The organism is Methylomonas sp. Uni0009 (assembly GCF_054188105.3).
In genome coordinates, this window is record NZ_JBTAFN010000003.1 from 1 (window position 1) to 115343 (window position 115343).

The 115343-nt window shown below is 51.5% G+C and carries 104 protein-coding genes and 1 tRNA gene (1 of these 105 running past the window's edge); 68 read left to right on the plus strand and 37 right to left on the minus strand.

Annotated elements, in window-relative coordinates; all coding sequences use genetic code 11:
- Nucleotides 1-88 precede the first annotated feature (88 nt).
- A complete protein-coding gene (gene grxD, locus ACWAU0_RS22730) occupies nucleotides 89-409 on the plus strand; it encodes a Grx4 family monothiol glutaredoxin (protein ID WP_458139350.1) in 321 nt (106 codons plus the stop codon).
- A 122-nt stretch (nucleotides 410-531) separates the two neighbouring features.
- On the opposite strand, the gene rnt is transcribed toward grxD, so the two are convergent.
- Nucleotides 532-1158 (minus strand): ribonuclease T, encoded by a 627-nt coding sequence (rnt, locus tag ACWAU0_RS22735; protein ID WP_205453725.1) that lies wholly within the window; start codon nucleotides 1156-1158, stop codon nucleotides 532-534.
- Between the two features lie 90 nt (nucleotides 1159-1248).
- Between rnt and ACWAU0_RS22740 the strand changes: the two genes are divergently transcribed.
- Nucleotides 1249-2031 (plus strand): MlaA family lipoprotein, encoded by a 783-nt coding sequence (locus tag ACWAU0_RS22740; protein ID WP_033157256.1) that lies wholly within the window; start codon nucleotides 1249-1251, stop codon nucleotides 2029-2031.
- Nucleotides 2032-2096: 65 nt separating this feature from the next.
- Here ACWAU0_RS22740 and mtaB read toward each other — a convergent pair whose 3' ends face one another.
- The 7 genes from mtaB to ACWAU0_RS22775 form a co-directional block, all read right to left on the minus strand.
- A complete protein-coding gene (gene mtaB, locus ACWAU0_RS22745) occupies nucleotides 2097-3383 on the minus strand; it encodes a tRNA (N(6)-L-threonylcarbamoyladenosine(37)-C(2))-methylthiotransferase MtaB (protein ID WP_101051628.1) in 1287 nt (428 codons plus the stop codon).
- Nucleotides 3384-3445: 62 nt separating this feature from the next.
- The gene (locus tag ACWAU0_RS22750; RefSeq protein WP_033157458.1) at nucleotides 3446-4675 is read right to left on the minus strand and encodes a spore maturation protein; all 1230 of its coding nucleotides are present in this window, start codon (nucleotides 4673-4675) and stop codon (nucleotides 3446-3448) included.
- 15 nt (nucleotides 4676-4690) lie between these two features.
- Nucleotides 4691-6049: an adenylosuccinate lyase gene (gene purB / locus ACWAU0_RS22755; RefSeq protein ID WP_101051510.1), complete on the minus strand. Its 1359-nt coding sequence runs from the start codon at nucleotides 6047-6049 to the stop codon at nucleotides 4691-4693.
- A gap of 31 nt (nucleotides 6050-6080) precedes the next feature.
- Nucleotides 6081-6773 carry a DUF3226 domain-containing protein gene (locus tag ACWAU0_RS22760; RefSeq protein ID WP_101051511.1) on the minus strand — a complete coding sequence of 231 codons (693 nt, stop codon included), beginning with the start codon at nucleotides 6771-6773 and terminating at the stop codon, nucleotides 6081-6083.
- On the minus strand, nucleotides 6773-7915 hold the full coding sequence (locus ACWAU0_RS22765) for an AAA family ATPase (protein WP_101051512.1): 1143 nt from the start codon (nucleotides 7913-7915) through the stop codon (nucleotides 6773-6775). The genes ACWAU0_RS22760 and ACWAU0_RS22765 overlap by 1 nt, the downstream gene beginning before the upstream one ends.
- Nucleotides 7916-7924: 9 nt before the next feature.
- Nucleotides 7925-9022 (minus strand): tRNA 2-thiouridine(34) synthase MnmA, encoded by a 1098-nt coding sequence (mnmA, locus tag ACWAU0_RS22770; protein WP_101051513.1) that lies wholly within the window; start codon nucleotides 9020-9022, stop codon nucleotides 7925-7927.
- Nucleotides 9019-9474, minus strand: coding sequence for an NUDIX hydrolase (locus ACWAU0_RS22775; RefSeq protein ID WP_033157261.1), 456 nt, complete (start codon nucleotides 9472-9474; stop codon nucleotides 9019-9021). The genes mnmA and ACWAU0_RS22775 overlap by 4 nt, the downstream gene beginning before the upstream one ends.
- 125 nt (nucleotides 9475-9599) lie before the next feature.
- Between ACWAU0_RS22775 and clpS the strand changes: the two genes are divergently transcribed.
- Nucleotides 9600-9923 (plus strand): ATP-dependent Clp protease adapter ClpS, encoded by a 324-nt coding sequence (gene clpS / locus ACWAU0_RS22780; RefSeq protein WP_020482550.1) that lies wholly within the window; start codon nucleotides 9600-9602, stop codon nucleotides 9921-9923.
- Between the two features lie 9 nt (nucleotides 9924-9932).
- Entirely contained in the window at nucleotides 9933-12209 is a 2277-nt protein-coding gene (gene clpA / locus ACWAU0_RS22785) for an ATP-dependent Clp protease ATP-binding subunit ClpA (RefSeq protein ID WP_033157262.1), read from the plus strand.
- A gap of 34 nt (nucleotides 12210-12243) precedes the next feature.
- On the opposite strand, the gene infA is transcribed toward clpA, so the two are convergent.
- The 3 genes from infA to ACWAU0_RS22800 all read right to left on the minus strand — a co-directional run bounded on the left by infA (nucleotide 12244) and on the right by ACWAU0_RS22800 (nucleotide 15531).
- Nucleotides 12244-12462 carry a translation initiation factor IF-1 gene (gene infA / locus ACWAU0_RS22790; RefSeq protein WP_013819653.1) on the minus strand — a complete coding sequence of 73 codons (219 nt, stop codon included), beginning with the start codon at nucleotides 12460-12462 and terminating at the stop codon, nucleotides 12244-12246.
- A 102-nt stretch (nucleotides 12463-12564) separates the two neighbouring features.
- A complete protein-coding gene (locus tag ACWAU0_RS22795) occupies nucleotides 12565-14679 on the minus strand; it encodes a RelA/SpoT family protein (protein ID WP_458139351.1) in 2115 nt (704 codons plus the stop codon).
- 378 nt (nucleotides 14680-15057) lie between these two features.
- Complete coding sequence (locus ACWAU0_RS22800) at nucleotides 15058-15531, minus strand: hypothetical protein (protein WP_033157264.1); 474 nt, start codon at nucleotides 15529-15531, stop codon at nucleotides 15058-15060.
- Nucleotides 15532-15890: 359 nt separating this feature from the next.
- Between ACWAU0_RS22800 and ACWAU0_RS22805 the strand changes: the two genes are divergently transcribed.
- The 8 genes from ACWAU0_RS22805 to ACWAU0_RS22840 all read left to right on the plus strand — a co-directional run bounded on the left by ACWAU0_RS22805 (nucleotide 15891) and on the right by ACWAU0_RS22840 (nucleotide 24504).
- Nucleotides 15891-16622: an Aq_1264-related membrane protein gene (locus ACWAU0_RS22805; RefSeq protein ID WP_458139352.1), complete on the plus strand. Its 732-nt coding sequence runs from the start codon at nucleotides 15891-15893 to the stop codon at nucleotides 16620-16622.
- Nucleotides 16623-16708: 86 nt separating this feature from the next.
- Nucleotides 16709-18007: a cobyrinic acid a,c-diamide synthase CobB gene (locus tag ACWAU0_RS22810; protein ID WP_458139353.1), complete on the plus strand. Its 1299-nt coding sequence runs from the start codon at nucleotides 16709-16711 to the stop codon at nucleotides 18005-18007.
- Nucleotides 18008-18095: 88 nt separating this feature from the next.
- A complete protein-coding gene (gene recA, locus ACWAU0_RS22815) occupies nucleotides 18096-19148 on the plus strand; it encodes a recombinase RecA (protein ID WP_033157268.1) in 1053 nt (350 codons plus the stop codon).
- Nucleotides 19111-19626, plus strand: a complete 516-nt coding sequence (locus tag ACWAU0_RS22820; protein ID WP_458139354.1) for a regulatory protein RecX — start codon at nucleotides 19111-19113, stop codon at nucleotides 19624-19626. The genes recA and ACWAU0_RS22820 overlap by 38 nt, the downstream gene beginning before the upstream one ends.
- A gap of 81 nt (nucleotides 19627-19707) precedes the next feature.
- On the plus strand, nucleotides 19708-19926 hold the full coding sequence (locus tag ACWAU0_RS22825) for an addiction module protein (protein ID WP_171694640.1): 219 nt from the start codon (nucleotides 19708-19710) through the stop codon (nucleotides 19924-19926).
- Complete coding sequence (locus tag ACWAU0_RS22830; RefSeq protein ID WP_171694641.1) at nucleotides 19923-20243, plus strand: type II toxin-antitoxin system RelE/ParE family toxin; 321 nt, start codon at nucleotides 19923-19925, stop codon at nucleotides 20241-20243. Before ACWAU0_RS22825 ends, ACWAU0_RS22830 begins: the two co-directional genes overlap by 4 nt.
- 139 nt (nucleotides 20244-20382) lie before the next feature.
- Nucleotides 20383-22995 carry an alanine--tRNA ligase gene (gene alaS, locus ACWAU0_RS22835; protein ID WP_458139355.1) on the plus strand — a complete coding sequence of 871 codons (2613 nt, stop codon included), beginning with the start codon at nucleotides 20383-20385 and terminating at the stop codon, nucleotides 22993-22995.
- Between the two features lie 567 nt (nucleotides 22996-23562).
- Nucleotides 23563-24504, plus strand: a complete 942-nt coding sequence (locus tag ACWAU0_RS22840; protein WP_445366460.1) for a RexA family antiphage protein — start codon at nucleotides 23563-23565, stop codon at nucleotides 24502-24504.
- A gap of 360 nt (nucleotides 24505-24864) precedes the next feature.
- Here the strand turns inward: ACWAU0_RS22840 and ACWAU0_RS22845 are convergent, their stop codons facing one another.
- The gene (locus ACWAU0_RS22845) at nucleotides 24865-25140 is read right to left on the minus strand and encodes a hypothetical protein (protein WP_458139356.1); all 276 of its coding nucleotides are present in this window, start codon (nucleotides 25138-25140) and stop codon (nucleotides 24865-24867) included.
- A gap of 66 nt (nucleotides 25141-25206) precedes the next feature.
- Between ACWAU0_RS22845 and ACWAU0_RS22850 the strand changes: the two genes are divergently transcribed.
- From ACWAU0_RS22850 to ACWAU0_RS22895, 10 genes are all read left to right on the plus strand, one after another.
- Nucleotides 25207-26427, plus strand: a complete 1221-nt coding sequence (locus ACWAU0_RS22850; RefSeq protein ID WP_101051520.1) for an aspartate kinase — start codon at nucleotides 25207-25209, stop codon at nucleotides 26425-26427.
- 278 nt (nucleotides 26428-26705) lie between these two features.
- Nucleotides 26706-26915 (plus strand): hypothetical protein, encoded by a 210-nt coding sequence (locus tag ACWAU0_RS22855; RefSeq protein WP_026601374.1) that lies wholly within the window; start codon nucleotides 26706-26708, stop codon nucleotides 26913-26915.
- Nucleotides 26916-27093: 178 nt separating this feature from the next.
- Nucleotides 27094-27279: a heavy metal translocating P-type ATPase metal-binding domain-containing protein gene (locus ACWAU0_RS22860; RefSeq protein ID WP_033157280.1), complete on the plus strand. Its 186-nt coding sequence runs from the start codon at nucleotides 27094-27096 to the stop codon at nucleotides 27277-27279.
- Nucleotides 27280-27342: 63 nt separating this feature from the next.
- Nucleotides 27343-27594 (plus strand): hypothetical protein, encoded by a 252-nt coding sequence (locus tag ACWAU0_RS22865; protein ID WP_225587427.1) that lies wholly within the window; start codon nucleotides 27343-27345, stop codon nucleotides 27592-27594.
- Between the two features lie 90 nt (nucleotides 27595-27684).
- On the plus strand, nucleotides 27685-28299 hold the full coding sequence (locus ACWAU0_RS22870) for a hypothetical protein (protein WP_101051521.1): 615 nt from the start codon (nucleotides 27685-27687) through the stop codon (nucleotides 28297-28299).
- 69 nt (nucleotides 28300-28368) lie between these two features.
- The gene (locus ACWAU0_RS22875) at nucleotides 28369-30819 is read left to right on the plus strand and encodes a heavy metal translocating P-type ATPase (RefSeq protein ID WP_458139357.1); all 2451 of its coding nucleotides are present in this window, start codon (nucleotides 28369-28371) and stop codon (nucleotides 30817-30819) included.
- Entirely contained in the window at nucleotides 30820-31662 is an 843-nt protein-coding gene (locus ACWAU0_RS22880; RefSeq protein ID WP_458139358.1) for a sulfite exporter TauE/SafE family protein, read from the plus strand.
- A 73-nt stretch (nucleotides 31663-31735) separates the two neighbouring features.
- Nucleotides 31736-31811: transfer RNA gene (locus ACWAU0_RS22885), tRNA-Thr, on the plus strand.
- 696 nt (nucleotides 31812-32507) lie between these two features.
- On the plus strand, nucleotides 32508-33950 hold the full coding sequence (locus ACWAU0_RS22890; protein ID WP_458139359.1) for an alkaline phosphatase PhoX: 1443 nt from the start codon (nucleotides 32508-32510) through the stop codon (nucleotides 33948-33950).
- A 145-nt stretch (nucleotides 33951-34095) separates the two neighbouring features.
- The gene (locus tag ACWAU0_RS22895) at nucleotides 34096-34821 is read left to right on the plus strand and encodes a PEP-CTERM sorting domain-containing protein (RefSeq protein WP_033157294.1); all 726 of its coding nucleotides are present in this window, start codon (nucleotides 34096-34098) and stop codon (nucleotides 34819-34821) included.
- A 185-nt stretch (nucleotides 34822-35006) separates the two neighbouring features.
- Here the strand turns inward: ACWAU0_RS22895 and purM are convergent, their stop codons facing one another.
- Entirely contained in the window at nucleotides 35007-36050 is a 1044-nt protein-coding gene (gene purM / locus ACWAU0_RS22900; protein WP_458139360.1) for a phosphoribosylformylglycinamidine cyclo-ligase, read from the minus strand.
- Between the two features lie 96 nt (nucleotides 36051-36146).
- Between purM and ACWAU0_RS22905 the strand changes: the two genes are divergently transcribed.
- Nucleotides 36147-36962, plus strand: coding sequence for a DUF2066 domain-containing protein (locus ACWAU0_RS22905; RefSeq protein WP_225893054.1), 816 nt, complete (start codon nucleotides 36147-36149; stop codon nucleotides 36960-36962).
- Here ACWAU0_RS22905 and ACWAU0_RS22910 read toward each other — a convergent pair.
- From ACWAU0_RS22910 to putA, 9 genes are all read right to left on the minus strand, one after another.
- Nucleotides 36948-37448, minus strand: a complete 501-nt coding sequence (locus tag ACWAU0_RS22910) for a hypothetical protein (protein ID WP_458139361.1) — start codon at nucleotides 37446-37448, stop codon at nucleotides 36948-36950. The two genes, ACWAU0_RS22905 and ACWAU0_RS22910, sit on opposite strands and share 15 nt — an antisense overlap.
- A gap of 25 nt (nucleotides 37449-37473) precedes the next feature.
- Nucleotides 37474-38841, minus strand: a complete 1368-nt coding sequence (locus ACWAU0_RS22915; RefSeq protein ID WP_458139362.1) for a P-loop NTPase family protein — start codon at nucleotides 38839-38841, stop codon at nucleotides 37474-37476.
- 170 nt (nucleotides 38842-39011) lie between these two features.
- On the minus strand, nucleotides 39012-40433 hold the full coding sequence (gene ntrC, locus ACWAU0_RS22920; RefSeq protein ID WP_458139363.1) for a nitrogen regulation protein NR(I): 1422 nt from the start codon (nucleotides 40431-40433) through the stop codon (nucleotides 39012-39014).
- Nucleotides 40420-41475: a nitrogen regulation protein NR(II) gene (gene glnL, locus ACWAU0_RS22925; RefSeq protein ID WP_033157300.1), complete on the minus strand. Its 1056-nt coding sequence runs from the start codon at nucleotides 41473-41475 to the stop codon at nucleotides 40420-40422. Before glnL ends, ntrC begins: the two co-directional genes overlap by 14 nt.
- A 561-nt stretch (nucleotides 41476-42036) precedes the next feature.
- Nucleotides 42037-42813, minus strand: a complete 777-nt coding sequence (locus ACWAU0_RS22930; RefSeq protein WP_458139364.1) for an exodeoxyribonuclease III — start codon at nucleotides 42811-42813, stop codon at nucleotides 42037-42039.
- A 122-nt stretch (nucleotides 42814-42935) separates the two neighbouring features.
- Nucleotides 42936-43928, minus strand: a complete 993-nt coding sequence (locus ACWAU0_RS22935; protein ID WP_458139381.1) for an alpha/beta hydrolase — start codon at nucleotides 43926-43928, stop codon at nucleotides 42936-42938.
- A 203-nt stretch (nucleotides 43929-44131) separates the two neighbouring features.
- Entirely contained in the window at nucleotides 44132-44926 is a 795-nt protein-coding gene (locus ACWAU0_RS22940; protein WP_458139365.1) for a ParB/RepB/Spo0J family partition protein, read from the minus strand.
- Between the two features lie 165 nt (nucleotides 44927-45091).
- Nucleotides 45092-48157 carry a hypothetical protein gene (locus tag ACWAU0_RS22945; RefSeq protein WP_458139366.1) on the minus strand — a complete coding sequence of 1022 codons (3066 nt, stop codon included), beginning with the start codon at nucleotides 48155-48157 and terminating at the stop codon, nucleotides 45092-45094.
- Nucleotides 48158-48333: 176 nt separating this feature from the next.
- Complete coding sequence (gene putA, locus ACWAU0_RS22950) at nucleotides 48334-51414, minus strand: bifunctional proline dehydrogenase/L-glutamate gamma-semialdehyde dehydrogenase PutA (RefSeq protein ID WP_458139367.1); 3081 nt, start codon at nucleotides 51412-51414, stop codon at nucleotides 48334-48336.
- Nucleotides 51415-51537: 123 nt separating this feature from the next.
- Between putA and ACWAU0_RS22955 the strand changes: the two genes are divergently transcribed.
- A complete protein-coding gene (locus ACWAU0_RS22955; protein WP_458139368.1) occupies nucleotides 51538-52896 on the plus strand; it encodes a type VI secretion system contractile sheath domain-containing protein in 1359 nt (452 codons plus the stop codon).
- Here the strand turns inward: ACWAU0_RS22955 and dctA are convergent.
- Nucleotides 52879-54189 carry a C4-dicarboxylate transporter DctA gene (gene dctA / locus ACWAU0_RS22960; protein WP_458139369.1) on the minus strand — a complete coding sequence of 437 codons (1311 nt, stop codon included), beginning with the start codon at nucleotides 54187-54189 and terminating at the stop codon, nucleotides 52879-52881. The genes ACWAU0_RS22955 and dctA overlap by 18 nt on opposite strands.
- Nucleotides 54190-54415: 226 nt before the next feature.
- Nucleotides 54416-54997: a hypothetical protein gene (locus ACWAU0_RS22965; RefSeq protein WP_458139370.1), complete on the minus strand. Its 582-nt coding sequence runs from the start codon at nucleotides 54995-54997 to the stop codon at nucleotides 54416-54418.
- A 205-nt stretch (nucleotides 54998-55202) separates the two neighbouring features.
- Here ACWAU0_RS22965 and ACWAU0_RS22970 point away from each other — a divergent pair, with 205 nt between their 5' ends.
- The 10 genes from ACWAU0_RS22970 (at nucleotide 55203) to ACWAU0_RS23015 (ending at nucleotide 64771) form a co-directional block, all read left to right on the plus strand.
- Nucleotides 55203-55574, plus strand: coding sequence for an LEM-3-like GIY-YIG domain-containing protein (locus tag ACWAU0_RS22970; protein ID WP_458139371.1), 372 nt, complete (start codon nucleotides 55203-55205; stop codon nucleotides 55572-55574).
- Between the two features lie 309 nt (nucleotides 55575-55883).
- Nucleotides 55884-56198, plus strand: a complete 315-nt coding sequence (locus ACWAU0_RS22975) for a hypothetical protein (RefSeq protein WP_494522153.1) — start codon at nucleotides 55884-55886, stop codon at nucleotides 56196-56198.
- Nucleotides 56191-56478, plus strand: coding sequence for a type II toxin-antitoxin system RelE/ParE family toxin (locus tag ACWAU0_RS22980; RefSeq protein WP_458139373.1), 288 nt, complete (start codon nucleotides 56191-56193; stop codon nucleotides 56476-56478). The genes ACWAU0_RS22975 and ACWAU0_RS22980 overlap by 8 nt, the downstream gene beginning before the upstream one ends.
- 134 nt (nucleotides 56479-56612) lie before the next feature.
- On the plus strand, nucleotides 56613-58076 hold the full coding sequence (locus ACWAU0_RS22985; protein ID WP_523070846.1) for an NAD(P)H-hydrate dehydratase: 1464 nt from the start codon (nucleotides 56613-56615) through the stop codon (nucleotides 58074-58076).
- Nucleotides 58076-58546, plus strand: a complete 471-nt coding sequence (gene tsaE / locus ACWAU0_RS22990; protein ID WP_458139375.1) for a tRNA (adenosine(37)-N6)-threonylcarbamoyltransferase complex ATPase subunit type 1 TsaE — start codon at nucleotides 58076-58078, stop codon at nucleotides 58544-58546. Before ACWAU0_RS22985 ends, tsaE begins: the two co-directional genes overlap by 1 nt.
- 44 nt (nucleotides 58547-58590) lie before the next feature.
- The gene (locus ACWAU0_RS22995) at nucleotides 58591-60141 is read left to right on the plus strand and encodes an N-acetylmuramoyl-L-alanine amidase (protein ID WP_240617931.1); all 1551 of its coding nucleotides are present in this window, start codon (nucleotides 58591-58593) and stop codon (nucleotides 60139-60141) included.
- Between the two features lie 85 nt (nucleotides 60142-60226).
- The gene (gene mutL / locus ACWAU0_RS23000) at nucleotides 60227-62107 is read left to right on the plus strand and encodes a DNA mismatch repair endonuclease MutL (protein WP_458139376.1); all 1881 of its coding nucleotides are present in this window, start codon (nucleotides 60227-60229) and stop codon (nucleotides 62105-62107) included.
- Nucleotides 62108-63046 (plus strand): tRNA (adenosine(37)-N6)-dimethylallyltransferase MiaA, encoded by a 939-nt coding sequence (gene miaA / locus ACWAU0_RS23005; RefSeq protein ID WP_101051541.1) that lies wholly within the window; start codon nucleotides 62108-62110, stop codon nucleotides 63044-63046. It abuts the gene before it with no gap.
- Complete coding sequence (locus ACWAU0_RS23010; RefSeq protein WP_101051542.1) at nucleotides 63039-63638, plus strand: 5-formyltetrahydrofolate cyclo-ligase; 600 nt, start codon at nucleotides 63039-63041, stop codon at nucleotides 63636-63638. Before miaA ends, ACWAU0_RS23010 begins: the two co-directional genes overlap by 8 nt.
- Nucleotides 63635-64771, plus strand: a complete 1137-nt coding sequence (locus tag ACWAU0_RS23015; protein WP_101051543.1) for a type III PLP-dependent enzyme domain-containing protein — start codon at nucleotides 63635-63637, stop codon at nucleotides 64769-64771. Before ACWAU0_RS23010 ends, ACWAU0_RS23015 begins: the two co-directional genes overlap by 4 nt.
- A gap of 22 nt (nucleotides 64772-64793) precedes the next feature.
- Here the strand turns inward: ACWAU0_RS23015 and ACWAU0_RS23020 are convergent, their stop codons facing one another.
- From ACWAU0_RS23020 to ACWAU0_RS23040, 5 genes are read right to left on the minus strand one after another with little or no spacing between them, the layout of a single operon-like run.
- Nucleotides 64794-65204 carry a hypothetical protein gene (locus ACWAU0_RS23020; RefSeq protein WP_101051544.1) on the minus strand — a complete coding sequence of 137 codons (411 nt, stop codon included), beginning with the start codon at nucleotides 65202-65204 and terminating at the stop codon, nucleotides 64794-64796.
- A gap of 5 nt (nucleotides 65205-65209) precedes the next feature.
- Nucleotides 65210-66127, minus strand: coding sequence for a class I SAM-dependent methyltransferase (locus ACWAU0_RS23025; protein WP_101051545.1), 918 nt, complete (start codon nucleotides 66125-66127; stop codon nucleotides 65210-65212).
- A gap of 56 nt (nucleotides 66128-66183) precedes the next feature.
- A complete protein-coding gene (locus ACWAU0_RS23030; protein ID WP_101051546.1) occupies nucleotides 66184-66585 on the minus strand; it encodes a hypothetical protein in 402 nt (133 codons plus the stop codon).
- Nucleotides 66578-67333 carry a tRNA threonylcarbamoyladenosine dehydratase gene (locus ACWAU0_RS23035; protein WP_458139377.1) on the minus strand — a complete coding sequence of 252 codons (756 nt, stop codon included), beginning with the start codon at nucleotides 67331-67333 and terminating at the stop codon, nucleotides 66578-66580. The genes ACWAU0_RS23030 and ACWAU0_RS23035 overlap by 8 nt, the downstream gene beginning before the upstream one ends.
- A complete protein-coding gene (locus ACWAU0_RS23040; protein WP_458139378.1) occupies nucleotides 67326-68027 on the minus strand; it encodes a TatD family hydrolase in 702 nt (233 codons plus the stop codon). Before ACWAU0_RS23040 ends, ACWAU0_RS23035 begins: the two co-directional genes overlap by 8 nt.
- A gap of 93 nt (nucleotides 68028-68120) precedes the next feature.
- Between ACWAU0_RS23040 and ettA the strand changes: the two genes are divergently transcribed.
- The 7 genes from ettA to ACWAU0_RS23075 all read left to right on the plus strand — a co-directional run bounded on the left by ettA (nucleotide 68121) and on the right by ACWAU0_RS23075 (nucleotide 76316).
- Nucleotides 68121-69785 (plus strand): energy-dependent translational throttle protein EttA, encoded by a 1665-nt coding sequence (ettA, locus tag ACWAU0_RS23045; RefSeq protein ID WP_319960593.1) that lies wholly within the window; start codon nucleotides 68121-68123, stop codon nucleotides 69783-69785.
- A 191-nt stretch (nucleotides 69786-69976) separates the two neighbouring features.
- Nucleotides 69977-70219: an RNA chaperone Hfq gene (gene hfq, locus ACWAU0_RS23050; RefSeq protein WP_020482487.1), complete on the plus strand. Its 243-nt coding sequence runs from the start codon at nucleotides 69977-69979 to the stop codon at nucleotides 70217-70219.
- A gap of 11 nt (nucleotides 70220-70230) precedes the next feature.
- Nucleotides 70231-71496, plus strand: a complete 1266-nt coding sequence (hflX, locus tag ACWAU0_RS23055) for a ribosome rescue GTPase HflX (RefSeq protein ID WP_458139379.1) — start codon at nucleotides 70231-70233, stop codon at nucleotides 71494-71496.
- A 165-nt stretch (nucleotides 71497-71661) separates the two neighbouring features.
- Entirely contained in the window at nucleotides 71662-72855 is a 1194-nt protein-coding gene (gene hflK / locus ACWAU0_RS23060) for an FtsH protease activity modulator HflK (RefSeq protein WP_458139380.1), read from the plus strand.
- A 1-nt stretch (nucleotide 72856) separates the two neighbouring features.
- Entirely contained in the window at nucleotides 72857-73711 is an 855-nt protein-coding gene (hflC, locus tag ACWAU0_RS23065; protein WP_033157325.1) for a protease modulator HflC, read from the plus strand.
- A gap of 70 nt (nucleotides 73712-73781) precedes the next feature.
- Entirely contained in the window at nucleotides 73782-74978 is a 1197-nt protein-coding gene (locus ACWAU0_RS23070; protein ID WP_458139311.1) for an ATP phosphoribosyltransferase regulatory subunit, read from the plus strand.
- A 42-nt stretch (nucleotides 74979-75020) separates the two neighbouring features.
- Nucleotides 75021-76316 (plus strand): adenylosuccinate synthase, encoded by a 1296-nt coding sequence (locus ACWAU0_RS23075; protein WP_458139312.1) that lies wholly within the window; start codon nucleotides 75021-75023, stop codon nucleotides 76314-76316.
- A 104-nt stretch (nucleotides 76317-76420) separates the two neighbouring features.
- Here the strand turns inward: ACWAU0_RS23075 and ACWAU0_RS23080 are convergent, their stop codons facing one another.
- Entirely contained in the window at nucleotides 76421-77266 is an 846-nt protein-coding gene (locus ACWAU0_RS23080) for a sulfurtransferase (RefSeq protein WP_458139313.1), read from the minus strand.
- 2 nt (nucleotides 77267-77268) lie between these two features.
- A complete protein-coding gene (locus tag ACWAU0_RS23085) occupies nucleotides 77269-78246 on the minus strand; it encodes an NAD(P)H-quinone oxidoreductase (protein ID WP_101051553.1) in 978 nt (325 codons plus the stop codon).
- Nucleotides 78247-78324: 78 nt separating this feature from the next.
- Between ACWAU0_RS23085 and argC the strand changes: the two genes are divergently transcribed.
- Nucleotides 78325-79353 (plus strand): N-acetyl-gamma-glutamyl-phosphate reductase, encoded by a 1029-nt coding sequence (argC, locus tag ACWAU0_RS23090; protein WP_101051554.1) that lies wholly within the window; start codon nucleotides 78325-78327, stop codon nucleotides 79351-79353.
- 85 nt (nucleotides 79354-79438) lie between these two features.
- Here the strand turns inward: argC and xdp1 are convergent, their stop codons facing one another.
- Complete coding sequence (gene xdp1 / locus ACWAU0_RS23095) at nucleotides 79439-80197, minus strand: exosortase-dependent surface protein XDP1 (protein WP_458139314.1); 759 nt, start codon at nucleotides 80195-80197, stop codon at nucleotides 79439-79441.
- A gap of 234 nt (nucleotides 80198-80431) precedes the next feature.
- Nucleotides 80432-83233, minus strand: a complete 2802-nt coding sequence (prsT, locus tag ACWAU0_RS23100; protein WP_458139315.1) for an XrtA/PEP-CTERM system TPR-repeat protein PrsT — start codon at nucleotides 83231-83233, stop codon at nucleotides 80432-80434.
- A 207-nt stretch (nucleotides 83234-83440) separates the two neighbouring features.
- Between prsT and ACWAU0_RS23105 the strand changes: the two genes are divergently transcribed.
- From ACWAU0_RS23105 to ACWAU0_RS23220, 24 genes are all read left to right on the plus strand, one after another.
- A complete protein-coding gene (locus ACWAU0_RS23105) occupies nucleotides 83441-84646 on the plus strand; it encodes a sensor histidine kinase (protein WP_458139316.1) in 1206 nt (401 codons plus the stop codon).
- Nucleotides 84630-86015: a sigma-54-dependent transcriptional regulator gene (locus ACWAU0_RS23110; protein WP_523070847.1), complete on the plus strand. Its 1386-nt coding sequence runs from the start codon at nucleotides 84630-84632 to the stop codon at nucleotides 86013-86015. Before ACWAU0_RS23105 ends, ACWAU0_RS23110 begins: the two co-directional genes overlap by 17 nt.
- 55 nt (nucleotides 86016-86070) lie before the next feature.
- Nucleotides 86071-86382 carry a flagellar hook-basal body complex protein FliE gene (gene fliE, locus ACWAU0_RS23115; protein WP_192394100.1) on the plus strand — a complete coding sequence of 104 codons (312 nt, stop codon included), beginning with the start codon at nucleotides 86071-86073 and terminating at the stop codon, nucleotides 86380-86382.
- Nucleotides 86383-86399: 17 nt separating this feature from the next.
- On the plus strand, nucleotides 86400-88151 hold the full coding sequence (fliF, locus tag ACWAU0_RS23120) for a flagellar basal-body MS-ring/collar protein FliF (protein ID WP_458139317.1): 1752 nt from the start codon (nucleotides 86400-86402) through the stop codon (nucleotides 88149-88151).
- Nucleotides 88144-89154 carry a flagellar motor switch protein FliG gene (fliG, locus tag ACWAU0_RS23125; RefSeq protein ID WP_033157336.1) on the plus strand — a complete coding sequence of 337 codons (1011 nt, stop codon included), beginning with the start codon at nucleotides 88144-88146 and terminating at the stop codon, nucleotides 89152-89154. Before fliF ends, fliG begins: the two co-directional genes overlap by 8 nt.
- On the plus strand, nucleotides 89141-89845 hold the full coding sequence (locus ACWAU0_RS23130; protein ID WP_101051560.1) for a flagellar assembly protein FliH: 705 nt from the start codon (nucleotides 89141-89143) through the stop codon (nucleotides 89843-89845). Before fliG ends, ACWAU0_RS23130 begins: the two co-directional genes overlap by 14 nt.
- Nucleotides 89842-91191 (plus strand): flagellar protein export ATPase FliI, encoded by a 1350-nt coding sequence (fliI, locus tag ACWAU0_RS23135; RefSeq protein WP_033157338.1) that lies wholly within the window; start codon nucleotides 89842-89844, stop codon nucleotides 91189-91191. Before ACWAU0_RS23130 ends, fliI begins: the two co-directional genes overlap by 4 nt.
- The gene (gene fliJ / locus ACWAU0_RS23140; protein WP_415878750.1) at nucleotides 91191-91643 is read left to right on the plus strand and encodes a flagellar export protein FliJ; all 453 of its coding nucleotides are present in this window, start codon (nucleotides 91191-91193) and stop codon (nucleotides 91641-91643) included. Before fliI ends, fliJ begins: the two co-directional genes overlap by 1 nt.
- Before the next feature lie 27 nt (nucleotides 91644-91670).
- Nucleotides 91671-93035 (plus strand): flagellar hook-length control protein FliK, encoded by a 1365-nt coding sequence (locus ACWAU0_RS23145; RefSeq protein ID WP_458139318.1) that lies wholly within the window; start codon nucleotides 91671-91673, stop codon nucleotides 93033-93035.
- A 141-nt stretch (nucleotides 93036-93176) separates the two neighbouring features.
- On the plus strand, nucleotides 93177-93602 hold the full coding sequence (rpsF, locus tag ACWAU0_RS23150; RefSeq protein WP_415878748.1) for a 30S ribosomal protein S6: 426 nt from the start codon (nucleotides 93177-93179) through the stop codon (nucleotides 93600-93602).
- 25 nt (nucleotides 93603-93627) lie between these two features.
- Entirely contained in the window at nucleotides 93628-93858 is a 231-nt protein-coding gene (gene rpsR, locus ACWAU0_RS23155) for a 30S ribosomal protein S18 (protein ID WP_020482464.1), read from the plus strand.
- Nucleotides 93859-93925: 67 nt separating this feature from the next.
- The gene (locus ACWAU0_RS23160) at nucleotides 93926-94789 is read left to right on the plus strand and encodes a hypothetical protein (RefSeq protein WP_240348250.1); all 864 of its coding nucleotides are present in this window, start codon (nucleotides 93926-93928) and stop codon (nucleotides 94787-94789) included.
- Between the two features lie 46 nt (nucleotides 94790-94835).
- Entirely contained in the window at nucleotides 94836-95282 is a 447-nt protein-coding gene (gene rplI, locus ACWAU0_RS23165) for a 50S ribosomal protein L9 (RefSeq protein WP_033157343.1), read from the plus strand.
- Between the two features lie 4 nt (nucleotides 95283-95286).
- Nucleotides 95287-96228, plus strand: a complete 942-nt coding sequence (gene rfaD / locus ACWAU0_RS23170; protein WP_458139319.1) for an ADP-glyceromanno-heptose 6-epimerase — start codon at nucleotides 95287-95289, stop codon at nucleotides 96226-96228.
- A gap of 137 nt (nucleotides 96229-96365) precedes the next feature.
- Nucleotides 96366-97526, plus strand: a complete 1161-nt coding sequence (nosP, locus tag ACWAU0_RS23175) for a nitric oxide-sensing protein NosP (protein ID WP_458139320.1) — start codon at nucleotides 96366-96368, stop codon at nucleotides 97524-97526.
- Nucleotides 97519-98655: a GGDEF domain-containing protein gene (locus ACWAU0_RS23180; RefSeq protein ID WP_458139321.1), complete on the plus strand. Its 1137-nt coding sequence runs from the start codon at nucleotides 97519-97521 to the stop codon at nucleotides 98653-98655. The genes nosP and ACWAU0_RS23180 overlap by 8 nt, the downstream gene beginning before the upstream one ends.
- Before the next feature lie 305 nt (nucleotides 98656-98960).
- A complete protein-coding gene (locus ACWAU0_RS23185; protein ID WP_458139322.1) occupies nucleotides 98961-99515 on the plus strand; it encodes a sigma-70 family RNA polymerase sigma factor in 555 nt (184 codons plus the stop codon).
- Nucleotides 99512-100567 carry a FecR family protein gene (locus ACWAU0_RS23190; RefSeq protein WP_523070848.1) on the plus strand — a complete coding sequence of 352 codons (1056 nt, stop codon included), beginning with the start codon at nucleotides 99512-99514 and terminating at the stop codon, nucleotides 100565-100567. Before ACWAU0_RS23185 ends, ACWAU0_RS23190 begins: the two co-directional genes overlap by 4 nt.
- 94 nt (nucleotides 100568-100661) lie before the next feature.
- A complete protein-coding gene (locus ACWAU0_RS23195; RefSeq protein WP_458139324.1) occupies nucleotides 100662-103097 on the plus strand; it encodes a TonB-dependent siderophore receptor in 2436 nt (811 codons plus the stop codon).
- Nucleotides 103098-103613: 516 nt separating this feature from the next.
- On the plus strand, nucleotides 103614-106007 hold the full coding sequence (gene ppsA / locus ACWAU0_RS23200; protein ID WP_458139325.1) for a phosphoenolpyruvate synthase: 2394 nt from the start codon (nucleotides 103614-103616) through the stop codon (nucleotides 106005-106007).
- A 342-nt stretch (nucleotides 106008-106349) separates the two neighbouring features.
- On the plus strand, nucleotides 106350-107258 hold the full coding sequence (locus ACWAU0_RS23205) for a hypothetical protein (protein ID WP_458139326.1): 909 nt from the start codon (nucleotides 106350-106352) through the stop codon (nucleotides 107256-107258).
- A gap of 303 nt (nucleotides 107259-107561) precedes the next feature.
- Nucleotides 107562-108821: a lipid IV(A) 3-deoxy-D-manno-octulosonic acid transferase gene (gene waaA / locus ACWAU0_RS23210; RefSeq protein ID WP_458139327.1), complete on the plus strand. Its 1260-nt coding sequence runs from the start codon at nucleotides 107562-107564 to the stop codon at nucleotides 108819-108821.
- Between the two features lie 96 nt (nucleotides 108822-108917).
- Entirely contained in the window at nucleotides 108918-110129 is a 1212-nt protein-coding gene (locus tag ACWAU0_RS23215) for an argininosuccinate synthase (RefSeq protein WP_033157351.1), read from the plus strand.
- Between the two features lie 142 nt (nucleotides 110130-110271).
- Nucleotides 110272-110886: a hypothetical protein gene (locus ACWAU0_RS23220; protein WP_101051572.1), complete on the plus strand. Its 615-nt coding sequence runs from the start codon at nucleotides 110272-110274 to the stop codon at nucleotides 110884-110886.
- Nucleotides 110887-110962: 76 nt separating this feature from the next.
- Here the strand turns inward: ACWAU0_RS23220 and ACWAU0_RS23225 are convergent, their stop codons facing one another.
- Complete coding sequence (locus ACWAU0_RS23225; protein ID WP_020482446.1) at nucleotides 110963-111298, minus strand: c-type cytochrome; 336 nt, start codon at nucleotides 111296-111298, stop codon at nucleotides 110963-110965.
- 207 nt (nucleotides 111299-111505) lie between these two features.
- Complete coding sequence (cysG, locus tag ACWAU0_RS23230; protein WP_458139328.1) at nucleotides 111506-112897, minus strand: siroheme synthase CysG; 1392 nt, start codon at nucleotides 112895-112897, stop codon at nucleotides 111506-111508.
- A 74-nt stretch (nucleotides 112898-112971) separates the two neighbouring features.
- Between cysG and ACWAU0_RS23235 the strand changes: the two genes are divergently transcribed.
- Complete coding sequence (locus ACWAU0_RS23235; protein ID WP_020482444.1) at nucleotides 112972-113202, plus strand: sulfurtransferase TusA family protein; 231 nt, start codon at nucleotides 112972-112974, stop codon at nucleotides 113200-113202.
- A 60-nt stretch (nucleotides 113203-113262) separates the two neighbouring features.
- On the opposite strand, the gene ACWAU0_RS23240 is transcribed toward ACWAU0_RS23235, so the two are convergent.
- On the minus strand, nucleotides 113263-113919 hold the full coding sequence (locus tag ACWAU0_RS23240) for a histidinol-phosphatase (RefSeq protein ID WP_458139329.1): 657 nt from the start codon (nucleotides 113917-113919) through the stop codon (nucleotides 113263-113265).
- Between the two features lie 153 nt (nucleotides 113920-114072).
- Here ACWAU0_RS23240 and ACWAU0_RS23245 point away from each other — a divergent pair, with 153 nt between their 5' ends.
- Nucleotides 114073-114600 carry an RNA pyrophosphohydrolase gene (locus tag ACWAU0_RS23245; RefSeq protein ID WP_020482442.1) on the plus strand — a complete coding sequence of 176 codons (528 nt, stop codon included), beginning with the start codon at nucleotides 114073-114075 and terminating at the stop codon, nucleotides 114598-114600.
- On the opposite strand, the gene cpdA is transcribed toward ACWAU0_RS23245, so the two are convergent.
- On the minus strand, nucleotides 114597-115343 hold the 3' portion of the coding sequence (gene cpdA / locus ACWAU0_RS23250; protein ID WP_458139330.1) for a 3',5'-cyclic-AMP phosphodiesterase. Its footprint extends 42 nt past the window's final position; 747 of the gene's 789 nt are visible here — the last part of the coding sequence; its start codon lies off the right edge, out of view; the stop codon is at nucleotides 114597-114599. The two genes, ACWAU0_RS23245 and cpdA, sit on opposite strands and share 4 nt — an antisense overlap.

The window sequence follows — 115343 nt, forward strand, 5'->3', positions numbered from 1 at the left end:
TGACCCAAAATCACCCCACTGCTGCTCCCTTCTCTTTTGCGGACGGGGTTGTTAGAATCCCCTCCATCAATGTTTAACGAGAAAACGCATGAGTGCAATAGACAGAATCCAAGCCCAATTAGCCAGCCATCCTGTGGTCTTATACATGAAAGGCACCCCGGACTTCCCTCAGTGTGGATTTTCCAGCCGGGTGGTGCAAGTCTTGCAGGCTTGCAATGCGGATTATGCCCACATCAATATCTTTGAAGACCCTGAAGTGCGTGAAGCCTTAAAAGAATACTCGCACTGGCCTACCTATCCCCAACTGTATATCAACGGCGAGTTAATCGGCGGCTGCGACATCGTTATCGATCTCTTTAATAAAGGCGAGCTTGATAATATGCTGGCGAGCGTTGGCTCCAAACTTTAGTCGAAAAAGGTATATTAATTAAGCAGCAGCGTGCCTATTCGACCGTGTATTGCGATGGACTTTCTGCCATTCTCGCCAATGTGTTTGGGTGTAATGTGTTCTAAGTCGCTAATTGGCTACATTTACGTCGCTTCGTACTCGCTTAATTTTTTCCAGCGGTTGATAATCATACAAAACAACTCGGCAGTTTGTTCGGCGTCGTAAAGTGCTGAATGTGCTTTTTCGTTATCCCAGACAATTCCGGCAGCTTGAGCAATTTTTGCTAAAACTGTTTGGCCGTACATTAGCCCTCCGAGTGTGGCGGTATCGAAACTACTGAATGGATGAAACGGGCTTCGTTTGTAGTTGGTTCGTTCAATAGCGGCGTTCAAAAAATTGATATCGAAAGCTGGGTTGTGACCAACCAAAATAGCTCTCTTGCATTCGTTACGTTTTACAGCGGCTTTGATAGGGGTAAACAGCTTGGTAAGCGCATCCTTCTCTTCTATAGCCATGCGGAAAGGATGGTATGGATCGATACCGGTAAATTTGAGCGCTGCGTCATCCAGCTCTGAGTTTTTGAAAGGAATGATATTGCAGTGATGTTTTTCGGTGACATGCAGCCATCCATCAGTGTCTGGTTCGACTATTACGGCGGCGATTTCCAATAGTGGATTTTTTTTTGAATTAAAGCCGGCGGTCTCTATATCGACAATAACAGGAAGGTAACCTCTGAAACGGTTGCCTAACGGATTTAGGTTTATTTCCATTGAGTTTGATGGGCTAAAAAAGTCGGTTGTGCGTTATGTTACGTGAGTTTTGGATAGGTATAAACAATATTCAATTGGTGAGGTGAAGTTATGCAAGATCGGAAAAAAGGTTGGGTTATCTTAGGGTTACTGACCGTATTAAACGGTTGTGCCACGACCCGCGGTGTCGATCCTAAAGATCCTTGGGAGGGCTGGAACAGAGGCGTGCAATCATTTAATGACGGCGTGGACGATTATGTCATGAAACCGGTTGCCAAAGGCTACGATTGGGTGATGCCCGATTTTGCGGACCAAGCGGTTACTAATTTTTTCAGCAATGTCGATGACATAGGTGTTTGTACCAACGATGTTTTGCAAGGAAAACTCCTGCAATCGGGTCAGGACGGCGCGCGTTTCTTGGTGAACACCACCATCGGTGTCGCCGGGCTTATCGATGTTGGGACGATGATCGATTTGCCGAAGCATAATGAAGATTTTGATCAAACCTTAGGCTATTGGGGAATACCTACCGGCCCTTACTTGGTCCTGCCGTTTTTCGGACCCAGTTCGCCACGTGGCGTGTTCGGGTTGGTTGGCGATGCCGCGATGAATCCGTTTACTTATGCCGGTATCTACATAAATCCAAATTGGATTGGCGCGGCGGTTTCGATTGGTCCTGGTGCATTGAAAGTCATCGACGCGCGCTCAGATCTGCTGGGTATGGAAAAAGTCGCTACCGAGGCGGCACTGGATCGTTACGAGTTTTTTAAAAATGCCTATCTTTCCAGACGTAATTATCTGGTTCACGATGGCAAGGTTCCAGACGAAGATGTGTTGAAATTCGACGAAATGCAGGGCGGTGGGCGTGGACCGCTCGATCCGAATCCGTATTGATTTAAACTGTTCTACTCTTATGTAAAAGGCCGTAAAGCAAATAGCTTTGCGGCTTTTTTATTGCTTCAATCCAAGCGGACGAGCACGAAATCCGGTTTCGCTTCTATCAGTACTCCCGACATTATCCTATTTTCCAGAATGAGGTCGGGTGCCACATCGCAGGCTACCCTTAGATAGTTCGGTGTGTAGCCGAAATGGCGGACCACGCCATCTTGCTGAGCTTCTTTTTGCCCTTCCCATAAAATGTTGGCCTGTTCGCCGAGGTTTTCGGCAATGAAGTTATGCTTCATTGTGTCGGCTAATTCATGCAATTGCTTGCTGCGCAGTTTCTTTGTGTTCTGATCGACTTGATCCGGCAAACCCGCGGCTTTGGTGCCTTCCCGAGGCGAATAGCTGAAAATGTGAATATGACCAAAACCCAGGCTTTTGATGTAATCAAAACTTTCCTGCCATTCCAGTTCGGTTTCGCCCGGAAAGCCGACGATGATGTCGGTAGTGATATTGAAATGCGGAATCGTCGCTCGGGCCAGTTTAACAATCTGGCCGAATTCCTCCGTTTTACAGCGCCTGGCCATGCGCCGTAGTACGCTGTCACTGCCGCTCTGCAAGGGCAAATGCAGATGTGGCATCAGTCTTGAATTTTTGAACAACTCGAAGAAACCATCCGGCAATTCCCAAGGTTCCAGAGAACCCATGCGCAGGCGTGGAATCTCCGTCTTAGCCAGGATTTCGCTAACCAATTCGACCAAATTACTGTTGATGTCACTGCCGTAACCGCCCAAATGCACACCGGTGATGATGGCTTCGTTGATGCCTTGAGCGTGCAGCGCGTTGATCTCGTCAATGACTGCTTGAATCGGCCGGCTGCTTTCCTCGCCGCGAGCAACGGTAACGATGCAGAAGGTGCAGCGGTAGCGGCAGCCGTCCTGTACCTTGACGAAGGCGCGCTGGCGGCCACGGCTGAACAGCGACACTTCGCCGGGTTCGGTCGACATCGTCGGCATGCTATCCAAATTCAGTTCGGCCAGGGTTTTCTCCACCAGCTGGTTTTTGTCCTGGTTGCCGACTATCAAGTCCACGCCCATCAATTGCGCGGCTTCTTCCTCGTTCAGTGTCGCGTAACAGCCGCTGACCACCAGCTTGGCTTGCGGATTATCACGGTGAATGCGGCGTATCATTTGCTTGGATTTTTTCACGGCGTCCTGAGTCACCGCGCAGGAATTGATGATCACCAATTGCGCGTCGCTCAAGTTACGGGTGATGTCGTGGCCTCTAGCCTGAAAGGCTTGTGCCCAGGTTTCCAGTTCCGCTTCGTTGAGACGGCAGCCGAGGGTTTTTAAATGTATCTGCATGTAAATATAAAACAAAATGTAGGGTGCATAAGCGTAGCGTCATACGCCGACAATCAAAATAATTAACCAAAAAACCAATAAGTCACCAAAATCGCGGTCACGATGCCGCCAAGGTCTGCAACGATGCCGCAGGCGGCAGCATGGCGAATCTGCTTGATGTTCACCGCACCGAAATACACCGCCAACACATAAAAGGTGGTCTCGGTGCTGCCTTGCACCACCGATGCCAGCCGGCCGGCAAAGGAATCGGCACCGTGGGTCTGCATGGTGTCTATCATCATCGCCCGCGCGCCGCTGCCGCTGAACGGTTTCATCAGTGCAGTCGGCAGGCCGTCGATGAAACGGTTGTCGATGCCGGCAGCATTGACCAATAGCCTTACACCGTCGGTAATCAATTCCAACGCGCCGCTGGCCCGGCACACTCCGAAAGCCACCAGCATCGCCACCAGATAAGGAATGATGGTGATCGCGGTCTGGAAACCGTGCTTGGCGCCTTCGACGAACAATTCGTAGGCGTTCAGACCTTTGTAGGCAGCGGCGGCGATGAACGACACCACCAAGCCGAACAAAATCACATGGCTGACCAGAGCCGATTGCTTGAGCATTTCTGCCTGATCCAAGCCCGCGAAATAAGCCAGTATGCCGCCGACCAAGATGGTGATGCCGCCCAGATAAGCCATCACCACCTTGTCCAGCAAATTGATCTTCTGCACGGCGGCGACGGCCAGCAGGCCGGTCAGCGTCGACATATAGGTGGCGATCAATATCGGAATGAACACGTCGGTCGGATTGGCGGCACCCAGTTGAGCCCGGTAAGCGAAGATCGTTACCGGAAACAGCGTCACCGAGGAGGTGTTGATCACTAGAAATAAAATCTGCGCATCGCTGGCCCGCTCGGGATGCGGATTCAAGGTTTGCATTTCCTGCATGGCCTTGATGCCCATCGGCGTCGCGGCATTGTCCAGCCCCAACATATTGGCGGCGATGTTCATCACCATTGCCCCCTGCGCCGGATGACCTTTGGGAATCTCCGGCATCAACCGGCTGAATAGAGGATTCAGTGCCTTGGTCAATAGATCGATGAAACCGCTATGCTCGCCGACTTTCATGATGCCCAGCCACAAGGCCAGCACGCCGCTAAGCCCCAGCGAAATCTCGAACGCGGTCTTGGATAGGCTGAACATCGCATTCATCAACTCGGAAAACACCTGGGTATCGCCCAGCACCAGCAGCTTGAAGGCGGCGGTGGCGAAGGCGGTCAGGAAGAAGAATATCCAGATGAAGTTCAGCAACAACCGGTCCCGTGATTAGCCGATTTTCTTGGCCAAATCTGCCGCGTAGCCGGTGTAGCTGTGCGGCGTGAGTTTCAGCAACTCGGCCTTGGCTTCCGTAGGAATTTCCAGCTTCTCGACGAAGGCACGCATGCCGTCGCCGGTGACGCGATTGCCGCGGGTCAGCTCTTTCAATTTTTCGTAAGGCTTTTCGATACCGTAGCGGCGCATCACGGTTTGGATGGGCTCGGCCAACACTTCCCAGTTTTGGTCCAGGTCTTGATCGAGTAACGCCGGATTGATTTCCAATTTGGAAATACCTTTCAAGGTCGATTGTATGGCGATGCTGGTGTGGGCGATGCCGACGCCGATGTTGCGCAAAACTGTGGAATCGGTCAAATCGCGCTGCCAGCGCGAGACCGGCAGTTTGTCGGCCAGGAAGCCAAAAATCGCATTCGCCAATCCCAGATTGCCTTCGGAGTTTTCGAAGTCGATCGGGTTGACCTTGTGCGGCATGGTCGAGGAGCCGACTTCGCCGGCCACGGTTTTTTGCTTGAAATAACCCAGCGAAATATAGCCCCAGACGTCGCGGTCGAAGTCCAGCAGAATAGTGTTGAAACGGGACAGGGCGTGAAAAAACTCGGCCATGTAATCGTGCGGCTCGATCTGGATAGTGTATGGGTTGAAAGTCAGGCCCAGCGACTCGACAAAGTTTTGCGCAAAAGCAGCCCAATCCACATCCGGATAGGCGACGCTGTGTGCGTTGTAATTGCCGACCGCGCCGTTGATTTTGCCCAGCAGTTCGACGTTCGCCAGTTGTTGGCGCTGGCGTTGCATGCGGGCGACGACATTGGCGAATTCCTTGCCAACCGTGGTCGGTGTCGCCGACTGGCCGTGGGTACGCGACAGCATCGGTTGTTCGGCGCTATTCAGTGCCAATTGCTTGATCGCGTCTATCGTCGCATCGACTTCCGCCAGCATCAGGCCGCGGCCTTCCTTCAGCATCAGCGCATAAGACAGATTATTGATGTCTTCCGAGGTGCAGGCGAAGTGGAAAAACTCATTGATGGCCTGCAGTTCCGCGTTGCCTTCGATCTTTTTCTTCAGGAAATACTCGACTGCCTTGACGTCGTGGTTGGTGGTTTTCTCGATGTCCTTGACCGCTTGGGCGTCGGCTTCGGAAAAATCGCTGACGATGTTATTCAGCACGGTGGTCGCTTCGGCGGATAAGGCTGGCACTTCGGCAATTTTGGCTTCGGCGGCCAGTGCTTGCAGCCAGCGCACTTCTACCTCGACCCGGTAACGGATCAAGCCGTATTCGCTGAAAATGGGGCGCAAGGCGTCGACTTTGCCGGCGTAGCGGCCGTCGATGGGGGAGATGGCGGTGAGTGTCATAAAGCTATTTCCTTAGAAAATATTTGGATAATTATTTAAAAACCGAGACTAACCAGTTGCTGAAATTAGCAGCGGCTTCGATAGTTAATAGGTTTTCGGACAACGCATCCGGCAATCTTATGCCAGGCTCTTTTTGCCAAGCTCGCCATGTATAGATTCTGGCTTTCGACAAATGAATGTCTTTAAATAGCTTGGTCGGTAAGTTATTTATTGAGAAGTTTGCGTGAGCTAATAGCGATTGTTGTTCGGCGCTGGCTGAAATCATTTGCTCGACAAAATTTTCAATCATTCCGTCATTTTGATGATCGGGCATGATCCATAAGCCAATATCAGGTAAGCCGTTTGTGTGCTTGAAAATATCGCCTGTTTTGTAATTAGGCTGATCCGATATTTCGTAGAGGCCGTAATTTTGTTTTTGTAAAAAGTCGTTTATTTTCTTGGTGACCAAATCTCGTCTTGAAGTAACTCCACCATTGTTGTCTAGCTCAAAGTCAGCATCTATTACAATGGCTAACTTATCAATATCACCGCTACGTAAGCGTTTAATTTCTGTTGGTAAATGGTCAATCAGGTTGGTCCAGCCGTTTCGTTGTGAGCCCCTGTCCTTCGGAGTGACGATAGTTATTTCGGGTACTTCGACATCAATAAGTCCCAGTTTCTTGCAGAATGCTTTGAAAAAGGCTCGATCATCATTACCTTCAACTAACAATATCTTTTTAGACATTATCTAATCTCAAGTTCTGATGCAGTTATGGTTTGTAACTCGGCTTCATCGTAAACAGTGGTAATGATCTTTCCATTATCGCTGGTGAGTTTGCTTCTGGATACTTTCAGCAAAATGCCATCGCCAGGGCTTTCAATTGCCGTTTTGGTAAAACTCTCGATACAATCCCAGCTATGGGTCGTTGCAAATACTTGTATATTTAATTCTTTTGCAAGTTGAAAAATGATACGCCAGACTTCTTCTTGAACACTGTAGTGCAAGCCGTTTTCAAACTCGTCAATTAATAAAATGCCATCTTTTGCAGGAAATACAGATAATATCAGCTGTAATATGCGCGACATGCCGTCGCCCATGCTGCTGAGAGGGATTCTATTTTCAACATCTTTGGTTTTAACGATCGCAAAACGGCTGTTGTTTTGATGAGATTCGATGAATGCAAGTTTTTCAATACGATCATCAATCAACTTTAAAGCTTTTATGACAATATTCTCGTATGGGCTTAGTGTTATTTCATCCCAGAGAGTAGATAGTTGTTCTGATGATAAAAAATCTGACGGAACATAACTTAATCCAAATGAATAAAGTTTAGAATTCAGGAGCCAAAATGTAGAAAACTGATTTTTGGTTTCCTCTAATTCCTGAATTGTATTTTTACCTGATTCTAAGGTTATGCGAATTGCCGGATATAATAAAGCTGAATCTTTAACATTTGACAAGTCAGGTTTTACGATAACTCTTCGGCGAGTGGAAAATGGCTGCCCGTCTTCATCAATATCTGATTCATCTTTAAAATAATAAAAGATATACTCAATTTTTAGAAGATTTTTTTCATTGGATGATAAAGATATATTGATATTTTCACTTGAAGGGAACTTTCGATTAGGAAAGAGGTTTTTTAGCCCTAGCCAATTTTTTATACTACCGTCAAGAGATGTGCGATCTAAACTATATGATTCGTCATGTTCATTCAGTATTGCGCTGAGTAGCTCAAGATTTGCGTCCCCAGCATAGATGCGCAGTGCCTCAAGAATAGAGCTCTTGCCACTATTATTTTTTCCTACAATTAAATTCACGCGGCCAAGCTTTGGGATTTCCAAATCCTCTAACATGCGGAAATTTTTAATGCGTAAATTGGTTAGCATTGTTAATCCTTATGTTTGATTATATTTCGACTCAATTATCCCGCCACCCAAACAAACTTCGCCCTTATAAAACACCACCGACTGTCCCGGCGTAATCGCTCGTTGTTGTTCGTCGAAGCGGACTTTGACGCGGCTGCCGCCGTCGGTTGGTTCGACTATGCATTCCTGGTCAGGCTGGCGGTAGCGGGTCTTGGCGGCGCAACGAATGGTTTCAGTCAAAGGCCGGCTGCAGCACCAATCCAGTTGACCTGCTTCCAGGGTGTTATGCAGCATCAGCGGATGTTCATGCCCTTGGCCGACGATCAGCACGTTGTTATCCAGGTCTTTGTCCAACACGAACCAGGGTTCGTCAGGCGCGTCCTTGACGCCGCCAATGCCCAAGCCCTGGCGTTGGCCCAGGGTGTAATACATCAAGCCATGATGCTTGCCGATATATTGCCCTTCCGGAGTGCGCATTTCACCAGGTTGGTGCGGCAAATAGCGTTGCAGAAATTCCTTGAATTTGCGTTCGCCGATGAAGCAAATGCCGGTGCTATCTTTCTTCCGGCTGTTGGCAAAGCCGGCTCTGTCGGCCATTGCGCGGATTTCCGGCTTGTGCAGGTGGCCTATTGGAAACAGGGTACGAGACAAGGCTTTTTGTCCCATCGCATAGAGAAAATAGCTTTGCTCTTTGTTGGGATCCAGGCCTTTTAATAGCTGGAATTCGCCGTCTTGTTCGCGAACGCGGGCATAGTGGCCGGTGGCAATATATTGGGCGCCCAAGTCTTCAATGGCGTAATCCAAAAAAGCTTTGAATTTGACGTGTTTGTTACAAAGTATGTCGGGATTGGGGGTGCGGCCGGCCTTAAACTCTGACAAAAACACTTCAAATACCTCGTCCCAATATTCGGCGGCGAAGTTGACGGTTTTTAGTTTTATGCCAAGTTTGTCGCAAACTTGCTGTGCGTCGGCTAAGTCTTGCATCGCCGTGCAATATTCGGTGCCGTCGTCTTCCTCCCAGTTTTTCATGAACAAGCCCGTGACTTTGTGGCCTTGTTCTTGCAGGGCTAGAGCGGTAACGGAAGAATCGACGCCGCCGGACATGCCGACGATGATGTGTTTGCTCATTCTAAATCGATAAAAGACTGTAAGATGCTAAGCGGAAAGCGGTGACCTTTCAGGTATTCGTCCACAGTGGTCAATACCAAAGGGCTGCGCAATTGCTGGCGTTTTGCGTAAATTTCATTGCGGCTTAACCAGTGAGTGTCGATAATGCCGTCGTCGAGAGCTTGTTCTGGATTGTGGTTGTTGACTGTGCCGGAAAAACAGAAGCGAACAAAGCTGGGCATATGCGGATTTCTGCGCCATAACTGTGTGGCGATTAAAGCCTCCGGTTCAAATTGCCAAGCTGTTTCCTCGCAAACTTCGCGTTTGACGGCACTGATTAAATCTTCACCTTCTTCCAAATGACCAGCGGGCTGATTGAACGCAAGGCCTCGTGCCGTTGTCTCCTCAACCAGCAGGAAGCGACCGTCTTTTTCGATCACGGCGGCGACGGTGACGTGAGGTTTCCAAACCATGATATTGATAGAAAACGGTAAAAGGCGCGCATTTTACTAGAAATGTTTTTTATGTGCCTAAAGATTGAAATTTAATGTTTAAGACGCTATTTTTAAGACCACAATGATTCACAGCACCAAAGATTATGTCAGATTTTGAACCCTTGAAAGATGGTGACGGTAACACCGCGCTGCAAGAAGCCAAACCGCAGCTGAAAAGACCGCCACTGTATAAGGTTATGTTGCTTAATGACGACTTTACGCCGATGGATTTTGTCGTCGAAATATTGACTGATTTTTTTAACATGAGCCAAGAGAAAGCAACGCAGGTGATGTTGCAAGTGCATACGCAGGGTGTCGGCGTTTGTGGTACCTACACCAAAGACGTGGCTGAAACCAAAGTACATATTGTTAATGAATATTCCCGTGAGCACCATCACCCGCTGATGTGCACGATGGAAGAGGCGTGAGGGCTAACCATGCTAAGTAAAGAACTTGAAGTGACATTGAATGCTGCTTTTACCGGAGCTCATGCCAAAAGACACGAATTCATCACGGTCGAGCATTTGTTGCTGGCCTTGTTGGACAATGTCACGACGATACCGATTTTGATCGCTTGCGGCTGCAATGTTAATGCATTGCGGGCCGAACTAACCCGATTTATAGATGAAACCATTTCCTTGATTCCGGAAGGTATACAGCGCGAAACGCAACCCACTTTGGGTTTTCAGCGTGTTTTACAGCGCGCCGTATTTCATGTCCAGGCTTCCGACAAAAAAGAAGTCACCGGCGCGAACTTATTTGTTGCCTTGTTTAGTGAACAGGATTCGCACGCGGTTTATCTGTTGAACAAACAAGACATCACTCGTTTGGATGTGGTCAATTATCTGGCGCACGGGGTTTCCAAAATCGAGCAGTTCAGAAAAGAAAATAACGAAGAGCCGGAATCCGAGCGCGGCAGCAATGAAGCTTTGTCCAGCCCATTGGAAAAATACGCAACCAACTTGAACGAAGAAGCCCTGAAAGGCAACATCGATCCTTTAATCGGCCGCGAGCTGGAAGTGGAAAGAACCATTCAGGTGCTTTGCCGCCGCCGCAAAAATAATCCGCTATTGGTAGGGGAGGCTGGTGTCGGTAAAACCGCTATAGCTGAAGGTTTGGCGAAACGAATTGTTGAAGAACAAGTGCCGGATATTTTGTTGAATAGTGTGATTTATTCACTAGATATGGGTGCACTGGTGGCGGGTACCAAGTATCGCGGCGACTTTGAAAAACGACTCAAGGCTTTAATTAGCCAGCTCAAAAAAGAACCGGACTCGATTTTATTTATTGACGAAATTCATACCATTATTGGTGCGGGTTCCGCTTCCGGTGGGGTTATGGATGCCTCTAACTTGATCAAACCGGTGTTGGCGTCCGGACAATTGCGTTGTATTGGGTCCACTACTTATCAAGAATATCGGGGTATTTTCGAAAAAGACCACGCTCTAGCGCGGCGCTTCCAGAAAATCGATGTGATAGAGCCATCGATAGAAGATACTGTATTAATTTTGAAGGGCTTGAAGTCGCGGTTTGAAGAGCATCATGGCCTGAAATACACCCAAGAAGCATTGCGACTGGCGGTGGAATTATCAGCGCGTTATATCACAGACAGGCATTTGCCTGACAAAGCCATTGATGTGATCGACGAAGCCGGGGCCAGGCAGCGGTTGTTTGCCGGTATTGATCGCAAGGATCTGATCGATACTGCCGAGATAGAAGAAATCGTCGCCAAAATTGCCAGGGTTCCGGCACAATCGGTATCGTCAAACGACATTGATAAATTGTCGAGCTTGGAAAAAAACCTGAAGATGCTGGTGTTTGGCCAAGACGAAGCCATTTCAGAGCTGGCGTCGGCAATTAAGCTATCGCGGGCCGGATTGCGCGATACCACTAAAACGATCGGTTCGTTCCTGTTTGCCGGTCCTACCGGGGTCGGTAAAACCGAAGTGACTCGGCAGCTAGCCAAAGTATTGGGCATTGAGTTGATTCGCTTCGATATGTCTGAGTACATGGAGCGGCATACTGTATCACGCTTGATCGGCGCGCCTCCGGGGTATGTCGGGTTCGATCAGGGCGGATTGCTGACCGAAGCGGTGACCAAACATCCGCATGCCGTGTTGTTGCTGGACGAGTTGGAAAAAGCGCATCCGGATGTATTCAACCTGTTACTACAGGTGATGGATCACGGCACCTTGACCGACAACAACGGTCGCAAAGCGGATTTTAGAAATATCATTTTGATTATGACCACTAATGCCGGTGCGGAAGAAAGCAGCCGGGCATCTATCGGCTTTACCCAGCAAAATCATGCTTCCGATAGTATGAAAGTGATCGAGCGAGGGTTTTCGCCGGAATTTAGAAATCGTCTGGACGCAATTGTGCAATTCAAACCGCTGGATTTGGCGGTGGTGGGCAGTGTGGTCGATAAGTTTATTTTCGAGCTGGAAGCCATATTGGCGGACAAAAATGTCACATTGACTTTAGAACCTGCGGCGAGAGCGTGGCTGGCCGAACATGGTTGCGATCCAAAAATGGGTGCGCGGCCAATGGCGCGATTGATTCAGGAAAAGATCAAAAAACCGCTGGCAGAAGATTTATTGTTCGGTCGTTTAGCGAATGGCGGTCACGTGCGAGTGCATGTCGAGAACGATGCGTTGGCTTTTGCGATCGAGAGCAAACAACTAATCGTTTCGGAATTGAATCAAGTAGTATAAAGCGAGGGAAGCAATCGCTTTCCCGAAAGACGGGTTAGCGATTGCGGAAAGTAATGCGGCCTTTGGTCAAGTCGTAAGGTGTCATTTCTACGCGGACTTTATCGCCAGTCAGGATGCGGATGTAGTGTTTGCGCATTTTGCCGGAGATGTGGGCGGTAACGATGTGACCATTTTCCAATTCGACGCGAAACATAGTGTTGGGCAGGGTATCGATAACCTTGCCATCCATTTCAATCTGATCTTCTTTTGCCATAGTCAAAGCTCTAAATTTAAAACGCCTATGTTAGCATGAATCCTCTGCTGAGCCGCTAAAAAAGTCTCCCGGATAGTTGAATTAGTGCTGATACAGGGCGCGTCAGACTTTCCTTCTCACTTCAATAATATTTGGCAAATGGCTGATACGTGCCAGCACCAAACTAAGTTGCTCGGTATTTTCGATTTGAATTGTCATATTCAGAATCGCGGACAAATCGTCGTGGGTCTTCAATGAGGCGTTGCTGATATGTACTTTCCCGGCGGCTAATACCTGAGAAACGTCGTTCAACAAATTTTGCGCGTTAAAGGCATGAATCAAAATCGGTACGCTGTGATGTACAGTTTGTTGACCGCTCCAATCGGCTTTCAACAATTGCAATTGCTGCTCGGGCGACAGATGCCGAATATTCTCGCAGTCGCGGCGATGAATAGTGATACCGCGTTTATGCGAGATAAAGCCGATAATTTCGTCACCCTTTACCGGCGAGCAGCAATGGGCCAGCGTGGTCACTACATTATCAATGTCATCGATAGTAATCGCTGATTGCGTAGAGGATTTGCTGGGCACCAATTTGATCGGTGTTGGTTCCAATTCCGGAATTTTCAACGCGCCGGCCAATTGCCGGTTGTTGATGTCGCCGTGGCCTAGCGCTTCATAAAAATGTTCTGTATCCGCGAATTTAAAATGCCTTAACAATTCGTTGATATCGACGGTTTTCAAGCCTAGCCGCTTGCTTTCCTTATCCAGCAGCAATTTGCCGGCCGCAATATTTTCGGCTTGCTGTTGTTGTTTGAACCAGCTTTTTACCTTGCTGATGGCTCGCGGGGTTTTTAGGTAACCGAGGTTGGGATTCAGCCAATTGTGATTGGGTTGACCGTTTTTAACGGTGATGATTTCCACCTGCTCCCCAGAGCACAGCTTGTAAGTCAAGGGCTTGATCTGGCCGTTAACTTTTGCGCCGCGGCAACTGTGACCCACCTCGGTATGGATCGCATAAGCAAAATCCAGTGGCGTAGCGCCCTTGACCAGGTCGATCAATTTGCCGGCAGGCGTCAGCACGAATACCCGGTCGGAGAACAGCTCGGTATGAAAGTTTTCCAGCAAGCCGTCAGTGTTATCTTTGTCTTCCAGCAGTTGTCGGAGCGAGGCGATGTTCTTCTCGGTGGCGGCGTTGAACTTGCTGCCCTCTTTATAACGCCAGTGCGCTGCCACACCCAGCTCTGCAAAGTCGTGCATGGCTTTGGTACGGATTTGAATTTCGATACGGTTGCCGTCTTCATCCAAAACTACGGTATGCAGGGACTGATAGCCGTTTTCCTTAGGGTTGGCGATGTAATCGTCGAATTCCCGCGGAATATGCTGCCAATGGCTGTGCGCCAAGCCTAGCACCATGTAGCAGGCCGACAAACTGTCCACCACCACGCGCACTGCCAATAAGTCGTACAGTTCGTTTATAGCCAGTTGCTTGCGGCGCATCTTGTTCCAGATGCTATAGATATGCTTGGGCCTACCGTAGACCTTGGCCTGTATGCCTTCCTGGTTTAAACGGTTTTGAAGTGCCGCTAAAAACCGCTCAATAAAGGCTTGGCGTTGTTCGCGATTGACAGCCAATGAGTCGGTGACAAAGCGGTAATGCTCAGGATCGGCATAACGAAACGCCAGGTCTTCCAATTCCCATTTGAATTGATTAATACCCAGGCGATTGGCGAGTGGCGCATAAATATCCAGGGTTTCCCTGGCAATGAAGCGGCGGATATTGTCTTGCTCGTGTTGGAGTCCGCGCAGCCGCTGAATACGAAAAGCCAATTTAATCAGCACCGCCCGCACGTCATGGGTCATTGCCAGCAGCATGCGTCGCAATATCTCGGCTTGATTGGGCTGGTTTGCCATGTCGGTACTGTAAATGCTGACATTATTCAGCCAGCTCACGTCTTTAACCAAGTCGGCGACTACCGGTCCGAATTGCTCGCGTATTGTCGAGTCGCTGAGTTTCCCGGCAACACGTGAATCGCTGAACAGCGCCGCCAGAATAGTTTCCAGATCGATATGCACACTCATTAAAATTGAGGCGACATCGACGCCTTTGGGGCGGAGAGTGTCCTTGCAGTTCGCCGAAAGTTGCTCGACCAGCTTCAGCGCGTGGCTTATCTGTAAGCTATCGGCGTCTGAAAACCCGGGAAACAGTTCGGTGACGGAAGAATTATTTTGAGTCATACCAATATTGTAAGACTAGCGAGGTGGGGCGGAAAATAGGGAATTTCCTGAAACTTGGGATTCGAATCCAGGCGTCAGAGTAAACGGCTAGCGACGCGCTTTACCCGTCCGCGCTCCCTGAGTGTCTATACGGGCAAAGCTATTGGGCAAAATTCAGGACACTCTCAAGCAGCCTACTCAGGCAGTAAGAAAACCACTCAAGTATGGCCGGATTTATTAAACCGGCCCTCAATATAGTCGCTCACGCTTATGCTTAGGCCGAGTTTTCAAGATGGATTCCCGCTTACGCGGGAATGACGGAGCAGGGAAATTTAAGTGTCCGATTAACAGGCAGGAAATTCTAAGATTCTTAGCATTAAGTGCCTGGGGAGACAGCCATTAATAAGCATCTTTATCCGTGATTTTGCCCTTGTCGTTGACCGCCACCTTCCATTTGCTGCCACCCACCTCAATAAACAATTCGTATTCTTCGCCCACGCCGTTCGGATTAATCACCAATTCCGCCTTATGCAGCTTATAGCCGGGGAAGTTATCGGCCAGCACTTTGGTCACGTCAGGTGATATTTCTAGACCGTTGTCCAGCAGGATTTCGTTCGCAAACAACGCGCCGTCGGTTCTAAATAACTCATGCTTCAATTCGTCTTCCGTATCCTTAAAGCTGACTTCCAGTAGCTGTTGACCAAAGTGGGTTTCCTGAGTCGCTTTCAGGTCCTGCGCTTGCGGGTGTCGTTTCAAAATATTGGCCCTGACTTTATCCGGGATTGCCACGCTAGCGGAATCTTGGGCTTGAGCGGTTGATAAGCTGCTGTAAAAGGTGGTAGCGGCAAGTAAGGAAAGTAATAAAGTACGCATATGTTCTCCTGCTGTGTTGGATCCCCCAATGACTTAAAGTGCTGGGGATGGTTTCATCGTTGTTTTTGCGGTACTAGCAAAAGTGGACGTTGGAAAATTCATTCAAAACCAGAACGTGCTGTTCTGAGAGCTTGAAGCACTCTTGGCGCTTAACCATGGTCGATTATGCGATAAAAATAAAAATCGCCGCTAGGATTTTTCCGCGAACTTGGCATAGATCAATATTTGCATATCGATTATTCTAAAAGCAGTTTGATGCCATTGAGCCGCTGGGGAGCCGATTTGGCTTGTCAGAAGCTTCCCGCAGCACCAGTCTAGCGCCATGGATCGTGCCCACTTTGCCTTTTTCTTAATTGCCTATGCCGAAGCAATATCGCCGTTTTCGAGATATTTCCACTAGTGAGAAAATATTAAATACTGTATTCCTGTTGACCATCGGGCTGGGCTATCTGATGGCCCTGGTGAATTTGTATTACACCCATCAAGGCCGCGACGGTAAGCGCGGTTTGTCGATAGACGACATTATCATTATGTACCACGGTTCCACCACGCAATCGCGGCTGGGCGCGGCGATCAACGGCATCATGGAGCCCAATCTGAAGTACAAAAGCGATAAGGAAGTGATCTTGAAATGGATCCAGGATGGCGCGGGGCAGCCTGCTTACGAGCAAAGAATTGCGCCGATTTTGAACCGCGACTGCATCCACTGTCATAACCCGGTCGCCAACCCGAGCCTGCCCAATCTGACGCATTACGAAGGTGTCGCGGAAGTGGCGCATAAAGGCGGGGCGTCGACGCCGGCGCTGGTCAGGGTGTCGCATATTCATTTATTCGGCATTGCCTTCATCCTGTTTTTCATTGGCAAAATTTTTCTGCTCTGCGATATGAATATCTACGTCAAGCGGGTGGCGCTGGTGATTCCGTTTTTTGCAATGCTATTGGACGTGGTGTCCTGGTTTGTCACCAAGCATATTTCCGAATTTGCCTATGTGGTAGTGCTTAGCGGTGCGTTGATGGGCTTGTCGATGGGCGTACAAATATTAATGAGTGTTTATCAAATGTGGTTCTATCGCAAGGAACCGGCCAAGTAGACGCCGGATTGCGTGCCGGCTGGATTGGTTAAACCGTCTTCATAAACGGTAGAATGGCCGATTGAAATTTCCATAGCCCGCTGTTTATGCATTCAAAACCCAATGTCCGGCATTGCCCTGCCATGTTAATCAGCGCCCCGGCTTCCGGGCAAGGCAAGACCACCGTCACCGCCGCGCTGGCTTACTACCATAGACAACAAGGCCGCAAGGTAAGGGTCTTTAAAACTGGCCCGGATTTCATCGATCCGCAGATTTTGGCGTATGCCAGCGGCCAGCCGGTTTATCAGCTGGATTTATGGATGATGGGCGAGGCGCATTGTCGCGAACTGCTGTACCGCGCCGCCGCCGAAGCCGATCTGATCTTGATTGAAGGCGTGATGGGTTTATTCGATGGCGACAGCAGTAGTGCTGATCTGGCCCAAGCTTTGGCGGTGCCGGTGGCCGCTGTGATTGACGCACAGGGCATGGCGCAAACCTTTGCGGCAGTCGCATTTGGTTTGGCGAACTATCGGCCTGATTTGGCGTTCGCGGGCGTGATCGCCAATAAAGTCGGTAGCGCGGGTCACGCCAGGATGCTGCGAGAAGCCTTGCCGGCGGGCATGCCCTTGTTGGCGGCGATGAGTCGAGACGAGGCAGTCGGCTTGCCGTCCCGGCACTTGGGCTTGCTGCAGGCCGACGAAATCGGTGATCTGGATACCAGGTTGGCGCGGGCCGCAGAATTATTGAATAGCTTTACGCCCTGTGTTTTACCCGAGCCAGTCGCCTTTGTCGCCGTTTCCACCGATCCGCCGCCACGCTTGTTGCAGGGTAAACGCATCGCGGTGGCGCGAGACGCGGCATTTTCGTTTATTTATCAAGCCAATCTGAATTGTCTGCAAGCGATGGGGGCCGAACTGGTATTTTTCTCGCCACTGGCTGATAGTGCCTTGCCAGAGGCCGATAGCGTTTACTTGCCGGGCGGCTACCCGGAACTGCATCTGCAAGCTTTAGCCGACAACTTGGCGATGAAGCAGGCTTTAACCGAGCATCATCAGGTCGGCAAAGCCATCTATGCCGAATGCGGCGGCTTTTTATATTTGCTGGATAGTTTGGCGGACAAGGAAGGCTATCAAGCGGCTATGGTAGGTTTGTTACCCGGCAGCGCAGTCATGCAAACCCGGTTGGCCAATTTGGGTATGCACAGTCTGCAATTGGCTCAGGGCGAGATTCGCGGTCACAGTTTTCATTTTTCCAGGCTGGAAACCACGCTGGAGCCGATTGCGGTTTCCTCGCCGCAACGCAGCTTTGGTCATGGCGAGGGCTTTTTCCGCAACGGCTCCTTACAAGCCTCCTATCTGCACTTGTATTTTCCTTTCAACCCGCAACTTGCTGCCGGTTTTTTCTAGGCTTTGCAGAACGATTAAAACTGTTTCACAGCCAGGGTATATGGGATAATGCGCGGCTTTCACCGGCCAGACAACAGCAGGTACTAAAATGGACGAAAACAAGAAAAAGGCGCTGGGCGCCGCGTTGATGCAGATCGAAAAACAATTCGGCAAGGGCTCCGTGATGCGGATGGGCGATGTCGCCGCCAGCCGCGACATCGAAGTCGTATCGACCGGTTCGCTGTCCTTGGATATTGCGCTGGGTGTCGGCGGTTTGCCGCGCGGCCGGATTATCGAAATCTACGGCCCGGAGTCGTCCGGTAAAACCACCTTGACGCTGCAAACCATCGCCCAGATGCAAAAACTGGGCGGCACGGCGGCATTCGTCGATGCCGAGCATGCGCTGGACCCTATCTACGCGCAAAAGATCGGCGTCAATATCGACGATTTGTTGGTTTCGCAGCCGGATACTGGCGAACAAGCCCTGGAGATCACCGATATGCTGGTGCGCTCCGGCGCCGTTGATATCGTGGTGGTCGACTCGGTGGCCGCTTTAACGCCCAAGGCCGAAATCGAAGGCGACATGGGCGACTCGCACATGGGTTTGCAAGCGCGCTTGATGTCGCAAGCCTTGCGCAAACTGACCGCCAATATCAAACGTTCCAACACTTTGGTGATTTTCATCAACCAGTTGCGGATGAAAATTGGGGTGATGTTTGGCAACCCGGAAACCACTACCGGCGGTAATGCGCTGAAGTTTTATGCCTCGGTGCGACTGGATATTCGCCGCATCGGCGCGATCAAGAAAGGCGACGAGGTGATCGGTAACGAGACCCGCGTCAAAGTGGTCAAAAACAAAGTGGCGCCGCCGTTCAAGCAAGCCGATTTCGAAATTCTGTATGGCGAAGGCGTGTCCTTCTTCGGCGAACTGGTGGATTTAGGTGTGGAATTTGGCTTCGTCCAAAAGTCCGGTTCTTGGTACGCCTACAACAACGAGAAAATTGGCCAGGGCAAGGATAACGCCAAGCAGTTTTTGCGCGATAACCCGGACAAAGCGGCAGAACTGGAAAAGGCCATCCGCGAAAAAGCCTTTGCCAAATTAGCGAGCGCGCCGGCGGCAGTCAGTGAAGACGACGACGCCGAGTTTGTCGACGGCGATTGAGCGCCGCCAACAGATCGAAGCCATTTGCCTGAGGTTGTTGGCCCGGCGCGAACATAGCCGCCGGGAACTGCTGGATAAATTGGCCTTGCGCGGCTTCGATCGCGACGAAGTTGAACCGGTTATCGATCAGATAGCCGAGCAGAACTGGCAAAACGATGCACGCTATGCCGAATGCTATGTCCGACAACGCATCCAGAATGGCTATGGTCCGATGCGAATTCGCTATGAACTCCAACAGCGCGGTATCAACGACGCCGATCTGGATGCACAGGCCGAGGAGCAAGGCGGCTGGCAAAATGTGCTGCTGGATGTGTATTCGCGTAAATACGACGACGAAAAATCGCTGACCCAAAACGAATGGTTGAAGCGCAGTCGCTTTTTACAGCAACGCGGCTTCAGCGGCGAGATGATCAAGCGCTTGTTTGCGGAATTGAAAATAAAATTGGCTAGAGCGGATGCCAATACGAATGCAAAGTAAACTAAGTTGGCATTTGGCGGACCCAATCGTGCATTACGCGATCCGCCTCGGTTTCCTGCTAGGCCTTTCGGGAGCGAATTTATGAAAGTTACACTGCCGCTAAAAGAAATGTCGGTTGCCGAGAAAATTGGCATGATGGAAGAGCTATGGAACGATTTATCCACTCGAGCAGCTGACTATTCATCACCTGATTGGCATGGTCATTTGTTGGCGGAAAGAAAGCGCCTGGCGGAGTCGGGTGAGATTGGTTTTACGGATTGGGAAGCAGCAAAGCGGGAAATTCAAGATAGGATTCGATGAAAATTCGAATTTTTGACAGCGCGAAATTTGATTTGCTGGATGGCTTTGAGTTTTACGAGCGGCAACAAGAGGGCGTCGGCCGTTATTTTTTGGACTCTCTTTATGCGGATATTGATTCGCTGGCTCTTTATGCCGGCATTCATCCCCAAAAGTTTGCTGACTTTCATCGGCTGTTAGCAAGAAGCTTTCCGTATGCGATTTATTACACTGTCGATGATGAATTTGTTTCTGTTTATGCCGTGATGGATTGTCGGCAAGACCCTATAAATATTAAAGCGCGTTTGGAAAATGAGCGAATTAGGCGATGGGGTGATTGACTTTATTAGCTTTGGGATTCGCGGAGCCCGTAGGATGTGCTGAACGAAGTGAAGCGCATCGATCGCGATTGATGCAGCTCTGGCATCGGCACATGCTTACAAACAACTTGTTAAAACGAAAAACATTGAAGTAACCACAATGAAAAAAATGACTAGCGCCGAATTGCGGGCCGCCTTTTTGGAATTCTTTCGCCAACACGGCCACGCCGTGCGTCCCTCCAGTTCGCTGGTGCCGGGTAATGATCCGACCTTGTTGTTTACCAACGCCGGGATGGTGCAATTCAAAGACGTATTCCTGGGGCGGGAAAAGCTCGATTTCACCCGTGCCGCCACCAGCCAACGCTGCGTGCGGGCCGGCGGCAAGCATAACGATTTGGAAAATGTCGGTTATACCGCGCGCCACCATACCTTTTTCGAGATGCTCGGTAATTTCAGTTTCGGCGATTATTTCAAGCGCGATGCGATTCATTTTGCCTGGGACTTCCTGACCAAGGAGTTGGGCATTCCCAAGGAAAGGCTATGGGTCACAGTATTTGATGAAGATTCCGAAGCCGAAGCAATCTGGCTGGAAGACGTCAAGCACGATCCGAAACGCTTCTCGCGGATCGGCGCCAAGGACAATTTCTGGTCGATGGGCGATGTCGGTCCTTGCGGTCCCTGTACCGAAATTTTCTACGATCACGGCGAACATGTCGCCGGTGGGCCTCCAGGCAGTCCGGACGAAGACGGTGATCGCTACATCGAAATCTGGAACTTGGTGTTCATGCAATATGATCGAGACAAGGACGGCAACCTGACGCCGCTACCCGCGCCTTCAGTAGATACGGGTATGGGCCTGGAACGTATTTCGGCGGTGATGCAGGGCGTGCACAGCAACTACGAAATCGACCTGTTCCAAAACCTGTTAAAAGTCGCCGCGCAACTAGCCGGCACCGACGATTTAGCGAATAGCTCGTTGCGGGTCATCGCCGATCACATTCGTTCCTGCGCCTTCATGGTCGCTGACGGCGTTTTGCCGTCCAACGAAGGTCGCGGTTACGTGTTGCGCCGAATTATCCGCCGGGCGATTCGTCACGGTTACCGCTTGGGTATTCAGGATACCTTCTTCTACAAACTGGTCGCGCCGCTAGTGGCGGAAATGGGGGCGGCTTATCCAGAACTGGCGAATGCCCAGGAACAAGTCGAGCGGATACTGAAAAAAGAAGAAGAGCGCTTCGCGGAAACCCTCGAACAAGGCATGAAAATTTTGGAAGCCTGCGTCGCCAAAATGGACGGCCATGTCATCCCTGGCGATGTAGTGTTCTTGCTGTACGACACTTACGGCTTCCCGGTGGATTTGACCGCCGACTTCGCCCGCGAGCACAAACTGAGTGTCGACCACGCCGGATTTGAAGTGGAAATGGCCGCTCAGCGTGACCGGGCTCGCGCCGGCGGTACGTTTGCCGCTGATTACGATCAAGACATCAAACACGACAGCAGTACCGAATTTACCGGTTATTTTCATCTGGACGGTTCCGTGCAAATCCTGGGCTTATTCAAGCAAGGCCAGCCGGTCGATGCGTTGGAGGCCGGCGACGAAGGTGTGGTGATTCTGGATCAAACCCCATTTTATGCCGAGTCAGGCGGCCAAGTCGGCGATACCGGCCGAATCGAATCCGGCGATGCGGTTTTCGAGGTTCACGATACCCAAAAGCAGGGCGGTAAATTGTTCCTGCACAAAGGTAAAGTGTTGCGCGGCACGCTCAGCGAAGGCCAAGCTTGCGAAGTCAGCGTCGATGCCGAAATCCGCAAAGCGACCGAACGCAATCACTCGGCGACGCACTTATTGCATGCCGCGCTGCGGGCGACCTTGGGCGAGCATGTTCAGCAAAAAGGCTCGCAGGTCAATTCCGAGCGCTTACGTTTCGACTTTTCGCATTTCGAACCGATGACGCCAGCGGAACTTGCTACCGTCGAACGCTTGGTCAACGAACAGATTCGTTTAAACAACGCGGTTGCCGCCGAAATCATGGCCAAGGACGATGCGGTGAAAGCCGGCGCGATGGCCTTGTTCGGCGAGAAATACGGCGACGAAGTACGGGTATTGACGATGGGCGATTTTTCCACCGAATTGTGCGGTGGTACCCACGTGCAACGTACCGGCGACATCGGCTTGTTCAAAATCATCGGCGAAACCGGTGTCGCGGCCGGCGTGAGACGTCTGGAAGCCGTGACCGGTCAAGGTGCCCTGGATTGGATCGACCAGCGCGAAAAAGCCTTGCTCAGCATCGCCGGTTTATTGAAAGCAGCACCGGACAAAGCCGCCGACAAAGTCCATCAACTGATGGAAAAAACCCGCGGGCTGGAAAAAGAACTGGAAAAACTCAAAGCCAAACTGGCTAGCTCGGCAGGCGATGAAATGACCAGCAAGGCTGTCGATGTCAACGGCGTGAAAGTCTTGGCGGTGAAACTGGACGACGTCGATCCGAAAGCTCTACGCGATTTGGCAGACCAGTTGAAAAATAAGCTCGGCAGCGCTGCGCTAGTTTTGGCGGCGGTCAGCGGCGATAAAGTCAGTCTGATCGCCAGCGTGTCCAAGGATGCGATGGACAAGGTCAAAGCCGGCGAATTGGTGAATTTTGTCGCTACTCAAGTGGGTGGCAAAGGCGGTGGTAGGCCGGATATGGCGCAGGCTGGTGGTAACGATCCAGCCGGCTTGCCGGCGGCGTTGGCGGCGGTGCCGGAGTGGGTGAGGGAACGTTTGGCTGGTTAATTTCGGAGAAGGCTATGACAAATGCAGAAACTAGGTCTCCGAATTGGCATAGGGCGATTCTAAAACAGAGGATGGACTTGCTTAAGTCAAATCAAGCTGAGTTGCTTACTTTGCAACAATTACGCGGCCTATTGAAAGCTGCCAATACCGAAGATGTTCGGGATCGCAACGATAGGGTTTGTAGGCTTGAATTAGGCCGATAGGCATTTCTGACGGTGATGTGTCGCTATCGCGACGGATTGTTTTGAAGTCGGTTCTCGGACCGACGACCGAGATACTTTCTTTTGCGTCGCCAAAAGAAAGTATCCAAAGAAAAGGCGACCCGGATGCCGCTTATTCCCTGCGCTCCTCGCTTTTGGCGGGGGTTGCCGAAAGGGGCTTCCTGCCCCTTCGTCAACGCGATGCATCCCTGCATCGCCCCTGCGGGCTGTTCCCGTCAAAAGCTCCGGTGCTCGGCGCGGCATACGGGATAAAGCCCGCCCCAACCTATGAAGCGGCATTCAGCACGGGTAAACAAAAACTGTCATAGATAAGCGGTTATTTAACTTTTAGGATAAAAAAGCAGACATGAAACTGAGCTATTATGGATATGTTTTTACTGAGGTAAAAACTGGCGTTAAATACAGAATGCCTATTAAGAACTTCATTCAAGCCTTTTGTCAGTTTAAAGATCCAAATTATAAAAACAAATTTACACATAATGGAGAACATATCTTTTTGTTGCATGGGCCTGGTGACTTGTATTTGTTTATCCAGACTCGAAGCAAAGAAGTTATCAAAAAGATAAATTCGCAAGATACTAGTGTGGGTGAAATTTATGATGTACTTGATAAGGATGAGATGCTCGGTTTTGCATCTTACGTTTTTGTCATGGATAGCTACCTTGGATTTGCTTCTACAACGATGGCGCCACGTCTTGCATCGTTTGGTAATTTCATAAATGACGTTTTGTCGTCGATAGGAATTACGGAATATCAATTTAACTTAATACCATTTCTTCACCAAGCCACGAAAGCAGAAGCTATGTCTATGCCTTTTATTGGGAAATCGACGATTCAGATAAATAAATCGAATGATTTTTTTGATGATATCGCCAATTACCTTGGAGGTAGCGCTGATGAGTTTGAAGATGTTGATAGTTTAGAAATTGTGATCAAACCTAAAGCTAGAAAGGATATCGGAAAAGCTGTCAAAAAAATGATGGCAAGAATTCCTGATGAAGGTCTTGAGAAGCTTGTTGTTCGCGCAAAAGATGATCTTCACCCATCCTTGATTGATTTATATCTGGCTGGCAATGGGATAGTAGCAGACAATATCAACACGCGGGATGAGAGAGAAATTGCTACAAAGATTAGGGAGAAAATTACCAACAATTCAGTTCTCAAAAAGAAGGTGATCGAACATGAGCAGGATGAAGCGATCAAGCAAGGTAATGTTGAATCTATTTCTAAGTTTTGCGATGCTGGTTCCTGGTCCAGTGCTTTATCTGATCTACAAGAAAACGACTGAGCTTCACTGGATTTCTCCTTGGTTGTTATCCGAAAACAAGAAAGATCTGGCTAATATGATTGCTGGTTTTTCTTACACAATGCTTGGTTTTCTAGCGACTGTAATTACTATTTTATTTGTTTTCACGAAATCGCCTAATTTTGAGGCTTATAAAAGAAATGGATACCTCGATACGTTTTTCTTTACCTATTATTTTTCGATAATTTGTTTATTAATCACTGCTTCGTTATCGGTTTACGGATTTTCTCCAAATAGCAATTCTTTGCCGTTCTATTTGTTACTTATGTCTTTTATAAATAACTTGGTGCAAATTTTTCTTGTTACATTTGTCATATGTAACATCGCTAGGAAATCGGCTGATTAACGCGAAAGAAATATTATAGGTTTTTCAATAAATGCCTGGATGGTTTTTGCCCCGTATGCCGCGCCGAGCACCGGAGCTTTTGGCGGGATCAGCCCGTAGGGGCGATGCAGGGATGCATCGCGTTGACGAAGGGGCAGGAAGCCCCTTTCGTCAACCCCCGTCAAAAGCGAGGAGCGGAGGAAATAAGCGGCATCCGGGTCGCCTTTTCTTTGGATACTTTCTTTTGGCGACGCAAAAGAAAGTATCTCGGCCGTCGGTCCGAGAACCGACATTAAAATACCCGTCGCGATAGCGACACAACTATAAAAGCCTAACAGCCGAGAAAGGTCTAAAAAAGCATGGCATTGTACGTCTATAAATTTGGCGGCACTTCCGTTGGTACGGTGGAACGTATCAAGGCGGTCGCCGAGAAAGTCAAAACAGCCCGCGATGCGGGCGATCAGATTGTGGTGGTGGTGTCCGCGATGAGCGGCGAAACCAATCGCCTCGTGGCCTTGGCGAAAGAGTTGCAGCCGCAGCCGACCGACCGGGAGTTGGACGTGTTGCTGTCCACAGGCGAGCAAGTCACCATCGCTTTGCTATCGATGGCCTTGCACCAAATCGGTTGCGAGGCGCGATCCTATACCGGCGCGCAAGTGCGGATTCTCACCGATAGCGCGCACACCAAGGCGCGGATTCGGGAAATCGACGAAGCCAATATGCGTGCCGACTTGGACGCTGGTCGAGTGGTGGTGGTGGCCGGATTTCAGGGCGTGGACGAGCATGGCAACATCACGACGCTTGGCCGTGGCGGCTCGGATACTACCGGTGTGGCATTAGCTGCGGCTTTGAAGGCCGATGAGTGTCATATCTACACAGATGTGGACGGTGTGTATACGACCGACCCGCGCGTGGTGCCGAAAGCCCGCCGCCTGGATCGCATCACGTTTGAAGAAATGCTGGAAATGGCCAGCCTCGGCTCCAAAGTGTTGCAAATCCGCTCGGTCGAGTTCGCCGGCAAATACAATGTCAAATTGCGCGTGTTGTCTTCGTTTATGGAAGGCAACGGCACCCTAATTACCTACGAGGAATCAGAAATGGAAAGAGCGTTAATTTCAGGCATCGCGTTTAACCGGGACGAGGCCAAGCTGACCTTGACCGGCGTGCCTGATCTGCCGGGCGTGGCGTCGAAAATCTTGGGACCGATCGCCGCCGAGAATATCGAGGTGGACATGATCGTGCAGAACATCTCCGCGCATGGCACCACGGATTTTACCTTTACCGTCAACCGCAACGATTTCGCCCGCGCGCAGAAAGTGTTGGACGGTTTGCGCGCCGACCTGGGCGGCAATACCACGGTGATTGGCGATAACAGTATCGTCAAAGTGTCGATTGTCGGCGTTGGTATGCGTTCGCATGCCGGTATTGCCAGCACGATGTTTAAAGTGCTGGCCGACGAGGGTATCAATATCCAAATGATCTCGACATCCGAAATCAAAATTTCCGTGGTGGTCGACGAGAAGTACCTGGAACTGGCGGTGCGTGCGTTACACAAAGCGTTTGGTCTCGATCAGGAGTAGTTCCGGCACTCTAATGTTTGCTCGTTGCGAGCGCTAGAGAGTCAATATATCCCCAGTTTTTTGTATCGTATTCAGATACAAGGCTGGGGATTTTTTTTGAATGTCCTTTGCAAAAACTATGTTAAATAACTTAAAAATAACGAGGCATTTCCCTGATTTTTTCTGGTTTTTTACAAGGCATTTACTTTTAGTCAATATAATCAAACGATTATATTTTGGCATTCTTTATGCTGTTTAGCTCCGGTGGATTTTAAATTTATTCTGCGTGAGGTATCTAAATGGCTCAAGAATTAATTGTTGTAAATCAAGAAGTCGTGGCACAGCAAATCAATACTGCCGGCTTGGTGCTGGGGGCAGGTTTGGCGGTGGCGTCGATGATTTTGGTGCCAGCTTTGGCGATGCGCCTTGGTTTGAGCGCGAGTTTGACTGGCGCACTGAGAATTGCTTTGATGAAGGCATCCAGTCGAGCGGCGCACGGCAAACGATGATCGCAGTCGCTACCTCAGCGGATGTATTGATTGGTCAGCTTCAGAGTGATCGATCATTTCCTGCTTGCGCTGGCCTTGTCAGCGTATGATTTTGTTTTCGCTCGTGCCGTGTTTACCAAGGTTATTTAGGCGCTATAATCCGCGCATGTGCACAGGTAATAAGTGAGTTCGTGTAACAATGGATGATAATAAGAAAAGCTGCGATCTTTGCGGGCTAGCTGTTGAAGTGGAAGGGTTTAGATTAAAAACCCTGCAAGGCGACAAGCGCTTTTGCTGCGAGGGCTGCAAGGGAATCTATCAAATGTTGCACGAGGCACAGGTTTTACCTGAAGACGCCGACGATTCAACCCAGCCCCAGTCTTAACCAGCAACGAGGATGCATATGGCACATGTTCACAACCCAAAGAAGAGCTCGAACGATTCATCCATGACTAAGCAGGTGGTGGCTGGTACACTAGCCACTGCAACTGTAAACACTGGAGGAAAATTGATGACTAAATTAGCGAAACACCCTCTATTGGTGTTCGGTGCAGGCATGGTGGCGGGCTATTTTGTGTACAAATACAGAAAGGAAATTATTTCCAGCGCCACAAAAACGATTGATGCCGGCAAGGATTTTGTATTGCATCAAAAAGAAAACCTCGAAGACATCGTTGCCGAAGCGAAAGAAGGCAACTAATCCCGTTCGATTCTTGGACATTTGGCTGTAACTTGAAACGGGTGGTCGTTGCCATGGCAGGACCGCCCGTTTTACTTTTCCCTGTTGACTATGGCTATCCAAAAAGAATTTGTACTACGTTACCGCCATGACGGTCATGTGCGTTTTCAGGTGCCCGCGCAAGCTTGTCAACCGACTGCGGCGAACTTAATCAGCACCAAGCTTGCCGCAATTAATGGCGTCCAATCAGTGAACCTTTATCGCGGGCAGGGCAAATTATCAATCCGATACGATGGGGCTGTCTGTGGCTTTACCAGTTTGGCGGCACAGCTGTTTCAAATTCTTGCCGAGCTGGAACAGCAAGGTTATTTCGACAGTAAGCCGCTAGCGGAGAAGGCTAAAAAGTCTGTTCTCGGCATTAAAAAGCGCTTGAAAGGCACCCGGATTGGTGGCTGGTTCAGTGATAAATATCAAGCCGGCAAGGAAACGGTACAGGCGGCCAAAATTATCGGCAAAGTCAGTACCAAAGGCCCGAAAGCCCTGTTTAAAGATCCCGAAAAAGCTACGATAGATTTCTTGAATGATGTGCTGGTCTTGTACTTAATAAAAACCCACTGGACCCGCATCACGCAGGAGTGGCTGGTCAAACCCATCGTGCATCGTTACGAGTGGATGGCGGTGTTTTATATGTTTTTCTTATTAGTACGTTCGCGCCGGCCCAAGTAGAGATTGTCAACGCCCATCCTATGATTTCCATAGGATGGGCTCGCTAGTCCATCAAATCCTCAGTCGCCCATGGAAACCGATACTCTAAATTACGCGCATTTTTCCGTTCGACATCAGCTAAAAAATCGGATTCGGATCATTACGCCGGTGTTGCTTAACGACCCGGAGCGTGGCTATATCCTGGAAATCCTGCTGAAAAAGCGCCCGGAAATTAAAAGTGTGCGCTCGGTGTTTGAAATTGGTTCGGTAGTCATCGAATTCGATTCTAATCGTCTGCCGGCGAAAAATTTGCTGATTATGTTGGACGCGGTGTTGGGCAATATCGCGTTAAAGCAGACTGAGTTAAAAAAAGACAAGAAAAAAGCCTTCGACGGGCCGTTGCAAGAAGTTGATTTGGCCGTGCAAGGCATGAGTTGCGCGTCCTGCGCGTTGTTGATCGAAATGGTGTTAAACCGCGACGAACGGGTTAAAAAAGCCGGCGTCAATTTTGCCACTGAAACCGTTACGGTGCAGGGCCAGATTAGCAAAGCCGAGGTGATCGATAAAATCGAAAAACTGGGATATAGCGCCATGCCCATCGATACGCTGTCGCAGCGGAAGAAGCTCATCGAAAAGGAGTTGCAACGAATTGACGTAGCCCGGCGTCGATTTGTATGGGCAGGGCTGTTAACCACTCCGGTGGTGACGATAGCCATGACGATGGGCGGCCGCTCCTGGATGCATTGGTTGCAGTTTGCGCTGACCACGCAAGTCGTATTCGGCACAGGCTGGCAATTTTTCAGCAAGGCGTATCGGCTGGCCAAACAACGCGCGGCCAACATGGATAGCTTGATCGCGCTGGGCGTGGGTTCCGCTTACGGCTACAGTATTCCCTCGCTGTTCCGGCGGCGCGGGCATGTGTATTTCGAAGCTGCCGCCGCTATCATCACCTTTGTGTTACTGGGCCGTTATTTGGAAGAACGGGCCAGAGGCAAGGCCGGCGAAGCGATCCGCAAGTTGGTGGATTTGCAACCGCAAACAGCAACCTTGTTGATGAGCGACGGTAGCGAGCGCAGCGTCGATGTAGACGAAATCAAGATCAATGACGTGATGCTGGTCCGGCCGGGTGAAAAAATTCCCACCGATGGCGTGGTGATTGTCGGCCTTTCCACCGTCGATGAAGCAATGATTACCGGCGAAAGCATGCCGGTGGTGAAAAGTGTCGGCCAAACCGTGATCGGCGGTTGTGTCAACGGCAATGGCGTATTGCATGTCAAGGCCACGGCGGTAGGCATGGATACGGTGCTGGCGGGCATTGTGCATATGGTCGATCAAGCCCAGGCCGCTAAGTTACCGATTCAAAAGCAGGTCGATAAAATCTCGGCGGTGTTTGTGCCGGCGGTGATGGCTATTTCCGGCGCGACGCTGGTGGGATGGCTGCTGGCCGGCGCGCCGTTCGCGTTTGCTTTCGGCAATGCCATCACCGTTTTGTTGATCGCTTGCCCATGCGCGTTGGGTCTAGCAACACCAGCGGCAATCATGGTCGGCACGGGTCAAGCTGCTAAGCAGGGGGTGTATATCCGCAATGGCGAAAGTCTGGAAATCGCCAGTAAATTGAACGCCATCGTGTTCGATAAGACCGGCACCATCACCGAAGGTAAACCTCGGGTGAGCAAGGTTTATAAAATATCCCGCCTGGCTGAAAACAAACTAGTCATGTTGGCGGCTTCCGCCGAGAACAACTCCGAGCATTTTCTCGGCAAAGCCGTGGTGGCCTATGCCCGCGACGCGGGTGTCGAGTTACAGGATTGCGCCTATTTTTATAGCGAAACCGGTCACGGTATTCGCGCCGAGGTGGACGGTTATAAATTGTTACTGGGCAACCGGGCTTGGCTGGAGAATCAGCAAGTTGATGTAAGTCGCTTAGTGGAGCAGGCCGATAATTTTGCTGATCAAGGGCAAACTCCGGTTTACATGGCGATCAACGGCAAGGAAGCGGCCATATTCGCGATTGCCGATAATCCGCGCCCGGAAGCCGCCGCCGCTATTGCGCGGCTGCACGACTTGGGTATTAAAACCATGATGGTCACTGGCGATACCGAAAAAACCGCTTATTGCATCGCGGATACGGTCGGCATCGCGGATGTAGTCGCTAATGCCAAGCCCGAGCAAAAGCTGCAAATCATTCGTCAGTTGCAGGATGAAGGGCATAATGTCGGCATGATAGGTGATGGCATCAATGATGCGCCGGCGCTGGCCGCGGCCAATGTTGGCTTTGCAGTAGGCAGCGGCACGGACATTGCCATCGAATCAGCGGATCTAACGTTGGTGCAAGGTGATATAGGCAAAGTCACCGCTACTATCGAACTGAGCGCATTTACCATCCGTGTCATTAAGCAAAACCTATTCTGGGCGTTCGGTTACAACACCATAGCGATTCCGGTGGCGGCGCTGGGCAAACTCAATCCGATGATCGCCTCCGCGGCGATGGCTTTGAGCTCGGTGTCTGTCATCGTCAACTCACTTCGATTGAACAAATAAATGGAACACAATATGGAAGGTATGGATCATGCCATGCACGGCATGACCGAAATGGCTGCGGCCACGGGATTCGATTATTCCCTGGCTTTTGTGGCCGGATTTTTAGGCAGCGGGCATTGTCTGGGGATGTGCGGCGCGTTGGTGTCCGGTTACTTCATGCGGGCCGGGAAAAGCCGCACCTATCTACCGTATGTTGCATATCAGGCCGCTCGCATTTCCGTGTATACCATGATCGGTGTATTGGCTGCTTCTTTGGGCGTGGTACTGGTGTCCAGCGGTTTGTTCGGCAAAATCCAAAGTATCTTGCAAATGTTGATGGGCGCGGTCGTCATTGTGCTGGCGCTGGGCGTATTGGGCTGGATACCTTGGCAAGGCTCGATACGCTTGATTCCCATGCAAGTGTTGCGCAAAGGCTATGCTGCGGCGAATCAAAAAGGGCCGCTGCTAGGTTCGGTTATCGCGGGTCTCTTGAATGGTTTGATGCCCTGTATGTTGACGTTTGCGATGGCTGTGAAAGCCACCACGGCTGCTACCTTGCTTGAGGGGGGCGCGTTGATGTTGGCATTTGGTGCAGGGACTTTACCGATGATGCTGTTTATCAGCGTCGCCTTCGGCAAAATGAGTGTGAAATTACGCGGTTTAATGCTGAAGGCGGCGGCGTTCATCATGTTGTTGATGGGGGCCAATACCATTAACAACGGTTTGAGTTTTTACAAAGATCAAAACTTCAACCACAGTCATTTTCTGGTGTTTGTGCAGGATAAACTTGATGAATTAATTGTTTTTCTGCACGAAACTCTCAATTACATCGGCAGCATGCTGAGCAGTATTCAAGGTGTGTGATTGCAATTAGGCGAGTTGACCGAACTTAGTGCTGGAAAAGTTCGAAATTACAGGTATAATGCGCGAATGAATTGCTGGTGTAGCTCAGTTGGTAGAGCAGCTGATTTGTAATCAGCCGGTCGCGGGTTCGAGTCCCATCGCCAGCTCCATATATATCAAAGGCTTAGGTGTTTTTCACCTAGGCCTTTTTTATTGCTTGTACAAAATACCGTCCAAAATCGTTTGTGTAATCGGTAAAACCCCTGGTGACAAATTTTCACCCGGTTCTTAAGTTCCTTGTCACCGATAGGGACTGCCGTTAAATCTCCCTTTCCTCCGAAACGTGCGTGCGGTTTTCTGTGCGCAGTTCTCCAGTTGATGCTTTTCTCATGTTGGGTGTCTTTCAGTGTTACTGAAGCAATTCTGTATTCCGGAAATATTTGATGATGTGCCGTTCTGCACATGCCAATTCGCTGAGGTTTCTTGAGCAAAACAGAGAAAATAAGCAGTTTTCGTCCATTCGGACTTATTTTAGGGACAGGACTGCAATATCCGCTCTTGAGCGTCTTGTAGCCTAATCGCCATGCTGAGTCCCTGATGGGCACGACGTTTGTCGCCAGACATCGTCGGGGATTCAAATTCTTCTGGGTTGAAGGGCAGGAGTGGCTGCCAGTGGGAGTAGATAAGGTGATTTTAGTCGCAACAGAATGGGTACTAGCGGCGTATTACATGTCACGAAAACTTAACAGAACTGCAACTTTAATTTCTTGAGCGCTGGTTAACATTCTTTCTGCAAATTCTGTGAGGCAGATTTTTGCGGAAGACCAAAAACAATTAACCGACTTTGCTTTAGGAATGACTTTTTTATGAAAGCTTTTAAATTAACTCTGATTGCCGCAGCTGTTACCGCTGTCGTTTCACCTTTGACTGCGCAAGCGGCTTCTACCGAATTCGACAATTTTACGCCGATGACAGGCAACACGGTTCCTGTTAGCCCAGGTTCAGCGACACCTTATAAATTGTCTTCGCCCAACTTTACTCAACAAACCATCGCCGACCGTAAGACCCAAAACACCTTGGTGCCAGGTTCCAACTCAGGTAGCTGGGACATGATAGCCGCCAACGAAACCGGTCCTGACGCCGGTCGTTATTTGTTCATGCCGTTCGAAACCGGTTCCGCGGGCGTGCAACGTATCGATCTTTGGAATAACGACTACAACTCGCGCACCACCACTATCGTGGCGCCAGGTACGCAAGGTTTTGTTTCCGGCGATGCTTCTTTGTGGACACCATGGGGCGGCTATTTGACGGCTGAAGAATCTTGGGGTGCAGGTAGCAGTAAGGGTCGTTTGTTTGAAGTGACCAATGCCACCAGTGCGGCGGCGAATGGCGGCACATTTATCCAACGTTCCATTCTGCCGCGCGTTTCTCACGAAGGTTTGGCGTTCGACAAAAACAACAACTTGTATTTTGTCGATGAATTGAACGGTGGTTCTGTATACAAATACGTATCGGCCAATCCATTTGCCACTAGCGGCGACAGCTTTTTTGCCGCTGGGCAAACATTTGCTTTAAAAGTCGGTGCAGGAGCCCAGTTTGAAGGCACTACCGGTGCTGCTATCACCGGTGCATCAACATGGGAAGCTATTACCGATGTCAACGGTGGCGTTTTAGCCGGTATTTCCGCACAGCTTAGCGACGGCACGATCGACGGCCGCGTCAGCGCCGATAATGCCGCTGTAAAAGGCACAGGTTTTAATCGCCCTGAAGACATGGAAATTCAAAACTTGGCTAACGGTAACCAGTTTTTGTACTTCACGACTACCGATTCAGACACCGACGGCAACCAAGGCACCGGCCGTAGCCGCGTTTATTCTATTGATCTTGGCACTAGCGAAGTCAAACTGTTTGCCGACAGCAACACCATCGATTTGGCGACTGGTTTGGCGGCAGGCGGTGAATTCAAAAATGCCGATAACTTGGCTATTGATGCTGAAGGCAATATCTACATCGTTGAAGATCAAGATGGTGGTGTGGAAGATGTATGGTTTGCCAAGGATGCAGATCGTGACGGGGTTGCCGAGTCTCTCTCCAAATGGATCAGTTTGACTACTCAAGGTGCTGAAAGCACCGGTTTGTATTTCGACAAATTCAATCCAAACAAAGCGTATATCAACGTGCAGCATCCAGCTGATGGCATTGATCGCACCATTGAGTTGACTGCTGCGCCAGTACCGGTACCTGGGGCGGTTTGGTTGTTCGGTTCAGCAATTGCCGGCATGATCGGCCTGCGCCGCCGTGAAGCCTGATTGCTTAAGGGGCAGGGCGTGTTCCCAAATTGATTGATCGAAAGCCCGACTTTATGTCGGGCTTTTTTGTGATGGATAGTCTTCCGGGCCCGATAAGCAGTCCGGAAATGTCTTCTTGACCACCAATAATTAAGAGAATCCAAACATGAACAAAAAAATGATGATGGCTAGCGCGCTAGTGGTTCTATCTGTAAGCGCCGGCGCGGAAGCGGCTGTAATTACGCAATGGAATTTCAACTCGAATCCTGCTGATTCAGCCACCGGTACCGGCACAGGCGCCCCTAGCATCGGTAGCGGCTCGGCTTCGCTGGTAGGAGGCACCACAGCAACTTTTGCTAGCGGCGATGCGAGTGGCGGTTCATCCGACCCGGCGATAGGCGATGACAGTGGTTGGAATACCACCAGTTATGCGGCTCAAGGTGCCGGCAATAAAACCCGCGGTACGCGGTATCTGGTTAGCACGGTGGGTTTCAATAACATTCAGGTTAGTTACGACTTACGCCACAGCAATACGTCTTCTAAATATGAGCAAGTGCAATACACTACGGACGGTAGTACCTGGACTGATTTTGCCTTGTTTAGCGGCGCAGCAGGCGATACTTGGTTCAACGGCCGTTCAGTCGATTTCAGCAGTATCGCCGGGGTAGCCAACAATGCTAATTTCGGCTTTCGTGTCTTAGCGGCATTCGCGCCTTCAACAAGCGCATACGCGGCATCTTCTCCAACCGGTACTTATGGTTCTACCGGCACCTGGCGTTTTGATATGGTAACGGTATCAGGCACTGCGTTAGCAGCCGTACCAGTCCCTGGCGCAGTTTGGTTGTTCGGTTCCGCATTGTTAGGTTTTTTGGGCGTTCGCCGCAAAGCTTAATCACCGTAGTTCAAGATATTGGCAATTTCTTTAGGAATGGCGACATGAGGTGGCTTGCTTCAAAGCCGTTGGCAACTCACTGATCAGGAAATGACCTTCTTGGTGTTGAATTGATCGCAGATGAAACTGAAGATCTTTTAACGCCATGCCTGTGGATTTCAGGCATGGCGGAGATATTTTCAGAGTCAGGAGTAGATTACGTGTGGTTTGCCGTCGCCGAGGACTATGTCGCCGATGCTGAAGGCGGTTTCGCCTTGCTGTGCCAATATTTCCAAGGTAGCGGCTTCGTCTTCTGCCGCGACGCAGACTATCATGCCGATGCCGCAGTTGAAGGTAACCAGCATGTCGGCTAATTCGACATTGCCTTGTTCTTGCAGCCAGGCAAAAATCTCCGGCAATTGCCAGGCGGATAGCTGAACGCTCGCGTTCAAACCATCGGGCAGCACACGCGGCAGATTTTCGGTGATGCCGCCGCCGGTGATATGGGCCATTGCGTGTACCGGTACGGTCTTCAGCAATTCCAGCAAGGGTTTGACGTAGATGCGGGTCGGGGTCAGCAGGGTTTCGCCTAGTGGTTTGCCGTTGACATTGTCGGACCAACCCAGACCACTACGGGCGACGATTTTGCGAATCAAGGAATAGCCGTTGGAATGCGGGCCGGACGAGGCCAGGGCGATCAGTTTGTCGCCGGCTTTGACTTGGCTGCCGTCGATGATGCGATCTTTTTCGACGATGCCGACGCAAAAGCCTGCCAAGTCGTAATCGCCATCGGCATACATGCCGGGCATTTCCGCCGTTTCACCACCAACCAAAGCCGCGCCGGATTGCTCGCAGCCTTTGCCTATGCCTTCGATGACGCTGGCGGCGGTATCGACTTCCAGTTTGCCGGTGGCGAAATAATCCAGGAAAAACAGCGGTTCAGCGCCCTGGACGATGATGTCGTTCACGCACATCGCTACCAGGTCGATGCCGACGCTGTTGTGGATGTTTAAATCCAAAGCCAGTTTCAATTTGGTGCCGACGCCGTCGGTGCCGGAGACCAATACCGGCTGTTTATAGCGATCCAGCGGTAATTCGAACAGCGAACCGAAGCCGCCTAAACCGGCCATGACGCCCGCATTACGGGTTTTGGCCGCGATGGGTTTGATGCGTTCGACTAAAGCGTTGCCGGCTTCAATATCGACGCCCGCGCTTTTATAATTCAGGCGGTCTTGTTGTTGTTCGCTCAATGTCAGTCTCTCGTTAAAGTTAAGGTTGAAACGGGCGATATTGTACTATAGTTCCCATTAATGCACTGTCAGGGTAGGCTTGTGGTCAAGGTTTTTATGAAGGGTAAATCGGGGTTTTTCAGCCTATGTATGTGGGGATTGTTGTGCAATTGCCCAATAGCGGAGGCTGTCGAAGTAAAAGGTTTGTATGAGATTGAACTGATCGCCAACAGTCAATCCGCAGAGGATAGGACGCAAGCAATCAAGCAGGCCATGTATGCCGTTTTGAGTCGGGTCTTGGTGTCTGAGGATATTTCCAAAATTCCGGTAGTGCAGCAGGCGTTGTCCAGTGCGCAGAACTATGTCAAGCAATCGCAATTTTCCTTGATTTCCGCCGATGAACTGCCTGATACCGACGCGCGCTTGCTTAGAGTGCAGTTTGATGAAGATCAATTGATGGAAGTCATGCGCAAAAGCCAGGTAGGTATCTGGAGTGAAATCCGGCCCGAAACTTTGGTGTGGCTGGTTGTCGATGACGAAGAGGGTAGACGGTTTTACAACGCTGACAGCATGCCGGAGTTGGAAAGTGCATTGGCGTTTGCGTCGAAAATTAAAGGCGTACCGATGATATTTCCGATGCTGGATTTGGAGGAACAGCAAAAAATTTCACTAAGCGAAGTGCTGGGAGCTGATTCCCGCAATTTGTTGGCAGTATCCGCTCGCTACGAAGTGACCTCCGTGATGGCGGGTCGCATCGCCAAAAAAGGCGATTGCTGGCAGGGCGAATGGGCGTTTTATTTCGATGGCAAGATCAAGCAATGGAGCGGGGCTTGTTTACCTTTGAAAGCGGCAGCGGTTGCGGGCGTGCAAGGCGCCTATGATGTGCTGTCGAATTATTACGGCGTTAAACCGGAGTCCTCAGCCGCCCACTAAGCTGTAGATGCCGTAGGCCCCGCCGTAAGTGGTTAGAAAATAGAATAAAGACACCACCAAACTGGCCGGAGTATTAACCTGCAATACGTCTTTAAATATCCGCGCAATAATCGCCATGTCCCACATGAAAAACAACGCCAAGGTTGCATAGCTGGGTGTATCTTCGGCTACGGTCACCCAAAATACGATAGGAATCAGAAAGATCGCGACGACATTTTCACAAAACAAAATAGCCGACGCGACTTGTATGAAGGTGTTAAAAGTTCTATTCAGCAGTAAAACCAGCGCGATAAAGCCCAGGGTTAGCAAGGTCTCCAGCAGCACTTCGAAGATCGAATCAATGTCATCCGACATGTTGAATTGAATAAAAAACACCGCGATAAAATAAAAAAGCGCATTGTTTTTAAAAAAGCGCGTCGATCTGGGCAGATCCAATACCGAGACATTGAACCAGCACAGCGGGAAATAATGTCTGAAAATTTCCATCACGACTCACGCTCACGCTACTTAATCAGTTTTCCTCTGAGTCGGCATAAGAATACGCGTCGTATTGGCTGCGATATTCCGGTTGCTGACCGTGGCTGAACTGGTCGTTCAATGCTTGTACCAGATCTTTGGTTTGTTCTATGAGACCGTTCAGTTTTTTGCGGTTTTTCTTGTTTTTACCGACGGGGTCGGTGATGGGCATTAAAATTCGCCAGAAACTCAGGCTTTTTTCAAACAAACCCGCCAAGTCTTCACTGAGATTCAATTGTTTCTGCCGCTTGTGCAAGTGCTTGATCAGGAATTTGGCATGCACGCGGCTGACGATTATATGTAGCGGCGTCAATAAGGCAATCAGTGTCGCGAGGATGGCCGGGCCGATAATCGGGTCGATCAGTAGTTCGAGTATCCCCACCGCAATTTCCGCAAATAACATCAGCATTACGATAAAGCCCAGCACAATGAGCGTGGAGGCGTTGCATCTGTCCTTCCAGGTGGTTAACGCTTCTTCCACTTCTTGGAAAATGGTGTCATCGATTGCGCGGATGCTGTTTTCCAGCGTGCCGAGTATGCGGTACGAGCGGTCATTATAAATGTTGTTGAAGCGCTGATCGAACAGCGAGGTATCGCCCGATTGCGATAACACGATGAATTGGCCGGTGTGGATACCCAGTTCGGCCAGGCGGCGTTGCCAGGACGCGGCGATTTCCTGGCTTTTCAGCGCATCGATAGTTATTTCCGAATGGTCGATCACGAAAATGAATTTATTGGCATCCTGGTGAGCAACGATCTCTGCCAGGGTGTCCTTGATCAAATCGGCATCGGCCTCGAACAAGTCATTAAATACCAATACCAAATCGGAGATGCCTATCACGTATTTTCGCAACAGGCCGGAGACTGGATTTTCCGCAGCGGGATTGAATACCGGGGTGTCAATCAACAGCTTGTTTTTTAATTTGCCGCTATTGACCGTGACCAGTTCCAGATAACCGTTGAGTTTGCTGCCTTCGCCGTTGGCGACCAAATCGATTTGACGGCTGATTTGATAGAAAGGTAAACGGTGGTCGGCGTCCAGTGCGGTACCGGGCAGCGTCGCGGTATTGGTTTGTGGCGTATATTGCAGTACGGTGAATTTATGGCGGGCGGTGTGTAGTTGCACGCCCAGGTAACGATTAACAAAGTCTGATTTGGCGGGCGAATAACCGCCCAGCGTGCTGACGATGGGCCACCAACTTGTCTTGCGTGCGGTGGTCTCGTCGTTATCGATCAACCCCAGTTCAAACTCGATTTCATCCAGGTCCTGGAATATCTTGGCGGTTTTTTGCAAAACCGGATCGTTCGCCGCGAACTGCCGTTCAAGATTGCTCAGGTGTTTACTTACCGTTTTATCCGCCATTAGATATGAACCTTCTCTGCTTGTTATTGAGGTTAATCAGACGGCGGGAGTATACACCGATGGCATTTAAACGGATAAAAAACCTGCCGGTTTTTGCCGGTCAAAATGCCCCGGCAAACGGCTGTCGCAAATACCAAGCTGCGCCGGAAATGGCGGCTTTCCGGCCGCGCTTATTCTCTAATATCCAGCTCCTTGATTTTTCGGGTCAAGGTATTACGGCCATAGCCCAGCAACAGTGCCGCTTCGTGTTTGCGGCCATGCGTATGATTCAACGCGGCCTCGATCAACAGGGTTTCCAAGGTAGGGATAGCCTGTTTGGCGATGTCCACTTTGCCGGTCGTTAATTGCTGCTTGACCCAGTTTTTAAACTGGCTCTCCCAATCTCCCGGTGTCGTTTCGCCGGATGCGGAATCGCCGGTATTGTGGGTCAGTTCCGGCGGTAAATCTTCCAGATGAATTTCCCGGCCCGAGGCCATCACCGTCAGCCAGCGGCAGATATTCTCCAATTGCCGCACGTTGCCTGGCCACCTCAAGCCGCTTAAAAATGCCTCGGTTTCCGGTTTTAACAGTTTGATTTCGGTATTCAGTTCCTTCGCGCTTTGATAGAGATAATGCCGCATCAACAAGCCTATATCCTGCCGGCGTTCGCGCAACGGTGGGATATGAATTCGAATCACGTTCAGGCGGTGAAACAAATCTTCGCGAAACCGGCCTTGCGCCACCAACGCTTCCAGATCCTGGTGGGTGGCGGCAATGATCCGCACGTTGACTCGCACTGAGGTATGCGCGCCCACCGGATAAAACTCGTTATCTGCCAGCACCCGCAGCAAGCGGGTTTGCAATTCGGCGGGCATGTCGCCGATTTCGTCCAGAAACAGCGTGCCGTTATTGGCTTGCTCAAACCGACCGATGCGCCGGGCTTGGGCGCCGGTAAACGCGCCTTTTTCGTGGCCGAACAGTTCCGATTCCATCAAGTCTTTGGGGATGGCCGCCATATTCAAGGCAATAAACGGCTGGTCGGCGCGTGGACTATGGCGATGCAGGGCTTTGGCGACCAGTTCTTTGCCGGTACCCGATTCGCCATTAATCAACACGGTGATGTGCGAGCGGGCCAGACGGCCTATTGCCCGAAACACTTCCTGCATGGCCGGCGCTTCACCGATGATCTCCGGGGTTTCCTCGACGGTAGGCGGGGCTTGCACAAGGTCGCTTTGCCGCTGTTTGCTGTGCGCGCAGGCGCGTTGTACGGTTTCGACCACTTCGGTGACGTCAAAGGGTTTGGGCAGGTATTCGAAAGCGCCGCCGTGAAATGCCGACACCGCGCTTTCCAGATCGGAATGCGCGGTCATCACGATCACCGGTAAATCCGGATAACTGTTTTGAATATTGCGCAGTAACTCGAAGCCGTCCATGCCCGGCATGCGAATATCGGTGATCAGCACTTGTGGTAGGCCGCCGGGTAACGATTTCAGCAACTCGTTGGCGCTGGCGAAGCTTTGGGTATGCACGCCGGCTTTTTGCAAGGCTTTTTCAAGTACCCAGCGGATGGATTTGTCATCATCGACAATCCAGACCTTGTCAGGTATTTGCATGATTCGTCTCCAAAGGTAGGTAGATGGAAAATACGGTATTGCCCGGCTCGCTTTCGCATTCGATCAAGCCGTTATGCTGGTTGATCAAAGATTGAGCAATCGACAGGCCAAGTCCGGTACCCTCGGCGCGGCCGGTGATCATCGGATAAAAAATCTGTCCCATCAGCTCGGGTTTGATACCCGGGCCGTTATCGATAATGTCGATTTTGACGGTCAGCTTGTAGCGTTTGCGGCCTATAGTCATATGCCGCTGCACCCGGGTTTTTATCGTAATCACGCCATGGTTTTGCACGGCTTGTACGGCGTTGCGGACGATATTGAGTATGGCCTGGATCAGCTGGTTTTTGTCGGCGAAAATCTCCGGGATGCTCGGATCGTAATTGGTCTGCAGCATAATGCCGTGGGCGGCCTCCACCGTAACCAGATGCCGGACCCGTTCCAATACCTCGTGAATATTGAGCTGGCTTTTATGCGCGGGTTTGTTGGGGCCGAGCATTTTGTCCATCAGATCCTGCAAGCGGTCCGATTCGGCGATAATGATTTGCGTATATTCCTTTAATTCAGGATCTTGCAATTCCAGGTCCAACAATTGTGCTGCGCCGCGCAAACCACCTAGCGGGTTCTTGATTTCATGCGCCAGGCCGCGCACCAGCATGCGGCTGGTGTTTTGCTGGGCCAGCAACTGTTCTTCTTTGGTGATCCGCAAATGCCGGTCTACCTGTTGCAGTTCGATCAGGATTTCGCTTAATTTCCCATCCTCGAGCAAGGGCGTGGCGCTGAGGTTAACCGTAATCGATTGGCTGAGCCGTTCTAGGATTAATTCTCTATCGACCAGCGGCTCGAGCAAATACAAGCGGGGTAATAAATCGTTAAATAGCGTGTTGTGCGCGGTTTTGAACAGTTTGTGCGCCGTTTGGCCGAGCAAATGCTTGGCGCTGTCGGCAAGCAGCATTTCGCCGGCGGGATTGATATAGGTCAGGCGCAAGTCCTTGTCGAACAGCAGGATTGCTTCGTTTAAATGATCCAGTATCTTTTTGTGCACGGGTTAATTTAAGTGTTAAGAGTTGTAGTGAACAAGCAATTTGCACGCCAAGCGTAAAGTTGCCTTATTGCTTCATTTGTCTGATAAAAAACGGCTCTAATGCACAATATTAGTGCGTTCGCCCAGTTTGGTGATTCATGTTAGTGCAAAGGTGGGTGCGGAGTGGGATTTTTATCGCTATCCCGGCTTTAAGCCTTATGCTTAGGAATACGATCAATATCGATTAAGGCGGCTAAAATGTTTGGGGACCTTATCAGCAGCTCGGATACGCGGCTATGCGGCATATGATTGCACAGTGTTGGTGCATATGAGATTGAATTGAGTCAAGCGACGTTCCGGGGTGAGAGTGATCCATTCAAGCTGTTTGCATCGTGTATCCTGGTCGCTGTTCCCGCGGAGATGAAGGTGTCATGGGTTGAAGGGCTAGTGAATAAACCGGTAGGTGATCTCTGGCAATGGCACACTTTGAACTGAATTGGTGCGCCTTTCGGTATCGGTAACCAGGCTGGTGCGTCAGTCGAACAGCTGCTTCGCTAATTCGGTGCGTTTGTCGATTGGCGGCTAGTCTGCGTAATCAACGATCAATGGCGCATGGTCGCTGAAGCGTTGCTCTTTAAAAATGCTGGTTGACTGTGCACGATTGGCGATACCCGGCGTGGCGACTTGGTAATCGATACGCCAACCGACATTTTTGGCCCAAGCCTGGCCACGATTGCTCCACCACGTGTAGCAGGCGTCGGTAGCGTCGGGATGTAGTCTGCGATAAACATCTACCCAGCCCAACTCATCATATATTTGGGTCATCCAGGACCGTTCCGCCGGCAAAAACCCGGAGTTTTTCTGGTTGCCGCGCCAATTTTTCAAATCCGCTTCTTTATGGGCGATATTCCAGTCGCCGCAAATGACCACTTCCCGGTCGCTGGCTTTGAGGTCGGCAAGATGCGGATAGAAGCGTTCCATCACGCTGTATTTGACGGTTTGTCGTTCCTCGCTGCTGGAGCCGGACGGCAGATACAGGGAAATGACCGATAGATTACCGACTTGCACTTCCAGATAGCGGCCCTCGCTATCGATGTCGGCATGCCCTAAGCCTGCTATTACTGCATCTGCCGGCTGTTTGCTGTAGATGCCTACGCCGCTGTAGCCCTTCTTTTCAGCATAATGAAAATAACCGTGGAGACCTTTCGGAGCCAGCATCTCGGCTGTCATATCGCCGGCCTGGGCTTTAAGTTCTTGTAGGCAGACGAAGTCTGGATTTTGGGTGTCTAACCAGTCGTAAAAACCTTTTCTGGTTGCCGAGCGAATGCCGTTTAGATTGGCGGAGATGATGCGGAGCATGGACTTTGGTTGGGGAATAGGTTAATAAACTGCGTCGCAGTTTAACAGTTTCGATGCCATCGCCCCAAAGCGCTTACGGCCGCTTGGCCGACACTCCGCGCACGTCTGTCGGGAATGAGGCTTTAGCCCTTACTCAACAATTGCCGGGCTCGGCTATCAGCTCCGGAAGGCAGTTGGTTCGGGCCAGATTTGATCCAGGCGACGATGTCCTGCCAGGCGGTGGGGGCTTGTAAATCGCGGAGCAGCATGTGGTAACCATTTTGGTAAATAGCCACCGTTTTTTCCGCGGTATCGGTAGTCAGCATTTGTTGCAAAAAAGCGTAGGTCGGTTCTTTTGGGATGACTTCGTCTTTCTCGCCGTACAGCATCAAGGTATGAGCCCTTAGCGAGTTTGCACTATCGAACGCCGCATCCATCAGGTTGGTTAAGCCGTATACCGTTTCCACACGGGTGGCTTTGATGACCATCGGATCGCGGCCCATCGCCCGCAACATATCGATATTATCCGACGGTAAAATTTCCAGTCCACTGCCGGTCAAGGTCAGCCAGGGCATGCTGTGCGCCAGCGTCCACAGCAAACTGGTTTGATACCAAGGCATGGTTGATCTGGCCCATAGCGCCGGCGCGGCCAGGATGATGCCGGCGACGTCCGGCATGTTTTCCTGCTGCATGGCGGTGATCACAATCGCACCGCCCATGCTTTCGCCCAACAGGTAAAGCGGTTTATCTGGGTAACGCTGTTTCAGCAGTCGGGTTAATTGTTTTAAGTCCTGCGCGTAAGCGTCACTGCCGGCCCACAAGCCGCGCTGCGGTGCCGCGCCGAAACCGCGTTGATCATAGGCGAAACAGGCGATGCCGAGTTTGCTGAAATAATTGCCCGGCGCATCGAAAAAGTGGCTGTAATCGTTAAAACCGTGCAGCGCAATGATCACTGCATTGGGTTCTGCCTCGGGCAGCCACCGCCGTAGTGGCAGACTTGCGCCGTCTTCGGTTAGGAAAGCATTGTCGCCTAACTGCGCGGTATTGGTTTTGGCACCGGGTGGATAGCTCATCGGCATGCAGCCGCTCAGTGAGAGCAGCACTAACAAGCCGGCCAGTTTGCCGGCGTGTGGCATGCGTTGTCGATAGGTTCTGCGAGCGTTCACTATTTTAAAAACAAGATTGTTCATCGCTAACACATTATTTCAGTATTGAATTTCCCAAAATATCCCGGCGTGTGATGCGCAAAACGGGGCATTGTTCCGGTCAAACTTATCTTAGCTGAAGTGGATGCCCAATTTTATGACAATTCAGGAATGGCTCGTTTCCTGTTATCGAACTATTCATCATCCCACAACACGGGAAATGCTTTACGCACCCGCTCGATGGCCTCTTGATCGACGTTTTTACCACGCAAAGCCAGTACCAGCGCGTAAACATCCTGAGTGCTGACTTTAAACGTGCGTTTGGGATCAGCTTTAACGGCGCTCGATAGGTGTTTGATGGCCGTGCGGAACGGCAAAGGCTTGGCGGCCGGTTGCGCTGGCCGAGACAGTTCGCTTTCGATAATCGCTTTTTCGTTGCCGGGCGGTGCGTTTAAGGCTTTACGCAAGATGTCGCGGGCCCTGGCCCAGGATAGCTCTCCACCCGCCAGTTTTTCGCGCATGGCTTCCGTCGTCAGTGGCGCGTAGCGAATGATGTCGTCAATCCAGCTGATGCTTTTGTCGAAGAATTCGGCGATGCGCTCCCTGGACCAGTTGGCATTGTTCAAGTAAATCACCGTTTGAAAATAATCGGTGATGCGGGTATCGACCCGGTCGGAATTCAGCTTCAGATTCAGTGCCTTGATCTCGTCCGGATCGCCGGTGACGATTCTGACGTCCACTCTGTCGAAATAGCCGGGATTGGCGCGGCGGATACCTTGAATGGCTTCCATGCGGTGAAAGCCGCCGACCAGATAATATTCGCGGTTGTTGCGCTCCCACACCACTAACGGTTCGAACAAGCCATTGACCACGATGTCTTTTTCCAAATGCGCGACTTTCGCCCGATCCAGTTCTCTGTGGTTGGTGAGGGTGTGGTGAAATTCGATTTGGTCGATGGGAAGATATTCATAGCGTTTGGTGGCTAGCATATTCGATTCTCCGAGAAAGCGGGATCCGCCTCGGGGTGTGTCGGCCTGGTGCCTATTCCCTTGTCCGGGCAGATAAGCAGCCACCATCGCATTTTTTCTAACGAAATTCAATCGTTTGGCATTGGCGATACGCGGCTCCTGCGGACGGTGGACGGCTTTGCGAGGCTAACCGAGTACTTTCATCATGATGGATAAGTAGTCTGTATAACCGATGGCGGCGGCCATGATAATTAGCAGCATGCCCTGAAAAATCGGGCGCTGCACAAACGGTTTATAGGTATCTTCGGCGTAGCGTTCCGCCAACTCGGAGAGGCTGGTCAGTTTGCCGGCGAGGGATGAATCTTTCACGTTGCCATGATTGGCTATCGATAATCGGCGCAGGTTTTTCATGGCGTTTTGCTCGGTTTCATCCGCTAACGCTTTCAGGCGGAAGTCGCAATAGAACAAGTATGCGATGCAAACGCCGATCACGATCAGCAGACCGGCCGGCGTATGCCAGTTATCGAAATAACTCATGCGCGCCAAAACCATCAGAGCGGCGGCGAATAGCGGATACGAGATCAGGCGGCTTGTCTGTTGCGTCATATCGCCGACCAAACGTATCGTCACCCAGTCCTGAAGGTACGCTGCATCGATATTCAATGTGTCGCTGTATTCCTTCGTCATGGACGCCGGCCAGGGCGCCGCGCGCGGAATGGTGCGGATAAACTGGATGATCGCTTGCGCTGCCTCGGTGACGCTGATCATCAAAAACAGGAATGCCGGCACCAAGATCGCCTTCAGCAGGATTAAATCGAGGTAATAGACTAAAGGGCCGCGATACGGCGTAAAAGGCACGCCCAAGGACAAAATCACCACAAACGATAAGATCCACGCTAAAAATGTCAAAATGCTGGTTCGCCTAATATGCATATTTCGTTTCAGTCGCCTGTCCAAATATCTATCGTGCGCGTAACAGCGATTGTCGGCGGATACGCCGAACTTACCGCTGAAGTTCAGCTGTTCCCAAAGCAATAGCGGAAACTTGGCGGTTTCGATAACCCAATACACTGTGACAACCAGTGCGGCGAAGCGGATTGCCTCCGTCGACCACATGCTTACGCCTTCGATTAAGGCCAATGGTTCGGGTTGTGGGTTATTGAGCACGAAAGCCGCTAGTCCGCAGCCAATGGCGAAAGCGATTAGCAACCAGACTCTTTGCCGGCGCAGCACGGCGGCTTTCACCGGGAGTTTGGCGGCGGTCGCGATTTTGATTTTGCGCCGAAAATACAGCCCGAGCCCGATCAATACGAATGCGCCGATTAACATTTTCAATGCCAGGCGCGGAAATCTTGAAAACGATTGCGCGGTTGCCGAATCCGGTGTCGGCGCGGTGTCGCTGAGATCGCCTCCGGATTGTATCAGGGTCTCCATAGGCCCTAAGGCATCACATTTTTGCCGGTCGGTTTTGCCGGTGTCCGTGTTGAGAGGGAAAGCTTTGCTACGGCCGATTTCATGCAAGGCGGGTTGATTGAATACCTCGCTGTCCAGCAATTGTTGGCGCGTGGTCGTATCGCACCCGGTTGCTGCGCCAGTCGCTTCGGAGGGCTCATGGTTGGAATCCCACAAGGCCATTTGCGCGGCTAAAAAATATGCAGTTTGATAGCTGTCGCGGAACGGCGGGATACGAGTTTGTAATGCCGGCGGTAATTGCAAACCGAAACTCGAGACAACAATCAGGTTACGAGCCCACTCGTTTTGCTCCGGGTGTAGAAGTCGGGCATCCATCACGTTTGTGAAATACCAAACATCCGGAAATTTGGCATGCAGCGCTTGCAGCACCAGTAGTTTGTCGTAGACATCGCTGCCGAGGATACCGATGGCACCTATGGCTTGGTCGTGGTCTTCCAGTTCCTGTTCCAGTTCTTCAACCCTGTCGGTTAACCGGCGCATGTAATCAAACTGACTGTCGCCGTCGGCATGCTCCATGGCTTTGGAAGCCTCGGCGGCACTGTTGGTATCATTGTTGCCGGATTTGTTGCCGGTGCTGGTACTACTTTGGCCGCGCAGGGTTTTGCCGTCCAAGCCTCGGAAATAGGTGTATTGGTGTACGTATTTTTGCAAGTAATTCGCGCAACCCGCTGTTGAAATCATGGGGTCGCGGCATGCGCCAAACGAGTGTTTTCCGTTCATGGCGGTTTCGACTAACGCATCGGCAAATGTGGTGCCAATATGGTAGGCGTACAGTGATTCGGTTTCGGAGATCAATACCACGTGTTTAGTGGGCTTAGCCAGCTCGGCTTGGTCGCCGATCCGTACGCCGCGGAGTTCCAGTTCCTGGCTCAGCGCGCCCGCCAGCTGGCTGTCGGTCGCCGTGGTGCGGAGGAACGACAGGTGATTTTTGAAGTGCTCGGCCAAGTTGCTCGGTTGATGGGCCGTTGCCGCTTGGTTGCCGTACATTAATTTACCTTCATCGACCGTTGCTCGGGGCGAATACATTCGAAACAACGGCGCGTCCTTGGGCTTGCCGACTTTCAGTGCCTCGCTCGCCATGGCTTGCAGATCGTCCGAAGTTGCCGGTCCCAGTACGTTGAGCTCTAGCTTGTTGTTTTTCTCGTAAAGTTTGCGCAAATTTTTGAAAAGATCTTTTAGCGGCTCATAGCCGAAGGCTTTGCTGTCAAGGTATAGCAGCAAAATAGGCGGATGTTTCTCCGCTTCCGGACTCCGGGCCATCGGTTGGGCTTTCCAAACCAAATGTTCGAATGCGATCAAGGTACTCGATTTGTTCAGCAGGTAATTGACGTAACCGATATGCTCCTCGTCGCTTGGGCCGTACTCTTGTTTGGAATTGCCGATTAACCCTGATAATACCGCGTAGCGGATACGGCGCCGGGTTTCCACGTCTTCTTGATAATGACCATTGGGCATTAGTGTGGCGATGACGATTTGCCGCCCGTCGGGAATGTCTTCCAAGTGGGACTGAAGGGTTTTTATCAATTCCTTCTGGTCTTTATATTGCTGATACCCCTGACTATTCACATTTTGGTTGGCGATGGCTTCGAATGGGTCTTGCCACAAACGCGCGTCTATGTCGGACTTAAAGCCGGCTTGTTGCAATTGCGATAAGGACGCTTTATTGGGTCTGGAATCGTTGAAGGGGCTTTGGCCTACGAACAGGCTGCCGCCCAAAATGATCAATAGCACGCTTAATAAGTTAGGCGAGATCGCTGTGGATTTGTTTTCTTTAGACATAAGCGCCAATCTCTGATTGCGATGGAGAGTAGTGGGGCATACCCGGTTGTGCAACTAGACTAACACTAGAGGTTTTCGGCTTCAAAGGCAGAAACTAACAACGTTTTTTGTAAAATTGCACTATCGAGCAGGGCGCGGATTTCAAATTTCGCGAACCGAGACCATGAAATCCATGTTTATTTTCGCAACAACCAAGGATTGCCGCCGATAGCGGTGAGGTTGGTGGTCAGGGTTTGTTCGTTGGCAAAGCGTTGCAAGTAATGGGGGCCGCCGGCTTTCGGGCCGGTGCCGGACAGGCCCATGCCGCCGAACGGCTGCACACCCACCACCGCGCCTATCATGTTGCGGTTGATGTAAATGTTGCCGACCCGCGCGTGCTCTTGGATGTAACGCATATTGGCGTTGATGCGGCTGTGAATGCCCAGTGTCAAGCCGTAGCCGCTGGCATTGATGGCCTCGACCACTTTTGCCAGCTCGTTGGCTGGGTAACGGACTATATGCAGGATGGGGCCGAACACTTCGTGGTCAAGGAAGGATAGGGCAGGTATTTCCGCTAACGTCGGTGGAAAAAAACAGCCGTTTGTTAGATCGTCGGTCAAGGGCAGTTGATATAACAGCTTGGCGTCGTGTTCAAGCTTCTCGATGTGCTGTTGCAGGGCGGCTAACGCGCGTTGATCGATAATAGGGCCGACGTCGGTGGCAATATCCAGCGGCGAACCGACCCGCAGCACACGCATCGCGCCGATCAAGCGCGCAATGACGCTGTCGGCGATGTCGTCCGGTAGAAACAATACCCGCAATGCCGAGCAGCGTTGGCCCGCGCTGTTAAATGCTGATTGCAAGGCGTCCGTCACCAGCTGTTCCTGGTGCGCGGAGCTGTCGGCGATCATCGCGTTTTGCCCGCCGGTTTCGGCAATAAGCGTGGCGATGGCGCCGTTACGACTCGCCAGTTGCCGGTTGATATTCAGGGCGGTGGCGACGGAGCCGGTAAACGCCACGCCGGCGACGCGCTCGTCGCTCAGCAAATGACGGCCAATCTCGGCGCCCTCGCCCGGCAAAAACTGCAGTACCTGTTCCGGGACGCCGGCGCTATGTAACAGGCGCAAACAGGCCGTGGCCGTTAATGATGTTTGTAGCGCCGGTTTCGCGATTACCGTATTGCCGGCCACCAACGCGGCGGCGATTTGGCCGATGAAAATCGCAATCGGAAAATTCCACGGACTGATGCAGACAAACACGCCGCGCCCGACACTAAATAATTGATTGTCTTCACCGGTTGGACCCGGTAAGCGCAGTGGCTGAGCAAATTGTTCGACCGCGCAGGCCGCGTAATACCGGCATAGATCGACAGCTTCCCGCACTTCCGCCAGCGCGTCGCGCACGGTTCGGCCACCTTCGCGAATGCACAGCGCCACCAATTTCAGGCGCTGCTGCTCCAATAAATCTGCCGCTTTTAGCAGATACCCGGTGCGGGTTGCGACCGGGCATAAACGCCAGTCATCGAACGCGCGTGTGGCTTGTTGCAAGGCTTGTTCTATATCATTTGCGGAACTGAACACCACTTCGCCAACCAGGCTGAGCTGGTCGTGCGGACTATAAACCGGATGCGGTTCGCCATGCATTTGTTGACCAGCAATCAATGGTGCGGCTTGCCAAGTCTGGTCCGACATAGCAGCCAATTCATTTTGCAACTGCTGTAATTTCTCGGGATCGCTTAAATTCAGCCCCTGCGAGTTCTTGCGTTGCGCGCCGAATAAGTCAGTGGGAACAGTAAGAGGGTTAGTCTCGACTTCGTTTAACTGGTTCAAAGGATCGCCGGACAGCATGGCAGAGCTAATCGCCGGATTTTCGATTTGATTGATAAACGAGGTATTCGCACCGTTCTCCAGCAAGCGTCTGACCAAATAAGGCAACAAATCCCGGTAGCTGCCGACCGGCGCATAGACGCGGCAATTGATCGGGCGTTGATTGAGCAATTCATCATACAAAGCGCTCCCCATGCCATGCAGTCGCTGGAACTCAAACCCCGGATGCTCTTTGCCAAACTCGCAAATCGCCGCGACGCTGTGGGCATTATGCGTGGCAAATTGCGGATAAAAAGCTTGAGGCTTGGACAGTATCAGCCGAGCGCAAGTCAGATAAGACAAGTCGGTGGCAGGCTTTCGGGTGAACACCGGGTAGTCGTCCCAGCCGTTTTCCTGGGCGCGTTTGATCTCGCTATCCCAGTACGCGCCTTTTACCAAGCGAATGGGAATGATGCGCTTCTGGGATTCGGCCAATGCCGCCAGCCAATCGATCACCGCCAACGCGCGTTTTTGATAAGCTTGCACTGCCAGACCGAAGCCCGGCCAAGCGGCCAGCGCCGGATCGTCAAATACCGCCGCGAAAATATCCAAAGACATATCCAGCCGTTCGGCTTCTTCCGCGTCGACAGTCACGGAAATATTCGCCGCGCGGGCCAGCTTAACCAAAGCTAACAGTTTGTCGCTGATGGCCGGCACCGCATAACGCTGCTGTAATGGCTCATAACGCGGATATAACGCCGACAGCTTGATGGAAATGCCGGGGTTGGTAAATAAATCGGCTGTTGCTGATTCGGCCAGCGTTTCAATGGCATGCCGATAGGCCGCGCAATAGCGTTCCGCATCGTCTTGGGTTAAGGCCGCTTCGCCGAGCATATCGAAAGAATAGTGATAGGCCGGATTGCGGTCGGATTGTTTGATAGCCGCGTTTATGTTTTCGGCGATGACGAAATGTTCGGCCATTTGCTGCATGGCTTGCTTGATCGCCGCGCGGATCAGCGGCTCGCCCAGCCGGCTTAATAATCCATCGAAAACCCGCTGCCGAACCAGTTCTTCCATTTTTCCGCTCATCCATAACGCACCGCTTGCCAGGTTAACCGGCAGCGAATCACTGTGCAGCCAGTGGCTATACCAATCGGCATCGGCGAGTTTGTCGCGCAAGAACAGGTTTTGCGTGTCGCTATCCGGAATCCGCAGCAGCGCTTCGGCGATGCTCATCAAGACGATGCCTTCATCGCTGCTCAGGCTGTATTCGTGCAAGAAGGCTTCGAAAATGCCCGGCTGTTTATACTTGGCACGTACCGTTTCTATCAAAGCTTGCGAACAGGCGCCGATGGCCTGGCTATCGTAATCTCCCAACCTGGCGATCAGGCCTGAGATGGCTTGCGGCTCTGCTTGGGTAAATGCTTGATTGATGCGCCGGCGCAGTTCGGCTAAACGGTTGGCGTTGCTCATGGCTATCACCTGTTGGACTGACACCCATAAGCATACCGCTATCCGGAAAAACCGGCTGGCTTGTTGGACCGGGTTTGCTCTGCTACTGTTGATGCTAAAGCACTGAACGCGCGAGGAGAAAACATGTCAGGCAGAATTGATTTTACGATGGGTTTTAATGCCGGAAAAACGGCCAAGGCCGGCGGCGGCGAAAGTAGCTACCGGGTTTATATTTTCGGCAATTTTTCCGGTGCCGCCGTGTCTTGGGAGCAAAGCAAAATCCGCAAAATCGATGTCGATAACTTTGAGCAAGTGCAGGCGCAAGTCACACCCTCACTGGAAGTCAGTTCGGGCATCACGCTGCAATTTCCGGCGTTGGAGGATTTTCATCCCGATGCCTGGTTGGGAAAAGTCAAGCTGCTGGCCGATTTGCGGACTTTAAAATCGGAACTGGGCAACCCCAATACCGCCGCGCAGGCGGCGGCGAAAATTCAGGCCTTTTTTCCTGGCGTAGTCGCCAGCGAAGCAGCAGCGCCTGTGGCGGAAACGGAAAGCCAAGAGGATATGCTGGAACGTCTGCTGGGGAAAAAGCCGGAAGGCGCAGTCGCGGCGTCCGATTCTCTGGATAGTTTGTTGAAACAGATTGTGGAGCCGCATGTCGCCAAAGACGCTAATCCGCAGCATCGGGCGTTAATTGATGTGATCGACGCCGCGACCGCACAGTTTGTGAAAGCCCTGTTACACCGGCAGGATTTTCAAGCCTTGGAAGCTTTGTGGCGGGCGACGTATGAATTGGTGCATGAAGAAGCCGCCGACGCGCAACAGCTCTATTTGCTGGATATTAGCCAAGCCCAATTGCTGGCGGAGCTGGAAAAAGGCGGTGAGAGTGTCGTCCAGCGTTTGCAGCAACATATGCAAACCGGTGACGGCGAGCAGGATGTGTTGATCGTGGCCGATTATCTGTTTGCCGAAAATGCGGACGACAAAGCCTTGCTGGGTTATTGTGCGGATTTAGCCGCCAAATGCGGGGCGGGGTTTCTGGCGGGCGCAGGGAACGGTTTGGTGGTCGAGGCTTTGCAGAATCCGCCGGATTGGCTGGCATATCGCCAGCAGATCCAGGCCGACAGCGTGATCTTGACCTATCCGCGCGTGCTGATGCGTTTACCTTACGGCAGTAAACGCGATCCACTGGAGAGCTTGACGTTTGAAGAGTGCAGTAATATCCCGCAGACCGACGAGTTGTTGTGGGGAAATTCGGCCTTTTTAGCGGCCAGGGTATTGTTGAGAGCTGCTCAGGATGACGCCACCGCGGAGCAATTCTTTTTTGCCGATGTACCGGCGTTTAGCTACGAACTGGACGGCGAGCAGGTATTGCAGCCCGCGACGGAAGTGGTGTTGAACGAAGTGCAGGCGAATAATCTATTGGCGCAAAACATCATGCCGGTAGTCAGCTATCGGCAACGGCAAGGGCTGCGCTTACTGGGGTTAGACACCCTGGCTTGACCGGTTTTGACCAAGCTGTGCCCGCATCTTTTCCCTATCCAGCTCGCCTTCCGAATGCGACACTACAATCGTAGCTACCGCATTGCCGACGATATTGGTCAAGGCCCGCGCTTCCGACATAAAGCGGTCTATGCCCAGGATCAGCGAAAGTGCCGCGACAGGTACCGCCGGCACTACCGCCAGTGTAGCCGCCAAGGTGATAAAGCCGGCGCCGGTGACACCGGACGCGCCCTTGCTGGTCAACATTGCTACCAACAACAGCGTTAATTGTTGCGTCGGGTCTAAATCGACATTCAAGGCCTGGGCGACGAATAGCGCGGCCATGGTCAGATAAATATTGGTGCCGTCCAGATTGAACGAGTAGCCGGACGGTATCACCAAACCCACCACCGAGCGGGAGCAGCCCAGTTTTTCCAGCTTGTTCATCAACGGCACCAGCGCCGATTCCGACGACGAGGTGCCGAGCACCAGCAACATTTCTTCCTTGATGTAGCGCAACAGCCGAAAAATATTGAAGCCGGTCAGTGCGGCTATGCTGCCTAGAATCAAGACGATGAACAAGCCGCAGGTCAGATAAAAACTACCCATCAGCGCGGCCAGCGGTTTCAATGCGGCCACGCCGTATTTACCGATGGTAAACGCCATCGCCGCGCCGGCCCCGAACGGCGCCAGCTTCATGATCACGCTCATCATCGCAAAAAAGATGTGCGAGCATTCTTCGATAAACACATACACCGATCTGCCGGCGCTGCCCATTTGCTGCAAGGCAAAACCAAACAACACCGCCACTAGCAACACTTGCAGCAAATCGCCGGAACCGGTGAAGGCGTCGGTAAAGGTTTTGGGGATGATATGCAGCAGAAAATCGGCGGTACTTTGCTGGCTGGCCTGTTTCACATAACCGGAGACGGCTTGAGCGTCCAGCGTGGCCGGATCGACGTTAAAGCCTTGGCCTGGTTTGAGCAGATTGGCCACCAGCACGCCCAACCCCAGCGCGAAAGTCGAGACGATTTCGAAATACAGCAAGGCTTTGACGCCCACCCGGCCAGCCTTTTTCATATCGTCGGCACCGGCGATGCCCAGCACAATAGTGCAAAACACCACCGGGCCTATCAACATCTTGATCAGGCTGATAAAGCCGTCTCCTATGGGTTTGAGCGAGATAGCGTGTTCGGCGTCCAGGTAACCGAACAGGCCGCCGGCAACGATAGCCAATAGAACCCATAGATAAAGCCGGGCGGAGGGGCTGGCTGCTTGTGACGATGGCGGTTTGCTGAGGTTTTCCGAGTTCATGGTTTAGCGCGTGGCTCTTAGAATGTAGCGCGGGTGTTGAGCGCACTATCGTTTAAAAGCTGCGCGTATGGCAAGGATAAGTTACGAGGCCAACAGCCCGTCTTACGATGGTATGGAATCGTTCGTCGCCAACTTAAACCACAAGGCTATGGTGGACTCAATTATTGCAGTAAAAGGCTGCCGGAATCTTTTTGATTTAGACAAAGCGGCTGTTAGCGCCTTCCAGTTATTTGTCTTCCTTCTTGTCAAACACGCCGCTGAAGCTAAAGCCAATATCGATTTTGCCGATTTCCTCGATCACTTTCTGGCTCAATTCATCTACCGGCTTATCGGAAAACACCGCGTAGCGCATTAGATTTTCCGTGTAGGTTTGCTTGTCTTTGTATTGGCTGTAAAACGCAAACATCAATGCGGCGATGCCTGTCACCGTGGTTTGCACTATCGCCGACTTATACCATTCGCGCTCGCCCAGCCGGTCTTTCAACAACACCCCCAGCGAAGGCCACAAAAACACCGCCACCGCAGAAATCAGCGACAGCCAGAAAAACACTTTGTTTAAAATCGCATAACTCCTGGCTTTAACATACAAATCGTAAATCAACACCAGCTTGCGCTCTTCGTCTACAGTTGTAGGCTTTGCCGTGCTCGTTGAATCTGTCTTACAGACGGCGGTTTTGGCGTAATCCATCAGCAACTTCGCGCTGGTTTGATTGGGGTTGAGGATGCTCACCACATCTTTATCGCAGGATTCCGACGCGCAGCCGCTCAGCGCAAGCAGTGTCATGATGATTAACAGAAATTGGCGCATGGTTTTGCTCCGTATCGATTTAGTGGGGCAATTGTGACATAAGCGGGTTGACATCCTGCGGGGAAAATTGCATTGGGCGAGGCTTGAGTTTCTCGCTGCCTAATGCCAGCCCGTTGTGGTTGGTCACTCGATCTGTTTGAATGACAGAAATTTACACGTTACCGATAGTTATACAATTAACAACATAGCTCCGATTGTTGATGTAATGAACCCTTATTATATTTATTCGCTTAAAGATCCACGTAACTCACCGGCGCAGCCTTTCTATATTGGCAAAGGAACGGGTAATCGAGCTTGGGAGCACACCCTTCGAGTAGATCAAACTCAAAAAGGAAGGCGCATTGCCGAAATTCAGGCGGCCGGACATGCTGTCATTACCACCGTATTAGCTGATGATCTTACTGAAGTACAAGCACTTAAACTTGAAGCGGAGTTAATCTCTGCTTTTGGCACAGTGACCAATGGGGGTATTCTCACTAATGTTGTGTCACCGAGTGGCGAATCCGAAAGTTGCGCAAGGGGCTTATTATTCCTTCTGGTTCTGTCGAGAAGGCGCAAGTGGCACTTGAGCTTTTGAAGTCAGCGGTCCTTGAGTTGGCTCAAGCAAATCCAGACGGAATTACAAACTCCGATACGGCTAAATCACTGGGTCTCCAATGTGACTATCTTGGCGGTTCGAAAGATTATTTGTCTTGGAGCATCTTAGGGTTACTGATGCGTGAGGGTAAAATGATTCGCGGTGAGTCCAAGAAACATAAGGCTACTGTCAAATGAGCACGTTATGGGTTTTGTAAACCTGTTCTGAACGTTTCAAGAATATGGGAAAGTTTGGCAAAACCTTTGGAGCGGGTTGAACAGCCCACCCCGCCTATTTTCAGAATTGGCTATGCAATGGTTTGGCGTTATGCTTTTCAAACTTCCTTGTGCGGCCCTGTGGGTCATAATGGGCCTGAAAAATAATGCAATAACTAAATCTTTGGAATTCATCATGTTAAACATCGAAATCGATAACCCTGAGTTGGAAGCCAGCCTGCAGCAGTTGTTTGGCAATAATCAGCAGTCCGTTGCCAGTGCCTTTGCCGAGTTTGTACAGCAGCGCAAAATCAAGCAGGATATCGGTGTGTCAATTACACAATTGGCTGCTGGCGAAGGCCTGCCGTTGCAACAGGTGATGCAGGACATTCGCCGGAAATATGAGTGAGTACCGCATTGTCTTTTCGCCGCGCGCCGGACAGCGCTTGGCGGAAATAGCCGACTATCTTTATCGGCAAAACCTGTCGCAGCGCTTTGTGCTGGATTATCTGCAACGTTTTGAAAATTGGCTAAATACCCTGCCGGTGCAGTTTCCCGAGTCGGGTACGCCGATGCCGGAGTTTGGCGACAACATTCGCCGGGTGGTCTATCAACAATACAGCTTTGTTTACCGTTTAAACGGTGATGCCATCGAGATACTAACCGTGTACCGTGAAAATCAACCATGAGCACCGAATTGATTTTTTCCAAACGGCCGAGAGTTTGATTTAAGTTAGTTTTGCCGACTGGTACTGGAGCAATCCAGCTAAGCAATCTTGGCAAGATCACCGACAAAAATCCTATCGACTTTTCCAAGGTCACCATGCAAACACCCCCAAACAAACTCTTTTGCACCGCCCAAATCCGCGAAGCCGAGCGTTATGTGATCGACGAACTGGGGATTCCTGGTAGGGAATTGATGCGGCGGGCCGGATACGCGCTGTTCGAACAAATACAGCGGCGTTGGCCGGAACACGCCGCGATCACGGTGTTTTGTGGCGGCGGCAATAATGGCGGCGACGGCTATGAGGTGGCGACGCTGGCCTTGCAGGCTAATTATCAGGTAACCGTTTACGCCTTGACCGATCCGCACGGTTTGTCGGGCGATGCGCTCAGTGCATACCAAGATTTTATCAAGGCTGGAGGTTGTGTCAGCGACTTCGAAGCCGGGCAATCCAGGCTGCAAGGTGTGATCGTCGATGCCTTATTCGGAATTGGTTTGAGTCGGGAAGTCGGGCAAGGTTATGCGTTAGCTATCACCGCGATTAACGATTCAGCCTGTCCGGTAGTTGCCGTGGATGTACCGTCCGGTTTACATGCCTACACCGGTTCGGTGTTGGGTTGCGCAGTCAAAGCTGATGTGACGGTGACTTTTATCGGTTTGAAGTGCGGCTTGTTTACCGGCGCAGCGCCGGAATATTGCGGCGAGATTATTTGCAACACTTTGGATATCGACGAGGCAGTGTTGGCGGCAATGCCGCCGTTCGCGGAATTGCTGGAAAAGTTAGCGTTACCGCGTCGTTCGCGGACGGCGCATAAAGGCCATTTTGGTCACGTACTGCTGATTGGCGGCAATCTGGGTTATACCGGGGCGATTCGTTTGGCGGGTGAGGCGGCCTTGCGTTCCGGGGCCGGTCTGGTTAGTATCGCCACCCGCGCTGCGCATAGCGGGCTGATCAATATTGGCCGGCCGGAGTTGATGTGCCACGGCGTGGAATGTGGCGAAACGCTGCACGCCTTATTGGATAAAGCCAGCGTCATCGTGATCGGGCCCGGCCTTGGTCAGGACGATTGGGCCAGGGAAATGTTTGGCACCGTCATGGGTCGCGATAAGCCTTGCGTGCTTGATGCCGACGCGCTGAATTTGCTGGCGGAGCAACCGAAGCGCCACGAAAACTGGGTTTTAACACCGCACCCCGGCGAAGCCGCGCGCTTGTTGGCATGTAATACCCGGCAAATCTCGGCAGACCGCTTTGCAGCCTTATCGGATATTCAGAGTCAGTACGGTGGTATCTGTTTGTTAAAAGGCGCCGGTACCTTGATTAGCAACGGTGAAACGGTATATGTCGGCACCACCGGTAATCCCGGCATGGCCAGCGGCGGCATGGGCGATGTGTTGTCCGGCTTGATCGGCGGTTTGCTGGCGCAAGGCTTGAGTTTGGAGCAGGCGACTAGGCTGGGTGTCTATGTGCATGGCGAAGCGGCTGATAGTCTGGCTGCAGAATTGGGCGAGCGCGGCTTGTTGGCCGGTGATTTGCCGGAACGAATCAGGAAATTATTGTATTAATGAACATCACGCTGGAAACCCCCGAAGATACCGAAGCGCTGGGCGCTGCGCTTTGGCAAGCCTTGCCGGCAAAATGTCTGCTGTTTTTGTACGGCGATTTGGGTGCCGGCAAGACGACGCTGGTGCGCGGCTTATTGCGCGCTGCCGGCCATTCAGGCGCGGTGAAAAGCCCTACTTACACCTTGGTCGAGGAATACGAAGTCGATGGCCGGCGCTTGTTTCATTTTGATTTGTATCGGCTGAAGGACCCCGAGGAATTGGAGTGGATGGGCATGGACGATTATCTCAACCAAAACGCATTGTGCTGCATCGAATGGCCGCAAATGGGTGCCGGCTTTCTGCCCAATGCCGATGTGGAGGTTAGCTTGAATTATTTTGAGCAGCAACGTACCGCTGAAATCAATGTGTTAGCAAAAAATCGGCTTGGCGACATAAAACTAAACTGGAAAAACAATAACCTACTGCTATAATTTCAACGAAGTTGTCACTAGTGGAAATGTGGGGTATGCAGCAGATGTCTAAAATTTTCTGGATATGGGGTTTGTTATTACCCACGTTTTCGGTGCTCGCGGCTCAGACTGAACTGGGTCCGATCAGTTATTCATCCACCAATCAACTGCTGGTCAATTTGCCGAGCACGGTCAAGCATCATGCGTTTGTGTTGAAAAGTCCTAATCGTCTGGTTATGGATTTTAGCGATGCCAAAATGGCGCAGGATTTGAATCAACCGGTTGCGGATCATCCCTTGTTTGGTTTTGCCCGCAGCGCAATGCGTAACAACAAGGATTTGCGTATCGTCGTCGAATTGAAAGCTGATGCGGACGCCAAAGTCGCGATGGTCGGTAAGAATTTACAAATCGATTTGGCGGCAAAAGATCAGCCAGCGCAGCCGCAATTGACAGCCAAGCCGGCGGAAAGAGCATTTACTCCGGTTGCGGCGGTTAAAACGGAAAAGCCGACAGCTACTCCGGAGGTTGCTGCTTCCGAAAAAGCCGATAAATCCACTAAAAAATCCGAGACCACTGCCAAGCCTGTCACGGTTAAATCCGTCGCCAAAGCCAAGGGCCGAAACATCATTGTGGCCATCGACGCTGGTCATGGCGGCAAAGATGTCGGTGCGCAGGGCGCGAACGGCACGCAAGAAAAAGACGTGGTGTTTGCGATTGCCAAGAGTCTACAAGGCATGGTTAACAGCCAGCCGGGCATGAAAGCGGTGATGATTCGCGATGGTGACTATTTTGTGAAATTAAACGAACGCCGCCGTATTGCCCGAGCGGCCAAGGCCGATTTGTTTGTGTCGATACATGCCGATGCGTTTAGCGACAGTCAGGCGCACGGTGCTTCGGTTTATACGTTGGCCAATAAAGGCGCGTCCAGTGCCGGCGCCACGTGGCTGGCTAACAGCGAAAACGCGGTGGATGGCGGTGCTGGCGAGGACAGAGATGACACCTTGACCTCGGTGTTGATGGATTTATCCAATAAGGCGGCGAAGGAAGCCAGTCAAAACATCGGTAATAAGGTGTTGAGAAGCGTGAAGGGTGTTGGTCATTTGCATCGCAATACCGTGCAAAAAGCCGGATTCGTCGTGTTAAAGTCGGCGGAAATTCCGTCTATCCTGGTCGAAACCGCATTTATTTCCAATCCGGAAGAAGAGCGCCGTTTAAACACCAAGGCTTATCAAAACAAAATGGCCTCGGCGGTATTTAGCGGCATCGTCGGTCACTTTAAACAATATGCGCCGGCCGATACGATGATGGCGCAGCTTAATCGTTCCGGCAAATCCAAAGCTGTGCAATTGGCGGCAGTGGATGTGGATACTAGTGAGTCTGTGGCTAAAGCAAAACCGGAACAAAAACCGGTGTTGGCGGCTAGAGAGCTGGATGCCGCTCCCGCCACAATCGCGAGCAACAGTGCCGGCACGCATCATGTGATTAATCGCGGCGAAACCCTGTCCGGCATCGCCCAGCAATATGGCATAAGCATGCGAGCCTTGCGGATGGCCAATGCGATGAATGACGGCAATGTTCGGGTTGGTCAGGTGTTGCAGATTCCGCATGACAGCTGATTAAACTATCTTAAAGCGGGGCGAATCATTTCGCCCCGTTTCATTTCCATCCGCTAAAATACGCGCTTTTGTTTGAGCGCGGCCGATGCGGATTCATGCTTTACCTACCCAATTAGTCAATCAAATCGCCGCCGGCGAGGTGGTCGAACGGCCGGCGTCCGTGGTCAAAGAGCTGGTGGAAAATTGTTTCGATGCTGGCGCCACCCAGATTCAAATCGATGTGGAGCAGGGCGGCACCCGGCAAATCCGAATCCGCGACAACGGTTGCGGCATCGTTAAGGATGACCTGGCTTTGGCTTTATCCCGGCATGCCACCAGCAAGATTGCTTCGTTGGATGATTTGGAGCATGTGATCAGCATGGGCTTTCGCGGCGAGGCCTTGCCCAGCATCAGTTCGGTGGCGCGTTTGACTTTGATTTCCCGTACTGCGGATGCCGATTGTGCCTGGCAAGTCAGTGCCGATGGCACCGAGCAAAACTTCGATCCGCAACCCGATCCACATCCGCCCGGTACCACGGTGGATGTCCGCGACCTGTTTTACAACACCCCGGCCCGGCGTAAGTTTTTAAAAGCCGAGAAGACCGAGTTTTCCCATATAGAGAGCCTGATTCAAAAATTGGCTTTGGCGCGTTTTGATGTCGGTTTCCTGTTGAATCACAATCAGCGCGAAGTGCTGAACCTGAAACCGGCGGACACCCAAGCCGCCCAGGAAAAACGCATTGCGGCAATTTGCGGTTCGGCCTTTGTCGAGAATTGCGTGAAAATCGATTTTGCCGCATCCGGTTTACATTTACACGGCTGGGTTGGCTTACCGACCTTTTCGCGCAGCCAGCAAGACATGCAGTTTTTCTACGTCAACGGTCGCTTAATCAAAGACCGCTTGGTGGCCCATGCGGTGAAGCAGGCCTATCAGGATGTGCTTTACCACGGCCGGCATCCGGTGTTTGTGTTGTACCTGGAGCTCGACCCAGCGCTGGTTGACGTCAATGCGCATCCGACTAAATTGGAAGTGCGGTTTAGGGAAGGGCGGATGGTGCACGATTTTCTGTTTCAGGCCTTGCATCGCAGCTTGGCCGATCAACGACCCGGCGCTACCGCGGTGGCGCAGCACATTGAAACTGTAGGCGAAGTTTCGCCTGCGCAAGCGCCGATGACGCAGTTGCGGACGCCTTTGAATCAGCAAATCTCTTTACCGCTGACGATGCCGGAGTCGAGTGTGGATAGCATGTCGCAACGGCCTACACCTGAAGCATTCGGCGCTTATCGCTACCCGTCGGAGCGAGCCAATTTGTCGGATGTGGCCGAACAAATCACAGCCTACGGCAAGCTGTATCCGCAGACCGAACGCGCCAGCCCAACCCAGCCAGTAGGCGAGTCGGCGATACCCCCGCTGGGTTTTGCCTTGGCGCATATCCACAATATTTACATCCTGGCGGAAACGACCAATGGCATTATTTTGGTGGATGCCCACGCTGCCCATGAGCGGGTGACGTATGAACGGCTGAAACAGCATTACCACAATCGGGCTATCGTCTCTCAGCCCTTACTGTTGCCGATCAAATTGCAAGTCACCGCCGCCGAGGCCGATCTGGCGGAGCAAGAGCACGAATTTTTTATGAATCTGGGGTTCGAAATCAACCGTTCCGGCCCGGAAACAGTGGTGCTCAGAGCCACGCCGGCCCTGCTGGCAAAAGCCAATGTCGATCAGTTGGTGCGCGACATTCTGGCCGATCTGGCCACTCACGGCGTCAGCCATAAAGCACTAGAAAGTATTAACGCGATTTTGGCGACCATGGCTTGCCACAGCTCGGTGCGGGCCAAGCGCAAACTCAGCATCGAAGAAATGAACGCCTTGCTGCGCGACATGGAACAAACCGAGCGCATCGGCCAATGCAACCACGGCAGACCGACCTGGGTGGCGCTGAGCCATCAGGACTTGGACCGGTTTTTCATGCGCGGGCAATAAATGAGCGAGTTGCAAAAACCGTCGGCCATTCTGTTGATGGGGCCGACCGCATCCGGCAAGACCGCGCTGGGCGTGGCGCTGGCGCAAGCCTTGGACACCGAAATCATTAGCGTCGATTCCGCCTTGGTTTACCGTGGCATGGACATTGGTACTGCCAAGCCCGACATCGTCGAGCGCGGCGGCGTGCCGCATCATTTAATCGACATTCTCGATCCCCATGAGAGTTTTTCCACCGGCCAATTCCGTGACCGCGCTTTGGCGTTGATGGCGGATATGACTGAACGTGGCAAGTTGCCGATTTTGGTGGGAGGGACGATGCTGTACTTCAGCGCCTTGACCCAAGGTTTGGCGCAATTGCCGGCAGCCGATCCGGAAATTCGCCAGCGATTGGACCACGAATTGCAAACCTTGGGGAAAGACGCCTTGCATGCCCGTCTGGCGCAAGTCGATCCGCAATCTGCGGCGCGAATACACATCAACGACCCGCAACGTATTCAACGGGCGTTGGAGGTCTTTGAAATCAGCGGCCGGCCGTTATCCAGTTTCTTCGACGCCGATCAGCAAGCCGAGCATCCGTATCGGTTTATCAAATTGATTATCGCGCCTGAGCAGCGTAGCACCTTGCATGACAAGATTGCCGAGCGCTTCGATCTGATGTTGAAACAAGGTTTTCTCGACGAAGTGCAGGCTTTATGGCGACGCGGCAATCTGGACGAAAGCATGCCGTCGATACGCTGTGTTGGGTATCGGCAGGCTTGGTCCTATCTAAGCGGCGAATACGACCTGGCAACCATGCGGGATAAAGCTATCATCGCCACTCGTCAGTTGGCCAAGCGCCAATTTACCTGGCTACGCAAGGAGCAGGACGCCCAGCATTTGATTACCGGTTCTAAAGACCTAGTCGGGCAAGCCTTGGCCTATTGCTGCGCCTATGACTAAAGCCGAACAACGCCAAATCGCCTACGCAGCGCGTCATGCGCAGGCAGATAAAGATGCGATCAGCGCCGACATTTGCCGGCGTGTTGTCGAGCAAGCCTGGTATCAAGCAGCTAAGACGGTGATGTGGTATTTACATTGCCGTTCAGAGGTGCAGACGCTGCCTACCGTAGCCGCAGAGCTAAATTCGGGTAAGCGCATAGTCGTACCTTATTGTACGGTCGATACGGTGGGTCATAAGCAATTGGGATTGTGGCAGCTGGAATCACTCGACGAATTGCAAGCGGGCATGTGGAATATTCTCGAACCGCCGCGGGCACGTTGGCTGGAGCCGGCTAAGCAAGTGGTTGCTGATGAGCTGGATGTCGTCGTCGTGCCCGGCGTGGCGTTTGACAATCAAGGCGGACGCTTGGGCAACGGTGCCGGTTATTACGACCGGCTACTGCAAAAAGTGCGGCCCAACGCGGTGTTGGCGGCGATTTGCTATGAAGCCCAACTATTGCCGCAGGTGGCGATGGATACACACGATGTGTTTATGGACTATGTGCTTACCGAGCACGCGATTTATTCAGGCAACAGGCATGCTCAACGATGAATTGGCTCGAGCTAAAGCAACAAATTCCCACCAGCCCCGCCTTGGTGCTGGACGAAGCGCAAATTCTCGCCAATCTAACACCGCTACAAGCGCTAAAGCAGGCAAGCGGCTGCAAGATTTTGTATTCGATGAAGGCGCTGCCGTTGGCGGCATTGCTGGCGCTGATAAAAGATCAAATCGACGGCTTTTCGGTCAGTTCCTTGTTCGAGGCGCGACTGGCGAAAGAGGTTTTGGGTGACGGCGGCAGTATTCATTTGACCACGCCGGGCTTGCGCCCCGACGAGTTCGCAGAGTTGGGCCGGCTTTGCAGTCATATCAGTTTCAATTCCTTGCCGCAGCATCAGCGGCTAAAGGCGTTGGCTGACGGTTATTCGCCAGGTTTGCGAGTTAATCCCAAGCTGTCTTTTGCTGACGATCAGCGCTATGACCCGTGCCGGCCGCATTCCAAATTGGGGGTCGATATCGAACTGCTGAGGGATGGTTTGCCGGCCAATGTGGAAGGACTACATTTTCACACGGTATTTGCCTGCCGGGATTTTAGGCCCTTGCAACAGACGCTGGAAAAGCTGCGGCCCATTCTAAAATGCAATCGGCTTAAATGGCTGAATCTGGGCGGCGGCTATTTGTATCACGCCATCGCCGATCACCAAGATATTGCCGAATTGATCAGGGATGTGCGAGCCGAATTTGGCGTCGATGTGTATCTGGAGCCGGGTAAGGGGCTGGTCGGTAATGCCGGTTATTTACTGACCACCGTGCTGGATCGCTTCGTCAGTGACGGCAAGCAGGTGTTGATTTTGGACACCTCGGTGAATCATCATCCGGAAGTGTTCGAATATCAGATGAAACCGCGCTTGCTGGAAGAAGAGGGTGCCGGTGAACAATCGGCAATTTTGGCGGGCTCGACCTGCCTGGCCGGTGATGTGTTCGGCGAATATCGGTTTAGGCGGATTCCGGCGGTTGGCGACCGATTAGTGTTTGCTGATGTGGGGGCGTATTCGCTGATCAAGGCCAACCGGTTTAACGGTTATCAATTGCCGGATGTTTACAGCGTCAATCCGGCCCGCTGGGTGCTGCAAAAGCGTGATAATTATGCCGATTATCGCCGGCAATGGGCGAATAGCGGCGATTAGCGTTTCGCTGCCGGTTTTACGTTTAAGGGTGGGCGTGCGGCGGCGCTTGCTCTTGGTCCAGGCCGCTCATTAGCGCTTCCATCTTCTGAATACTGGCATCGCAACCTTCGATGCTTGCTTGTACCTTGGCTTTAAAGCGCAGGCCCATGTGTTCGCCATCGCTTTCCCGTTCCGCATATTCGTTCAACAGATGACAGGCATCGTGCATGGATTGTTCGGCATTTTCGAAGGCCTCATTATCCGGCAATTGCTCGGCTTCACTGAGCATCATCAGTCGGCTTAATAGCGCACTCTGGTGGCGGAATACCGATTCGGCGTAGTCGGCAAAGCTGTCGTGTTGGCTATTGGCCGGCACGCTGGCGCAACCTATTGCACCGCATACTACCAATGTAAATAGAGTCAGAAACTTCAAACGCGGTAAAACCATCGGCATCGTGTTTAAGCCTTTTGCGCAGTAAAAATGCAATATTCGGTGAGTTTTTCGGTAAACAACTGATGTTGGGCCAGGCCGACCAAATAGTTGGCGGTTTGTGCCTTGGAACGCAGCCCCAGCCATTGGCTGATGGTTTGTACCGGTTTCAGGCGTTTGGCGACTTTGTACATGTGTTCGACCGATGCCCGGGTTTGGGCGGTAATGTCGTGGCAAACAATCGTTTGAAAACCTTGCTGTTCCAACAAGTCAGTAAATTCGTCGCGCGCACACAGATTCGGTACGGCCCAGCCGTTCAAACAGGTCACGACCGCCTGCCATTGCTGTTCGTTAAATTGCCGCTGCAACACAAAGCCGTCGCAAACCACAATCCGGCCGCCAGGCTTTAATACCCGCCAGGCTTCGCGCAAAAAGTCGCCTTTTTTTAACGCATGACAAGAGCTTTCCAAAGCCCAGACGACATCAAAAGAGGCGTCGGGGAAGGGCGTGGCGCAAAAATCCGCGACTTCGAAATCGACTAATTCTGCAACGCCGTGGCGCTTGGCGTGCTGACGAGCATAGTCGGCTTGCTTGGCGCTGATGGTGATGCCGGTTACCCGATTGCCGTGTTGTTTAGCCATCCAGATCGTGCTGCCGCCGATGCCGCAACCGGCGTCCAGGACTTTGTCGCTGGCCTGAATCCCGGCCTTTTCATAAAGTACCTGATTTTTGTTCAGCAAGGCTTGATGTTGATCGTAAGGCTTGGCCTCGTCCCAATAACCGTAATGCAAGGCCAGATTGTCGCGGTTGCACCAAGCTACCAGATAATCGTTGTAACAGTCATCGTAGTGCTTGGCGGCGTCGGCCTGTAGTTCGCTGCTGGATAATTCGGTGTCATCGCGCAGGCTTTGGTCGCGGTAATCTTGGTTGGGTTCTAGGGTGTACATCGTAGCGGGAATCGAGGAACGGGACGGCTGAGCGTAAGGCAAGGTAAACGGCCGAATTAGTTGGGTTGCCGGCCATTATAATTCAGATCGGCGATTCGCTTCATGTTAGCCGACAGATTGTTGAATTGCGGGTGATTGATTTCCAGCAATGCAAATATCTGTTTTATGGTTAAGTCTTTGATTTGTTCCGGTTCCATGCCAAAGCGAATCTTGAACAAACGCCGCTGTTTACCGACCGGTAGTGACGCCAAAATTTCGCTTAAACGCTGATCGATCAATTGTCTAGCCAAGGCCATTTCCGGGCTTAAGTTTTTATCTATCGCTTGGGGCTGGGGTTGGATAGGCGCGGGAGCCGGCTGATTTGCCGTGGCCGCGCGCTGTCGCATCTCCTGCAAACGTGAACTTTTGCCTGGATTGACCAGCAAGGAATCCGCTGGACGGCTGGGTAATTTATCCATGATGTTTGTTGTGGTGAGAATGTGCGGGATCGTGAATCAAGTTGCGGATGACTACCGAAGCGCAGACGCCGCCGAATGCCGCCGGCAAATAGGAAATCGTGCCGTAAGCCGACTTTTTATAATTACTGCCGTCGGTAAACATCAACGAATCTTTATTCACCACTTCCGGCGAAAACACCACTTTCACGCCGCGGCTGATGCCGTGTTTGCGCAGGCGGATGCGAATGAATTGGGCGAATGGGCAGTTATAGGTTTTGGAGATGTCTACCACCTTTAGGTGCGTGGGGTCCATCTTGCCTCCTGCACCCATGGAACTGACGATTTTCATTTTGTTGGTTTTGGCGGCGCGAATCAGGTGGATTTTTGGGGTCAAACTGTCGATAGCGTCGACGATGTAATCGTAATGGGTGGTCAGCAAGTCGGCGGCGGTGTCCGGGGTGATGAATTCGTGGCGGATATGCAATTTCAAATCCGGATTGATCGCCAGCAGACGCTCACCCATGATGTCGGCCTTGGATTGGCCGTGGGTGGTGGACAGCGCCGGTAGTTGCCGGTTGCGATTGCTCGGGTCGACCACGTCGCCATCGACGATGGTCATTTCGCCGATTCCGGCCCGGCAGATAAATTCGGCTGCAAACGAGCCCACGCCGCCCATGCCCACTACCAACACATGGGATTGTTGGAGCTTGTCCAGTTTGGGCTTGCCGATGAGGAGTTCGGTGCGAGAGAGCCAGCTTAAATCAGTCATGCAGAAATACTCGTTTGAAATTGCTCAGGATTTGTTGGCGCAAGGTTGCGATGTCCAAACCTAGCATTTTAGCCGCTGCGGCATATATCGCGTCAATGGATACGTTTGAGGTGTCGGTTTCCAGGAACAAGCGATCAGCTGGCGTGCAACTCAGCGCTTTGCCGGTATGGCTGCGAGGATTTAGCAATGCGGCGCCAAAGGATAGATAAACCCCGTGTCTTAATAGCTGCTCAGCCAAGGCGGGTTTGCCTTTAAAGCCGTGAATGACCCAGGGTGTCTCTGTGTTTGGGGTGGATTTTTTAATCTGGATCAGCTCGTTAAAGGCGCGTACGCAATGAATGATCAACGGTTTGCCAAGTTGGTTGGCGAGCTTGATCTGGCCTATGAATGCGGGGATTTGCATATCCAACGGCGTGGCAATAGCTTTATCCAGTCCGCATTCACCGATTGCCAATAGCTGTGGATCCTGGCTTGCCGCGCTGATTTTCATTAAAGCTGTTTCGGCGTTTTCTTCGTTGAGATGCCAGGGATGTAAACCCAAGCTGTAAAAACCGTGGTGTGTTGCCGTGATGTCGAAATCTTGGGTGGCGATGCTGATCATTCCAACGGCCTGATGGCTGCCGGTTTGGTGGCAATGGATGTCAATGTAGGCATCGGCCGAGCTCAGCGTGTTGTTAGCTGTTTCAATAATCACTGAATTACCACCTGATACTCGATAAAAATTAACACCCTTAAAAAACCGTTACCGCACGGTATAATGCTATTTTATTTCTTCAGCAGAAAAACAATGGCGCAATATATTTTCTCGATGAACCGGGTCGGCAAGATCGTGCCGCCCAAGAAGTACATCCTTAAAGACATTTCCTTATCGTTTTTTCCTGGCGCCAAAATCGGTGTGCTCGGTTTAAACGGCTCCGGTAAATCCACGCTGCTGCGCATCATGGCCGGTATCGACAAGGAAATCGAAGGCGAAGCGATTCCGCTGAAAGGCACCAAGATCGGCTATCTGCCGCAAGAACCGCAACTCGATCCGAATAAAACTGTGCGGGGCAATATCGAAGAAGCGGTAGCGGAAATCAAAGATGTGCTGGCCCGATTGGACGCCGTCTATGCCGCTTACGCGGAGCCGGATGCCGATTTTGACGCCCTGGCCGCCGAACAAGCCAAGCTTGAGGACATTATCAATGCGTGTGACGGCCACAACCTGGATCGCACTCTGGAAGTAGCTGCTGATGCCTTGCGCCTGCCGGACTGGGATGCCGATGTCACCAAATTGTCCGGCGGTGAGAAGCGCCGTGTCGCGCTGTGCCGCTTGTTGCTATCTAAACCCGATATGCTGTTGCTGGACGAGCCTACCAACCATTTGGATGCCGAATCGGTGGCCTGGCTGGAGCGCTTTCTGCACGATTATCCAGGTACCGTGGTAGCGGTCACCCATGATAGATACTTCCTCGACAACGTCGCTGGCTGGATCTTGGAGCTGGACAGGGGGATGGGGATTCCCTGGGAAGGCAATTACTCGTCTTGGCTAGAGCAAAAGGAAAAACGTCTGGAGTTGGAGGAAAAACAAGAGTCTTCTCGACAAAAAGCAATGAAAGCAGAGCTGGAGTGGGTGCGCTCAAACCAAAAAGGCCGGCACGCGAAGAGCAAGGCGCGTCTGGCGCGCTTTGAGGAGTTGTCATCGGTCGAGACGCAGAAACGTAATGAGACCCAGGAAATTTATATTCCACCCGGTCCACGTCTGGGCGATGTGGTGATCGACGTTGAGAACATCAGCAAGGGTTTTGGCGACAGGTTGTTGATCAACAACTTGAGTTTCAAATTGCCGCCGGGCGGTATCGTCGGCATTATCGGCCCGAACGGTGCGGGTAAAACCACGCTGTTCCGGATGATGGCGGGATTTGAAAAACCGGATGCCGGCGAAATCAAATTCGGCCAAACCGTGCAGATGGCTTACGTCGATCAGTTGCGCGACGACATGGACAACAACAAGACGGTTTGGGAAGAAATTTCCGACGGTCTGGACATGATTACCGTCGGCAAATACGAAACGCCGTCGCGGGCGTATATCGGCCGGTTCAACTTCAAGGGTGGCGATCAGCAAAAACGCATAGGCGAATTGTCCGGCGGCGAGCGTAATCGCGTGCATTTGGCCAAGTTGCTGAAAAGCGGCGGCAACGTACTGCTGCTCGACGAGCCGACCAACGATTTGGACGTGGAAACCTTGCGAGCCCTCGAAGAAGCCTTGTTGGCTTTCCCCGGTTGCGCGGTGGTGATCTCGCATGATCGCTGGTTCTTGGATCGGATCGCCACACATATGTTGGCGTTCGAAGGCGATAGCGAAGTTGTGTGGTTTGAGGGTAACTATGCGGACTACGAAGCTGATCGTCATCGCCGTCTGGGCACAGACGCCGACAATCCGCGTCGTATCAAATATAAAAAAATCGGCTAAGCTGAACTTAAGCAGCCGTTGTTATTTTCGCAACGGCTTTGCTAATAAAGATTCGATTGAACTTGAAATAGCGGCGAGCAGTCCCAAAGTCATTAACAGTTTTTTATTGATCCGCAGCCCGCGTGTTGAAATTGGTGGGTCTAGCGGGTAATGTATTAATAGCGCACCGAACAATAATAAGGAGAAATAGGATGTCGAAAGCACAAAACTTGCAGGACAACTTTTTGAATGCCCTCAGAAAAGAACACACTCCCGTGTCGATTTTTTTGGTTAACGGTATCAAACTGCAAGGCCGCGTCGATTCTTTCGACCAATACGTGGTGATGCTGAAAAACACTGTGAATCAGATGGTTTACAAGCATGCCATATCCACTATCGTTCCCGGCAAAAATGTCACGATGCACCGTGACCCCGACGTTAGCGACGAAAGCTAAGAGGTTATTTTTTGTTTGAACGTCCCGATGCGGGTGAACGAGCCATTCTCGTTCACCTCAATTTGCAAGTTGGTCAAGAAGACCTCGACGAGCTGAAAGAACTAACCAAATCCGCAGGCGCCCAACCCACTCATGTAGTCACCGGTAGCCGGTATCGGCCTGACCCGAAATATTTTGTCGGCACGGGCAAGGTTGAAGAAATCAGGTCGGCGATCATCGAGCACGAAGCCAATATCGTTATCGTCAATCATCCACTCACACCCAGCCAAGAGCGTAATTTGGAGAAAGCCCTGGAAGTCAGGGTGGTGGATCGCAACGGCCTGATCCTGGATATTTTTGCGCAGCGGGCGCAAACCTTCGAAGGTAAATTACAGGTCGAACTGGCGCAACTTAAACATTTGTCGACTCGATTGATTCGCGGCTGGACGCACTTGGAACGGCAAAAGGGCGGTATCGGTTTGCGTGGTCCTGGCGAAACCCAGTTGGAAACCGATAGGCGATTATTGGCGGTGCGTATCAAGCAGATTCAACAGCGCCTGGGTAAGGTTGAAAAGCAGCGTCATCAAGGCCGAAGTAAGCGTAAAAAGGCCGAAACTCCTACCGTATCTTTAGTTGGCTATACCAACGCCGGTAAGTCCACCTTGTTTAACACCTTAACCGGTGCCGACATTTATGCGGCCGATCAATTGTTTGCCACATTGGATCCTACCTTGCGGCAATTGTCGCTGAGTAATGGCGGCGAAATCATTTTGGCCGATACCGTGGGCTTTATTCGGCATTTACCTCATGAATTGGTGGCGGCATTCAGATCCACGTTGCAAGAAGCCAGCGAGGCGGATTTGCTATTACATGTGATCGATGCGGCGGCGGAAGATCGCGACGATACGATCTATCAGGTAAACCAAGTCTTGAGCGACATCGACGCCGCTAAAATTCCCCAGTTGAAGGTATTCAACAAAATCGATTTGCTGGAGGATGTGGCGCCGCATATCGATTACGATGCTGACGGTAAGCCTGTCAGCGTCTGGATTTCCGCGCAAAACGGGGTAGGCTGTGATTTGTTGCAGCAGGCTCTGTCCGAATTATTCGCGAGCAGTAAGGTGATTCGAAAGTGCTTTTTGCCAGCCAGCCAAGCCGGATTAAAAGCAAAGTTATTCACTTTTGTGAAAATAATCGACGAGGTCAATAACGATAGCGGCGATTGCGAATTGACGATAGAAATTGACAAAAAGCATTTGGGCTTGTTGAAGGGTATTGACGTTCATGAGCAGGCTTAGCCGGGGGATTGACGTAAGAATCCCCCAGTTATTTGCTCGGAAATGGTTAAGTTACGATAGAATGGCGACTTTTCGGATAGACCAGCCAGTGCTTCGAATCATCGAACAGGCGGTCATTACGAAATAGCTTTAGAGTTTTCAAATCCAATCTTTGGAGTGTTTGGTATGTCTTGGAATGAACCCGGCGGTGGTAAAAAAGACCCCTGGAGTGGTCGTAATGATAAGAATGATCCACCCGATTTGGACGAGGTAATTCGTTCGCTACAGGACAAGCTGGGAGGTATTTTCGGTGGCGGTTCTAAAGGTGGTATCGGCAACGGCCCGTCAATGAAAGGTGTTGGTTTGCTGGCTGCCGGTGCAATCGTTCTATGGGGTTTGAGCGGGTTCTATACCGTCGACGAAGGTACGCGCGGCGTGGTGACTCGCTTCGGTGCCTATGTCAATACCACACAGCCCGGTCTGAATTGGCATATCCCGTCGCCTATAGAGCAAGTGGCGGTCATCAACGTTGAGCAGCAACGCTTTATTGAAGTGGGTTACCGTTCCGGTGGCGGGCAGGGTATGGGTTCAGTGCCTAAGGAAGCGATGATGCTGACTAAAGACGAAAATATCGTCGACGTCCGTTTAGCCGTCCAATACCAAGTCAAAGATGCCAAGGACTATGCGTTCAACGTACTCGACCCTGCCTCGACGCTGAAACAAGTCACCGAAAGCGTGCAGCGCGGTGTGATTGGCCGTAGCGATATGGATTTTGTGCTGACCGAAGGCCGTAGCGACATTGTTTTGGCGGTTAAGTCAGAAATTCAAGCGGTCATGGATGCCTACAAAACCGGTATTTTGATCACCAGCGTTAACTTGCAGGACGCGCAGCCACCTGAACAAGTACAAGGTTCCTTTGAAGATGCCATCAAGGCGCGGGAAGACAAGCAGCGCTTGATCAACGAAGCCGAGGCATATTCCAATGACGTGGTGCCTAAAGCCCGTGGTGCGGCCTCACGTATTGTGCAGGAATCTGAAGCCTATAAAGAAAAAGTGATTGCCCGAGCTAACGGTGATGTCAGCCGCTTCTCGCAATTGCTGGCCGAATACAAAAAAGCACCGGCGGTAACCAAGCAGCGGATGTATATCGAAGCGATGGAATTGGTCCTGGGCCGTTCCAACAACGTGCTGGTGGATGTCAAAGGCGGTAATAACATTATGTATCTGCCGCTGGAAAAGTTGGCGAATAAGGCTGCTGAAGATGCCGCCCCGGCCCCCGTAGTCAGTCACGAGCCGGTTTCTTTAAGCCCCCAACCCGTGAAAGAAATTAAAACCGATGTGCGCGCGTCAAGCCGTGAGCGCGATGTGAGAGGACGCTAAGATGGGAAATAAGATTTTAGTCGCCGTTGGCGCAGTAGTCATCTTGCTCTCGATGTCGGTATTTACCGTGGCCGAAACCGAGCGGGTAATTAAGTTTCAATTAGGCGAGATTGTCGGTGCCGATTTCCAACCGGGCATGCACTTTAAACTACCGTTTATCAATAATGTTAAAAAGTTCGAAGCGCGCATTCTGACCATGGATTCCACGCCGGAGCGCTTTTTAACGGCGGAAAAGAAAAATGTTATCGTTGATTCGTTTGTCAAATGGCGGATAGGTGATGTCAAGACCTTTTACACCACCGTTGCTGGTGATGTGAACCAGGCTAATATTCGTCTCGATCAAATCATCAAAGATTCCGCGCGTAGCGAATTCAGTAAACGCGAGATCAAACAACTGGTATCCACGGATCGCAGTGCCATTCGCGATGCGCTGATTACCAATGTGTCGCCGCATGCCGCGAAACTAGGTATTACTATTGTCGATGTGCAAGTCAAGCGTATCGATTTGCCGGCTGAAGTGAGTACCTCGGTTTATCAAAGGATGGAAGCCGAACGGGCGCGGGTGGCTCGGGAGTTCCGTTCACAAGGTTCGGAAGCCGCCGAGCGGATCCGCGCCGATGCTGATAAGCAGCGGGAGATTATTTTGGCCAACGCTTATCGCGATTCCGAAGTAATGCGGGGTGAAGGCGACGCTAAAGCTGCGGATATTTTCGCTAAAGCATACAGTGAAGACAGCGATTTCTTTGCGTTTTATCGTAGCCTGATAGCATATAAAGAAAGCTTGGGCAAATCCGGCAACATCATGGTGCTGGAACCGAATTCCGACTTCTTCAAATATTTCAAGAATCAGAAATAACCTCCATTTGAATGACGTGTAGTCAAACGCCCCGCTATGCGGGGCGTTTGCTGTGTTTGAGACAGACAAAATGCAAAAAAAAGACACCTGGCTATTGCCGGAAGGAATTAGCGAAGTATTGCCGGAACAAGCCGCGCATCTGGAGAAGTTGCGCAGAAAGCTTTTGGATACTTTCGCCTGCTGGGGTTACCAGTTGGTCATTCCGCCGTTTGTGGACTTTCTCCACTCCTTGCTGATCGGTTCAGGACATGACCTGGATTTACAGACGTTTAAGCTGACCGATCAATTAAGCGGCGAAATGTTGGGGGTGCGCGCGGATATGACGCCGCAAGTGGCGAGAATCGATGCTCATCACTTCCAGCACGACGGTCCAACTCGCTTGTGCTATGCCGGTACTGTGCTTCACACTTTGGGCGATCCCCTGGAAAAAAGCCGTAGCCCGATGCAAATTGGTGCTGAACTATACGGGCATGCTGGTCTGGAAAGTGATTACGAAGTCATCCAGTTAATGCTGGAAATGTTGGCGATTAGCGGTTTGCAAAACGTGCACTTGGATTTAGGGCACGTCGCTATCTACCGAGCTTTGGCTGAACATGCCGGTCTTGATCCGCAACAGGAAGCTGAATTGTTCGATGTTCTGCAACGTAAGGCCAGAACCGAACTGGCGGAATTACTTGCCGAGTTTAATATAGACACGCGCTATAAAGACGTCTTCAGTGCTTTACCTAAGCTGAATGGCGGCCGGGATGTACTTGATAAAGCTAAAGCCTTATTGACCGGTTTTGCCGGTGCCGATGAAATTGCCGGCGCCTTGGCGGATTTGCAGGGTATAGCCGATAAATTACGCCGAGATTTTCCGGCGTTGACGGTGAGCTTCGATTTGGCCGAGTTACGGGGTTATCACTATCATACCGGCATGGTATTCGCGGCTTTTGTGCCTGCTCTGGGTAAAGAAATTGCCCGTGGTGGCCGTTACGATAATATCGGTGAAGTATTCGGAAGAGCGCGAGCCGCTACCGGTTTTAGTGCAGATTTAAAAGTATTGGCGGGCATGTATAAAGTCGATGACGAAGTAGCGCAGTTAGTGTTTGCCCCTTTTGCGGAAGATGCTGATTTGCGGGAAGCTATTAGAGATTTACGTGCGCAAGGCGTGGCAGTGATTCAACATCTGCCGGAACAACAAGGCGGCGCTGAACAGCAGGGCTGCAATGCTATTTTAGAAAAACACAATCAACGCTGGGTTGTTAAATCAATAAGCTGTCGTTAGATCAATAAGCTGTCGTTAAACCACTAGTTTAAGGTTAGAAATATGGGAAAGAATGTTGTTGTTATCGGCACGCAATGGGGCGATGAAGGTAAAGGTAAGCTGGTCGATCTTTTAACCGAACAAGCTGCTGCGGTGGTGCGCTTTCAAGGCGGCCACAATGCCGGTCACACCTTGGTGATTAACGGCGAAAAAACCGTATTGCATCTGATTCCGTCCGGTGTATTGCGGGAAGGCGTGCAATGCATGATAGGCAATGGCGTCGTGCTGTGCCCGGAAGCGTTATTGAAGGAAATCGAGATTTTGGAAAAATCCGGCGTACCGGTCCGGCATAGGTTGCAGATCAGCGAAGCCTGCGCCTTGATTTTACCGATACATGTTGCTATCGATCAGGCTCGTGAGAAGGCTAGAGGCAGCAAGGCCATCGGCACGACTGGCCGCGGTATTGGGCCTGCCTATGAAGACAAGGTAGCCAGACGCGGCTTGCGAGCCGGCGATTTGCGCAATACCGAAGAATTCGCCGCTCGCTTAAAAGAGCTGGTCGAATATCACAACTTCATGTTGATTAATTATTACCATGCCGAGCCGGTTAATTATGACGAGGTACTGGCAAATACCTTGCGTTTGGGTGAGATCATCAAGCCGATGCTGACCGACGTTGGCGAGGCTATCTACAGCTATCAAAACCAAGGCGAAAACGTGCTGTTCGAAGGCGCGCAAGGCGCACTTCTTGATATAGACCACGGTACTTATCCCTACGTCACTTCATCCAATACCACGGCGGGCGGTGCGGCTACCGGTACTGGAGTAGGGCCTTTGGCGCTGGATTATGTGTTGGGTATTACTAAAGCCTATTCCACTCGCGTCGGTAACGGCCCGTTCCCCACCGAATTGCTGGATCATTACGGCGAGCATCTGGGCGTGAAAGGCCACGAGTTTGGCGCTACTACGGGTCGTAAACGCCGTTGCGGCTGGTTCGACGCGGTGTCCATGCGTAAATCGGCGCAATTAAATAGCTTGAGCGGTATCTGCTTAACCAAGCTCGACGTGCTGGATGGTCTGGATAAAATTGGTATCTGCACCGCTTACAAGATTAACGGTGAAATGACTGAGACCGCCCCGCTAGGTGCTGATCAATATGCGGCGTGTGAAGCCGTTATTGAGGAAATGCCGGGTTGGACAGGTACGACTGCTGGCGTTACTGATTTTGCGCAATTGCCGGAAAATGCCAAAGCCTATATTGCTAGGCTGGAACAACTGGTCGGTGTAAAAGTCACGATCTTGTCTACCGGCCCGGATCGGAACGAAACCATAGTCTTGGAAAATCCGTTCCAGGCTTAATGCTTAAGCAATAAACCTGCCTTTAAGACGCTGAATATATTCAGCGTCTTTACAGTTTTAATCGTTCAGAAAATACAGCACCGCTGTTACGGCTTATGCTCGGGTCAACCTCTAGCGACAGCTCTGTTCCGGTTGGTAATCCATTCGCTCCATGAGCCGGCGTAAAGTTTTGAACCCTTTAGTCCTGCAATTTCCATCGCTAACAGGTTGTGACAGGCGGTCACACCCGATCCGCACATGTGTACTACTTGCTCGGCTGGATAAGGAGCTACTAGCGCGCTAAATTGCTGGTGTAACTGATCGGCGGGTAAAAATAATCCCGATTTGTCCAGATTGGTGTGCAAGGGCCTGTTTCGCGCTTTGGGTACATGGCCGGCTACTGGGTCTATAGGCTCTTGTCGACCATGGAAGCGTTCAGGTGTTCTGGCATCTATCAAGGTGAATTTTCTTGTCGCCAAACCGTTTGCCACTTGATCGGCATCCAGCCATTGTTTGTTGTCCAAATAGACGCGGAATTGGCTGGCGGTAATGTTTGGAAGCACGGTAGTGACCGGAAAATCTCGCTTTTGCCAGCGTGTAAATCCGCCATTCAGCACCGCGACTTGAGTATGGCCCATGGTGCGCAGCAGCCACCACATCCGCCCGGCAAACGCGCCACCGGCATCGTCGTACACCACGATTTGGCTGCGGTTGTTGACGCCCCAATCGCCCAACTTTTTACCTAATACGTTAAAGTCAGGCAATGGATGGCGACCAGTATACGATTGCACCGGTGAAGACAAATCCTGATTTAAATCAGCATAGCGCGCACCGGGAATATGGCCTTGTCGATAGGATTTATGACCGGCTGTCACATCGGCAAGCGAGAAACGGCAGTCGAATATTCGCCAATCCGGATTGTCCAAGTTAGCAGCTAGAATGTCTGCGGAAACCAGTGTGGTGTAGGACATGCTTATATCTCCAAAATAATTTTACCGATATGTTGGCTGCTTTCCATACGCTCGTGGGCTTGCGCGGCCCTAGCTAGTGGAAAAACCGAATCGATGATGGGTTTGATTTGGCCGGATTCCAGTAGCGGCCAAACTTTTGCAAAAAGTTGTTGGGTTATTTTAGCCTTGAATTCGTCGTCGCGGGGGCGCAAGGTGGTGCCGGCGATGGTCAAGCGCTTCATCAGCACGGATGCCAGATTGATTTCGCTTTTACCGCCGTGTTGGATGGCAATCTGTTGGAGTCGGCCATCGATAGTCAGACATTTCAAGTTACGCGGCAAGTAGTCCCCGCCGATTATGTCTAAAACGACATTAACGCCTTTGCCATCTGTCTGATGCATAACGGCTTCGACAAAGTCCTGCTGCCGATAATCGATCGCAAGGTCTGCGCCCAATTTTTCGCAATACTGGCATTTATCTTCGTTACCTGCGGTGACAATCACTTGCGCGCCAAATGCTTTGCCAAGCTGAATGGCGGTGGTGCCGATGCCGCTAGTGCCTCCATGCATCAGTAACGTTTCGCCGGCTTGCAGTTTCGCGCGATCAAACAGGTTGCTCCACACCGTAAAAAAAGTTTCCGGCAGCGCGGCGGCCTGAATAAAACTGAAGCCTTGCGGTATTGGCAGGCAGCAACAGGCGCTTGCTAGGGAATATTCCGCATAACCGCCGCCGGTCAGTAGGGCGCAAACCGGTTCGCCAATCTTGAGGTGTTTTACTTGGCTGCCGAGTTTGGTGATAGTACCCGCTACTTCCAGGCCTAGAACTGGGGATGCTCCGGGTGGCGGGGGATACAGGCCTTTGCGCTGCATCAGGTCTGGACGGTTTACCCCGGCTGCAACCACTTTTATCAATACTTGATGTGGGGCGGGTGAGGGTAGAGCTTGATCGGCGACGATTAAATCGGTCAACTCAGAGGAGCGATAAATCTCGATGGCGCGCATGGTGTTAAGCTTTGCGGGGAGAGTGGCGTATTATATGCGCCGCATTAGATTAACAGTATTTTTTCAACGAGAGCATTCATGATACGTGCAGGCATTGTCGGCGGCACCGGGTATACCGGCGTCGAATTATTAAGAATTTTGGTATTGCATCCCCAGGTCGAAGTGAGTGTGGTGACTTCGCGCGCGGATGCCGGAATGCGAGTGGATCAGTTGTATCCGAGTCTACGGGGCTGCTGTGATGTGACATTTAGCCTGCCGGAGCTGGATAATTTAAAAGACTGCGATGTGGTGTTTTTCGCAACGCCAAACGGTACCGCCATGCTGATGGCAGAGGCGCTGTTGGAGCTTGGTGTCAAAGTTATCGATTTGTCTGCCGATTTTCGGATTAAAGATCGTCAGGAATGGGAAAAGTGGTACGGCATGTCGCATGCTAGCCCGGATCTTATTGCCGAAGCGGTCTACGGTTTGCCGGAAGTCAACCGGGAACAGATCAAGCAGGCGCGCTTGATCGCATGCCCAGGATGTTATCCGACTGCCGTGCAATTGGGGTTTTTGCCGTTATTGGAGGTCGGCGCGATAGATGAGCAGCATTTGATCGCCGATGTGAAATCCGGCGTCAGCGGTGCCGGACGCAAGGCGGAAATATCGTCGTTGATGAGTGAGGCAGGTGAGAGTTTTAAGGCTTATGCAGTCGCCGGGCACAGACATTTGCCGGAAATCAGGCAGGGTTTGCAAAATGTCGCCAAACAGGCAGTTGGTTTAACTTTCGTGCCGCATCTGACTCCGATGATACGCGGTATTCACGCCACGCTGTTTGGGCGTTTAAATAGGAAGTTGGATTTGCAAAGTTTGTTTGAAGAGAAGTATCGCGATGAAAGATTTGTCGATGTGTTGCCAAGCGGCAGTCATGCCGACACTCGCAACGTGCGCGGCAGTAATCGCTGTCAAATTGCCGTGCATCAACCGCAAGGTGGCGATACGGTAGTAATTTTGTCTGTGATTGATAACTTGGTGAAAGGCGCGTCGGGGCAGGCGGTGCAGAATATGAATCTGATGTTTGGGTTGCCCGAGTATCTGTCTTTAGAGACGGTCGCTTTATATCCTTAATATGTATTAAAAAAACGTGGTGCATAAAAAAACCGTCTTCCAGTTTGGTCTGGAAGACGGTTTCTTATTTAGAGCTTCTGTGCGCTTATGCGGCCAAGGCTTGAGTTTTGCGATTCATTCTCCAGCCCAGCATGCCGCCAGCCAGCAACAACAGGCTGGTTGGCTCCGGCACGCTGCCGGCACCGCCGCCACCGCCTGGCGTTCCAGCTGTGCCTTCAAGCTTGGTGAGCTTGAAGTAGTCGTTGCTGTTGTCGACGTTAGAGTCTCCCAAGCCGGAACCCCATCTGCTGCTGTACGCGCTAATTAGCCAAAGACTTGAAGATAAGCTGTTCGGGTTGATGTCTTCAGCCACGTCGCCAACGGTATTGTAACTACCTACGAATTCCCAGCTGTTGCTAAGAAGACTGGAAATACTTTTTCCGGAAATATCTGCTGCGCCAGTAAGCGCACCGGTAGCCGGTACCGTGCCTTTGTATCTGAGAACCGATATATCTGAGTCGTAGGCCGTGGTATCCGGCCAACCGACAGTTAGTTTGTCTAAAATCGTGCTGCCATCAAACCGAAATAGTACCGCTTCGATTCTGCCGTTGTTATCAACCGCATGGTCTGGGTAGCTATTTGTCGTCTCCGAGCCGCTTAATACACCCAGGCCGTTAGCACTACCGTACCAAGCTAGTGTGGCTGCTGAAAAAGTTGAAGTGCTTGTAGTCCCAACTGAGTATGCAGCCATACTTTGAATGCCCGTCGGTGTCACTGAACTAGTACCGTTTATAGTCCATATGGTGGCGTTAACCGACCACGGGGCCAGCAGCAGAGTTGCTATAGCCAAGAGTTTTGGGGTCATAATGTCCTCGCAATTTTTGAAATTTTACCTTCCGGTATTGTCTTCGTCGGCCTGGAAATAACCATTGTACTATTGGTCATGAACAAAGTTTTACGGTCTGTTTATATGTCAGCACTTATTGGGCCATAGTAAAAATTATTATTCTAATACAATGCGTTAATTGTTTTTTTGTGAATAAAATAAGTCGGCGATTACGCATGGTGTAAAAAATTACGACATGTTTTGAAAAATCGACTATCTGCTCAGCTTTTCAAGCAGTGCTTTTGCTTGTTCGCGGCCATTGAAAATAGCTTCCCCTTTTAGCGCTTCTTGTAATTCTTGCTTAGCCTCTTCCTGGCGTTGCAACTGATTGAGGGCAACTGCGATATGGTAGCGTATCTCAGAATCTTGCGAGAGTAGTGAGTGTGCATTTCGTAAGTAATGAAGCCCCTGTTCTATTTGTCCCGTGTTAACCAGAATCCAGCCCAAGGTGTCGTTCGTTGCCGGTTGGTCAGGAGCCAATTTATGGGCCTGTTCGGCAATCGACAAGGCTTTGCTGTTGCCGTTATTGAGATATACATAAGCAAGGTTGTTCAGGAACTGCGGTTCGTTGGGGAATTGTTTCAATAGCTCGACGTAGTACTTTTCCGCCTCTTTAAACTTTCCGTTTTTCAGTAATTCGTTTGCAAAGGCTGCCATCGGTAGCTGGTCTTGAGGATGCTTTTTGACCCACTGATCCAGTAAATTGTAGGCTTTGTCCGGCTGATCGATTTTTTTCAAATTTTCATAAAGCAGCATCAATGAAGCTGTATCCGGCTCCAGCTCGAAAGCTGTTTGGTAATGGCTGTTGGCCAAACTAAGGTTTTTGTCATGATCGGCGATGTTTCCCAATAGTCGGTGGGGAAAGGCGCGTTTGGGATATTGTTTTAACAGGCTTTCTGCGCGGCTCAACGCGAATACCGGTTTCCCATGGAGCAGTTCCATTTCCACCAAGGCAATTTGCGAAGGTATATGATTTTCGTCGACCAAAACGGCTTTTTTCAAGGTCTTTATGGCTTCAAAATAATCGCCTGCATCTATTTGATAACGAGCAGCTTTGTAAAGTTGTTTGACATTAAACCGGGCTTGGTCAGCCATGCGGATAAATACACCTAAGGCTTTGTCCTTATTGTTATTAGCCAAGTAACTTCGAGCCAGGGCGTCCATAACCTGGGGGTTGTTCTTGTCGATCACTTCCGCTGCTTGTGCGGCGGCATTAGCCTCAGCAGCTTTGCCCATCTTCAGATTCAACTCAACCAAAGCCAAAAGAGTCGGTAATGATTTTTGATCAATCATCTTCGCTTTTGCCAGCCAGTCATTGGCTAGCTCATAGCGTCCGGCACTTTGTTCGACTTTGGCCAGCTCAATAAGAATATCTATGTCCCCCGGATGATTCTGCTGCAAGGTTTGCAGGCGCTGTCTGGCTTGATCAAGTTTGTTCTCGCCGACGTCCAGTTTACTTAGGTTAATTTGCGCGTCGAGAAAATTGGGGTTCAGTTCAATCGCCTTCTCGAAACTTTGCCGGGCCAGCTTGTATTGCCCGGTATTGACTTGAGCGGTCCCCAGTAAATTTAGTAGTGTAAAGTTTTTCGACGCTTTTTCATGCAGGGCTTGTGCGGTTTTCAACGCTTTTTCCGGTTCGCCACGGCTCATGTAAAGTGCCACGAGAGGAATACCGGCCTTGACCGCATCCGGATTTTTTTTGAATGCCACTTCAAGGTCTTGAACTGCTGCCTGCTCCTGGCCCATTGCTAATCGGTTAAGGCCTATTTCGGCTTGTAGGCTGCCACTGTCATTGCCTAAAGCAGCGGCTTTTCCAAACATATTATTAGCCATATCGTGTTTGCCGGCCTGCATGAAAGCGCTTCCCAATAAAAATGCCAGACGCTGATCCTGGGGATTGCGGATTTGCACCGGGCGGAGCAGATCAATAGCTTGCTCGGGTTCGTTTTTTTGTAAAAGTATGGTGGCCAACAATTTATACGTGCCTGATTGTTCCGGGTATTGCTTAACGTACAGACGCAAATACTCCGCTGCCAAGTCGTATCGTTGCAGGCTGTAGTTAACCAAGCCGGAGAGCATTAAAGTCGGACCATGTGCCGATAAATATTCCGGTTTGATGCCGGTGATGATGTCGGCCGCCACTTCCAATTCTTTGGTCGCCGCTTCTTTCTGGTTATTGCGTTCGAGTAAAACCGCATGTAGATAGGCTGCTTTCGGTTCAAATGGATAAGCCCGGCGCACATATTCCAAATCTTGCCGTGCCCGATCATCTTGCTTCAAGTCCATTAACAGGCCTGCTCTGGCAAGCCGTGTGTCTACGTGATCGGGGTTGAGCTCAATTGCTTTGTCGTAAAATTTTAAAGCTTCATCCAGTTCCATGTTGGCATGCTTGATCGAGCCTTTTGTATACCAAACGCCGGCATCGCTGGCTTGGATTTGTATGGCTTTCTCGGCAGCTTGATCGGCGCCTTTAATGTCGCCACGCTTTAACAGGGCATTCGCGCGCCCGATTGTGGCGTTCACCTGATTGGGAGCAATTTGCAAGGCAATGTCGAATTCATTCAGCGCTTCGCTGATTAGATTGAGTTGCAGGTATGCGTTACCGCGGTAAACATGCAAAACCGGACGCAAACCGCTATTGAACTGCGCCGGATCGATTTCCTTCAATAGGTCGTTGTAACGGATTTGGTAGGTATAGAGCTTGGCCAGGTTTTCCGCAATTAAAGATGGGTCCGCGCCTAATTGTTTGGCTAAGCCAAGTTGGACTTCTGCTTCCGTCAACGATTTCTGTTGCAAGTAAATTTCGCCAAGCAGCATGTGAGCCGAAACATATCTTTCATTTTGCTGTAGCGCATTCTTTAACTGGATGATCGCTTCGGCGTTGTTCTGATTTCTGTAGGACTGTAACGCCTCTTCGTAAAACTTGCCGGCTTGGATGTCATCGGCAAAGCATATCTGTACCGGGTTGAGTGCCAGAATCAGCAGTAATTTATTGAGTGGGAAATGGGATTTCATCGGATTTTTGCGCATAACGAAGATGGAGTTGCTCAAGTGTGCACATAGCATAGTCGCAAAGCCAACTCGCCACCAGTCCGGAACTAGCAGTCGGCTTCTTGTCGTCAAAAATTTGACTGGGCGCATTTAAGAAGATGATTTTAAATATAAATTTAAATGGTCTAAATTTTGCTGTTAGCGTCTAGACAATCAATTAGGCGACTAAATATGGGTACTTTAGAGCTACATCAACAACAAAAAACCGAGCGCTTGACCGATGCATTCCGGATATTTAACGAACTTTCAGAAAATCTGGCGCATTCTTACCAAGGTTTGGAAGAGCAAGTGGCCAAGCTCAATCGGGAGTTACAGGCTGCCCGTAGCGAGCGTTTAAATACGCTGATTGAGAAGGAAAAGCTCGCCAGCCGCTTGCAACAAATTCTGGCAGCCTTGCCGGCGGCGGTAGTGGTGCTTAATTCGCACGGTTTAATCATCGATTGCAATGTTCATTCGGTGGACTTTTTGGGTGAACCTTTGTTGGGCCAATTGTGGTCGAGTGTGGCTGCGCGCAGTTTGCAACCGGTGTTCGAATCGCCGCATGAACGACAGCTCCGAGACGGACGTAAAGTCAATATAACCCACAGTTCCTTGGGTAACGATAACGAACAAATCATTCTGTTGTCGGATGTCAGCGAATTGCGTTCCTTGCAAGACACGCTGGCTCAGCATAAGCAGCTAAGCGCCATGGGCGAAATGGTGGCCGGTCTGGCGCATCAGGTACGCACACCGCTGGCGACCGCGATCTTGTATGCGTCGCAAATGAGCAAACCCGCGATAAGCGACGAAAAACGCCAACAGTTCTCCGAGAAAATTTTAGAACGCCTGCATCACCTGGAGCGCCAAGTGAACGACATGCTGATTTTTGCTAAACAGGGTCGAATGGCCATGCAAAGCTTTTCATTGCGGCGGCTGCTGGCGCATCTTGCCGAAGCGGCCGATAGTTTTGCCGGCGAATTTAGCATCGAAAACCGCATCAGCACCGATCAGTTACTTGGCAATGAGGATGCGCTGCGAGGGGCGCTACTGAATTTAATCAATAACGCGGCCGAGGCGGGTGCGCGCAACATTGCATTAACGGTCCGGCGTAGCGATTTAGGCTGCATCGACATCACGGTGACGGATGATGGGCCCGGTATAGCCCAAGCCCAGCAAACTAAATTATTCGAACCGTTCTACACCACCAAATCCAATGGCACCGGCTTGGGGTTGGCGGTGGTGGACAGTGTCGCACGCGCCCATGGCGGCAGTGTCATATGCCGTTCGACGCCGGGACTGGGGACGAGTTTTAGTTTGAGTCTGCCCTGTGTCAGTCAATACACCCTCGGCTTATCCGTCGGTCATGCCAAAATGGAGCAAAATGATGAAACAGTATGATGTACTTATCGTCGAAGACGACGTGGCTTTATGCGAGGCCCTATGCGATACCTTGGAAATCGAAGGTTATCGGGTCATCTCCGCTAAACACGGTATCGAGGCTTTGAGCCAATTAGCCAAGCATACGGTCCGGCTAGTAGTCAGCGACGTACAAATGCCGGTGATGGACGGTTTTCAGCTCTTACAGAATATTCAGCAAAAGTTCGAACAGTTACCGGTGTTGCTGATGACGGCTTACGGCACCATTCCCAAAGCGGTGGAAGCTATGCAATCCGGTGCGGCCGACTATCTGATCAAACCGTTCGAAGCCGGGATGTTGGTCGATAAGGTGGCGTCGTTGATTTCGCGGCAAGCTCCAGTGGTTAACGAGCGGGTGGTGGCTGACGAGAGTATGAAAAAGCTTTATGCCTTGGCCAGCAAAGTTGCCAAAACCGATGTGACCATGTTGCTGGAAGGCGAGAGCGGTACCGGTAAGGAAGTGCTGGCCCGTTACGTTCATCGCAACTCGCATTATCATGCCGGCCCGTTCGAGGCTATTAATTGCGCGGCGATTCCGGAAAACATGCTGGAAGCGATGTTGTTCGGTTATGAAAAAGGCGCATTTACCGGTGCTATTCAATCGGCGCCCGGCAAGTTCGAGCTGGCGCAAGGCGGCACCTTATTACTGGACGAGATTTCCGAAATGGATATTTCGCTGCAAGCCAAATTGCTGCGGGTGTTGCAGGAAAAAGAGGTTGAACGCCTGGGTAGTCATCGCAAAATCGCGCTGAACGTCAGAATTTTGGCGACTACCAATCGCAAATTAAAAGATTATGTGCAGGATGGCCGGTTTCGCGAAGACCTATATTTTCGCTTGAGCGTATTTCCACTCAAAATTCCGCCGCTCCGGGAACGGACGGGCGATATTTTGCCGCTGGCGCTGGAGTTGTTGCACAAGCATAGTCCGGCTGGGAAAGCGGTCGGCGGCTTTGACGAGGCGGCCATGATCAAGTTGTCTGAATACAGTTGGCCGGGTAATGTCAGAGAGTTGGAAAACGTGGTGCAGCGGGCCTTGATCCTGCAAAGCCGGCATCAAATTGGCGCCGACGACCTGATTTTTGAGGAAGATATGTTGGTTTTGCCGAGTTTGCCCGCTGCTGTGCAAAGTCTTGCCGTAGAATCGCGGCAAACCGACGGCGAGAATAGCCCTTTCGAGCTCGGCAGCTTGGGCGACGGCGTGCGTTCGGCTGAGGAAAAAATCATTTTGCAAATGTTACGCGACGTCAGCGGCAGCCGGAAAACCACAGCCGCCAAGCTGGGTATCAGTCCGCGCACTCTGCGTTACAAAATTGCGCGGATGAAAGAGGCGGGAGTGATGGTACCAGGTTAAATCTTGGCTTGAAAAATGCTTATGCTAAGCAAGGCAACCTAAAAGAGTCATTATCATGTCAGATATGAATGTTAACCAAGTGCTCGCCCAGATGCGGGCCATGTCCATAGAGGCCGGTGCCAAGCCACAGCCTAGCGACACCTCCGGCGATTTTGCCGCCATGTTGAAACAATCCATCGACGCCGTGAACAATACCCAGCAAAACGCTAGTGGCCTGGCTAAATCCTTTGAGATGGGTCAGAGCGACGTCAGTTTGGCGGAAGTGATGATTGCCTCGCAAAAAGCCAGCGTTTCTTTTCAGGCCATGCTCCAGGTGCGTAACAAACTGGTGGATGCTTATAAGGACGTGATGGGCATGTCAATGTAGGCAGCGGAAGATAAGCCATGAGCGAACTAGACAGAAATCTACCGATGGAGGCCCATACCCAATCAAGTATGGCAAACGCCGACAAAATGCACCCTGCATTGAAAAGCCTGAGCAAAATGCCGATGGCACGTCAGGTCGGCTTGATGTTGGGTTTGGCTCTTAGTGTGGCTATAGGCGTGGCGGTGGTGTTGTGGTCGCAGGCCCCGTCTTACGATTTACTGTTTTCCGGCGTGGCGGAAAAAGATTCTGCGGAAATTCTCGATGCGCTGAGCAAGTTAAATGTCGATTACAAGGTCGAAACCGGCTCCGGCGCGATCATGGTGCCAGCCGACAATATCCGGGAGCTGAAATTAAAATTGGCCGCGCAAGGCTTGCCGCGCAGCGCCAGCCTGGGCTACGAACTGCTGGATAAAGACAACGGCTTCGGCGCCAGCAAAAATGTCGAGCAAATGCGCTTTCAGCGTGCGTTGGAAGGCGAAATTGCCCTGACGATTCAAACCATTCAAAACGTCAAATCCGCAAAAGTGCTGCTGGCAATTCCGGTGCAATCGGTATTTGTCCGGGAACGCAAAAAGCCCAGCGCCTCGGTGGTCGTAGAGCTCTATCAAGGCCGCACCCTGGAAAAAGAGCAAATCGAATCCATTGTGCATTTGGTCGCTTCCAGCGTGCCATTGATGGAAGCCAGTCAGGTGACGGTCGTGGATCAGAAAGGCCGCTTGTTGAATAGCAAGGAAGGCGGCGAAGATATGTCCTTGTCCAGCAAGCAGTTCGAATACAAGAAAAATATAGAAGAGCATCTGCGTGGCCGGATCGAAAACATCCTGACGCCACTGGTAGGCGGCGACGGCATGCGGGCGCAAATTTCTGCGGACGTCGATTTCACCGTCACCGAAAAAACCCAGGAAATGTTTAACCCGGATTTGCCTGCTCTGCGTAGCGAGCAAACTCAGGAAGAAAATAACTCCTTATCCAAAGTGCAAGGTGTGCCCGGGGCTTTATCCAATCAACCCCCACCCACGGGTACCGCGCCGGAAGTCGCTAGCGGCCAGGAAAAACAAGCTGCCGCAGAATCCGGTTCAGGCTCGTCAAATAAAACGGCGACGCGCAATTACGAACTGGATAAAACTATTACTCATACTAGACTGGCCACAGGTGCCTTAAGACGCTTGTCGGTGGCGGTAGTGGTGGACGACAAAAAAGTGGTGCAAGCCGACGGTAAAGCGACCTTAGTGGCTTACTCGCAAGAAGATCTGAATCAACTTCGCGACTTGGTCAAACAGGCTGTGGGTTATGATAATAGCCGCGGCGATCAGGTAACGGTTACTAATGTCGCGTTTAGATTGCCCGACGCGCTGGAAGAAGTCCCTTCCGAACCCATCTGGCAACAACCCTGGTTTGCCAGCGCGCTGAAACAATTGGCCGCCGTTGCTGTGGTGGTGTTGCTGATCATGGGGGTATTGCGTCCCGGCCTGCGCACCTTGGTGGCGAAGGAAGAACAGTTAGAAGCCCTTGAGCAAGCCAAAGCAATCGCGGAAGCGACGGGTGGTGTGGTGCGTTTCGACGAGACCGGCAAGCCGGTGGCTGTGGCGGTGTCAGTGGATGAAGAAACCGGCGAAGTGCGCACCATCACCACTGGCGTGGAGGATTTATTGTTACTCGAAGCGCCGCAAAGTTACGAAAAACGTTTGGAATATGTGCAAAAACTGATAGACGAAGATCCTAAATTGGTCGCGCAAGTGATCAAAACCTGGTTGAAAGACGATGGCTGAGCAAGAGAAATTAACGCATGCGCAACGGGCTTCGCTGCTGTTATTGGCGGTGGGACAGGATAGAGCAGCCTCGGTATTGCGGCATATGGGACCGAAAGAAGTGCAATTGATCGGTTCGAACATGGCGCAGCTTGGGCCGATCAGTTCAGGCATGGTTGATGAGGTGCTGGAAGAATTCATCATCGAAATCAAAAACGAAACCGGCCTGGGTCTGGACTCCGACGAATACATCCGCAACATGCTGACCAACGCGCTGGGTGCCGACAAAGCCGGCAGCATCATCGACCGGATTTTGTTGGGAGCCAACAGCAAGGGTATCGAACAACTGAAGTGGATGGATACTCGGTCCATCGCCGACTTGATTCGTCTGGAACATCCGCAAATCATTTCCATAATTTTGTCGTTGCTGGATGCCGATCAGGCCGCCGACGTGCTGACCTTATTGCCGCAAAACATGCGCTCGGATATTTTGATGCGCATCGCCACGCTGGAAGGCGTGCAACCCGCCGCTTTGCGCGAGTTGGACGACATCATGGAGAAACAGTTGACCGGCAGCGACGGCGTCAAATCCTCGCAAATCGGCGGTATCGACGCAGCGGCCAATATCCTTAACTTTATCGAAAGCGGTATCAGCGATCCGATGATGCAAGACATCAACGAAGCCAACGCCGATTTGGGCCAACGCATCCAGGATAAAATGTTTGTGTTCGGCGATTTGATCAATGTCGATGATCGCGGTATTCAAACCCTGTTGCGCGAAGTGTCCACCGATCAGCTGCTGTTGGCTCTGCGCGGCGTGGAAACCGGTTTACGCGACAAAGTGTTTGCCAATATGTCCAGACGCGCGGCGGAAATGTTGCGTGACGACTTGGAAGCTGCACCGCCTGCGCGCTTGAGTGAAGTCGAAGCCGCGCAAAAAGATATTCTGGCGATAGCCAAACGCTTGTCCGATGCGGGTGAAATAGCTTTGGGTGGCGGTGGCGGTGGCGATGAGTTCGTCTAAGGGCAATAAGTTTTCCGAGTCTGAATTACAGGCTCTGGATCGCTGGACCAATCTGCAGGATTTCAGCAACCCGCGTTCCGAAGCCGTCGAATTGGAGGAAGTAACCCAGGTTTTGACCGCCGAACAGATTGAAGAAATTCAAAAGCAGGCCTACGCAGAAGCCTTCGAACAAGGTAAGCAGCAAGGTTATGCGGACGGGCAAAAGGAAGGTTTTGAAGTTGGGCGCAAACAAGGCTATGAAGAAAGCGTGCATTTGCTGCAAAAGCAGGCGGCCGAGTTCGCCAATTTACTGGAGGCGCTCAGCGAGCCTTTCAAACAACTCGACGAGTCGGTCGAGCAGGAGTTGGTGAAATTAACCATTGCCATTGCCAGTCAGTTGATTCGCCGGGAGTTGAAGTTAGAGCCCGGCGAGATCGTCGGCGTAGTCAGGGAGGCGATCAATGCCTTGCCGCTGGCATCTCAGAAAGTCACCGTCAACTTGCATCCCGAAGATGCGGCCTTGGTGCGTACTGCGTTAAAACTCGATGAAAATATGCCGCCTTGGCGCTTACAGGAAAATCCCTTGTTGAGTCGTGGCGGTTGTACCGTTGAAACTGAAATGTCCAGAATCGATGCCAGCGTCGAAAGCCGGGTAGCCGCCGTGATCGCCACCGTATTGGGCGGCGAGCGCCGCGAGGATTTTGGGCGATGATTCCCAGTGCCGACCGTTCCGACTTGTGGTTGGCGCGCTTGCAGCCGTATCGGGAAAGATTGGCTGCGGACCCCCTGGAATTGGTGGTCGAAGGCAAATTGTCGCGGATGGTGGGCTTAACCCTGGAAGCGGAAGGTTGCCGGGCGGCAATCGGTTCATTGTGTCAAGTGATTACCAAATCCGGCAAGATCATCACGGCTGAGGTCGTCGGTTTTGGCGGATCCCGCTTATTTTTGATGCCGACCGGCGATACGCACGGCCTGGAACCGGGCTGCCGTGTCATTCCCATGGGCAAGAACAGTCTGGCCAGCGTCGGTTTTGGTTTATTGGGCCGGGTGCTAGACGGTGCCGGCAAGCCCTTGGATAGTAAGGGGCCGCTGGATACCGATGCCAAGGTCTCTTTATCCGGCGTTACCATCAATCCACTCAGCCGCAAACCGATCCGCGAGGCCTTGGATGTCGGTGTGCGGGCGATCAACGCCATTCTCAGCGTCGGCCGTGGACAGCGCATGGGCTTGTTTGCCGGCACCGGCGTGGGTAAAAGCGTGTTGTTGGGGATGATGACCAAGTTTACCAATGCCGATGTGGTCGTGGTGGGATTGGTCGGCGAGCGGGGCAGGGAGGTCAACGAATTTGTGTTGAAAATTCTTGGCGAAGAAGGTTTGCGCAGAGCCGTGGTGGTCGCCTCGCCGGCTGACGACTCGCCGCTGATGCGGGTGCACGGCGCCTTGCTGGCGACCAGTATTGCCGAGTATTTTCGTGACCAGGGCCTGGACGTGTTGTTGCTGATGGACTCTTTGACTCGTTACGCCCAGGCTTATCGGGAAATCGCTTTGGCGATAGACGAGCCGCCGGCGACCAAGGGCTATCCACCCTCGGTGTTTGCGAAATTACCGCAGTTGGTGGAGCGTGCCGGAAACGGCGACGAAGGCGGCGGTTCGATTACCGCGTTTTATACGGTATTGGCGGAAGGCGACGATACCAACGATCCGATTGCCGATGCGGCGCGGGGGGTGCTGGACGGCCATGTGGTGCTGTCGCGCTCGTTGGCGGAGTCGGGGCACTATCCGGCAATCGATATTGAAGCCTCGATCAGCCGGGTGATGCCGGACATCATAGAACCGGAACATCTGCAAATGGCGCGCGATTTGCGGCGTTTGTATTCCATCTATCAACAGAACAAGGATTTGATTAGCGTCGGTGCTTATCGGCCGGGAGCCGATCCGCGCATCGACAAAGCGATAGAAAAAAATCCGGCGATCATGGATTTTCTACAACAAAGCATGGACGAATCGGTGGACTTGAGCCGGAGTCTGAGTGAGTTGGCGCAATTGTTGGCGAGCTGATGAAAAAGTCGCAACGACTGAAAATCATTATCGACTTACATGCGCGTCAGGAACATGACGCTTTGCAGGCTTTGGGTATCTGTCAGCAAAAACTCCAAGAGCAGCAGGCCCAGCTGGAAAATTTACAAAGTTACCGTTTGGATTATTTAGGTAAGTTCGCCGTCAGACAGCAGGCGGGGATCAACATCAGTCAGTTGATGGAATTCAGGGCTTTTGCCGATAAGCTCGATCAGGCTATTGAAAGCCAGCAGCAGACGGTAAGCAACCATGAGCGCGAGGTGCAGCGGGCCCGTAAGCGCTGGGAAGAGGCGCATCAACGTACCAAAAGTTTGCAAAAAGTCAGTGAGCTGGCTTTGATTGAAGAAATGAAAGTCGAACAAAAGCGCGAGCAGGCCGAGCAAGATGACCGGGCGGCGCGATCAGGACGCAAGGATGGCACGGGAAGTGCTTGATTAAATAAAAATGTCAGGAGAAATGCCATGAATATCCAAGGTTTAAATCCGCTGTCTCTATTAGCCTCCGCCGATAGCGCCGGTGCTGCGACGACAGCTCTATTGGGCGAAGGTGGTGGTGCTGGCGTGTTTTCGGCGACGCTGCTGGAGCAGCTGGCACAATTGCAAAACAGTTTATTGAGTAAAGGGGCGGCCGGTGACGCCGGCTTGGCGAATTTACAGCAGCTGGGCGGATTGGGGACGGATGCTCTGAACAGTCAAAGCTTGCAGGATTTTACCGCTCTATTCGGCAAGAGTTTGCCGACGGCAACCAAACTTGATCAGGATATTAATCTCGACGATACCATGCACGCCTTGGCGGATGTTTTGCAATACTTGCAAGGCTTGGAGGCCACCGGCGCCGCGCCGCAAGCTCCGGTTTTACCGGTTACATCGGCCAACCAAGAGAATCTTGCCGATATAGTGACGGAAAATACCGAGGCTGCACATGATGAGCAGGCGGTGAATGCTGCGATGTATGTAAGCACGCAAGCTCAGCCCTTGCCGGTGGCGGATAGCGTGAGTGTTGTTAACGACGCACTGAAATCAGCGGTAGCAACCAGCGAGGCGATGTCTGCCATCAAAAACAGTCCGGAGCTGTTGGGTATGGATGCCAAAAAAGAGGCGTTGACGGCATTGAGTGGCGCTGATGAAGGGCGGAAGACGATGGTAGCGGAGAGCAGTTTTGCCAAAACCCTGGCCGCCGAAGACGGCGCGTCCCCGCAATTTGCGCAAGACAGCGCGGCGGATACTTTTCAAACCGAGCAGCGCGATGTGCCGAAGCAGCAAATTGGCGGTAGCGAGGCTGATGTGGGGTTATCGAGAATGACGGCCGACATCAACCAGCTGAATAAATCGGTAAATAGCGTCGGGCAAACGTCAGCGCCGACGATAGAAAAACATTTGACGCATCCGGAATGGAACACCGAGCTGGGCGAAAAATTGTTGTGGATGCATAAACAAGCGGTGCCTTCCGCTGAAATTCGCCTGAATCCTGAGCATCTCGGCCCTATTTCCATCAAGATCGATGTCAATCAAGATCAAGCCAATGTGGTCTTCACCGCCCAGCACGCGGCGGTCAGGGACGCAATCGAAGCGGCAATCCCCAAGTTGCGGGAAATGTTGGGTGGGCAAAACTTGAATTTGGCGGATGTTAATGTTTCCCAGCAACAATCAGAACAACGGTCTGGACGCGAGTCCTTCCAAATGGCCGGCGAGCAAAATCGCGGTGGCAATAGTCAAAGCCAAGGCCATGCCGATAGTGCGGCAACCGAGCCCTCCAACACTATGCTCGAAGAAATTGAAGCAGGCCGTGCCATCGCCAGTAATGGCTTATTGAGTCTGTTTGCCTAGTCAACTTTAGGCGCTGTTGAAAAATTGCTTTGCAAAAACAGCGCCTATTTCTATAATGCCCAGCTTTTTGGGGAATTTATCCCCACCCCTTGCCTCACTGTTCAAGCGGATGGGAGGCTTTTAAACCCGTAAGGAGAAATCATGCGACATTATGAAATTGTCTTCTTAGTCCACCCTGATCAAAGTGCTCAGGTGCCGGCTATGATAGAGCGTTATAAATCCACCGTTGAAGAAGCCGCAGGCAAAATTCACCGTTTGGAAGATTGGGGCCGTAGACATTTGGCTTACCCTATCAAAAAAATTCATAAAGCACACTACGTGTTGATGAACATCGAATGCGATCAAGCCACTCTTGAAGAACTGGAAAGCGGTTTTCGTTTCAACGACGCCATTTTGCGTAGCCAAACCCTGGCGCAAAAATCGGCCGTAACCGAGCCTTCCGCGATTGCTGTCAGCGGTAACGACGGTCAAAAAGCCGGTAGCCGCGTTAAGGAAGAAGTCGAAGAAGAAACCGAAGAAGCTGAAGTAGAAGTCGTTGAGACTGAAGTCGCAGCGGATTCCGAATAATCAACATTGAACCAAGAGAATTGTGATGGCACGTAACAACATTAGACGCAAAAAAGGTTGCCGTTTTAGCGGCGAAGACGCGATCAAAATCGATTATAAAGATCTGGATTTATTGAGCGAGTATGTTACCGAAACCGGCAAAATCATTCCTAGCCGCATTACCGGTACCAGTGCGAAATATCAAAGACAGCTGACTTCCGCTATTAAACAAGCGCGTTTCTTGGCTTTGTTGCCGTTCTGCGACGCACACAAGTGATTTAGCACGGGGGGCGTAGCGCGTGCAATTTCTGGCCACTTTCATTATGAAAGGACGGATGCAGGCCATGACGGTCGCATCCAGCCTGGCCTTGCTATCGCTGCTGTTTCCTCCTGTCAGTATTGTAAGTTCAGCCGCTGTCTCATTGGTAACATTGAGGCGTGGGGCTAGCGAAGGCTTGTATGTGCTGATGTGCTCATGTCTTGCTGCCGCCGTATTAAGCACCTTATTGATCGGTAATTACCAGTACGCATTGCTTTACGGTTTGGCCTTTTGGCTACCGGTTTGGCTGATTTCGATAGTACTGCGCGAAGGCCGTTATCTGACACTGGCAATTGAAATTGCCGTGTTGCTGGGTGTGGCGGTGGTGCTGGGGATTTATACGATTCAGGACCAACCGGTACAGCTTTGGCGCGAAGTGTTGAGCTTTATGCTGCAGCCCATGCTTGAAGGCAAAACCGATGTGCCGCTTGAGCAAATTAGGCAGTCTGCAGAATTGTTGGCGCATTTCATGTCCGGAGTTGCCGCGGCAGGCAGCGTTTACGGCTTGCTGTTCGGTTTGTTTTTGGCCAGATGGTGGCAAGCAGCGCTATACAATCCGGGCGGTTTCAGAGCCGAGTTTTTGGCGTTGAAAGGGCATGTGCATCTGACATTAGGCACCTTGTTGGTGGCCGGAGTAGCCATGCTGACTTCCGGTAAAACCGCGGAACTTTGTTGGAACGTGCTACTGGTGCTGCTGGTGACCTACACAATGATAGGCACCGCAGTGTTGCACGCGGCGTTCTCGGTGATGAAGGGTAGTCGTTTCATGGTGCCTTTTTTATATGTCACATTGATGTTGATCCCGCATGTGATGGTGGTGATCGTGTTATGCGGACTGACTGACACCTGGCTGGACTTACGAAATAAACTAAAACCAAATGGAGCGTAAGCTCCCGATTTTTCGACAATCAAGTCGATCTAAGAGGTAGAAAACGATGGAAGTCATTCTTCTGGAAAAAACCGCCAATCTGGGTAACCTGGGCGATAAAGTAACCATCAAAGCGGGTTACGGCAGAAACTATTTGATCCCGCAAGGCAAAGCAGTGCCTGCTACGCCCAAGAAAATCAGAGAGTTTGAAGAGCGTCGCGCCGAGCTGGAAAAACAAGCGGCTGAAAAATTGGCTGCTGCAACTGCTCGCGGCGAAGCAATCAGCAAATTGAACGTATCCATTGCCCACAAAACCGGCGACGAAGGCCGTTTGTTCGGTTCTGTTGGTACACAAAACGTTGCTGATGCCATTACCGCTGCCGGCGTAAAAGTTGAGAAGCACGAAATCCGTATGCCAAACGGCGTCATCCGTAACATCGGCGAATACGACATTGCTATCAATCTGCATACCGACGTCGTTATTACGCTGCCGGTAAAAGTGGTAGCCGAGTAAAACCGTGATCATCGTAACCGGTGGCGCCGGCTTCATCGGCAGCAATCTGGTATTGGGCCTGAATGCCCGCGGTTATGATGATATTTTGGTCGTCGACCATTTGACCAACGGTATCAAATACCGGAATTTGGTCGAGTGCAAGATAGCGGATTATCTGGACAGAAGCACCTTTTTGGAACGACTGCAACAAGGTGCTTTCCAAGCAGAAACGATAGAAGCCATATTTCATCAGGGCGCCTGTTCCAGCACGACAGAGTGGGACGGCCGCTACATGATGGACAACAATTATGAATACAGCAAAACGCTGTTTCATTATTGCCAAAGCCATAAAATCCCGTTCATTTACGCCTCCAGCGCCGCTACTTACGGTGCCGATTTAACCTTCAAGGAAGAATTGGCTTACGAAGGTCCGCTGAATGTCTACGGTTATTCCAAGTTTCAGTTCGACCAATATTTGCGCAGACAGCAAAAATTGACCGCGCAAGTGGTGGGTTTACGCTACTTCAATGTCTACGGTCCGCGCGAAGCCCACAAAGGCAGCATGGCCAGCGTAGCCTTTCATTTGAATAATCAGATCAAAGATTCCGACGAATTACGCTTATTCGAAGGTTGCGACGGTTACGGCAACGGCGAGCAGCGCCGCGATTTTGTTTATGTCGGCGATGTGGTGGCTATTAACCTTTGGTTTCTGGATAACCCGCAAGTGTCCGGCATCTACAACTGTGGCACGGGTCGTAGCCAGACCTTTAATGACGTAGCCAATGCGGTAATCAAATTTCACCAGCGCGGCCATATCAAATATATTCCCTTCCCCGAGCACCTGAAAGGCTGCTACCAAAGCTTCACCGAAGCCAATCTGGATAAATTACGCGCCGCTGGTTGCAAACATTCGTTCCAAACCGTCGAGCAAGGCGTACAACTTTATATGGAATGGTTGAACGGCTAGTCAGGTCAATTTCTGTCATCGATCCAGATGATTTTTATAAGCAAATAACGACAAATCTCGATTTTTCTACAGCATGGTCTGGAGCCCGGTTGTAGAATATTTCCCTAATTCGTCAACAGTAACTGCCGAGAACGCAGATGAGTCCCCGCACGGCAATTCGCATTGCCCATTCCTGTTTAGCTGACCCCCAGCGGGCGGTCGAAGAGCTTGCTTTAGGTTTGCAGCACGCCGACACCACCTTGGTCATTTTCTTTTGTTCGAATAGTTATGACCGAACTGTGCTGGCTTCCGAAATAAGACGTCGATTTCAAGGTATCCAAGTGCTTGGCTGTACGACTTCCGGCGAAATTGGCGGTGCAGGATTACGTCAACAAAGCCTGGTAGGTGTCGGCTTTTCCGCACCGGATTTTATGGCAACCAGTGGCCTAATTCCTAATTTGCAACAGTTTCGCATCGCCGAAGGGCACGCGCTTGTCAACGAGCTTTTGTATGGCTTGCAAGATAGAGTGACGCATCTTAACGCGGAAAATTGCTTCGGTTTTTTGTTGATCGACGGCTTATCGGTCCGTGAAGAGCAGGTCACCCATGCGATACAAGACGCATTAGGCAATATCGCCATGATTGGCGGCTCGGCGGCCGACGACTTGCAGTTCCATAAAACATACGTTTATTGCGAGGGTGACTTCCATACGGACAGTGCCGTGTTGTTGCTGGTGCATACCTCGTTACCGTTCAAAATATTCAAAGCCCAGCATTTTGAGCCGACCGCGGAAAGATTGGTAGTCACTCTCGCCGATGCCAGACGCCGCGTCGTATATGAAATCAACGGCCTACCAGCCGCGCCGGAATACGCCAGACTCATTGGGGTTTCGGCAGACGCTTTAAGCCCAGCGTACTTTGCCGCGGCGCCGGTCGTGGTATCTATCGACGGAAACTATTATGTGCGGGCGATTCGTAGCGCCAACCAAGATCAAAGCCTGACTTTTTACTGCGCGATTGAGGAAGGCTTGGTATTGAGAGTGGCGCTGGGCGTCGATCCTATCGAAAGTCTGCAACAGGTTTTTGCCGAAGTTCGGGCCGAGATAGGCCAACCTCAGGTTGTTATCGCTTGCGATTGCATCCTGAGAAAGCTTGAGCTGGTACAGCGCGGGTTAACGGCGCAAGCAGAACAAATCCTGAGTGATAACAAGGTGATAGGTTTCAATACTTATGGCGAACAGTTTCGCGGCGTGCATGTGAATCAGACCTTCGCCGCGGTTGCCATCGGGGCAGTAGATAGGTGTGACGAGGATGATTGATATAGATGCACTCGATATAGAGAGCGAATTAAGGGCGGAAATCGTTCGCCTGAATAAAGTGGTGGAAGCCTTAATGAATCGAGTAGAGCATAGCGCCACTCAACACTACTCGGATTTTGATCAGTTTCAAACCACCATCATGCTGGAAAATTTGGTACGGGCGCGGACAAAGGAACTGCATGCGGCGTTGCGGGAAAACGAGAAAATTAATCGGGCCCTGCAGGAAGCCGAGGAGAAATTTCACCGGGTGCTGGATCAATCCTTGGTCGGCATCACCATGATTATCGAAGACCGCTTTCATTATGTGAATCCCAAGTTCGCGGCAATCTTCGATTACCCGGTCGATCAACTCATGACGATGGACATCATGGAACTCGTCAGCGATGCCGATGAACCTACCGTGCGCGCAGCGATGCAGAAAGCGCTGAACCAAGAGCTTGCCAAAATTAATTTTGTCGCCAACGCCGTGCGTAGGAATGGCCAAATGATCACGGTGGAGGTATCGGTGAGTCCGGCCATAGATATTGGTGGCAAGCCTGCATTGATAGCGGTCTTGGCGGATATTAGCGAGCGATTGCGCTCTGAGCGGCAAGTCCAAGCGCTACACGAGCAACTCCAATATCAGGCGATTCATGATCCGTTGACCGGACTGTATAACCGCCTGTTCCTTAACGAGAATTTGGAACGTGAATTGCTGTTGGCAGAGCGACAAGGCTACGAGGTTAGCGTGGTGATGAGCGATCTGGATCATTTTAAAATGATCAATGATTGTTATGGACACCAGGCTGGCGATGCAGTTTTGAAAGCATTTGCCGACATCCTGAAGCGTCATGCCCGCGCCAGCGATTTGGATTGCCGTTATGGCGGCGAAGAGTTTTTTCTGGTCTTGCCGGATACTTCGCGACAAACCGCTAGTGAACGCGCCGAATCGATACGTTTGGCGTTGGTTGCGCAGCCCATTGCCGTTGCCGACATCAGTATCCATGTCACCGCATCATTTGGTGTAGCCACCTACCCGGCAAACGGTCTATCCCCGGTGGCCTTGATCGGGGCGGCGGATAAAGCGCTTTATCTAGCCAAGGACGCTGGCCGCAACCAGGTCGTCGCGGCTGCCCAGCCATTGTCGTAGGTATTTTTAGCCCACTTCCCGGATAGTGCGATTCGGTTTGTTTCTGCTGCGAAGTGCTTGCCGATTGCTCGCCGCTGCTGAGGTTGACCGCCTTATATTAGATCAAGCCGCAGCGTCGCCGTGTTTACGCGCCTTGCAGCCAATAGGGGATTCGCCGCAAACTGCTGCGGCATATCACGTATTTTCTCCGCCTGTCATTCCCGGTATGCGCCGGCGAAAAAACTTAATTGCCTGATTTTTATTTGCTTGTGCGATTGGGTGCGTATCGTGCTTGTAACATCTGGACAATAACGCAGCGATGACTCATGTCCGACCAACTATTTTCCGCAAAACCTTCGGATAGCGGCGAAAAATCCGAACCAAGCGCAGAGCAAATTGCGGCATTCATCGATAAACATCGCGATGAGCTCAGTCGTTTTATCGCGCGTAAACTGGGTTCGGAAGACCTGTCCGCGGACATACTGCAAGATGCTTATTTACGGCTGAGCCGCCAGCAAACGCAGGAAACTATCGAGAATCCGCGGGCTTTCGTGTTTCGGGTTGTCGGTAATTTGGTGATCGATTACCAGCGGCTTAGCGTCAATCGGCTCAAGCAGGATGTCGACGACGACACCTACAACGCCGCTCCCGAACAGTCGCCCGGCCCCGAGCAGCGTTATCAGCAGACCCAGCGCTTGCAAGCCATTCATCAAGCCTTGGCGGAATTACCCGAAGACTGCCGTCTGGCTTTTTACTGGAACCGGGTCGAAGGCCTCAGCCATACCGAAGTCGCGGCCCGCCTGCGCATTTCGGAAAGCATGGTTGCCAAGCATCTGGCGCGGGCCATGCGGCATTGCCGGGACAGACTCAAGCAACATTGAAGCAAATTGCCGACCGCCCGGAAAATATCAGCAAGAACGGCGGCGTCATCCGTCATAATAGTTTCAATCGTCCAAACCTTATGCCGATGAGTAACGCACCCGTTTCCGAAATCACCACTTTGTCCGATCAGGCCATTGATTGGGTGATACGGCTGCGCGCCGGAAACGCCGGCGAGCAGGAGCGGCGTGCGGCCGCCGAATGGCAAAATCGCAGCCCCTCACACCGTCGCGCTTTTGCCGAGGCCGAGCAACTGTGGCTGGACATGGGCGAGGGCTGGTCGGTAACGGATCTGCCGATACCGACGCAAGCCATGGGCCGCCGATTTAAACGGCCCGTCTGGCGCGGCTTGGCAGCGGCCGCTGTTGCCTTGGCTCTGGTTTTGCCGTTTTCCGATCTTGGCGACCGCTGGTTCAGCGACTATTACACCGCTGTCGGCGAACAAAAAACCGTGACTTTGGCCGACGGCAGCCAGGTGCTGTTGAATACCGATACCGCATTGACGGTCGCCTATTCGGATACCGGCCGCAAACTGACATTGAAACACGGCCAGGCCTTGTTCAAGGTCGCCGCCGACCGTAAACGGCCGTTTGAGGTAGCCACCGATACTGTAGTGGTCAAAGCCTTAGGGACGGTCTTTGAAGTACTGCAGCAAGACCAAGCCGCCCGCATCACGGTGCAGGAACACGCGGTGGGCGTCAAAGGTCTGCACGCCCCGGATTACCCGCCCGACGCCCGCATTCAAGAAGGGCAACAAGCGGTTTACAGTTCCGCTGACGGCCTGCAAGCCGCAGTGCCGGCCGATCCGCAGCAAAACGCCGCCTGGCAACGCGGTAAACTGGTCTTTAAAAATCAAGCCCTGGCCGATGTGGTTGCGGAATTGGACCGCTATTTCCCAGGAAAGACCGTCATCAGCGATGTCAAACTGGCGGCGCTAAGGGTCAGCGGCGTTTTCCCGCTGGCGGACCGCGCCGCCACGCTGACGATGCTGCAACAAATCCTCTCGGTAAAAATCAGTCAAATCACGCCTTGGTTGACCGTGTTGCACGGCTAACGCAAAAAAATCCCGCCGCCATTACAAGATTTTTCCGGCCGTCCGTCTTAACCGGTACGCGGCAATGGTGCCGCCGCCACGTTAAGGATTACAGATGAAAAAATCACTCGATACCGGCAGCGTCCATCCCGGCCAGGCCCGTATGTTTAAACCCACGCCTATTGCCGCATTATTGCTGCTCGGCACTATCAGCCTGAACGCGATGGCCGGAGACGCTGCGCAAGCCTTCAACATCCCGGCGCAAGCCCTGGACAGCGCCCTGACCGAACTCGCCGACCAGACCAACCTGCGCCTGCTCTATCCGGCGGAACTGGTCGGCAAACTTCGCTCCAGCCCGGTGTCCGGCCAATACACCCCGGAGCAGGCCATGCAGCGGATGTTGCAGAATTCGGGCTTGACTGTGCGGAAAACGGCGGACGATACATTTACGCTGGAACCAGCCGCGAACGCCGAGCCGCGCACGGCTACGACGATGCCGGCGGTGACGGTGATGGGGAAGGCGGTTTATGATTCGACCGATCCTTACAACCCGGATTACAGTCTACCCAACACGACAACGGCGACTAAAACCGATACGCCGATCATGGAAACACCTTATTCCATCCAGGTCGTGCCGAAACAGGTTTTGGAGGATGTGCAAGCCATAAGGCCGGGTGATGCTTTGAATTACGTCAGTGGTATCTATCAAGGATCGGCGAATTCAGGTGACTGGCTGGATTGGACAAAGCGGCGTGGTTTCGATCCGTTTCCTACCGGCGATTATCGCGACGGTGGCGCGTTTCCGCTCGCCAGTGCCTGGGGTGGGCGGGATTTGGCCAACATCGAGCAAGTCGAAGTGCTAAAAGGACCCGCTTCTTTATTGTACGGTCAGGCTACGCCGGGTGGTGTCGTCAATTATGTGACCAAGAAGCCGCTGGCAACGCCGTACTATTCCTTGCAACAACAATTCGGTTCTTACGATTATTACCGAACCACATTGGATGCGACCGGACCGATTACCCAGGACAAGACCCTGCTATACCGTTTCAATTTGGCATACAAAGATGCCAATTCATTTCGCGATACGGTGAGTAGCGACCGCATCTTTATCGCTCCGACCGTAACTTGGAATATCAGTCCGCGCACTAGAATGAATTTCGAATTGGAATATGACCACGGACATATGGTATTTGATCGTGGCGTTCCGGCGATTGGCTCGCGTCCTGCCAATGTGCCACGCAGCCGCTTCCTTGGGGAAGCCGACCCGCAAAGCGAGTTCGAACGAATTTTGGTGGGCGTCAACTGGTCGCATGCCTTCAACGACGATTGGGCATTGAGTCACCGCTTTACTGCGGTTTATAACGGTATAGATCAGGTTGCGAGTTTTCCGAGTTTGAATGCCGACAATGTTAGTTTGAACCGGTCATTTGAACTAGCAAAATCAGGTCTTGAAGATGACGCTTCGTTCTTTAATACTGTAAATTTAACCGGACATATTGATACATGGGGTTTGCAACATACGTTATTACTCGGTGGAGATTACTTCCGGCAATCAACAAAGTATGTAATTACACCTTTTTCTTCCCCAATCAATATCTTCAATCCGGTCTATCTGGAGCGTGAGGGGATCGATAATTTAGCTTTGGGCGCAACAAGTTTCACCTCCAGTTCTGATAGAGATTGGTTCGGTTTGTACATACAGGACCAAATCAAACTGCCCTATCATGTGCATATATTAGCGGGGATGCGCTACGACAGCTCTGAACAAATATCGCGAAACTCTAGGAGATTGACTCCAAACGTAAGTCCTCAACAAGATAAAGTCACGCCGCGCGGCGGGCTCGTTTGGCAGCCGATTCCTGAGCTCAGCCTCTACGGCAGCTACTCGGAGAATTTCACCGGCATTAACGGTACCGGACTCGGTGGTGTTTTGTTAGCACCCGAAACAGCGCAACAGTGGGAGTTCGGTTTGAAAACGGAATTCTTCGACAAACGATTTTTAGCGACCATGGCTTGGTTCGATCTAACCAAGCAAAATGCCAGAGTGGCTGATCCAAGAGATACCCGTTTTTCCGCCGCAGTCGGCGAAGCCAATGTTGCAGGGCTGGAGGTAGATTTGAAGGGCGAAATTCTGGCGGGCTGGAATATGATAGGCAGCTACGCCTACACGCCGGATGCCGTCACCACAATCGGTAGTGACGCTGAAATCGGCAAGCGGTTTCCCGGCGTTCCTCGACACGGCGGTAGTTTGTTTACCACCTATGAGTTGCAGTCCGGCCTCATGCAGGGATTGAAATTCGGTGGCGGGGTGATAATCCGCAGTTCTCAACACACCGAATCGACCAATAACGATGTCGTATTGCCCGGCTACGCGACCGTTAATTTGCTGACCAGTTATTCCTGGAAAGTGGGAGCGAGCAAATTAACCACGCAATTAAACGTCAATAATTTGTTGAATAAAGAATATTACCCCGCAGCGGCGTTTAGTCGAAACAGTATCGAAGTGGGCGCGCCCAGGACGCTTATGGGCTCGGTGCGGATTGAGTATTGACCCGCGTAAGGCGGAAGCCGGCAGGCGTGCTCGTTCCCACGCGCAGCGCTTCTTTCTGGTTCCCAACCTCTAGGTTGGGAACCTCGGCCTTGGAAGCTCCAGCTTTCTAACTCTACAGGAAGCAAGAGCTTCCAAGTGTTTGGTTCCCAAGCGGGAGCTTGGGAACCAGGGAGGACTGTTCTCCTTCCCACGCGCTGCGTGGGAATTCCAGACTTCGCCGCGCTGCGGCACTAAATTACCATGTCCGCACGATTGGGTTTTAGTCCCTGAGCGCAAAGGATCGGCTTCCGGCCCGATGGTTTAAAACCCGTTTCAAACCCAGCCCGAAACCCTAGTCCTTAAGTTAACGGCATTGGGAGTGAATCCAGACCTTAACAATTAACCCGCCTTAAAATCTGCCAAAACCTTGCGTACCGGGATTTCATCCGCCCCAGGCGACAGCTCCAAACCCTTGCCGATTACCGCCAACGGCGTATGCTTATCAGGACAAGCATAACAACAGCCAAGGAGCGCAACATGTCCACGCACAATCAATACATCCGCTGGTTTGCAGAACTTACCATCCACGATATTCCGCTGGTCGGCGGTAAAAATGCCTCGCTCGGCGAGATGTATCGCGAGCTGGCCACCGAGGGGGTGATGGTCCCCAATGGTTTTGCGATTACCGCCGAAGCTTACCGTTATATGCTGGATCAGGCCGACGCTTGGCCGCGTTTGCACGCCTTACTCGACGACGTCGATGCCGACGATGTTGCCGATTTGGCACGCCGTGCGCAACAGGCGCGCGATTTGGTGTATGCGGCGCCGTTGCCGGCCGATTTGCAGCAGCAAATTCTGGATGCTTTTGGGCAATTACAACGGCAATATCAAGACGATTTAACCGTCGCGGTGCGTAGCTCCGCGACTGCAGAAGATTTGCCTACTGCCAGTTTTGCCGGCCAGCAGGATACTTATCTGAATATTCGCGGCGGCCAAGCCTTGCTGGATGCCTGCAAACGGTGTTTTGCCAGCTTGTTTACCGACCGGGCGATTCATTACCGGCTCGATCAAGGCTTCGATCATTTCAAAATCGGTTTGTCGATAGGCGTGATGAAAATGGTGCGTTCCGATTTGGCGGCCAGCGGTGTGATGTTTTCCCTGGATACCGAGTCGGGCTTTAGCGATGTCGTGTTTATCACCGGTGCTTACGGTCTGGGTGAAAACGTGGTACAGGGCGCGGTCGATCCGGACGAATTTTACGTGCATAAACCCACTTTCGCCCAAGGTTATCGAGCGGTATTGCGGCGTACGCTGGGAGCAAAAAAAATCAAGATGATCTATAGCGACGGCCGCACCCGCGAACCGATTCGCAACGTCGCCACCTCAAATCAGGAGCGCCGGCAATTTTGTATCGACGATGCGGAAGTGCTGCAATTGGCCGATTACGCGCTGAAAATCGAACGCCATTATGGCCGACCTATGGACATGGAATGGGCTAAGGATGGGTTGGACGGTAAGTTGTATATCGTGCAGGCCCGCCCGGAAACCGTGGCCTCACAAAAGCGGGGTAACGTGTTAGAACAATACCAGCTCAAACAGGCAGGCGAAGCCATCGTCAAAGGCCATGCCGTGGGCAGCAAGATTGCAGTTGGGCAGGCGCGGGTGATAGACAACGTCGCCAAACTCGGTAGTTTCAAACCGGGCGAAGTGCTGGTGGCCGATATGACCACGCCGGATTGGGAGCCGGTGATGAAAACCGCCGCCGCCATCGTCACCAATCGCGGTGGGCGCACTTGTCATGCCGCTATCATTGCCCGCGAATTGGGCGTGCCGGCGGTGATCGGTTGTGAGAACGCGACGGCCGCGATAGCGAGCGGCAGCGTGGTGACGGTGTCGTGCGCGGAAGGCGATGTCGGCAAAGTCTATGCCGGCCGGCTGGATTTTGACGTGACGCAGACGGATTTGTCGCAACTGCAACGGCCAAAAACCAAGATCATGCTCAATCTGGGCAATCCGGAGTTGGCGTTTAAACTCAGTTTTCTGCCCAACGACGGCGTCGGTCTGGCGCGGATGGAGTTCATCATCACCGAATATATCAAGGCCCATCCGATGGCTTTGATTCACCCGGAAAAGGTCGCGGATGCCGGCGAACTGGAGCAACTTAAGCAGTTGACCGAAGGCTATGCCCAACCGGAAGAGTTCTTTATTCAACGTCTGGCGGAAGGTGTCGGTACGATCGGCGCGGCGTTTTATCCGAAGCCGGTGGTGGTGCGGATGTCGGATTTCAAAACCAACGAATACGCCACCTTGCTGGGCGGACGTTGGTTCGAGCGCGACGAAGCCAATCCGATGATTGGTTTTCGCGGCGCCTCGCGCTATGTGCACCCGGCTTATGCCGAGGGGTTTGCGCTGGAATGCGCGGCCATGAAGCGGGTGCGCGAGCAAATGGGCCTGAAAAATGTGGTGTTGATGATCCCATTCTGTCGGCGCATAGACGAGGCCGAGAGAGTATTGGCTTACATGGCGGAGCTGGGTTTAAGGCGTGGCGATGACGGCCTGGAAATTTACGTGATGTGCGAAATACCGAATAACGTCATCTTGATCGATGAATTCGCTAAATTATTCGATGGTTTTTCGATCGGTTCCAACGACTTGACCCAATTGACCTTGGGTGTGGATCGGGATTCCGAAATCGTTGCCAACGACTTCGACGAGCGAGATGCCGGCGTGAAGACGATGATTCGCCTGGCCGTGGAAGGTGCTCGCCGCAACGGCAGGCATTCAGGTCTTTGCGGTCAAGCGCCGTCCGATTACCCGGAAATGGCCGAATATTTAGTCGAAATCGGCATTGATTCGATGAGCTTGAATCCGGATACGGTGTTGCAGACTACCCAGCGTCTGCTGGATTTGGAACGTAGGTTGAGACGATAGCTACGCTGGGCGTTTGATGGCTCTGTGACTTGCCGCTGATGTTTTCAATACAATGTTACACCTAACTCTGTGTTGCTCTCGAACTTTGGTCGGAAACGGTTGCTCGAGTAAGGGGAAAATCTAAATTATGTTATTTCACCTGTTTTTTGTGAGCTAAATCACGGAATTTGATTAGGGGCTGAGAATAAGTAAATTCTAATTGTTTGTAATTAATACGTTTTATAGGTGGCATAAGGATTGCGTTAGGGAGGCAGGTGCCTGTCAGTGATGGCTTACAAGATTGTTAAGTCCTGGACTCAAGGTGCTTTCTCCCCAAAACTTAAGATTTAAGGTAAAAAACGTATGATCAAAACAAAATTGGCTAAAGCTGTTTCGATGGCGGTCGCGGGTGTTGCGCTTTCAGCGGGTGCATCTACCGCATCGGCGCACGTCATGTACAACACCTTCACGACAACGGCGGCCAGTGCAACCGATGGTTGGAATTACACTTATGACGGTCCTGATGTCGATACCATTGCGACCGGCCCTGAAAGCGGTGGCTATCAAGGTACCCAAGTGCCTTGGCTTGGTACAGCAGGCGGTGCGTTGCCGTTTGGATATACCGGTCGCGCGCATTTGAACTGGGCTGCGGCGATTCACGGACCAGGAACCTTGGAGGTGTCTGCCGCCGACGCACTGGCTGATTATGGCGTGGCAGCGGAAATTGATACGGGCGCCGGTGCTTGGAAAGATAATGGCCTGGGTAACGACGGTTTACCCACTGCAACAGGTCCAACCGGTTGGAAACACCAAATTGACATGGGTTTGATTAAATCCGACATCTCTACTGTACTGAGGCTGAACCTGACCTCGCTGGGCACCATTAACGGTAATTTTGGCGTTACCGTGTTTAAAGGTATGGATACTACCAACTCGGTAGCTTATAGCCACCACGGTAGTTGGAATAACACCGGCAAGCCGGAAAATACCAGCAACCCTTTCTACAATACGGGCGTTGGTTCCGGTATGGAGTACCTGACTCATGACGCTACCGTAGATGCCGTGAATTATCTTGAGTTTTTCGCAGAGGCAGGCCAAGTTTATACCATTGCGCTGGGTGGTAACGGCGTCGGCAGATGGAATGCAAACGTCTCCGGCTATGAATTGTCCATCGCCGCAGTACCGGTCCCTGGCGCCGTTTGGTTATTCGGCAGTGCGATGGCCGGTATGATCGGTTTTGGCGGTCGCCGTAAAGCTGCTGTCGCGGCGTAAGGATGAAAGCATGCTGCAAGTCTGACGGTTTGTAGCGCAAGGAAATGTGGTTTTAGGAATAATCAGGAAGATTCGCCAGGGATGGCGTCTTTGTTACGGGGCTGCTAAGGATGTGGTCGACCGTTCCTCCCAATAGATTCGTCGCTACCTTGTACCGAGTTCTAATCATAAGTTAGCAGTTAAATTTTAGATTTACCCTTTGATATACTCCCTGGTATTTTTGAGGGTGTGCTAATGTCCAATGACGCAACGCTAGCTTTAAAACGCTTTGTTTCGCAGCTGGCTTACAGGTTTTAAAAGCCGATGCGTCGTCTCTATACATTGGTTTTCGGTTTAATTTTACCCGCCGTTTTGTTTAGGCTTTACTGGCGCGGCATCAAAGCGCCGGCCTACCGGCAGCGTTGGCGCGAACGCTTAGGCATCTATTCCACCCCATCAAAGCGCGATGTCATTTGGTTGCACGCGGTTTCGGTGGGCGAAGCGGAAGCGGCTTTTCCATTGCTTAAGCTATTGCAGGCTGAATATCCGGAAATACCGGTGTTGGTCACCACCACCACGCCGACAGGGTCGGCGCGTGTTCAAGCTGTACTGGCTGACCAAGTCGAACACGTCTATCTGCCTTACGATTTACCTTTTATAGTCGCGCGCTTTCTTAAGCATTTTCGGCCAAGGCTGGCGGTGATCATGGAAAAGGAGATCTGGCCGAATTTGTTTGCCGCCTGTGCGATGCAGGCGATTCCACTATTTGTGATTAACGCGCGATTGTCCGAGCGATCTGCGCGTTCTTATCAAAAAATCCCGCGGTTGGTTAAACCGGCTTTAGCTTGCGTGCACACGATTGCAGCGCAAACCGAGGAAGATCGCTCGCGGTTTATCGAGATTGGCGCCGAATCGACGCAAGTACAGGTGCTAGGGAATATCAAGTTTGATGTGACCATAGATGCGGCCACGGTTGCGGCTGGGCAGGCTTTGAAACAACAATTGTTTGCCCGGCGCTGGGTTTGGATTGTCGCCAGCACTCATCAGGGCGAAGAAGAGATATTTCTGGTGCTTTACCCGCTCCTTAAAGCATCGATACCCGAATTGCTATTGTTGATAGTGCCGCGTCATCCTGAGCGCTTTCAAGCAGTTAAAAGGCTCTGCGAACAGCAGGGTTTGGTGGTGGCGATGCGTAGCGAGCAAAAGCAGCATCACGAGCAAACCGATGTTTATATCGCGGACAGCATGGGCGAGTTAAAAATGTTGTACGCCGCTGCCGATCTGGCTTTTGTCGGCGGTAGTCTGGTGCCGGTCGGTGGTCACAACGTATTGGAACCGGCTGCCATTGGCGTACCCGTGTTATTTGGCCCGGAAATGTTTAATTTTCAGGAAATTGCTGAGCGCATTTTAGCCTTGGAGGGAGCGATACAGTGTCGTGATAGCCAAAGCCTAAGCGATGCAGTGTTGCGTCTCTATCGTGATGTGGCGTTTAGAAATAGGTTGATCGATAACGGCAGGTTGTTTGTAGAAAATAACCAAGGCGCGACAAAGCGGGTGGTGGGTTTGTTGGCGCAGTGCCTGTAGTTTTACGTATGGGTTAGGGTGGTTAGCGGGCAACTCGTTGAGGTTTTCCGTTATAATTCGCCCGTTTTTTAATTTGTAAAAGGTGTGAAGCGCATTATGTCGGATATTAAAAAAGTGGTGTTGGCCTATTCCGGTGGTTTGGATACCTCGGTTATTTTGAAATGGCTGCAAGATGTCTACGACTGCGAAGTGGTGACATTTACCGCCGACATCGGCCAGGGTGAAGAACTGGAACCGGCTCGCGCTAAAGCAACTGCTGCCGGCATCAAGGAAATTTATATCGACGATTTGCGCGAAGAATTTGCTCGTGACTTCGTGTTTCCGATGTTCCGTGCCAATACCATTTACGAAGGCGAGTATCTGCTCGGCACTTCGATTGCCCGTCCCTTGATTGCCAAACGCTTGATCGAAATCGCCAATGAAACCGGTGCTGACGCGGTCTCTCACGGCGCGACCGGCAAGGGCAACGACCAAGTGCGCTTTGAGTTGGGCGCTTACGCCTTGCGTCCGGATATTAAAATCATCGCCCCTTGGCGCGAATGGGATTTGAACTCCCGGCAGAAGCTGCTGGATTATGCCGAACAGCATGGCATTTCCGTGGAAATGAAAAAAGGTAAAACCTCACCTTATTCCATGGATGCCAATTCGCTGCATATTTCGTACGAAGGCCGGATTTTGGAAAATCCCTGGACGGAACCGGAAGAAGATATGTGGCGCTGGACCGTATCGCCCGAGAACGCCCCTGATCAAGCGACCTATGTTGAGCTGACTTATCAAAATGGTGACATCGTTGCTATCGACGATGTGCCGCATACGCCGCATCAGGTGATGGAAAAATTGAACAAAGTTGCCGGTGCTAACGGCGTTGGTCGTCTGGACATCGTCGAGAATCGCTATGTCGGTATGAAGTCCAGAGGCTGCTACGAAACCCCTGCTGGCACTGTGATGTTGAAAGCGCATCGAGCCATCGAATCGCTGACCCTGGACCGCGAAGTGGCGCACTTAAAAGACGAGTTGATGCCGCGTTATGCGTCCTTAATTTACAACGGTTACTGGTGGAGTCCGGAGCGGGCGCTGTTACAAACCATGATCGATGCCTCACAGGTCAACGTCAACGGCAAGGTCCGGGTGAAGTTGTATAAAGGCAATGTGGTTGTGGTCGGTCGCGCCTCGGAAACCAATAGTCTGTTCGATGAAAATATCGCGACTTTTGAAGAAGATGGTGGTGCTTACAACCAAAAAGACGCCGAAGGCTTTATTAAACTGAATGCCCTGAGAATGCGGATTGCCGCCAAAAAAGGTCGTTGATCGCGGTTTGTATAAAACAGGACATTTTTGATTTAGCTTGTATAATGCGCCGATGTATTTCCGGCGGGCATGGGGTGCCGTTTAGGCGCCGCGTGCTCTAGGAAATCAATAGAGCTTCCCGATTAGCAACACTAAAAGAATAATGAGCGATATGCCTGAGATTAATCTGGATGATGTCAATACCGATAAGCATGAGATAGTCTATCTGCGCGCCCATCAGCATCAGGCGCTGATGAAGGCTAATCGCTTTTTGTTAATGCTGGTTCTGGCGTTGATGGCGGCGGTTTTTTTGTTGGGTTTTGTCTTACTGCCTAAACAAAATCTGTTGACCGAAATACAAAAGCATCAGGCTATCTCGGCAGTGTATGCCACGCAGAATCCGGCGCTATCCGCCGAAATCAGCGCCTTGAAAGGTCAGTTGTTCGGCTTGTTAAGCGGGTCTATCGACAGCAAGCTAAGAGCTCTGGAAGAGAATATCAAAAAGGGTAGCGTGGCCGATTCCCTGGAGACCATTCAGGATCTGAAAGGCGATGTCAAAATACTCACTACCTATTCCGTTGATTCGCCGGCAAAAGTGGAAGGTGCGGCTGCCAATCAGGCCCTGATCAAGGAATTGAACGACATTAAGGATTTGGTTTATCTGACCTTTGTGTCTTGCGGATTGATGATTGCGGCGGTTGCCGGAGTTTGGCTACGCAACCGCTACCGCTTAACCCATCAACGCAGCCAACAGGCGTATCTCGGTCGTCAAGACTAACTTGTAGTATAACGACCATAAAAAAGCCGCTGTCCCGTGAGGGGCAGCGGCTTTTTGTTTGCCTGTAAGGCTACGATTATTTTTTCAGATATTCGTAAACTGCATCGATAGCTTGGTCTTCGGTGTAACCTGCTTTTTTCACAGGACCGACTTCCATGATAGCCGCAACAGCTTTAGGCATACCGTTTTTGCCTTCTTTCAGAACTTTAGCGAACTGGTCTTTAGGCAGTTTGCCGGCGCTGATCAAGGCCGATAATTGTGGGTTGGAAGCGATGTCATGGCAAGCGCCGCAACCACGACCGAAAGCACGCTCATAAATTTTCGCGCCGATTTCTTCCGCTTCGTTAGCTGCAACTTGTCCGCTGATAGCGATCAAAGCTGCGCCTACTAATAAACCGAATGATTTTTTCATATGATTCTCTCGTTGTGTTTAAAAAAAGAACTGCATATTGTTATTTGCATAGGCAGTTCATTGGGAAATTAAGCGGGTAAAGGATAGGGAACTTTAGCGAAAAATTCAATCGATTTTCTCTGTCGTTCGCGCCTTTACCGGGTTTGCGGGCTGATTTTTCCAAGTAAAACTTAACATCGTCTGAAATAAGGAAAAATTCACACGTGCTTAGTTTTGGCCGGGTTGAAACCATTCCAACTGTTTGCGCAGGCGCACTACGGTGCCCACTATGATCAAGGTCGGTGGTTTAATGTCCGCGTTTTCGACACGTTTAGGCATATCGCCCAGGGTGCCGGTAATGACTCGCTGATGGCGGGTAGTGCCTTGTTGAATCAATGCAATTGGTTGATCGACCGGGCAGCCGTGATCGATCAACGATTGGCAGATAGTCTCCAAACCGACCAGACCCATATAAATCACGACGGTCTGGTTGGGAGAGGCTAACTGGCTCCAGTTGAGGTTGATGTTGCCGTCCTTCAAATGCCCGGTAACGAAGGTGCACGACTGTGCATGGTCTCGATGTGTCAGCGGTATGCCGGCATAGCTGGCGCAGCCGGCGGCAGCGGTAATGCCTGGTACGACTTGAAACTGAATGCCTTGCTGCATCAGGGTTTCGATTTCCTCGCCACCTCGGCCGAAAATAAACGGATCGCCGCCTTTCAGGCGTGCGACGCGCTTGCCCGACAAAGCCAGATTCGCCAGCAACTCGTTGATCGATTCCTGCGGTAAGCTGTGATTGCTGCGTTGCTTGCCCACGTAGATTTTCTCCGCGTCGCGGCGAGCCATTTCTAATATTTCCTGGGAGACGAGCCTGTCGTAGACGATCACATCCGCTTGCTGCATCAAGCGCAGGGCTCGGAAAGTCAATAAATCCGGATCGCCGGGGCCGGCACCGATCAAATACACCTCGCCGCGATTTTGTGTCTGCTCAGCCGCATCAAGTTTGGCTTGTAATTCTATTGCAGCTTGCTCGCGGCGGCCGGAAAACACCAATTCGGCGATGTGGCCTTGCAAGGCGTCTTCCCAGAATACCCGGCGGCGGTTGGGTTCTTTGAGTCGTTCCTTAACCAATGCTCGAAAATCCTCGGCAAACTGCGCCAGCAGCCCGAACGCGCCGGGAATGGCGCTTTCCACCTTGGAACGCAGTAAGCGCGCGAGAACCGGTGACACGCCGCCGGAAGACACTGCTACGATTAACGGCGAGCGGTCAACGATCGCTGGAAAGATAAAACTGCACAAATCGGGATTATCGACCACATTCACCGGAATATTATGAGCTGTTGCAGCTTGCGCAACCGTTTCGTTGACCGTGCGCTGGTTGGTGGCCGATATGACCACGCGCATGCCTTTCACATCGTCCGCAGCAAAGGCCTTTTGTTGGATTACTACTTGATTATTGCGCCCCATTTCCGCGACGCTGGCGCTAATTTCCAGCGCTACCAAGGTAATACGCGCGCCGGTTTTTGCCAGGAGCTCGATTTTACGCGAGGCGATTTCGCCGGCGCCGACAACCAGGCATGGCTGGTCTTTTAGTTTTAAGAAAAGCGGGAAGTAATCCATGGTGCTTGATTTTCGTGGTCTGGGGTTGGTGTTATTATAAGCGTTGTCTAAAGAACAGTTGAGTGAACACCACTATGATCGAATTTGATTTGGAAGTCGATGCCAGCGGATTGCAATGTCCGTTACCGTTGCTGCGTTTGAAAAAGGCGATTATGGAAGTGGAAAGCGGCAGGGTAGTCAAAGTGATTGCTACCGATCCGGCGGCCCATTTGGACTTTGGCGTCTATATCGATCAGGCGGGACATATTCCGCTGAAGATATTCAAGGAAGCCGATAAACAAGTATTCTTTATACAGAAAAAATAGAAGCGATTCAATATTATAAAGGGTCAAAAGGGCGCTTCTTTTGACCCTTGTCCTCAGCTTTTATTTCCTCAAGCTAATAATCGGCCAGTTTGCTTGCCGAGCAACTTCCCGTAGTTTTTCGTCGGGATCGACAGCAACCGGTTGATCGACCAAGCTCAATAGCGGCAAATCGTTATGCGAATCGCTGTAGAACCAACTGCCTGCCAGCGTTTCCGTGGAATTGGCCAGCCAGTCGTTCAGCTGCACTACTTTTCCTTGCTGAAAGCAGGGTGTGCCGTTGAATTTACCGGTGTAGCGACCATCGACAAATTCCGGTGTGGTAGCCAGCAGGTTGTCGATACCGTATAGCTTGACGATCGGTTCGGTGACGAAGCGATTGGTGGCAGTAATCACCAGCAAGGTGTCGCCGGCCGCGCGATGCTTTTCCACCAAAGCCTGGGCAGCCTCCAGCATGATCGGCTCGATCAGCGTTTCGACGAATTCAGCGCGCCAGCGATGCAGCTGCTCTGCGTCGTGTTGGGCTAGTGGCGCCAGTGAGAAATGCAAAAACTCGACAATATCCAGCGTGCCGTGTTTGTAATCCTCGTAGAATTTTTTATTGGCCTGTTCATACTGGTCTTTGTCGACAATGCCACGGTCGACTAAAAATTGGCCCCATAAAAAATCGCTGTCATCGGCGATCAGCGTGTTATCCAGATCAAAAATCGCTAAGCTCACGGCAAATCCGTCGTCATAAAGAAAAAAGTAGCGGCCTGTGGCGTCCGCCGGTTATTTGTGGAACAATTGCGCCATTCATTTTAATGGCCGTGCCGTTGTTAATTTTAACATCCAGGCATTAGCAACAGGGCGGCAAATAATACAGGTTTTTACATGATAGACTCGAAAGGATACCGGCCTAATGTCGGCATTATCCTTTGCAATGACGAGGGTCGTGTGTTTTGGGCAAAGCGCAAGGGCGCTAACTCGTGGCAGTTTCCGCAGGGCGGGATCGATGGCGACGAGGACCCGGAAACCGCGATGTATCGGGAGTTGTGGGAGGAAACCGGCTTGTGTGCAGAGCATGTGCAGTTGCTGGGGCGCACCCGTTATTGGTTGCGCTATAAACTGCCGGATCGGTATATCCGCAAAAATTCCACGCCCTTGTGCATCGGGCAGAAACAGATTTGGTTTATTTTGCGCTTGATGACAGATGAATCGAATGTCAGGTTCGATTGCGGGCACAAGCAGGAGTTCGATAACTGGAAGTGGGTGGAGTACTGGTATCCGCTGAAAGACGTGGTCTACTTCAAGCGCCGGGTGTACCGCAAAGCGATGGACGAACTGGGAGCTTTGCTGATTGCCAATGACGTGGGTGTCAACGCCGAGAGTTATTTATCCGGAAGATTGGCGTTTGGTTAGTAACTGTGCTGGTTGGTTTGTAAGCCGCTCATGCTGATGGGCAGGTGATAGCATCTGGATCGCAAGTCGCCGTCATCCCCCAATTCGAAGACCCTGTACCCGGGTGCTAGCGTGTCCAATTCAAACTCAGTGGCAAACGGTTTGAACTGAAAACAGCTGGCCGGCGTGGCGTATATCGCTATTTGTCTATGACTAGTTTGCATTTCCTGATGCAAATGGCCGCAAGTGATGGCTTTAACTTGTGGGAAGTGTTCCGCTATTGCTAGCAATTCCTCACCGTTCTCAATTTGCATCGTATCCATCCAGCTACTTTGGCTTGTAACGCAATGATGGTGTATCGCCAGCAGGGCGGGCGCGTCATTTGTGCTTAGTGTTTGCTGCAAAAATGCCAGTTCTTCCTGTGATACAAGCCCGCCAGGGCACCCGGGTTTTTGGCTGTTTAACGCAATAATCTGCCAATTCTTCAGCAGCACATGTTTACGGCAACTGACGAAGTCAACGTTCAACTCGGTTTGCATCAGTTCCCAGTCGTCATGATTACCCGGCAAACACAGGCAAGGTGTTTGATAAGTTTGCAGATGCCGGCAAATTCGCCGGTAGCTATCGGCGCTAGGGTCTTGGCCCAAATCGCCGGTCAATAAAATCAAATCGAATGGGCCGTGCGTGACATGCGCGTGGGCCAAGGTGTTTTGGAAATACTGTTCGGTATCGATACCCAACATTTTATCGCCGGCATGCGGCAA

Bases quoted from the DNA above. Each gene is read 5' to 3' on its own strand.
- ACWAU0_RS22930 (WP_458139364.1), bottom strand. From the start codon at position 42,813: ATGCTCCGCATCATCTCCGCCAATCTAAACGGCATTCGCTCGGCAACC.
- ACWAU0_RS22985 (WP_523070846.1), top strand. From the start codon at position 56,613: ATGCAAACACCCCCAAACAAACTCTTTTGCACCGCCCAAATCCGCGAA.
- ACWAU0_RS22995 (WP_240617931.1), top strand. From the start codon at position 58,591: ATGTCTAAAATTTTCTGGATATGGGGTTTGTTATTACCCACGTTTTCG.
- ACWAU0_RS22980 (WP_458139373.1), top strand. From the start codon at position 56,191: ATGAGTGAGTACCGCATTGTCTTTTCGCCGCGCGCCGGACAGCGCTTG.
- purB (WP_101051510.1), bottom strand. From the start codon at position 6,049: ATGACACTCACCGCCATCTCCCCCATCGACGGCCGCTACGCCGGCAAA.
- fliG (WP_033157336.1), top strand. From the start codon at position 88,144: ATGGCTGAGCAAGAGAAATTAACGCATGCGCAACGGGCTTCGCTGCTG.
- ACWAU0_RS22940 (WP_458139365.1), bottom strand. From the start codon at position 44,926: ATGCTAGCCACCAAACGCTATGAATATCTTCCCATCGACCAAATCGAA.
- ACWAU0_RS22845 (WP_458139356.1), bottom strand. From the start codon at position 25,140: ATGTCGGTTCTCGGACCGACGGCCGAGATACTTTCTTTTGCGTCGCCA.
- ACWAU0_RS23215 (WP_033157351.1), top strand. From the start codon at position 108,918: ATGTCGGATATTAAAAAAGTGGTGTTGGCCTATTCCGGTGGTTTGGAT.
- rpsF (WP_415878748.1), top strand. From the start codon at position 93,177: ATGCGACATTATGAAATTGTCTTCTTAGTCCACCCTGATCAAAGTGCT.
- ACWAU0_RS23080 (WP_458139313.1), bottom strand. From the start codon at position 77,266: ATGTCCTACACCACACTGGTTTCCGCAGACATTCTAGCTGCTAACTTG.
- ACWAU0_RS22855 (WP_026601374.1), top strand. From the start codon at position 26,706: ATGGCTCAAGAATTAATTGTTGTAAATCAAGAAGTCGTGGCACAGCAA.
- putA (WP_458139367.1), bottom strand. From the start codon at position 51,414: ATGAGCAACGCCAACCGTTTAGCCGAACTGCGCCGGCGCATCAATCAA.
- infA (WP_013819653.1), bottom strand. From the start codon at position 12,462: ATGGCAAAAGAAGATCAGATTGAAATGGATGGCAAGGTTATCGATACC.
- ettA (WP_319960593.1), top strand. From the start codon at position 68,121: ATGGCGCAATATATTTTCTCGATGAACCGGGTCGGCAAGATCGTGCCG.
- ACWAU0_RS23110 (WP_523070847.1), top strand. From the start codon at position 84,630: ATGATGAAACAGTATGATGTACTTATCGTCGAAGACGACGTGGCTTTA.
- ACWAU0_RS23070 (WP_458139311.1), top strand. From the start codon at position 73,782: ATGCAAAAAAAAGACACCTGGCTATTGCCGGAAGGAATTAGCGAAGTA.
- ACWAU0_RS22805 (WP_458139352.1), top strand. From the start codon at position 15,891: ATGCCGAAGCAATATCGCCGTTTTCGAGATATTTCCACTAGTGAGAAA.
- ACWAU0_RS23075 (WP_458139312.1), top strand. From the start codon at position 75,021: ATGGGAAAGAATGTTGTTGTTATCGGCACGCAATGGGGCGATGAAGGT.
- ACWAU0_RS23235 (WP_020482444.1), top strand. From the start codon at position 112,972: ATGATCGAATTTGATTTGGAAGTCGATGCCAGCGGATTGCAATGTCCG.
- miaA (WP_101051541.1), top strand. From the start codon at position 62,108: ATGAGCGAGTTGCAAAAACCGTCGGCCATTCTGTTGATGGGGCCGACC.
- ACWAU0_RS22975 (WP_494522153.1), top strand. From the start codon at position 55,884: ATGCAATGGTTTGGCGTTATGCTTTTCAAACTTCCTTGTGCGGCCCTG.
- ntrC (WP_458139363.1), bottom strand. From the start codon at position 40,433: ATGCAAATACCTGACAAGGTCTGGATTGTCGATGATGACAAATCCATC.
- mtaB (WP_101051628.1), bottom strand. From the start codon at position 3,383: ATGCAGATACATTTAAAAACCCTCGGCTGCCGTCTCAACGAAGCGGAA.
- ACWAU0_RS23195 (WP_458139324.1), top strand. From the start codon at position 100,662: ATGAAAAAATCACTCGATACCGGCAGCGTCCATCCCGGCCAGGCCCGT.
- ACWAU0_RS23105 (WP_458139316.1), top strand. From the start codon at position 83,441: ATGGGTACTTTAGAGCTACATCAACAACAAAAAACCGAGCGCTTGACC.
- ACWAU0_RS22915 (WP_458139362.1), bottom strand. From the start codon at position 38,841: ATGGCGGATAAAACGGTAAGTAAACACCTGAGCAATCTTGAACGGCAG.
- rpsR (WP_020482464.1), top strand. From the start codon at position 93,628: ATGGCACGTAACAACATTAGACGCAAAAAAGGTTGCCGTTTTAGCGGC.
- ACWAU0_RS22870 (WP_101051521.1), top strand. From the start codon at position 27,685: ATGGCTATCCAAAAAGAATTTGTACTACGTTACCGCCATGACGGTCAT.
- mnmA (WP_101051513.1), bottom strand. From the start codon at position 9,022: ATGAGCAAACACATCATCGTCGGCATGTCCGGCGGCGTCGATTCTTCC.
- ACWAU0_RS22945 (WP_458139366.1), bottom strand. From the start codon at position 48,157: ATGTCTAAAGAAAACAAATCCACAGCGATCTCGCCTAACTTATTAAGC.
- ACWAU0_RS22800 (WP_033157264.1), bottom strand. From the start codon at position 15,531: ATGCGTACTTTATTACTTTCCTTACTTGCCGCTACCACCTTTTACAGC.
- clpS (WP_020482550.1), top strand. From the start codon at position 9,600: ATGTCAGATTTTGAACCCTTGAAAGATGGTGACGGTAACACCGCGCTG.
- ACWAU0_RS23220 (WP_101051572.1), top strand. From the start codon at position 110,272: ATGAGCGATATGCCTGAGATTAATCTGGATGATGTCAATACCGATAAG.
- ACWAU0_RS22775 (WP_033157261.1), bottom strand. From the start codon at position 9,474: ATGGTTTGGAAACCTCACGTCACCGTCGCCGCCGTGATCGAAAAAGAC.
- ACWAU0_RS23245 (WP_020482442.1), top strand. From the start codon at position 114,073: ATGATAGACTCGAAAGGATACCGGCCTAATGTCGGCATTATCCTTTGC.
- nosP (WP_458139320.1), top strand. From the start codon at position 96,366: ATGAGTCCCCGCACGGCAATTCGCATTGCCCATTCCTGTTTAGCTGAC.
- ACWAU0_RS23015 (WP_101051543.1), top strand. From the start codon at position 63,635: ATGAATTGGCTCGAGCTAAAGCAACAAATTCCCACCAGCCCCGCCTTG.
- ACWAU0_RS22865 (WP_225587427.1), top strand. From the start codon at position 27,343: ATGACTAAGCAGGTGGTGGCTGGTACACTAGCCACTGCAACTGTAAAC.
- prsT (WP_458139315.1), bottom strand. From the start codon at position 83,233: ATGAAATCCCATTTCCCACTCAATAAATTACTGCTGATTCTGGCACTC.
- ACWAU0_RS22840 (WP_445366460.1), top strand. From the start codon at position 23,563: ATGAAACTGAGCTATTATGGATATGTTTTTACTGAGGTAAAAACTGGC.
- ACWAU0_RS22825 (WP_171694640.1), top strand. From the start codon at position 19,708: ATGAAAGTTACACTGCCGCTAAAAGAAATGTCGGTTGCCGAGAAAATT.
- rnt (WP_205453725.1), bottom strand. From the start codon at position 1,158: ATGGAAATAAACCTAAATCCGTTAGGCAACCGTTTCAGAGGTTACCTT.
- ACWAU0_RS22895 (WP_033157294.1), top strand. From the start codon at position 34,096: ATGAACAAAAAAATGATGATGGCTAGCGCGCTAGTGGTTCTATCTGTA.
- ACWAU0_RS22965 (WP_458139370.1), bottom strand. From the start codon at position 54,997: ATGCGCCAATTTCTGTTAATCATCATGACACTGCTTGCGCTGAGCGGC.
- fliI (WP_033157338.1), top strand. From the start codon at position 89,842: ATGATTCCCAGTGCCGACCGTTCCGACTTGTGGTTGGCGCGCTTGCAG.
- ACWAU0_RS23030 (WP_101051546.1), bottom strand. From the start codon at position 66,585: ATGGATAAATTACCCAGCCGTCCAGCGGATTCCTTGCTGGTCAATCCA.
- mutL (WP_458139376.1), top strand. From the start codon at position 60,227: ATGCGGATTCATGCTTTACCTACCCAATTAGTCAATCAAATCGCCGCC.
- ACWAU0_RS22910 (WP_458139361.1), bottom strand. From the start codon at position 37,448: ATGGAAATTTTCAGACATTATTTCCCGCTGTGCTGGTTCAATGTCTCG.
- fliE (WP_192394100.1), top strand. From the start codon at position 86,071: ATGTCAGATATGAATGTTAACCAAGTGCTCGCCCAGATGCGGGCCATG.
- ACWAU0_RS23180 (WP_458139321.1), top strand. From the start codon at position 97,519: ATGATTGATATAGATGCACTCGATATAGAGAGCGAATTAAGGGCGGAA.
- grxD (WP_458139350.1), top strand. From the start codon at position 89: ATGAGTGCAATAGACAGAATCCAAGCCCAATTAGCCAGCCATCCTGTG.
- ACWAU0_RS22850 (WP_101051520.1), top strand. From the start codon at position 25,207: ATGGCATTGTACGTCTATAAATTTGGCGGCACTTCCGTTGGTACGGTG.
- xdp1 (WP_458139314.1), bottom strand. From the start codon at position 80,197: ATGACCCCAAAACTCTTGGCTATAGCAACTCTGCTGCTGGCCCCGTGG.
- ACWAU0_RS23025 (WP_101051545.1), bottom strand. From the start codon at position 66,127: ATGTACACCCTAGAACCCAACCAAGATTACCGCGACCAAAGCCTGCGC.
- ACWAU0_RS22970 (WP_458139371.1), top strand. From the start codon at position 55,203: ATGAACCCTTATTATATTTATTCGCTTAAAGATCCACGTAACTCACCG.
- hflC (WP_033157325.1), top strand. From the start codon at position 72,857: ATGGGAAATAAGATTTTAGTCGCCGTTGGCGCAGTAGTCATCTTGCTC.
- ACWAU0_RS22890 (WP_458139359.1), top strand. From the start codon at position 32,508: ATGAAAGCTTTTAAATTAACTCTGATTGCCGCAGCTGTTACCGCTGTC.
- ACWAU0_RS23010 (WP_101051542.1), top strand. From the start codon at position 63,039: ATGACTAAAGCCGAACAACGCCAAATCGCCTACGCAGCGCGTCATGCG.
- ACWAU0_RS22760 (WP_101051511.1), bottom strand. From the start codon at position 6,773: ATGTCTAAAAAGATATTGTTAGTTGAAGGTAATGATGATCGAGCCTTT.
- cysG (WP_458139328.1), bottom strand. From the start codon at position 112,897: ATGGATTACTTCCCGCTTTTCTTAAAACTAAAAGACCAGCCATGCCTG.
- ACWAU0_RS22955 (WP_458139368.1), top strand. From the start codon at position 51,538: ATGTCAGGCAGAATTGATTTTACGATGGGTTTTAATGCCGGAAAAACG.
- recA (WP_033157268.1), top strand. From the start codon at position 18,096: ATGGACGAAAACAAGAAAAAGGCGCTGGGCGCCGCGTTGATGCAGATC.
- ACWAU0_RS23130 (WP_101051560.1), top strand. From the start codon at position 89,141: ATGAGTTCGTCTAAGGGCAATAAGTTTTCCGAGTCTGAATTACAGGCT.
- ACWAU0_RS22740 (WP_033157256.1), top strand. From the start codon at position 1,249: ATGCAAGATCGGAAAAAAGGTTGGGTTATCTTAGGGTTACTGACCGTA.
- argC (WP_101051554.1), top strand. From the start codon at position 78,325: ATGATACGTGCAGGCATTGTCGGCGGCACCGGGTATACCGGCGTCGAA.
- clpA (WP_033157262.1), top strand. From the start codon at position 9,933: ATGCTAAGTAAAGAACTTGAAGTGACATTGAATGCTGCTTTTACCGGA.
- tsaE (WP_458139375.1), top strand. From the start codon at position 58,076: ATGAACATCACGCTGGAAACCCCCGAAGATACCGAAGCGCTGGGCGCT.
- hfq (WP_020482487.1), top strand. From the start codon at position 69,977: ATGTCGAAAGCACAAAACTTGCAGGACAACTTTTTGAATGCCCTCAGA.
- ACWAU0_RS22765 (WP_101051512.1), bottom strand. From the start codon at position 7,915: ATGCTAACCAATTTACGCATTAAAAATTTCCGCATGTTAGAGGATTTG.
- ACWAU0_RS22795 (WP_458139351.1), bottom strand. From the start codon at position 14,679: ATGACTCAAAATAATTCTTCCGTCACCGAACTGTTTCCCGGGTTTTCA.
- ACWAU0_RS22860 (WP_033157280.1), top strand. From the start codon at position 27,094: ATGGATGATAATAAGAAAAGCTGCGATCTTTGCGGGCTAGCTGTTGAA.
- ACWAU0_RS23160 (WP_240348250.1), top strand. From the start codon at position 93,926: ATGACGGTCGCATCCAGCCTGGCCTTGCTATCGCTGCTGTTTCCTCCT.
- ACWAU0_RS23145 (WP_458139318.1), top strand. From the start codon at position 91,671: ATGAATATCCAAGGTTTAAATCCGCTGTCTCTATTAGCCTCCGCCGAT.
- waaA (WP_458139327.1), top strand. From the start codon at position 107,562: ATGCGTCGTCTCTATACATTGGTTTTCGGTTTAATTTTACCCGCCGTT.
- rplI (WP_033157343.1), top strand. From the start codon at position 94,836: ATGGAAGTCATTCTTCTGGAAAAAACCGCCAATCTGGGTAACCTGGGC.
- ACWAU0_RS22935 (WP_458139381.1), bottom strand. From the start codon at position 43,928: ATGCCACACGCCGGCAAACTGGCCGGCTTGTTAGTGCTGCTCTCACTG.
- ACWAU0_RS23205 (WP_458139326.1), top strand. From the start codon at position 106,350: ATGATCAAAACAAAATTGGCTAAAGCTGTTTCGATGGCGGTCGCGGGT.
- ACWAU0_RS22830 (WP_171694641.1), top strand. From the start codon at position 19,923: ATGAAAATTCGAATTTTTGACAGCGCGAAATTTGATTTGCTGGATGGC.
- ACWAU0_RS22810 (WP_458139353.1), top strand. From the start codon at position 16,709: ATGCATTCAAAACCCAATGTCCGGCATTGCCCTGCCATGTTAATCAGC.
- ACWAU0_RS23020 (WP_101051544.1), bottom strand. From the start codon at position 65,204: ATGCCGATGGTTTTACCGCGTTTGAAGTTTCTGACTCTATTTACATTG.
- fliF (WP_458139317.1), top strand. From the start codon at position 86,400: ATGAGCGAACTAGACAGAAATCTACCGATGGAGGCCCATACCCAATCA.
- alaS (WP_458139355.1), top strand. From the start codon at position 20,383: ATGAAAAAAATGACTAGCGCCGAATTGCGGGCCGCCTTTTTGGAATTC.
- ACWAU0_RS22880 (WP_458139358.1), top strand. From the start codon at position 30,820: ATGGAACACAATATGGAAGGTATGGATCATGCCATGCACGGCATGACC.
- ACWAU0_RS23035 (WP_458139377.1), bottom strand. From the start codon at position 67,333: ATGACTGATTTAAGCTGGCTCTCTCGCACCGAACTCCTCATCGGCAAG.
- ACWAU0_RS22875 (WP_458139357.1), top strand. From the start codon at position 28,369: ATGGAAACCGATACTCTAAATTACGCGCATTTTTCCGTTCGACATCAG.
- hflK (WP_458139380.1), top strand. From the start codon at position 71,662: ATGTCTTGGAATGAACCCGGCGGTGGTAAAAAAGACCCCTGGAGTGGT.
- ACWAU0_RS22905 (WP_225893054.1), top strand. From the start codon at position 36,147: ATGAAGGGTAAATCGGGGTTTTTCAGCCTATGTATGTGGGGATTGTTG.
- ACWAU0_RS23185 (WP_458139322.1), top strand. From the start codon at position 98,961: ATGTCCGACCAACTATTTTCCGCAAAACCTTCGGATAGCGGCGAAAAA.
- fliJ (WP_415878750.1), top strand. From the start codon at position 91,191: ATGAAAAAGTCGCAACGACTGAAAATCATTATCGACTTACATGCGCGT.
- ppsA (WP_458139325.1), top strand. From the start codon at position 103,614: ATGTCCACGCACAATCAATACATCCGCTGGTTTGCAGAACTTACCATC.
- ACWAU0_RS23085 (WP_101051553.1), bottom strand. From the start codon at position 78,246: ATGCGCGCCATCGAGATTTATCGCTCCTCTGAGTTGACCGATTTAATC.
- ACWAU0_RS23225 (WP_020482446.1), bottom strand. From the start codon at position 111,298: ATGAAAAAATCATTCGGTTTATTAGTAGGCGCAGCTTTGATCGCTATC.
- dctA (WP_458139369.1), bottom strand. From the start codon at position 54,189: ATGAACTCGGAAAACCTCAGCAAACCGCCATCGTCACAAGCAGCCAGC.